We start from the raw sequence: 114,790 nt of genomic DNA on the forward strand, positions 1-114,790 counted from the left end.
GCCTCCAGATCCGAGAGCCAGTGACCGGTCTCCGCATCCATCAACTCGGCGACGAGTTCCCGCGCCCGTACGGTGTCGACGCCGGCGGGGCGTGCGATCGGCGAGGCCGGGCGGGTGCGCCAATCCGCATAGCGCCGCACCCGGGCCAGGGCGCGGGCCGCGCGCTCCGGATCGCCATAGGACGGAATGGAGCCGCGCTCGAGCATGCCGCCCGGACCGCGTGTGGCGAGCAGATTCGACATGCCCTGATCGGCGACGAAGGTGGTGAGAACCGGTGTGTCCGGATCGGATTGCGCACCGGAGCGAATGGCCTCGGCGAAGTCGGCGACCGCGTTCGGCACGGGCGGTGAGTAGACGACGATGACCGCGTCCACCGCGCGATCGGTGACCGCCGCGGAAACCGCGGTCAGGAAGTCGACCGGTCCGGCCTGCGGACCGAGCTGGATCGGCTCCCCCACCGTGAGCCCCTCACTACGACCAGCGTCCACCGCGAGCCAATTCAGCGCGGCGCTATTGCCGATCACCGCCAGCCGTGGCCCGGCGGGCAGCGGCTGATACGCCAGCAGCATGGCACAGTCGAAGAGCTCGGTAATGGAGTCGACCTGGATGATGCCCGCCTGCGCGAACAGGTTCCGCACCAGTGAGCGGTCGAGATCCGCCTCACCCTCCACGCGCACCACATTGCGGCCACTGCTCACGGCCACAATGGGTTTGGTGCGCGCCACCCGGCGGGCGATACGGGAGAACTTGCGCGGATTACCGAAGGTCTCCAAATACAGCAGCACCACATCGGTGCCGGGATCGCTGTCCCAGTACTGCAACAGGTCGTTACCGGAGACATCGGCGCGATTACCCGCGGAGACGAAGGTGGACAGGCCCAACTGACGTGCCGCCGCCTCGCCGAGAATGGCCGCGCCCAAAGGGCCGGACTGGCAGAAGAATCCGATACGACCGCGTCCCGGCAGCACCGAGGCGAGGGTGGCGTTCAGCGATACCGCCGGATCGGTATTGGCGATACCGAGCGCGCTCGGACCCACCACGCGCATACCGTGCGAGCGCACCGCGTCGACGAGTTCACGTTCGGCGGCGTGACCGTGCGGCCCGGTCTCGGAGAATCCGGCGGTGAGCACCACCAGGCCCTTGACACCCTTGGCCATGCAGTCATCGAGTACCGAGCCGATTTCGGCTGCGGGAACGGCGATTACGGCGAGGTCCACCTCATCGGGGATATCGCGCACCGTCGGATACGCGCGCACCCCGCGCACGGCGGTGCGATTGCGGTTCACCGGGAACACCGGTCCCTGGAATCCGCCGGACAGCAGATTGGCCAGCACCGCGCCGCCGACCCGGGTCGCCAGCGGTGTCGCGCCGATCACCGCCACCGAGCGCGGTGCGAGCAGATTCCCGACACTGCGCGCCTCGGAGGCGCGTTCGCGCGAATCCCGTACGGACAGCAGCGCTTCGGTGGGATCGATGGCGAATTCCAGGTGCAGCACCGAACCGTCGCGGCTGCGCTGCACCTGATATCCGGCATCGCGGAAGACCGTCACCATGGCGTTGTTCTCGGCGAGCACCTCCGCCACAAAGGTTTCGATGGCGTTCTCGGCCGCGGCGCCCGCGAGATGCTCGAGCAGAATCGACCCCAGCCCGCGCCCCTGATGCTGATCGGCGACCACGAACGCCACCTCGGCCGAGCGCGCGCCCGCCCGCTCCGCCAGATACTCATACCGTCCGACCGCGATGATGTCGTCCCCGAGTTCGATCACCAGCCCGACCCGATCGCGATAGTCCACGTGCGTGGTGCGATACAGATCCTTGGCCGTCATCCGGGGATAGGGCCCGAAGTACCGCAGATACCGAGTGCGGTCCGAGAGCCCGGTATGAAACCGCTCCAAACTTCCCGCGTCATCGGGCGTAATCGGGCGCAGCCGAACCACACCGCCATCCGATGCCAGCACATCGGCGAACCAGTGCTCGGGGGGAGGCGGCGGAATCGCCGGCGTGCCAGGCGTATCCGCGGGCAGCGGTGGCGGGCTCGCGCCCGGTTGACCGGATGCGGCCGCACCGCTCGCACCGGTGCCGAGTTGGCCCGCGCCATTGCCCGCGCGGGATGCGCCCGCGCCGGGTTGTGGTGCGGGGTCGGCGGATTCAGTCACGGGGATCCTCCGGATCCAGGCCGAGCAGTCCGAAAGTCGCTCGGCGGGTTGCCAATATGGATGTGTCCAGGGCGCGGCGGGCACGGTCGGTGCGCTCGTCACCGGTTTCCCGGCCACCGCCCGGACCGTCCCAGCGGGCGAAGGTGGTGTCCGCGCCATCGCCCATGGTGCCGGGCGCGGCGACGGTCGGCGCGTACGCGCCGACCAAGTCCTTCCACTGCTGCGGAATCTCGGTGTCCGGATCGATATCCCGGTCCAGGGCGGCAGCGAGCAGGTGCGTCCAGGCGCGTGGGACGACTCGGATCAGTCCGTACCCACCGCCACCGACCGCCAGCCAGCGCCCCTCGGCGTACCGATCGGCCAGATCACGCATGGCGATGAAGGCCGCGCGCTGACCGTCCACGCTGAGTTCCATATCCGCCAGGGGATCCTCGCGGTGCGTATCGACCCCACACTGGCTGACCACGATCTGCGGCCGGAATGCCGCCAGCGCACCGGGCGCTACCGCGTGGAAACCGCGCAGCCACAATTGATCCCGGGTGCCGGGCATGATCGGCAGATTGATGGCCGTGCCCTCGGCCCTACCCGCACCGGTCTCCTCGGGCCATCCGGTATTGGGCCACAGCGTCGCCGGATGCTGGTGAATCGACATGGTCAGCACGCGCGGATCCCCATAGAACATGCGCTGCACACCATCTCCGTGATGTACATCCACATCGAGATAGGCGATCCGGTCGAACCCGTTCTCCAGCAGCCACGAAATCGCGACCGCCGCATCGTTGTACACGCAGAACCCGGCCGCCGAATCCGGCATGGCGTGATGCATCCCGCCGCCGATACTCACCGCCCGCCGGGTGCGCCCCGACGCGATCTCCTGCGCGGCGGCCAAAGTCCCGCCGACAATCACCGAGGCCGCCTCGTGCATATGCGGAAATACGGGATTGTCCGCCGACCCGAGTCCGAACGGCGGCGCGGCCGGCACGATGCCCGCCGGTTGCCGAGCGTGCTTGACCGCCTCGATGTAGTCGTGCGTGTGCACCCGCAACAGCTCGGACTCCCCCGCCATTTCGGGTGTGAGCGTCTCGACCCCGTCCAGCAGTCCCAGACTGTCCGCCAGGGCCATGGTGAATTGCAGTCGCACCGGACGCATCGGGTGTTCGGGCGTCCATGTGTAGTCCAGGAACCTATCGCTCCAGACAACGGTTCCATCTCCACGCGCGGGGTCGGACATACCTGCCACGCTAATGCGTCCCCGCGCTCCGTAAGCTTTTGACACCGCGGACGCCGCCCGGCCGTCATTCCGGGACGGCACGCGTGTGACCCGGGATACCCGTGGGGAACACGCAGCCCGTCCTGGATGTTCTCCCGACGTTCGCAAAATATGCTGTCGCCCGGTGTAGCCGCCGCGCATGGGTAGAATTCGTGCCGACGAAGGGGTTAACAGGTGAAGGATCTGGTCGACACCACGGAGATGTACCTCCGTACCATCTACGACCTCGAGGAGGAGGGCGTTACGCCCCTGCGCGCTCGCATTGCCGAGCGCCTCGAACAGAGCGGGCCCACGGTGAGCCAGACAGTGGCCCGGATGGAGCGCGACGGTTTGCTGACCGTTGCCGGTGACCGCCACCTCGAATTGACCGACAAGGGTCGCGCCATGGCCGTATCGGTCATGCGCAAGCACCGGTTGGCCGAACGACTGCTCGTCGACATCATCGGGCTGGACTGGGAGAACGTGCACGCCGAGGCCTGCCGCTGGGAGCACGTGATGAGCGAGGAGGTGGAGCGCCGCCTGGTGGAGGTGCTGAACAACCCCACCACCTCCCCGTACGGCAATCCCATTCCGGGCCTGGACGAACTGGGCGTGGTGCCGAGCGCGGGCGGCGAGGAGAAGCTCATCCGCCTCTCGGATCTGCCGTCGGGCCAGTCGGCCGCGGTGGTGGTGCGCCGCCTGTCGGAGCACATCCAGACCGATCCCGAGGTCATCGGCCAGCTGCGTGAGGCCGGAGTCGTTCCGGACGCGCGCGTGACCGTGGAGACCAAGCCCGGTTCGGTGATCATTCTGGTGCCGGGTCACGAGGGCTACGAATTGTCCGACGAGATGGCGCATGCCGTCCAGGTGAAGTTGGTCTGAGACTTGAAACTGCTGGTTACCGGAGGCGCGGGCTACGTCGGCGGCGGGGTCGCACAGGTCCTGCTCGAAGAAGGCCACGAGGTGGTGGTCGTCGATGATCTTTCGACCGGCAATGCGGACGGTGTCCCCGCCGGAGCGAAGTTCGTCGAGGGCGATATCGCCACCGCCGGAGTAGACCTGATCGCGGCCGAATCCTTCGACGGCGTCCTGCATTTCGCGGCGCAGTCGCTGGTCGGCGAGTCGGTGGTACAGCCGGAGAAGTACTGGCACGGCAATGTGGTCAAGACCCTCACGCTGCTGGAGGCCATGCGGGACGCGGGCACCCCGCGCCTGGTCTTCTCCTCCACCGCGGCGGTGTACGGCGAACCGGAGCAGGTGCCTATCGTCGAGGACGCGCCGAAGGCTCCGACCAATCCGTATGGCGCGTCGAAACTCTCGATCGATTACGCCATTACCTCGTACGCGGCGGCGCACGGGCTCGCGGCCACCAGCCTGCGGTACTTCAATGTGGCCGGTGCCTATGCCGGGCTCGGCGAGAACCGGGTGGTGGAGACGCATCTGATCCCCCTCGTATTGCAGACGGCGCTGGGCCATCGGGATTCGATCTCGGTCTTCGGCACCGACTATCCGACGCCGGATGGCAGTGCGGTGCGCGACTACATCCACATTCGCGATCTGGCGCGGGCGCATCTGCTGGCGCTGACCCAGTCGCAGCCGGGTGTGCATCGCATCTTCAATCTGGGTAGCGGGACCGGTTTTTCGGTGCGCGAGGTCATTTCGGCCTGCCGCAAGGTGACGGGGCTGCCGATCACCTCGGTGGACGCGCCGCGCCGCGCCGGTGATCCGGCGGTGCTCATCGCCTCCAGCGATAGGGCCATGGCCGAACTCGGCTGGCGACCCGAGCACACCGATCTGGACGAGATCGTCACCGACGCCTGGGATTTCCTGCGATCGCTCGGCGATCGCGCGCACAGCGCACGCAAATAAGCTCGCTCCGCCGCGGCTCTCACGGGTGCTCCGATCGCAGATCGACGCCCAGATCCGCGGCGGCTTCGCGTCCGGCCTCGGCCAAGCGCCGCAATCGATCCGGGTGCATACCCGTCTGCAGGCCGAGGTCGAGCAGATTCGCCATGCGATGTGATTCGTCGGCGGCCAGCGCGGCCTCCAGCGCCACCCCGGCGAGCGGACCGTCTCCGCGCGCATAGGCCGCGTAGCCGAGCAGCATGGCCGCCTCGGCGCGTTCGGGATCGGGCAGGGCGCGGGTCAATTCGAGCCAGAGGGTTTCCGCCGCATCGGCATGCACGCCGAGGATGAGCCCGAAGAGAATGTCGCGCACGGTCCGATCACGCAGCGCGACAGCCACTTCCGCCAGATCGGCAATCGCCGGCAGCGTCCCCGCCTCGATACTCGCTATCTGCGTGAGCACGATTCGCAGTGCGGCTCGACTGTAGAAGTTCGGCTCACCCCGGCTCACGGCATGCGCGAGACGGTCGGCGGCGACCTCGGTCGCGGCCGCGAGCAGAGCCGGCATCTTGTCCCGCACAACGGCATTCACCGCGACCGACTCGATCAGTTCATCCCGTGAGCCCCGGATAGGGCGGCCCTCCAGCACATGTTTGAACGTCACCGGCGAGGTCGACGGATCGGGCTGAGTGCCCCGGCGCGCCGGACCGAGCAGGCTCCACCACGGCAGATCGACCGCGATCGCGCGCACCGCCCACGCCCCGGCGAGCGGAACCTCCTCGGCATCGAGGCGATGCTCGAGCGCACCGATGAGATCGCGGTGTTTGCGCGATCGCACACCGCGATGTCGTTCGACGGGCGTGGTCGCCCGATCATCGATGATCAGCGCCAGCACGGCCACCGCGGTTCCGCGCACACAGACGCCGGCCACCCGGTCCAGCAACTCCCCCGTGGCAACGCGCCCCGGATTGTCCAGATCCATTCGTGCCACCACATCGATCGCGGCCTTACCGGATTCACCCGGTTCGGCGCGCAATACGGTGATCACCAGCGATCTGGCGGGTACGAATCCGAGCATGGCGGGCACCGCGGCAATGAGCTCCCCCGGGTCTCGCAAATGCGGATCAGGTTCGGGGGGTGGGTCGGCGCAGTCGGCGGGCAGGGGTTCGGGCGGCGTGGGTTCGGCGGGCGTTGTCATGCGGTCGAGAGTGCGCGGCGGCACCGTCACGGCTCCGGCTTCCACCTGGCGTTTTTCGATGCCTGTGGAATTCGGTTCGCGCTGTGCGTTATTCGGCGTGGCGCGGCCCCGGGATCGCGAATCTGTCGGTGCCCGCTGTTACGGTCCGCCGCGATGAGCAAAACTTGAAATGGAATCGTTTCATTTCACCCGACCGGCCGCCGCCGCGCTGTTACAGTCCGCCTCGGCACGCCCCTCACGTGCCGGAAGGAGTGATACGTGCCTGCGCGAGCATTTCGAGGTAGTGCGGGTTGGACATGATGCCGAGGACATTTCCGAACGGGTCGACGACCGCGGCGGTGACGAATCCGGTGCCCGCCCCACGCTCGGTAATCGGCTCGAACTCCTTCGCGCCCATGCTCAGCAGCCGTTCGAAAGTGGCCTTCAGATCATCGACATGCCAGTTGACCACCTGACCGCCGGGCCGATCCGGATGACTCGGCGCGAATTTGCGATTGATCAGGCCGAGCTCGGCCTGGTAGTCACCGATGCGGAATTCGTAGTACCCGCCCGGGACCGTGAAATACGGTGCCGTGCCGAGGAATTCGCTGTACCAGTCCTTGGCGGATTCCAGGTCGTCGGCGTAATAGGTGACGGTGGCCATTCCACACAGCATGTCGATCTCCTTGGTCGTTCCGATGTCGATACAGCAATCATCGGCGGCAAAGTGCTCACCGAATGAGCACTTTTACGGGCAAAACTTTTCTCATGCGAGCCGATCGATTGGTAGCCACCCTGTTGTTCATGCAGACCCGCGGCCGAGTGACCGCGGCCGAGGTCGCGACCGAACTCGAGGTCTCGGTGGCGACCGCGCGCCGCGATCTGGAAGCGCTCTCCACGGCCGGTATTCCGGTGTATCCGCAGGCCGGACGTGGTGGCGGCTGGGCGCTGGTGGGTGGCGCGCGCACGGATCTGAGCGGTTTGACCGCACCGGAGGCACAGTCACTGTTCCTGCTGCTCGGCCCGATGGCGACGGCCCTGCCGGCTACTCGCTCGGCGCTGCGGAAGCTATTGCGCGCCTTGCCACCATCCTTCCGCACCGATGCCGAGGCGGCGGCCGGCGCGGTGATCGTCGATCCGGCGCGCTGGGGTGAGCGCGATGCCCAGGCCCCGGCTCCGGTCGAGGAGTTGCAGCGGGCGGTGGTGCGCCGCCGCAAGGTGCGCTTCGACTACGGCCGCGGCACCGCCCGCACGCGGCGGACCGTCAACCCGTGGGGTCTGATCGACAAGGACGCCATCTGGTACCTGATCGCCGGAACCGAACGCGGGCAACGGACCTTCCGTGTGGATCGCATGGCCGACATCGAGATCATCGGCGAAACAGCGCACCGCCCGGACGATTTCGATCTGAATACCGCCTGGTCGGAAGTTGTCGAGGAGGTGGAGCGGCATCGTGCGACGCTCTCGGCGACGGTCCTGGTGCCGGACCCTCTCCTGGCGGTACTACGGCATCAGCAGGGCAGACACTGTGAGGTCGACGGCCCGATTCCGGGCGGCCGCACCAGGGTTCGCATTACCGCCCCGAGCCCGCTCATGATCGCCCAGCAGCTGGCGGGCTGGGGTACGGCCCTCGAGGTCACCGAACCGGAGTCGGTGCGATCCGAATTGGCGCGCCTCGGTGCCGAGCTGGTAGCTCGGTATGACACCTGACGCATCCGCTGCACAGTCATGCGATAACCTAATCATGTTGCAGCACTTTCGATTTCACCGAATCGGAGGGTGCCCCGCTGTTACAGTCCGCCCGGCACCCGTCGGTGGTGCCGGAAGGAATTACGCAATGACGAGAACACTTCTGAGGGTGAGCACCGCCGCCGCCTTCACCGCCCTCGCGGCCCCCGCGCTGCTGGCCGGATCCGCCGCCGCGGATATCGCCGATATCAGCGTGATCGGCCTGATTCCGGGCAAATCGTGCACCGTGGCCGATGGTTGTTCGATCATCGCCGGACTCTCCGGTGACAACAAATTCGGCCAGGTCGAGTTCCTGATCAATGGCGCGAGCATCGGAACCGTCACGCCCGCAGCCAATTCCGGTGTGGTGACGGCCTCGATCGACTGGCATCCGACCGCGACCGGCAGCTACACCATCGGGGTGCGGCAGGGCCTGTCCATGTCGACCATCGTCTATCCGGTCGGCGCGCCGAACTCGCTGTGCTCTTTGCTGCCGAGCGGTTCGTCCAGCGGTTCGGGCGGTAGCGGCTCCGCGAGTGGTTCGTTCGGAAGCGGCTCCGCCGGAAGCGGTTCGGCGGGCAGCGGCTCCGCGGGTTCGGGTTCGGGCACCGGTTCGGCCTGCTGATTCGGTGCGCGGGAGCCGGGCAGGCAGGGGTCGGCTCCTCCCGCGCGGGTTTCAGCCCTTGCGGACCTTGGTCACCGCGGTGGTGAAGAGGGTATCGAGGGACTCGGCGTCGGCCTTGCCATCGCTGAAGGACATATAGGTGACATTGATTCGCACATCACCGATCTGGCCGAGCAGGGTTTGCATATGCCGCGTCATGCCGGCACTGCCGGATTCGGAGCTGACGGTGCGCCGCAGGGCGAGGGTGTCGTCGGCGTCCAGTGGCGGTGGCGGATCCATTTCGGTGGTGATGGTTGCGTTGGCGCCAGCGCGCGCGACCTTCACGGTTCCGCAGCGCTGCAACTGATCTCGCAGGGTGGCGAGATTCTGATCGGTGCGCACCAGTTCCACGGTGAGGGTCGCGCGGGCGTGGTCGTCGGTGCCGACCATGACCACGGGTCCGGCGGTGGGGGCCTGCGGTGCGCAGGTGGCAGGATCGATGGTGGCACCGGGCAGTACACCGTCGAGATCGCCGGCGGCCTGGCCCGCCGCATCGACCGGCAGGGTCACCGCCTCGTAGTGGGAAGGAAATTGGGATGCGCCGGGCAGCAGCCGGGTGAGTCCGCTGTCGGTGTGCACGATGGTGACCGAACTCTGCGAAGCCGTCGGGTTGCCGGATATCGTGCTGTCGCCGCAGCCCGCCAGTACTACTGCCGCTATCGCGATCCCCACGGGGCGGAAGGACATTCGGGACAACCTGAGAGTGGGCGTAGGGCAGGGCGCGCAAGCCACCTGCCGACCCGACGAATCCGGCACGGTCACCCGTCCACTATGCCGAATATCTGCTGTTCACACCGAATGCCACGCCGCCTGGCGAGCCGTCGGGAATGCGTGTCCGGGTGTACCGCGTTGCAGCCGGGGTGCGGGCGATGCACGACCTGTCGGCGCATGAGGGACAATGGGTAACGGGTCGCGCAGGTGGGCCACGCAGGAAGGAGTACGCGATGGACTACGAGTCGCGAATGTACGAGCTGGAGTTTCCGGCTCCGCAACTGTCGTCGGCCGACGGTGCCGGTCCCGTACTGGTGCACGGGCTGGAGGGTTTCACCGATGCCGGGCACGCTGTTCGCCTGGCCACCACGCATCTGCGCGAAAGCCTGGAGAGCGAACTGGTCGCCTCGTTCGATATGGACGAGTTGCTCGACTACCGCTCTCGCCGCCCGCTAATGATGTTCAAGACCGATCACTTCTCCGAATACACCGAGCCCGAGCTGAATCTGTGGGCCGTGAAGGACACCGCGGGGACACCCTTCCTGCTGCTGTCCGGCCTGGAGCCGGATCTGCGCTGGGAGAAGTTCGTCACCGCGGTGCGTTTGCTGGCCGAACAGCTGGGCGTGCGACGGACCATCGGTTTGAGCGCGATTCCCATGGCGATTCCGCATACCCGCCCGCTGGGTGTGACCGCGCATGCCAGTGACAGCGATCTCATCGGCGATCATCAGCGCTGGCCGGGTGAGTTGCAGGTGCCGGCGAGTGCGTCATCGCTGCTGGAGTACCGGATGGCGCAGCACGGGCATGAGTCGGTCGGCTTCTCGGTGCATGTGCCGCACTATCTGACCCAGACCGCGTATCCCGAAGCGGCGCAGACGCTGCTGGAGAATGTGGCCGAGAACGCCGGGCTGGAACTGCCTTTGGCGGCGTTGAGTGAAGCGGCCGCGCGGGTGCGCGAGCAGGTCAACGAGCACATCTCCGGCAACTCCGAGGTGGAGAATGTCGTGCAGGCCCTGGAGCGGCAGTACGATAGCTTCGTCACCGCGCAGGAACGCCAGTCCAGCCTGCTGGCACCGGACGCGGATCTGCCCACCGGTGATGAGCTGGGCGCGGAGTTCGAGAAGTTCCTGGCCGAACAGTCGGGGTTCAGCGAGGGCGATGAAAGCGGCGAGTCGCACCGATAGCGGAGGCGAGCTGCCCGCCGTGGGCGGAGCCGGGCAGATCGCCCAGTAACGTAGTGGCGTGCAGCTATCCGAACTCGTCCCCGATCAAGCCGTACCCGATGTGGACGCGGATTGGCTGTACGAGACCTTCACCGATTGGACGACCTCCCAGGACCTGACGCTGTATCCGGCGCAGGAGGAGGCGTTGCTCGAGCTGTTCACCGGGTCGAATGTCATTCTGGCCACGCCCACCGGGTCGGGTAAGTCGCTGGTTGCGATCGGCGCGCATTATGCGGCGCTGAATCGCGGGCAGCGCAGTTACTACACCGCGCCGATCAAGGCCCTGGTGAGCGAGAAGTTCTTCGCGCTGTGCGAGGTGTTCGGGGCGGATCGGGTCGGCATGGTGACCGGTGACGCGGCGGTGAATCCGGATGCGCCGATCATCTGCGCGACCGCGGAGATTCTGGCGAATCTGGCGTTGCGCGAGGGCGAGAAGGCCAATGTCGGCCAGGTCATCATGGATGAGTTCCACTACTACTCCGATCCCGATCGCGGATGGGCGTGGCAGGTGCCGCTCATCGAATTGCCGGGCGCGCAGTTCCTGCTCATGTCGGCGACGCTCGGTGAGGTCGACTTCTTCGCGGAGGATCTGCGGCGGCGCACCGGGAATGACACGGCGATCGTGTCCGGTGCGGAACGGCCTGTGCCGCTGAGCTTTTCGTATGTGCGCACGCCGATCCCCGAGACCCTGGAAGATCTGGTGACCACCAGTCTCGCGCCGGTGTATGTCGTGCATTTCACGCAGGCCGCGGCCATCGAACGCGCGCAGGCGCTGATGAGCGTGAACTTCGCGTCCAAGGCGGAGAAGGACGCGATTGCCGAGGCGCTCGGCGAATTCCGGTTCGCCACCGGATTCGGTAAAACGCTGTCGCGGTTCATTCGGCACGGCATCGGCGTGCATCACGCGGGCATGCTGCCCAAGTATCGGCGGCTGGTGGAGAAGCTGGCCCAGGACGGACTGCTCAAAGTCGTCTGTGGCACAGACACTCTCGGCGTCGGCATCAATGTGCCGATTCGTACCGTGCTGCTGACCGGGCTCACCAAATACGACGGCGTGCGTACGCGCAGGCTCAATGCCCGTGAATTCCACCAGATTTCGGGTCGCGCCGGTCGCGCCGGATTCGACACCATGGGCACGGTCGTGGTGCAGGCTCCCGAGCACGAGGTGGAGAACGCCCGGCTCATCGCCCGCGCCGGGGATGATCCCAAGAAGCTCAAGAAGGTTCAGAAGCGTAAGCCGCCGGAGGGTTTCGTCTCCTGGTCCGAGGAGACGTTCGACCGGCTGGTCTCGGCCTCCCCCGAACCCATGCTGTCGCGCTTCAATGTCACCAATGCCATGCTGCTGAATGTCATTGCGCGCAAGGGCAATTGCTTCTACGCCATGCGACATCTGCTGGAGGACAATCACGAACCGCGGGCGGCGCAGCGTAAGCACATTCTCAAGGCCATCAAGCTGTATCGGGCGTTGCGGGACGCGGGTGTGGTGCAGCAGCTCGACGAGCCCGACGAGTTCGGCCGTCATGCCCGGTTGATGGTGGATCTGCAACGTGATTTCGCGCTCGATCAGCCGCTGTCACCGTTCGCGCTGGCCGCGTTCGAACTGCTGGACAAGGAGTCGCTGACCTACACCCTCGATGTCATCACGCTCATCGAATCGACCCTGGAGAATCCGCGGCAGTTGCTGATGGGGCAGCAGCACAAAGCGCGCGGGGTGGCGGTCGCGGAGATGAAGGCCGACGGGATCGAGTACGAGGAGCGGATGGAGCTCCTGGAAGAGGTCACCTGGCCCAAGCCCCTCGCCGAAGAGCTGATTCTGCCGGCCTTCGAGACGTACAAGGCCGGTCACCCGTGGGTGTCCGAGTTCGAGCCCGCACCCAAGTCCGTGGTGCGCGAAATGGTCGAGCGCTCCATGACTTTCGCCGAATTGGTGTCACAGTACGAGCTGGCGCGGTCGGAGGGCGTGGTGCTGCGCTATCTCGCCGACGCGTATCGCGCGCTGCGGCGCACCGTGCCCGAGCAGGCGCGCACCGAGGAGTTGGACGACATCACCGAGTGGCTGGGCGAGCTGATTCGCCAGGTCGACTCGAGCCTCCTCGACGAGTGGGAGCAGCTCACCAATCCGGGCGCGGAGACCGATACCGAACAGTTGGCGTTCGGTGCGGAATCCGTACGTCCCATCTCCGCCAATGAGCGCTCATTCCGGGTACTTGTCCGAAACGCCCTGTTCCGGCGGGTCAACCTGGCCGCGCTGCACCACTGGAACACGCTCGACGATTTCGAGGACGAGCTGGACTGGGAGGCCGAACTCGAGCCCTACTTCGCCGAGTACGACGAAATCCGCACCGGCCCCAACGCGCGCGGCCCGAAGCTGTTCCAGGTGGAGAAGCGGGGCGAGTTCTGGCATGTGCGGCAGGTCCTGGACGACCCCGCCGGGGACCATGGCTGGAGTATCAACGCGGTCGTTGACCTGGCCGAATCCGATGCGGCGGGCGAGGTCGTATTCGACGAGGTGAGCATCTCGGCGGGCTGAGGTGGTCACACTCTCGTAAGGTCGCGGGGCCGCCTTCGGGCGGCCTTTCGGCGTTAAGGTGACCTAGTCGTTTGCTCGCCAGTTCGTTTTCCGACGCCAACCGCTGCTATTCTCGCTGGCTGTTGCCCGAGGCCGTTTCGCACGGCCCGAACAGTGGGGAGTTCCCTTAGATTGACCGTTTCAAACTCTCGCGAGTCGCCCTGCCTCGTCGTCGACCTCAACCTGGTGCGCGCCAACTACCGCGCCCTGCACGCCGCGCTACCCACCGCGCGAATTCGCTTCGCCGTCAAGGCGAGTCCCCTACCGGAGATCATCCGGCTGCTCGACACCGAAGGCGCTGAGTTCGATGTAGCCAGCGTCGGTGAGATCGAACTCTGCCTGGCGCAGGGGGTTGATCCGGCCGTCATGTGTTACGGCAATCCCATCAAGAAGGCCGGCCATATCGCCACCGCGTACGCCGCGGGCGTGCGCCGCTTCGCCTTCGACACCGAGGACGATCTACAGCGCATTGCCGAGCATGCACCGGGCTCCGAGGTCGAGTGCCGATTCCTCGCTTCGGCTCCGCAGTCGCAGACGCCGTTCGGCAACAAGTTCGGTTGCGCGCCCGATGAAGCCGCGCAGCTGCTGGTGCGCGCGCACGATCTGGGATTGCGGGCCGGCGGCCCGTACTTCCATGTGGGTTCGCAGCAGCTGGACCCGCTCGCATGGCAGATCGGTATCGAACAGGCCGGCGCTATCGCGGATGCGCTGGTGGCCAAGAACATTCCCGTATCGGTGGTGAATATCGGTGGGGGACTACCGATTTCGTACGCCGATGCGGCTCCCGGCGTGGATGAGCTGGGCGCGGTCATCACCGCGGCCGCCACCCGCCATCTCCCGGAATACACCGCTCTGATCGTGGAACCCGGTCGCGCCCTTGTGGGTAACACCGGAGTGATCCACTCCGAGGTGGTGAATGTTCGCCAGGCGCCGGACGGGCGGCGCTGGATATACCTCGATATCGGTCGCTACAACGGCATGGCCGAAACCGAGAACGAGTACATCGCCTACCGTTTCCAGACCGATCGCGATGACGATCCGGTGGCCGAGGCGGTCGTCGCTGGTCCGACCTGCGACGGCGACGATGTACTGTATCAGCGCACGCGTGTCCTACTTCCGACCACGTTGCGAGCCGGTGATTCAGTTCGAATCCTCGAGACCGGCGCCTATACGGCGAGCTATTCGTCGGTGTCCTTCAACGGTTTTCCGCCTTTGACTGTTCATGTCACTGGCGCTGAGCGAGAGTGAGTTTAGCCATGACGGCAGAATTCACCGGCTGGCATGTGCTGGCCGAGTTCGGTGGTGTCGATGCGACCCTCTGCAACGACCTGGAACGACTCGAAGCCGCACTTCGAAAATCGTTGGTCGCCGCGGGGGTGACCATCTGTGATGTCGTGCGCAAGCAGTTCGAGCCGCAAGGTGTCACCATCCTGGCACTGCTGGCCGAGTCGCACGCCTCCATCCACACCTACCCCGAGTCCGGCGATATCTTCGTCGACGTATTCACTTGCGGCAGTATCGGTTCCGGCGCCACCAAGGCGGTTGAGCTACTGCAGCAGGAGCTTTCGCCGGGGACCGTCAATATGGAGGTCATCCAGCGCGGGCACAGCGCGCGCCGTATTCATGAGCCGGTCGGCGATGGTCTGACTCGCGTGTGGAACATGTCCGAGATCGTTGTCGACACGAACACTCCGTTCCAGCACATGGTGATCGCCAAGACCGAGCAGGGCCTGTCGCTGTTCTCCGACGACGATCGTCAGTCCACCGAGTTCTCGCAGCTCACCTACCACGAGGCCATGCTGGTCCCCGGGTACGCGCTGGCGGAGAAGCTGGACAAGGTGCTGATTATCGGTTCCGGCGAGGGCGTCGCGTCGCAGATGTCGGCGGCGGCGGGCGCTTCGCTCGTCGATCACGTCGATATCGATCAGCTGGAGGTGGAGCTGTGCGCCGAGCACCTCCCCTACGGCTACTCGCAGGCGGATCTGGCCGAGGCGGTCGCGCACAACGGCCCGATCAAGATGCATTACGCCGACGGCTGGGACTTCTTGGCCAAGGCCGAGGCCGCGGGCGTGCGCTACGACATGATCTGTATCGACCTCCCGGACGAGCGGGTCGAGGACGCGCAGCACAATCGCCTGTACGAGGACGACTTCCTCAACCGCTGTAAGGCGATCCTGGCCGAGGGTGGTGTGCTCGCGGCTCAGGCCGGCTGTCAGACCATGTGGCGCAATGAAACTCTGAAGCGTTCGTGGACCCGGTTCCACAACCTGTTCGAGACCGTCGTTCCGTATGTGAGCGATGAGCACGAATGGACCTTCATCTTCGGTACTCCGAAGGCGATCGCGGATCCGGTCGCGAAGATGACCGCCACGCTGCCGACGCTGCCCTACAAGGCGGAGACCATCGACGAGCGGGCGATTATTCGCGGTGCGATCGAGCCGCACGCTCTGCGCGTGGGTGCCACGGTCTAGTTCGACTCGGCGCCAAACGTACTGTGCCCGTACGGATCTGCGGATCCGTACGGGCACAGCGCTGTCAGCGGTCGATCAGCTGATCTGAACGTTCATGCCCAGGGTGAAGGTGTGGCCCTTCGAGGTGCAGGTGAGGCCGCCACCGCGGGGCTGACCGCCGAGGCAGCTGACGCCCGCGTAGTCGAAATGCGTTCCCGCGTAGACGTTTCCGTCGGGGCGCGGGACGTCGCTGAGCCAGCGGCTGCCGGGTCGGCCGTGCTGCCCGGTCAATCCGAAGGTCGGATGGGCGGGCAGGCCGGAGCCGTCGATGACGACATCGCTGATCGGAATGAAGCCCCACAGATTCATGCCCGGGGTGAGGTCGCAGCCGACATCACCGTTCGCGTGAATCGCACAGTTGGTGCGGCCCGAATCCGAGAAGTACAGGGTGTCGCCGTCCAGGAAGTCGGCATTGTTCGCCTCGAGAACGCCCGAAGCGGAGGCCACCCCCTGCCCCGCCATGGTCAGCGCGAACGCCGCCGCCGCTACCCCGAGTACAGTAGTCGCCCGCTTGATCATCGCCATATGTCGCGAAATCCTTTCCGTAACAAAATTTGTCGCTTACTTTCCATCCCTCGACCCAATGCCCCGAACGCCGGCACCGGCGGGCTTATTCCAAGCTAACTGATCTCGCGACCGGATCCGGGCACCTTGCGGGGATCGGTTTGCGGTCAGCTCCACGCGCGGCGGGTTGCGGGCATACCGGTACGACCGTCCGGGTTCGGTACGACAGCCAGCACCTGATGCAGGCCGAGGCCGCCGTCTTCGAAGCCCAGGGCGGAGGCGGCCATATAGAGGCGCCAGATTCGGGCTCGACCCTCGCTGGTCATCGAGACCGCTTGCGGCCAAGCACTTTCCAGGTTTGCCACCCAATTCCGGAGGGTGATGGCGTAATGCTCGCGGAGGGATTCGACATCGCGGACTTCGAATCCGGCGCGCTGCATGGCGAGGATGGTTTCACCCACATCCAGGAGTTCGCCATCGGGGAACACATAGCGGCCGACAAAGGATCGGGATCCCATGACCGAACCACCCGGGGACGAGATGGCGTGGTTGAGCAGGCGGCCTTCGGGGTGCAGGAGGGTGCGCAGGGTGTCGAAATATGCTGCGGCCCTTTTTGTTCCGACATGTTCGAACATTCCGATCGAGGAGATGGCGTCGAATTCCTCGCCACGCAGATCGCGGTAGTCCTGCAGGCGGATTTCGATACGCGCGGACAGGCCCGCATCGGCAATACGTTCGCGGGCGAGTTCGGCCTGGGCGGCGCTGATGGTGACGCCGACAACCTGGGCGTCATAGGTGGCCGTAGCGTGCATTGCCATTGCGCCCCAACCACATCCGACATCCAGCAGGCGCATACCGCGACGATCGCCCAAACCCAGTTTGCGGCAGATCAGATCATGTTTGGCGCGCTGCGCGCCTTCGAGCGACACGGCTGGGTCCGCGCCGCTGTGCCCGTCGTCATCCGGTCCGACGAATCGTGCGCACGAGTAGGTCATGCTCGGCCCGAGCACCAGCCGATAGAAGTCATTGCCGACGTCGTAATGATGGCTGATGGCCGCTGCGTCACGGCCTTTGGTGTGCAGTCCGCCGCGCACCGGCCGGGCCTCCTCGGGCGGCGGCTCCGGTCGGCGCCCGACCGCCCCCAATTGCCGGGCCGCGCCGAGTGCCCGCCACGCGGAGTCCAGCCCGAGTCGGGCATCGCGAGGCGCGGTCGACTGCAACGCCCGCAGCAGGACGAAAATGTCACCCTCGAGATCCACCTCCCCCGAAACCAGTGCCCGCACCAACCCGAGTTCCCCTGGCGCCCAGATCAAATGACGCAACGCGTTCTTCGATCGCACCCGCATCACCCCGGCACACTCCCCCGCCGGGACGATGGCACTCCCATCCCAGAACTCGAACCGCACCGGCGATTCACGCCCCACCGCGGCATGCAATAGAGGCTCGAACGCTTGCGCAACAGTCGCCATGTCGCCCATCCGACCACTATGGCATCCACCATTGCGCCCTCCGGGTTGGACGCGCGATCAGGGGGTACTCATGGCCGCGATTCCGCGGCGAGTCGCGACATCATCACCCCCTGATCGCACGTCCAGCTTCGTGAGACCGACCTAGGCCGAATACGCCGGATCAGGCGATTACGGTGGAGAGCCAGTTGTCGTACGTCGGGTCCAGGCAGATGCCGAGCAGGGCAGCCAGTTCGGCGGTCACGGCGGGGGCGATTCGGACGCAGCAGGCCCTGCTGTCGAAACTCATTGGGGTACACAGGAATTCGAGTGCGCGGGCGGCCCACTCGGCCGGGATTTGATGCAGGGCACGGTCTACCAGAACACCGTCGGCGTTACGGCTGCTGGTGAGAGTCCAGACCAGTGGGGCGTCGGAGGGTTGTAAGCCGGTGTCGCAGAGGCGGCATTCGAGTTCGCCGTGGAAAATGCTGTGGCGAGAGCATATTTCGAGATAGCAGCGATTCGGGGGCACCGCCCAGTCGCCCATCCACGAGTTGTCGACCGGTGCCGGGGAGAAAGCTTCGAGCATCGCGGCGAAGGCTTGCAGGGACTCGATATTGACGGGCTCGTAGTGGAGTCGATGCCAGCCGTCGCGCCGCAGGGCACGCCGCATTGTGCGGGTGAAGAAACTGTATTCGCCTCGATCCCCGGTCCACGGAATTTCGTCCAAGTCGAAGCCGTCGGTTCCGCGCCCTTGGCGCCCGCCGAAATCGCAGAAGTACAGGACCAGGTGCTGTTCCCAAGGGGTGCGCGCGATCGGAGTCCCAGCCAGCGCCATCACATCGAAGAACACTTCGGTGCCGCCATTGCTGAAGTAGACGCTCGCACCGATTGCGCGAGCCCCGAACTTGTTTCCCACCAATCGGACTGTAGTCGGGGGCCAATGACTCCGTCAGCCGGTCGGTGGAGTGATCGGGTGGTAGCGGACGTTGAGCGTGGCGGTGGGGTTGGGGGTGCCGAGTTGGTGTAGGCGGATGGGGGTGGTGCCGGGGTTGTCGTAGAGGCGGATGCCTTCGCCGCCGCGCCAGCCGGGGTGGAAGGCGATGCCGGTCATCCAGTCCATCTCGTGGTTGGGTCCGGCGACGAATCCGTCCAGGGACATGGTGAAGTGCCACAGCACTTTTCCGCTCGCGGTCTGGGGTGTGAGGTCGGCATACGCCGCTCCAGGATCTGCTTGCATTCTGCAATCGGTCTGATTCAGCGTAGATCTACCGATTGTGGATCGCAATCACCTTTGCGGCGGCAGCCGATCTCCCCCTCATCCGAACCGCCGCCCCTTGGCCGCGAGTGCCACCCGTCCCCGAGTCGTAATGCGCCAACGCCCGCGAATACGAGTGGGCAGGATCAGTCCCCGAGCTTCCAACTGGGCGAGGGCATTACGGGTGCGCCAGCTGGTCAGTGCCGAATCCTGTTGGATCTGAATGGCGGTCAATGTGCGGTTCGGATGGAGCGCGGCCAGGACCGCGACCTCGGCGGGTGTCATGCTTCAACCTCTCTCAGGAGTAGGTGAGATGCACTGTCGGCCAGTAGATCCGATGCCGTCGGGCGCGATGCCGACCGCCGCGAAACCGAGTACCGCGCGCGATGGACAGATGCCCACCGCCGGCGATCTCGACCCGTAGAAGATCATCGGGCCGGTGCGCCTCACAGTAGAAGCCCCACCACAACCACACGATTACGGCGACACATAGCGCGAGGATCGCCAGCAAAGCCCATGCATCCCAGGACATCTCGACCACCTTCGACTAGTGCCTGTCGCGGAATTCGGATCAGTCGATCGCACGACCTGCGTCGTGCGCCTGACCTGGAATAAGCACACTCCCGAACCGGCGCAATGGACCGGTCAAATCGATGTCCCGAATCGACCGACCCAAAGTGCCTGCATCAGACCCGGTTCGGGCGCACACTTTTTCCCGTAACGGTCCAAAACGTCGTCCCGGAATGGGTCCAAATGTCTGAGCAAGAGAGCAGCACGCTGCCTCGTCGGCAGCTCGGCCGGTATCTACGTGAGGCACGCGAAGCAGCCAATCTGACCATCGAGGAAGCCGCAAACCTCATGGAGTGGGGGAAGAGCACGCTACAACGGCTCGAGAAGGGACAAACCGGGCGCATACGCGTGCGCGAGATCGATGGCTTATGCCAGCTCTACAGCATCGACGATGAGAAGGCGGCGGCGCTGAAAGGGCTTGCCCAGCAAGCTCCGGCCAGGTCATGGTGGCACGCCTACGGCGACCTGATTCCGGCTAATTTCAATCTCTATGTGGGACTGGAGGCTTCAGCGCGGACCCTGACGATCTATCAACCTCTGATCATTCCCGGCCTACTTCAGACGGCAGATTACGCACGCACCCTCGATCGCACCTACTTCCACCAGGACACCGACAACGAACTGAACCGGCGGATCGAGGTTCGGATGCGGCGGCAGGCGGTCCTGCTACGAAACAGAAAGCCCGTCAGTGGTTCCTTCGTACTACACGAGGCCGCGATTCGTACGCGTGTAGGCGATCGCCACATTATGGCGGGACAGCTGCGGCATATGGCGAACCTGAGCACCCGCGACAACATCAGCATTCGGGTACTGCCCTACCGAGCTGGGTACCCCCTGGGAATGCCGTTGCCGTCGTTCGTCATTCTCGAATTCGCCACCGATCCCAGAGGCAGACCGGTCGAGCCGACCGTGATCTTCGCCGAGAGTTTCACCGGCGGCATGTACTTTGAGCGGTCAACAGACGTCGACAAGTATCGGCAAGCTTTTCTGAAGGTTCAGCAATCCGCACTGGATGCCAACCCGAGCCGAGACGTGTTACGCGAGCTAGCAAGGGAGATCGAAAGTGATCGCTGATCAGGATCACATGCGCTGGTTCAAGTCCAGCTATAGCTCCGGCGGCCAGGAGTGTGTCGAGGTGGCGTTCCTCGACGAGGCTGTTGGAGTGCGGGACAGCAAGTCGCCGGGTGGGCCCGAGCTGGTGTTCGGGGTGCGGGAGTGGGGGGTGTTTGCGGCGGCTGTCGCTGGGGGGAGGTTCGACTCGCCGGGGGCGAACTCGGGCGCTTGACTTGGAGTGTGCTCCAGGTCGTAGGTTCGGTGGTGAGCGGGTTTCGGCCCGGAGACCGACTTCGACTTGGAGGAGTTCAGGATGATCGGGACCAGAAAGCTCGGGGAGCTTACGGTTGGCGCCGAGGGGCTCGGGTGCATGGGGATGAGCCAGGCTTATGGGGTTCGCGATAGTGATGAGGAGTCGATCGCGACTATTCATCGGGCGCTCGAGCTTGGGGTGACCATGCTGGACACGGCCAATGTTTATGGGCCGGAGACCAATGAGCGGCTCGTGGGGCGGGCTATTGCCGATCGGCGGGATCGGGTGGTGCTGGCCACCAAGTTCGGGATTGTGTGGGGTGCGGGCGGGAGTATGGGGGCTCGGGGGGATGCCGCCTATGTGAAGCAGAGTTGTGATGAGTCGCTGGCACGGTTGGGGGTGGATTACATCGATCTGTACTACCAGCATCGGGTGGATCCGAATGTGCCGGTCGAGGAGACCTGGGGTGCGCTCTCGGAGCTGGTGCAGGCCGGGAAGGTGCGGTATCTGGGTATTTCCGAGGCTTCGGCGGAGACGATTCGGCGGGCGCACGCGGTGCATCCGGTGACCGCACTGCAGAGTGAGTGGTCGCTGTGGACTCGCGATATCGAGGCCGAAATCCTGCCCACCGCAAGGGAACTCGGTATCGGGATCGTCCCGTTCTCACCGCTGGGACGCGGATTCCTCACCGGTTCGATCACTTCCACCGACCAACTGCCCGCCGACGATATGCGCCGCCGGCTCCCCCGGTTCGCCGACGGCAACCTCGACAGCAATCTCGCGATCGTGGCCGCACTGGGCGAGCTCGCAGAGGAAAAGGGTGTCGCCGCAGGGCAATTGGCCCTGGCATGGGTGCTCAGCCGTGGTGACGATGTGGTGCCGATTCCGGGCACCAAGCGGCGCACCTACCTGGAGCAGAATGTCGCCGCGGTCGATATCACGCTCAGCGCTGAGGATTTGGCGCGTATCGAGGCAGCGGCCCCGGCCAACGCCATTGCCGGAGCACGCTATCCGGAGGAACTGGCCCGCGCCGCCGGGAAATAGCAACCAGGGTGATGCGGCTCGACCACCGGCCGAGCCGCCACACCCCGGACTAACCCTTCGACGCCCCCAGCGCATTCGCCAGCTCCACCGCATCGAAGGTGGTGTGCACACCATGCCCGGGAACGAGGATTCTGGCCGGTTGAATCCCCAATCCCAGCGCACTTTCACGCATACGAACCTCGTCGTGATTGAACACCGACGGCAGCAATTGCAGACCTGGATCCGCCAGCAGCGGATGCCCGGTGACGAGAGCGTCGCCGGAGAACAGGACGCCCTCCGACGGCATCAAATACGCCGTGTGGCCGGAGGTGTGCCCCGGGGTCGGTATCGCGACGAGCCCACCCGGCAATGCCGCCAAGGCCGCCGTGTCGCCGGCCGACGCCGACGGAACCGTCATTCCGATATGCCCGACAACCGCCCGCACCGTGTGCGCGACCCACCGGCGACCCCGCTGATTTGCGAGCTGCTTGATCATCCCCATCGGCGAAATCTGTTGCAGGTACTCACGTTTGGCATGCCGGACCTCCTCGGCCCCGGTGTACACGGGCATCCCCACCCGCTCGACAAGCGTGGGAATCGCACCGATGTGATCGAGATGCGCATGAGTGATCAGCACCGCCGCGATATCGGTGAGCTGATGCCCGATCTGCTGCACCGAATCGAGCACGGCATCGCTATCACTCGGATATCCGGCATCGATCACCGTCACCCCGGACCCATCACTGACCAACGCCCAGTTGACGTTCGTCCCGGCCACGACATACACGGAGTCGGAAACCAGATCGATCTTCACGGGCAGAGAGTAGTTCACCGGACTCGGGGATATCACCCAGACCGATTTCGGGGGTGCGCCCGGAAGCGCTCCGATCGGGCCGAAACTAGCGTTCAGGCAATGACTTCGACTCTTCGGAAGCGCCTCGGCGTGGCGTTCGGTGTCGCGGCACTGCTCGTCGCCGAGGTGGGTACCGCCGCCGCCGAACCCGGTGGAATATCCACTGCGCAGCGGTTGCGGCAGGACACCGAGGCGATCCACGCGCTCGGTATCAGCGGCGTACAGGCTCGGGTGATCACACCGGACGGTCGGGAGTTGGTCGCCACCAGCGGTACCGCCGATCTGGACACCGGCGGCCCAATTCCTTCCGACGCATACTTCCGGATGGCCAGCACCTCCAAGACATTCATTGCCACCGTGGTGCTGCAACTGGTGGGCGAGGGCAGGCTGTCGCTGGATGACACCGTCGAGAGCCGGCTGCCGGAAGTGGTGCGCGGCAATGGGAATGACGGAAGTCGGATCACCATCCGCCAGCTGTTGCAGCACACCAGCGGCATTCACGACGACCTGCCCGGCTATACGACGCCGGAGGAGTACTACCAGCAGCGCTATGACGTATACACCACTGAGGAGCTGGTTGCGCGCGCCATGACGCACGCACCGGACTTCGCTCCCGGCACGAGCTGGGGGTACTCCAATACCGGATATGTCCTGCTCGGCATGATCATCCAGCACACCACCGGCCGACCCTCTCATCAGGAGATCGAAGACCGCATTCTGCGTCCACTCGGCCTCGACCGGACCCGGTGGGTCGGCACCTCACCCATCCTGCCCGACCCACATGCGCGGGCATACCAGCTCTTCGGTCCCGATTCCCGGGTCGATGTCACCGACCAGGTACCGGCGGACGAAATCCTCGCCTGGGTCACCACCACCCGTGACGAGAACCGCTTCTTCCGCGCACTGCTCGCGGGCCGCCTGCTGCCGAAAGCCCAACTGGCCGAGATGAAACAGACCATCCCCGTGAGCGCGGAAGTCCAGCAGATGTGGCCGAACGGCAGATACGGGCTCGGCCTGGTGGAACGACCGCTCAGCTGCGGCGGCACCTACTGGAGTCATGAGGGTGGGGACGGCGGCTACATCACCCTCAACGGCGTCACCGACGACGGCCACCGAAGCGCGGTGGTCTCGCTATCCGAGGCGCGCGGCGACACCCCCGAACACATCCTGGAACAGGAGAACGCGGCCGGTGCCCTGATCGACCACGCATTGTGTTGAGGGTCGCTCAGAAATAGATGCCGGGCGCGCAGTAGCCGGTGACCAGTTGACGGTCTCCGTAGCGGAGGGCGGAGGGATCCCATTGGGCGCCAATACCTTTGAGGAAAGCTTGCACCTCGTCGAGGTCGGAGCGGTCGGCGACCAGGATCAGGGCGCCGTCCTCGGCGACCCACCCACCGCCGATGCGGTCACGGGCTACAGGATCGGCCAGGAGTGCGTCATGCAGGCGGGTTCGGTCGACACCGGGGACCGTAATGACGAAGCCATCCGCACGCGGGTCGGTTTCAGGGAGGTATTCGATGCCCAGCACCGCTTCCTGGTGATACCGGACGCGAAGATCATCGGCTATCCAGCAGAGGTTGTCACGCCCGGTGCAGGCCAGCTCGAAACGGCGCGCCGGTGCATAGCTGATCTGCCGGGATTGCTCCGACCAGAACACGCCGTCGACGGGCTCGGAGTGCACGGTGAGACCGAGTTCCATTGCGGCGGTGAGGTTCACCTCCAGCTCGAACTGGGTGAGCGGGTCGTTCAGACGGGCATCGGCGGGATCGGTGATGGTGTCGGTATTCCAGGTGCCGAACAGTTCGGCGGTGGGTTGCAGCGGATTGCCAGGGGCACACGACCACGGCCCATAGGCCTCGGCGGTGCCGGAACTCGCGGTGAACAGGGCGCCGGTGAGGGTCGCGGCCGCGGCGAAGGCGGCGAGTCTGACGGTGATCATTGGGCCATTGCCCCCCTCGGGAGGGTCGAAACAGCTGATTGTCCGAAACGTCGAGTACTTGAATTCTAGTCAACCCGCCGCGGTGATCCACCGGTATGCCCAGCAATACGCGCGGCGAGCGTCCGCCTGGCGCACGTCGCCGCGAAGTAGCCACCGGCAGAACAGATCCCCCGAATCCCTGTCGGAGTGTCCGATTACAGTCGCTGCTGTCAATCGCTTCACGGATTCGGGGAATCATGCTCGACGTTGCAATTAATGCCGAGGCCGCACCGGCCGAAGAGAATCTCTGGGTGGTGCCCGACGAATGGTCAGCAGCGGCATTCCCGGTGCGCGGCATCACCCCGCCGCAACCGGTACTACCGCACGCGACGGCCATCGCCGAGCAGGCCGAAAGGCTTGCCACGCACGCCGATACGGTGCGGAACACCCTCGCCGACACCCAACTTCCCGACCTGGCGGCGGCGGGGGCGGCCGCGGTCGCCGACTTCTCGACCTGCTCACCCCTGGGCGCGGCGGTGCTGTCGGTCGCCCTCGACGGCGCGGACAGCCCGAAACCCTTCCTCGCCGATGCCTGGGTGCAGCAGCACGGCGTGGTCTTCGCCGCCGAGGCCGCGGCCCTGCAGGCCGGACTGATCAGAAACTCCGATTGGCACAGCGGCACGCGGGTGTACACCTACCGGGTCGGCCGAATTCCGGCCGATCGTCCGGGCAATTCCGCCGCACCGGAAACCCTGGTCCGGATGCGCGCGTGGCTCGCGGCCGCACCCGAGGACGAGTACCGGGCGGCGGTGGCCCGGCTGGCCGAATTGCGAGTCACACCAGGCGATTTGGCGGTCCGCATCGCCACCTCATTCCTCGCGCCCACCGAACAGGATTGGGTGCAAGCCGATCTGCGCGCCCTCACGCCCGACGATCTGGACTACCAAAGCCGCTTCCTGTTGCTGACCGCCTCGGTCGGGGACCGCGCGGACCTCGAGCGACTGGCCGAAGCGTTCTCGGCGGATCAATTCCTCTACGGCTCGGCCGCCGGACTGCTCGCCACCGCCGTCATACGGTTCGGCCCGGACTGCGTCACAGCGATCGACCGGATGCTGAACGACCGCGAACTGGAGGGTGAGCAGACGCTCGTACTCGCGCGCATATTGGCCTGCCTGCCCTCCGATGAAGCATTCTCCGCCCTGCTGGCACGAGTCGAACAACGTTATATACCAGCGGTTCTCGCGGAGGCCGCCGAGCAATACCCGCATCGCGCACTGCGCCTGCTGCGGCCGCATGCCGCGAAATCCGCGCTGGCCCGGCAGATTCTGCGCGCGATCGCGATCGCGTGCCCTGCGCTGGTCACCCAACTCCCGGAGTCCACCACATTCCTGGACCCCGATCGATCACGCACCGCCGGCGCGGCGGAATTGCCGGAGGTACTGCGCGCGGTGCCATGGCAGCGCACCCGCACCAAGACCAAGCCGGTGACCATTCCCGATCTCGCACAACCGATTCCGGACGCACTGGCCTGGTTGCCGGGCGAACAGGCCGACTGGGCGCAGACGCATGTCGAGGTCTGGCGGGAGAACGACAAGGATTGGGCGGCGAGCCTCGCCCGCGGCGCACGCCGCAGCCACGGCTCCATGATGAGCATGCTGGCACTGGCTCCGGAAGAACTCGCACTGCCCTATCTGGACACCGTGCGACTCGAACGGTATTACAGTTCGGAGCCCGCCCTGCGGCGGATTCTCGGACGCTTCGGCGAGGTTGCGATTCCATTCGTATTGCATGCGGCACTACAGAATCCGTCCGATCTCGCACATCTGCTGTCCCCCATCACCGGCAGCACGACGACCATGTCCATGATCAGCAGACTGGACGGGAAGCGGACCCGCCCGCCGGCGCTGGCCTGGCTGGACCGGAACCACACGACCGCGATACCGGTGCTCATCGCGGCGGCGCTGGCCAAGCCCGGCAAGGATCGCAGGTACGCCGAGGCGGCGCTGCGCACGCTGGCCGAGCGTGGCCATCGCGACGCCATCGATTCCGCCGCAACGACATTCGGCGATCAGGTGGCCGCCGCGATCACCGCCACGCTGAATACCGATCCACTGGACCAGCTTCCGGCCCGCATGCCCGCACTGCCGAATTGGCTTGTCCCGGAACACCTTCCCGCGCTCGCCCTGCGTGATTCCGGCGCGGTCCTGGCCGCTCCAGAGGCCCTGAATGTGTGCCTCATGCTGGCCCTGTGTGGCCCGAGTGGCGATTACGCCGGGGTCGCGCAGATCACAGCGGCCGTCGACCCGGAGTCGCTGGCCGAATTCGCCTGGGCCGTCTTCGAATCCTGGCGGATTGCCGGATATCCGCCGAAGGATGCCTGGGTGCTGCACGCGCTGGGCCTGCTCGGCAATGACGAGACCGCCCGTCGCCTCGGCCCCATGATCCGGGTGTGGCCGGGCCAGGCGGCGCATGCGCGCGCGGTCGCCGGACTCGATATTCTCACCGCGCTCGGCACCGATGTGGCGCTCATGCAGTTGCACGGCATTTCCGAGAAGGCGAAGTTCACCGGGCTCAAGACCAAGGCGAAGGAGAAGATCACCGAGGTCGCCGAGGCCCTGGACCTGACACCGGAGCAGCTCGCCGACCGGCTGGTGCCCGATTTCGGGCTCGACGCGAGTGGCACGCTCGCGCTGGATTACGGTCCGCGCGGCTTCGTCATCGGCTTCGACGAACAGCTCAAACCGACCGTGTCCGACGCGATTCGCGATGCGGACGGCCATTGGCAGGCCAGCGCGTCACGCAAGTCGCTGCCCAAGCCCGGCATCAAGGACGATCCGGAGTCGGCAACGGCCGCGTTCAAGTCCTTCGCCCTGCTGAAGAAGGATGTGAAATCCGCTGCCGCCGACCAGATTCGGCGTTTCGAGCAGGCCATGGTGACCGGCCGCCGCTGGGAGGCCGCCGAACATCGCCGCCTCTTCGTGGACCATCCGCTGCTGTGGCATCTGACCCGCCGACTGGTGTGGGCCACCTTCGATGAGCACGGCGCGCCCACCGGCTCCTTCCGAATAGCGGAGGACCGCAGTTACGCCGACGCCTCGGACGAGACCGTCACCATTTCCGATCGAGCACTGGTCGGCCTGGCACACCCCTTGCACCTGCCGGATTCGCTCGGCACATGGGGTGAGCTGTTCGCCGATTACGAGATCCTGCAACCCTTCCCGCAGTTGCAGCGCGAAACCTACGCGTTCACCGCGGAGGAGGGCGGTCTGAGCACGCTCCCCCGCCTCCAGGATGTCCCGGTACCCACCGGAAAGATACTGGGCCTGAGCCGATTCGGCTGGGAGCGCGGCGAGGTCGTGGACGGCGGTGTGTCCTGCGAATACTTCCGCAGGCTCGGCGACGACCGCTCGGCGGTGGTCGATCTCGTGCCCGGCATCATCGCCGGTGCGGCCATGGAGTGGGATGAGCAGAAGATCACCTTGCGACTCACCACCACCGGCAACGAAAACCAGTGGAACACCGGGCCCTCCCTGCTCTTCGGCGAACTCCCGCCGATCACCGCATCCGAACTACTGCGCGAGCTGACCACGCTCGCCGGCAACTGACCCGGAGAACCTCCGTGAACAATCTGCAACGCACCGATGAGAACGCCTGGATCGTGCCGGACGAGTGGTGGGAGAAGGCGGCGCCGTATCGCGGCCACGGCCCGGTGACAGCCGTGCCGCCGGAGGCGAATGCGCTTACCGCCCTTCGGAAATGGGTGAGTGAAGAACAGGTCCTGCGAGCGGTGGAGGCCACGGCCGCCGACGGGAACGAGGACCTGGCACAGGCGGCCCGTGCCGCGATCGAAGTACCGGAGACCGCGACGCCCCTCGGTCTCGCGGTGACCGGTGCACTGGCGGCATTCGTGGCCGATGAGCGGTATGTCAAGCCGAGGCTGCTGCTTCGACTCGCCGATGCGTGGATCACCGGGTACGGCGCGGAGGTGACGGCCGAGACCGCGACGCTCTTCGCCGGACTCGTCGCCCGCAAGCGAAAGGTGAACCAGGAGCATCAGCTTGTGGCGGAGTGGACTCCGAACGGAGGTGCGCCCGCCGAGGCCGCGATGGCCGTCCTGGCGCGACTGCGCGCACACCTGTGCACCGTGCCGGACGCCGAGTACGCACAGATCGTCGACCGCCTCACCGGCTGCCGGGAATCGGGTTCACTCCCGATGCGCATGGCGACCTCGTATCTGATTCCGGCACAGCCGGATTGGCTGGCGAGCGATCTGCGATCCAGCACCCTGAACGATTTCGGCTACCTCTGGTACCTGTATCCGAATGCGGTGCACGCGAATACGCCGCCCGAGCCGCTGCCGGCCCAGGTCTACGGTGCGGCGTTCTACGGTCGCGTCGAGACAATACGCGCGCTGGTGCACGCCGGACCTGCCGCGACGGGCTATCTGGTGAATGTGTTCGACAACGGCCATCTCAGTGCCGACGATCAGCGGTCCGTTGCCGCGATGCTGGCACAGCTGCCCACCGACACCGCATTCGACGCTCTCGTGCGGCGCGCCGCGTGGCCGACGGTCCGGGGCGCACTGCTGGAGGCGATGCTGCGCTTCCCCTGCCGCGCGCATCGACTGCTCAGCGCGACAACCCCGCGCACACCCTCGATCGACACATTTCTGCGCCACCTGATGCGCGTATACCCCTACATCGCAACAGATTCCGTGGCCCCGGCCGCACAGCGACCCGACACTCTCGCGATGCAGGAGCTGCCCGAACTGCTGCGCGCACCCGCGTGGGAGCGAGGCATCACCAGGACCGCACCCACGGTGGTGAAGAACCTCGGCACTGCACATCCGGCCGCGCTCGCCTGGCTACCCGGCGAGCAACAGGAATGGGCGAACAAGCCGACACACCACCGTCCCCCGAGCATCGGATGGGAGGAGGCGCTGGCGCAGCACCTGGCCGGAGAGCAGTACGTCGGGGGCTACCAGCTGCTGGACATCTTCGCGTTCGCGCCGATCGAGCTTGTCACTCCACACCTGGATACCCTGGCTCCCTACGCCTACTCGGGACGGACCGATATGCTGCGGCGCCTGCTCGGACGTTACGGCGGCGACATGGCCGACGCGACAGTCGCTGCGGTACAAGAGTATCCGTACGACACCGCCGAAGTACTGCTGCCGGTCACCGGAACCTCGGTCACTACCTTGATGACCCGGCTCTACAGCACCAACCGCGGCCGTCCGATCGCACGGTCCTGGTTCGAACGCCACTTGGCGGCCGCACTACCGGATCTCATCGCCGCCGCACTCGGCAAGCCGGGTAAGCCGCGGGTGCTGGCATGGAGTGTGCTGCGGGCGTTCGACAACAGTGGTCATCGTGAGCTGTTGCTCTCGGCCGCAAAGGATCTGGGCACGGCGGCCGCGACGGCGATCGAGGCCGAGCTGTCCACGGACCCGCTGCTGCAACTCCCACCGGTAATGCCCGCGCTGCCTGCCTGGCTCACCCCGTCCGCACTGGCGCCGATCATCCTGCGCGACAACGGTGGCGCCCTGCCGTCGCAGGCCGTCGCCACGGTCTGCCTCATGCTCGCGCTCGGCACACCGGACGGCGAGTACCCCGGCAGCACGCGGCTGACCGAGCTGGCGGACCCGGATTCGCTCGCGAAGTTCACCTGGGATCTGTTCGAAACCTGGGAGCTGGCCGGATATCCCCCGGCGCAGGGCTGGATTCTGCAAGCCCTCGGCATCTGGGGCAATGACGACACCGTGCGCGCATTGGCCCCCTACATTCGCGCCTGGCCTGCCGACAGCGCGCACGCCCGCGCGGTCGCCGCGCTGGACGTACTCACGGCCATCGGAAGTGGTTCGGCGCTGCGGCAGCTCAACAAGATCGCCGAAAAGGTGAAATTCAAGGGCCTGCGTGTGAAAGCGCTGGAGAAGATCACGCAGGTGGCGCAGGAGCAGGGCATGTCCACCGAGGAGCTGGCCGATCGCCTGGTCCCGGATTTCGGACTCGCGGCCGACGGCACCCTGCACCTCGATTACGGCCCGCGCGGCTTCCTGATCGGCGTCGACGAACAGTTGCGGCCCACGATCTCCGACGCCCAGGGCAAAACAGTGAAGAGCCTGCCCAAACCCGGCGTCAAGGATGATCCGGTACTGGCACCCGAGGCGTACAAGACCTTCGCCGGGTTCAAGAAGGATCTCAAAGCAATTGCCGCCGAACAGGTTCAGCGGCTGGAACGCGCAATGGTCCGGAGTCGCCGATGGACGGCGCAAGAGTATCGGGAACTGTTCATCGAACACCCGTTGAGCGCACAGTCGGCCCGCCGCCTGGTCTGGGCGGCCTTCGACCGGGACGGCAATGCCACCGCGTCCTTCCGGATCGCCGAGGACGGCACCCTCGCCGACGCCGAGGACGACCCGATCACCTTGACCGACGACACCATGGTCGGTATCGCACATCCCATGCACCTGATCGACAGCCTGCCCACCTGGACCGGAGTATTCGCGGATTACGAACTGCTACAACCGTTCCCACAACTGAGCCGCACCGTGTATCGACTCACCGAACAGGATCGCGACGCCACGACCCTCGCTCGATTCGAGGGTCTCGTCGTCCCGACCACCAAGATCCTGGGCATGACCCGATCCGGCTGGGAGCTGGGCGAAACCATGGATGGTGCACGAATCCACGAGATCTTCCGCGTCCTGGCGGGCGACCACTCGGCAGTGGTCGGACTCGATCCCGGAATCAGTGCGGGCGAGTTGCTGCGACAACCCGAACAGCAGATCACGGTCATGATCACCACCGGCGAGGAGTCCGCGTGGGCCCGCCACCACACCGACAACCGGTTCGGCGAACTCGACGCCGTCACCGCCTCGGAACTCCTGCGCGAAATCGCTTGGCTGGAAGAAGGAACCCGGTGAGCACCACCGAAAAGATGCAGCGCCCGCCCGCCGAACTGCGGTGGGCGCAGGATTTGGAGCGGTTGCGCGCCGACGACACGGCACCGCGTCCGCCCGGGTGGGCCCTGAGTGTGGATGCGGCCAAACGGTTCATCGTCGGCGATACCGAGCTCGGGATCGCCAATAAGTTCGTCGGTGACGCGTCGCTGGTGGATCGGGCGCTGGTGAGCCTGGCCACCACCCGCGGGCTGCTGCTCACCGGCGAACCGGGCACCGCGAAATCGCTGCTGTCGGAACTGCTTTCGGCGGCGATCTCGGGTGACTCCACCCTCACCATCCAGGGCGGTGCGGCCACCACCGAGGATCAGATCCGCTACGGCTGGAACTATGCGCTGCTGGTATCGGAGGGTCCGTCCGAGCGTTCGATCGTGCCGGCACCCATGATGCGCGGTATGCGGGACGGCAAGATCGTTCGCTTCGAGGAGATCACCCGCTGCCCCCTCGAAGTGCAGGACTCCATCCTGTCGCTGCTGTCGGACCGCGCCCTGGCGGTGCCCGAACTCGGCGAGATGGTCTATGCGACAGCGGGATTCAATGTCATCGCCACCGCCAACACCCGGGACCGCGGCGTGCACGATATGAGCGCCGCCCTCAAACGCCGCTTCAACTTCGAAACCGTCTTCCCCATCAGCGATTTCACTGCGGAGCTGGCCCTGGTCGAGGCCGAAGCGCAAGCCCTGCTGCGCAAATCCGGTGTCCCCCAGGCCCCGCCCCGCGATGTCCTCGAGGTCCTGGTCACCGCGTTTCGCGAATTGCGCACCGGCGCCACCGAATCCGGCGCTGCCCTGGACCGGATGTCCTCGGTCATGAGCACCGCCGAAGCCGTCTCGGTGGCCCACGCCGTCGGCCTGCGCGGCTGGTACCTGCGCGGCGAACCCGGCGACGGCGCCGATATCGTGCACTGCCTGGCGGGCACCGCCGCCAAAGACGATCCGGACGACCTCGCCCGCCTGCGCCGCTACCTGGAACAACAGGTCCCCCGCAAATCCGGCCGCGCCTGGAAAGCCCTGCACGACGCCCGATTCCAACTCCCCGGCTGAGCACGATGAGCATTGATCCGGTGCGAACCTCCGGTGTGGGACCGGTGTCGGTCACCTTCATCGGCGTGCGCCACCACAGTCCCGCGTGTGCGCGGTTGGTACGCGACACCATTCGGGAGCTACGGCCCGCGCATGTGCTGATCGAGGGTCCGGCCGATATGAACGACCGGCTGGATGAATTGCTGCTCGGGCATGAGTTACCGGTGGCCGTGTTCAGCAGTTACCGGGACAGCGATACCAGGCATATGTCGTGGGCGCCGCTGTGCGACTACTCCCCGGAGTGGCTGGCGCTCACCGAAGGCCGAGCGGTCGGCGCGCAGGTGCGGTTCATCGACCTGCCCGCCTGGCATCCCGCGTGCACGGGACACGAGAATCGATACGCGGATGCCGAACGGCGCTATGAGCGTGCGACGCAACGGTTGTGCCGTGAGTTCGCGGTCGACAATATCGACGCGCTGTGGGATCACCTCTTCGAACTGGGTGAGCCTGAGACTCTCGCGGAACGCCTCGCCACCTACTTCGAATTGGTGCGCGGCGATGAGGACGCCTCCCCCGGTGACCTTGCGCGCGAAGAGTATATGGCCGGTTGGATCGACGCCGCCGTCGCCGATCTGACCCGGCGCAACGATCCGTCCGACACCCATATCGTGGTGGTGACCGGCGGCTTCCACCGCCCGGCGTTGCTTCGCCGCCTTACCGGGAACCGCACCCGCGCGGGCATGGATACCGCCAATGTGGGCGGACAAGACCGCGGCGCAGCAGGTGTTATGCCGGACCAGGCTGCCGCAGGTGGCAGTAAGGGTGTTTTCGAGCCTGCGGGTCTCGGCCAGGACAACCGCGCCCCGTTTCGCGCGCACACGACAGGTGCCACCATGGCGGGAGCCGGCATGCCCCCACCTGACCTCTCGGGTGAGGTGTGGCCCACCGTTCCGGCTTTTCCCGGGGATGGGGTGGGCGGTAGTTACCTGGTGCCGTTCAGTTTTCAGCGGCTGGATGCGTTCGCGGGATATCAGTCCGGGATGCCCTCGCCCGCCTACTACCAACGGCTGTGGGAGCACGGGGCGCAGCAGGCCGCGGACAGTGTCACCCGGGCGGTGGTGCTGCGGTTGCGGGAGCGAGGGCAAGCTGTTTCCACCGCGTCGCTGATCGGGGCGCGGACGCTCACGGTCGGGCTGAGTCGGCTGCGCGGGCATGAATCTCCCTCTCGGACCGATGTTCTCGATGGTTTGGCGGGGACACTGATCACCGAAGCGCTGGATCGGCCGCTGCCATGGACCGGGCGCGGACAGCTGCGGGTGGGCACCGATCCGGTGGTCGTGGAAATGGTTGCGGCACTGTCGGGTTCGACGGTGGGGCGCTTGCACGCGGATACGCCGCATCCGCCGCTGGTACATGATGCGGAGCGCGAGCTGGCTCGCTGTGCGGTGCCGGAGATCGGGCGATTCGAGGTCGATCTCGCCGATGCGGCGGGGTTGGACGCCAGCCGGGTGCTGCATCGGCTGCGGGTGCTGGATATTCCGGGCTTCGCGCGCGATGGTGGACCGACGATCGGCCGGTCGCCGGAATTGAGCGAGAATTGGCGGATCACCACCGCCGAGATGCGGCTGCCCGCACTCATCGAGGCGGGATCGCTGGGTCCGACCTGCGCCGAGGCCGCTGCCGCGCAGCTCGGGGAGCGGTTCGCCCAAGCCGGTTCCGACACCGGCGAATTGGCCACGGTGCTCTTCGATGCCACGCTGTGCGGGCTGTCCGAGTTGACCGGGCGCATTGTCGGCACCGTACGCGGGCTCATCGAATCCGCCGGCGCGCCTGCCGGTCTCGGGCAGTTGCTGACGGTGACCCTCGGATTATGGCGGCACGACCGGCTTTTCGGGACATCGAACTCCCCCACCCTCGCCGCGCTCATCGATGCGGCGGTGCTGCGCCTGCTCTGGCTCGTCGAGGGTGTGCGCGGCGGACCCGCTCCCGCCGATGACGAGCTGTTGAAAGCGCTTGTCGCAGTGCGTGATGCCACCCTGCACGCGCAACCGGTGCTGAGCGTCCAGCGCTCCGACGTGGTGGGGGTGTTCCAACGCTGCACCGCCACCGATCGGCCACCCGCACTGCGCGGCGCCGCGGTGGGCGTGGTCGCCGTCCTCGCACCCCACGACGGCCCGGATATCGCACGCGCCGTGCGACTCTCGGGCGCCCCGGACCTACTCGGCGACTTTCTCACCGGATTGTTCGCGCTCGCTCGCGAGCAACTTTTGCAGGATGCGGGCGAAACCGGTTCGGGCACTCCGCCATTGCTCGCCGTTCTCGACGAGCTGGTGAACCGGTTCGGGCAGGAAGAGTTCCTCGCCGCCCTGCCCGCGCTGCGACTCGCCTTCGCCTGGTTCCCGCCGCGCGAACGCGCCATCATCGCCACCCACCTGCTGGAACAGCGCGGACTCGCCGGTTCCGGATCGGCGCTACTGCGGCTGCCGGTCGACGCCGAGCTGCTCGCGCGCGCCCAGGCGGTGGAATCGCGGGTCGATCAGCAGTTCACCGAATACGGCCTGATGAGCGAATCCTGCTTCGACACAACCGAACTCAGCGGAGTCGCAGATGACTGAACTCGATCCGGCCCTGGAACGCTGGCGACTCATTCTCGGTGCGCCCGCCGCCGCCGTCACCTGCGCCGCCGGGCTCGGCGCCGAGGCCGCCGGTCAGGATGCCGCCCTCGACTGGCTGTATGAACGCGACACCGAACTCGAACGCCGCGATATCCGCAGGACCGGCGGCAGCGGGCCCTCGATCGTCCATGCCGTCGACTGGCTGGACGATATCCACCGGCTGTTCCCCAAAGCCACCATCGAGCGCCTGGAACGAGATGCCGTGCAGCGCTATGGATTACACGATGTGCTCACCGATCCCGGCGTGCTGGAACGCCTGGAACCCAATGCCGAATTGCTCGGCGCGGTGCTGCGCACCAAACACCTGATGAATCCCGAGGTGCTGCGCATGGCCCGCCGCATTGTCGAGCAGGTGGTGCGCGATCTCACCGAACGCATGGCCGCCGAGATCCGGGTGTGCTTCACCGGCACCCGCTCGCGCCGCCCCAGCCGCATTGCACGCGCCGCCGACTTCGATTTCCCGAAGACGGTGCGCACCAACCTCGCCCACTATCGGCCGGACGAGCAGCGGCTCTATATCGAGACCGCACACTTCCGGGCCCGCACCCGCAAACATATCGACAATTGGCAGGTCATTCTGCTGGTGGATCAGTCGGGGTCGATGGCCGGTTCGGTCATTCATTCGGCGGTGACGGCGGCGTGCCTGTGGAATCTGCCGGGCATCAAAACCCATCTCGTCGCCTTCGACACCGCGGTTGTGGATCTCACCCGGGAGGTGGACGATCCGGTGGAACTGCTCATGAAGGTGCAGCTCGGCGGCGGCACCGATATCGCCCGCGCGCTGGCCTATGCCGCCCAGCTGGTGGAGCATCCGCGCCGCACCATAATCGCGCTGATCAGCGACTTCTACGAGGGCGGCCGGCCGGGCGCGCTGATCCGCACGGCCGCAGCGCTGGTGGCCGAGGGTACGACCGTGCTCGGTCTGGCCGCCCTCGATGAGCAGTCGGACCCGGCGTATGACCGCGAAACCGGGCAACGGCTGGCCGATGTCGGTGTTCATATGGGCGCGATGACACCCGGCGAGCTGGCCGGATTCATCGCCGAGAAGATCGGATGACCCCGATGCGCGCCGACCTACTCGCCCTCACCGACGATTCGCTCATCACGCTGGCGAATCGCGGCATTCTCAAACGCGCGGTGAAGGAGAATGCCACCGCGCCACCCGAGATCAGCGAATCCGCCGACGGGACAGTCGAAGCCGTATTCGCCGACGGCACCCGCACCACCCTCGCCGCCGGGGTCACCCTGGAAGCCTCGCCCTGTAGCTGCGGATCGACCGCGGTCTGCCGCCACCGGGTCATGGCGGTGCTGCGTTATCGTGCGACGGCCGAGAGTTCCAGCGCGACAGCGCAGTTCGACGCGGCGGATGCGCAAGAATCCGATGCGGGCAGCACCGGCGACGTGCTCGCGCCGAGCTCGGCCGCCCCCACCTGGTCCCCGGCGGAATTCTCCGATGATCAGCTGCGCGAGCTACTCGGTGCCCGCGCCTTCGCCGCCGCCAGGAAAGCGCACCGCACCGGATACCGCGCCACCGTCCATCGCGGCACCCCGCAGGACCCGGTCCCCGCCGTCGAATTATCCGCTGTCACAGTGCGATTCCTGGTCCCGGGCGATCTCGGCTATGCCCGCGCCGATGCCGCACGCGGGGTGCGACCGGATGCGATCGCCCTGGCGGTCTGGGCATTCCAGGTCGCCGACGATCTCGATCCGGCCGCCGGCGTCCTCGAAGTCACCGTCGGTGCCACGGCCGACGGTTCCGTCGCGGTAACGGCATCCGGCAGCGTCCTGGCACCGCTGGCCGAACTCTTGAATGACGGTGTGGCCCATGCCGGTCCGGCTCTGCCCGCCGTTTTCAGCGCCGCCCTGCGCACCCTCGACGCCGCCTCCGCCCGCTGGCCACACGATGCCCTGACCGACCTGCTGGACCAGCTCGCCGCCCACCGCGACCGCAGCGCCCGCCACGATCCCCTGCACACCGCGACCCTCATCACCGAACTCGTCGCGCGCCACCGAGCGAGCACTCGCGACTGGATTCCGGTGCTCGGCACCGAGGAGGCCGCGCAGACCCCGCTGCGGCACCTGCGACTCACCGGGCTGGGCGCACGCATTACCGGCGACAGCGAATCCCGCACGGTGGAAACCTATCTCGCACATCCCGAAGCGCGGATAGTCCTGACGCTCCCGTACACCACCGTCATCGCCGAGGGCGCCGAACCACCGACCCCCGCCGCCCTCGCCGCCCGCCGCACCGGCGCGGCCCGCCTGGCCGACCTCGCCACCGGAAACGTGGTCACCGAATCGGCCGCACGTTCCGCCAATCGCACAGTGCGCCTTGCCAACAGCCGCGTGGCCCGCACCTCGGTGCTGCCATCCGCGGGCGACTGGTCCAGTCTCCCACCCGAACTCCTGCTCACCGACCTCGACGCCGAATCCGCGCGCCTGACCACCCTCGCCCCCGCCCTCATCCGCCCGCGAGTCCGTGCCGAATCCCTGCGAGCGATCACGGTGGAATCGATCTCCGACATTCGTTACCTCCCCGGCGAACAACGCCTCGAAGCCACCGTGCACGCCCCGACCGGCTCCGCCACCATCACCCGAACCCACACCAGCGCCACCCCCGGAGCCATAGACGCACTGGCCCACACCCTGTCCGGCGACGCGGGCCTCCTTCGCTACATCGCGGGTTCCCTGCATCGCCACCACGGCCGCCTGATCCTGAACCCCACCGCGGTCGTGGCGGGTGCCACCGTCCACGTCCCCTGCTTCGCCACCGCCACCCACACCATCCCCGCCGGAACCGCCACCTCCCACCGCGACCCCCTGGCCGAGGCCATCACCACGGCCCTGGCCCTCACCTCCGAAGTAGCCCACCGGGGCATCCGCCACCTGCCTCCGAGCTGGTTCACCCGCGCCGCCGAATCAACCACAACCCTCACTCGTCTGGGCCTGCGAACCGCCGCCACCGCCCTCGACGACCTGCGCCGAACCCTCACCACCACATCCGTCCCCGCTGCCCTCGACCGCTGGGCAACCACCCACCTCCGCCTCCAACTGACCGCCGACCAACTCTGACTATTCGGACCACCCTTTGCCCGAAGATCAGCCCGACAGCCTGACCACCGGGTCACAATGGGTGTTATGCGTATTTCCGTAGCGGCGGACGAGAACACCGGGGTCGCCGCCGATGTGGTGTCGGAATTGCGACGGCGCGGGCACGAGGTCATCGTGCACGGGGCGCTGGAGCCGGATGAGCGCGATGACTGGGCGTGGGGCAGTGCCGCGGCGGCGTGGGATGTCACGGAGGGGCGGGCCGAACAAGCCGTGGTGTGCTGCTGGACCGGAACGGGGGCGTCGATCGCCGCCAATAAGGTGCCCGGAGTGCGGGCCGCGCTGTGCGTCGACAGCTATACCGCCGCGGGGGCGCGGCGGTGGAACGACGCGAATGTGCTGGCGTTGAGCCTACGGCTGACTTCGCGGGCACTGCTGAGCGAAATCCTGGATGGCTGGTTCAGCGGGGCCGCCAGCGACGACCCCGACGATATCGCCAATATCGAACACCTGAATCGAATCGCGGACTTCTGACCACGACCGACTGCTATCGGGGCGGGTCCGCGAGATGTGCGTGTTCGGTGCGCAATTCGCGCTTGAGAATCTTGCCGCTCGGGTTCTTGGGCAGGGCCGCAACGAAAGTCACGAACTTCGGGACCTTGAATCCGGCCAGCTGCGCTTTGCAGTGCGCTTGGACGGACTCCGCCGTGGGGGCGGTTCCGTCGCGGGCCACCACGATCGCGATAACCGCCTCGATCCAATGCGGGTGCGGGATGCCGACCACGGCGGCCTCGGAGATGTCGGGGTGCTGGTAGAGGACCTCCTCCACCTCCCGGCTGGCCACGTTCTCGCCACCGGTCTTGATCATGTCCTTCTTGCGGTCGACGACGCTGAGATAGCCGTCGGCGTCCATGATCCCGAGGTCACCGCTGTGGAACCAGCCGCCGCGGAACGCCTCCGCGGTTTTGGCCGGATCGTTCCAGTAGCCGAGCATCGCGTGCGGAGAACGGTGCACGATCTCGCCCACGACGCCGACGCCCACGGGCTCGTCGTCGTCATCGACCACGCGCGTCTCCACATTCAGCGCGGGCCGGCCGGCCGAACCGGGCTTGGTGAGCTGATCCTCCGGGGTGAGAACCGTTGCCAGCGGGGCGAGTTCGGTCTGGCCGTAGAAATTGGCGAGTCCGACACCGGGTAGTCGCTCCGCCAGTTCATGCAACACCTCGACCGGCATGATGCTGGCCCCGTAATAGCCCTTACGCAGCGACGACAGATCGTATTTGTCGAAATCGGGATGCCGCAGCAGTGACAACCACACCGTCGGCGGGCAGAAGAGTTTGGTGGCGCGCTCGGTTTCGACCGTGCGCAGCAGCGTCGCCGGATCCGGACCGGGCAGCAGAATACTGGTCGCGCCCAAATAGATATCGGGCGTGAGGAAGCAGTGCAGCTGCGCGCAGTGATACAGCGGCAGGGCGTGCACCTCGATATCGTCGGCGGTCATCCGCCCGTCCACGATCGCGCTCATATATTGGGCGATCAGGCCGCGCCCGGACATGATGGCGCCCTTGGGCCGCGATTCGGTTCCCGAGGTGTACATGAGCTGCACCGGATCGTCATCACCGACGAACACATCGGGTTCGGAGGCATCGGCGTGGTCGTCCCACGCGGTCACCTCCGCCCAGCCCGCCGGAGCCGGCAGACCATTCGAACCGATCCAGCCGAACAGTCGGATCTCGCTGTCGCCCAACTGTTTCACGGCGGCTTCGGCCTCGACCCCGAGCGCATCCTCGGCAATGAATCCGACAGCCCCCGAGTGCCCCAGAATGTAGGCGACCTCATCGGCGGTGAGCATGAAATTGATCGGCACCGAGATCGCGCCCAGCCGGGCCAGCGCGAAGTACAACAGTACGAATTCCCGGCAGTTGTGCGAGTACAGCGCGATCCGATCACCCTGTGCCACACCACGATCCGCGAGACTGTGCGCGACCCGATTCACCGCGGCGTCGAGTTCGGCGAAACTCTCGCGTCGCTCCCGCCATACCAGCGCGGTCTTGTCCGGCACCCGTGCCGCACTACGCCGCAACAGGTCACCGAGTCCCTGACGGCGCGCACCCGCGACCACGGCATTGATATCCGACGCTGCATTCATGCCAACACGTTCTACCGGACAAGTGTGGCCCGTGTCATATTGTCCCATCCAGTAGGATCAAATCTCGCCGCCACGCCGCGCACTCGTCTACATAGCCGGGCAGGTGCGCGACGGTGAAATCCGCCGCGGACCAATCCGCGGCTGCCACCGCGCCGGTCCAGGCGTAGGTCCACGCGTAGACCTCCCGATTGCCCGCGTGCACCGATACCGGGATCAGGTCGTACTCGTCGTCCTCGAACTCGTCCAGCACCCACCATTGCGTCCGCGTCAGTCCGGTGAGCAGAAATCCTTGCGCGGCACCGTGATTGGCGTGCACCAGTCCCGGATACACCTTGCCGGGCAAGGCCGCCGCCCGCCGCCCCGGCAACTCCGCGGGCCGCAATTCCGTTGTGCAACCGATCAATTCGGTCAGCACCTCCGGAAACCGCAGCGTCCCATAGACGAAAAGCGGGGCGGCGCCGGCAGGCAACCGGCGCGCCCAGGACCCGCTACTCACCGGCCGATAGACCGGGCGAAGACCGCCGGATCATGCGAATTGACGATGCTGAGCTGATGACCGTGCAGGCGTTTGAGCTCGCTGAGACGGTGCTGATTCGCACGATAGGCATCCCGCACGATCGCACCCTGCTCGTACATGCGCACCCAGAACGGCACATTCGGCTGCTCCGGATCGATGGAGCCCGCCATCATGAAGGCGTCCCCGGCATGCAGCAGCCAGCCACGACCGCTGTCGATCGCATAGCCGGTATGGCCGCGAGTGTGCCCGGCGAGTGGAACCGCGAGAATCTCCGGCGGCAGCCCGGGCAGATCGCGCACGGTGGTGAAGCCGAACCAGTCCTCGCCGCCCTCGACCTCGTTCACCATCCACTTGGGCCCGTGCGCCCACTGCGGCGCGCGATAGCGCATCCGCTCCGACATCGTGGGAGTGGCGGTGGCAGCACGGAATTCGGGGCCGTGCACGTGCACGGTCGCCTCCGGGAAGTCGGCCAGCCCGCCGGAGTGATCCATATCCAGATGGGTGAGCAGAATGTGCCGCACATCGCGAGGGTCGTAACCCAGGGCCTGGATCTGCCGGATCGCGGTCTCGGATTCGCGCAGCTTCGCCCCGAGGAGGAATCGGTTCGCGCCCAGCATCTTCCCCGGCTCCCATACGCATCCGAGCCCGAATCCGGTGTCGACCAGCACGAGTTCGGTCCGGGTCTCGACGAGTAGGCAGTGGTCGACCAGGCCGAAGGCCATGGTGCCGCAGTTCAGATGGTGAATCCGCATGGGCTCGAGCGTCCCAGACGCATCCGAACCGGTCAATTGGAACGCGGCGCGCCCGTCAGTACGGGCGGTGACTGCGAATGATGTCGGCGAGGCGTTCGTAATCCTCACCGCGCGCGGTGGAGGCGCGATAGGCCAAACCGAGCGTGCGGCCCGGCGCGGGCGCGGCGAAGTGCGCGATTTCCAAAGTGCCACGGGAGGTTTCGGCCGCGACCGCCATGTCGGGAATCAACGTGACGCCGAGATCGCCTGCCACACACTGCACCACGGTGGCAAGCGAGGCCGCACGCGTGTCGCCGACCGCACCGGGCTGCGCCTCATGGGTGCGGCACAGGTCCAGGGTCTGATCGCGCAGGCAGTGGCCCTCGTCGAGCAGGAGCAGCGGCAAGGCGTCCATATCAGCGGGTTTCAGATCCCGGCGGCCCGCGAACTTGTGCCCGCGCGGCACGACCAGCACGAATTTCTCGGTGTAGAGCGGAATCTCGACCAGCCCGGTGGCATCGGCCGGGAGCGCCAGCAGCGCGACATCCAGCACGCCCGAACGCAAGCCGTCCAGCAGTCGCGCCGTCTGATCCTCGATCACATGCGGAATGAGCGTGGGCAGCTGCCTGCGTAGCTCAGGTAGCAAGGTGGGCAGCACATATGGAGCAACCGTCGGAATGATGCCCATGCGCAGTGTGCCGCCGAGTCCGGATCCGGCCGCCGATGCGACAAAACGGTCAGCCGCTTCGAGTGTCGCCATCGCTTGTGACAGCAGCCTTTTACCTGCGGGTGTGACCAGCACGCGGCGCGTACTGCGTTCGATCAGTTGCAGACCGAGTCCGTTTTCCAGTGATGCCAAAGCCTGCGATAACGTGGGTTGGCTCACGTTCAGCCGAGCCGCCGCGGTACCGAAATGGCGATATTCAGCAATCGCCACGAACGCACGCAGCTGCGAAAGGGTCGGCTGATAAGTTTGATCAGTCACGCCTATCAGTGTAGAGCGAACGATCGGCTTTACCTTTCGCCCCCCTCGGGGCAAGATCGTTCGCAGCAGTCACGACACAATCGATTCGACTACATGAGGAGCAAGCATGGCTCTGCTGACCATTGGCGACCAGTTCCCCGCCTACAACCTGACAGCGGTCATCGGCGGTGATCTCTCGAAGGTGAACGCTCAGCAGCCCGACGACTACTTCACCCAGATCTCGAGCGACGACCACGCCGGCAAATGGCGCATCGTGTTCTTCTGGCCGAAGGACTTCACCTTCGTCTGCCCGACCGAGATCGCCGCCTTCGGCAAGCTGAACGAAGAGTTCGCCGATCGTGACGCCCAGGTGCTCGGCGCGTCCGTCGACAACGAGTTCGTGCACTTCCAGTGGCGCGCCCAGCACGAGGAGCTCAAGACCCTCCCGTTCCCCATGCTGAGCGACCTGAAGCGTGAATTGGCCGCTGCCACCGGCGTTCTCAACGCCGACGGCGTCGCGGACCGCGCCACCTTCATCGTGGACCCGAACAATGAGATCCAGTTCGTCTCCGTCACCGCCGGTTCCGTGGGCCGCAATGTCGACGAGGTGCTGCGCGTGCTCGACGCACTGCAGTCCGACGAGCTCTGCGCCTGCAACTGGAAGAAGGGCGACCCGACCATCAAGGCCGGCGAGCTCATGACCGCTTCGGTCTGATCTTCTTCAAAACGGCTCTGACATAAAGGATTTCGCACAGTGACCATCGAGAACCTCAAGAACTCCCTGCCCGAGTACGCCAAGGACCTGAAGCTGAACCTGTCCTCGATCGCACGCACCACCGTGCTGACCGAACAGCAGCTGTGGGGCACCCTGCTCGCCTCGGCGGCCGCCACCCGTTCGGCCACCACGCTGCGCGAGGTCGCCGAGGAAGCCGCCGACATCCTGTCGGAGCAGGCGTACAACGCCGCACTGGGCGCCGCCTCGATCATGGGCATGAACAATGTCTTCTACCGGGGCAAGGCGTTCCTGGACGGCAAGTACGACGATCTGCGCGCGGGCCTGCGCATGCAGATCATCGGTACGCCGGGTGTGGAGAAGGCCGATTTCGAGCTGTGGTCGTTCGCGGTCTCCTCGATCAACGGTTGTGCTCACTGCCTGGAGGCGCACGAGCACACCCTGCGGGAAGAGGGCGTCTCGCGTGAGGTGATCTTCGAGTCGCTGCGCGCCGCCGCGATCGTGGCCGGTGTCGGCCAGGCCGTGGCGTCGACCGAGGCGCTGGCTGCCGCCGCCGTCTGATCGGGTCGAATCCGACATAGGAAGGGCCGTGCACCACCGGGTGCGCGGCCCTTCCTTATTCGTGACGCACCGCAGATGTGATGTTTGCCGTAAATTAGCCGTAATTGGTCACCGATCGGCAACATTGCCCGGTTCATCCCGTTTGGGACCCTAGACTCCCCCGCATGCCCACGCGTTCCCGGACCGATGCCCGGCGCCGTTGGCGCAAACTCTTCGCCGGCTCGGTGGTACTCATCGCGGTCGCCGCGATCGGATTCACGCTCTGGAGCAATCGACAGGACGAGCCGAACAAGCAGACTCCGGTCGCCGATCCCGGCGGCACCCCGCTACCCGACGCGCAACGAGCGCGCGGGGATCTGGACCGGCTCACCATCGCCTGGAATCGCAATTGGGAATCCTACGACCGCAATGCCTTCGGACCCGGCTGGTCCGGACGCGGCGGGGAACCCGTACTCGCCGACGGCTGCACCGCGCGCGAGGACGTGCTCAAGCGAGACTTGACGGAAGTACGCCTGGCGGAGGGCAATTCGTGCATGGTGCGTTTCGGTGTGCTGATCGATCCGTACGCCGGGGAGCGACTGCCGTACGACCGCTTCAAGGCCTCGGATATCGAGATCGATCATGTGGTCGCGCTCGGCGACGCGTGGCGCTCGGGAGCCTCGCAGTGGAGTGCGGAGCAGCGCGAACAGTTCGCCAATGATGTCGGCAATCTACTGGCGGTACAGCAGCGGGCCAATCAGGACAAGGGCTCCAAAACCCCGGATCAGTGGCGGCCACGCAATGCGTACTGGTGCGATTACGCGCGCCGCTGGATAGCGATCAAATCCCACTGGGGACTGACCGTGCAGGCCACCGAGAAGAGCGCCCTGGCCGACATGCTCACGACCTGTTCACCCCCCACCGCTCGTTAACCGGCGGTAAGCTCGGCTCTCATGGGCATTCCGGAAAGCGATGGCGCACAGATCGAAGTGGTTCGCGTGTTCACCGACGCGGCAGGCCGATTCGGAAATCCGCTGGGCATTGCCCGCGCCGCCGATGTCGAGGGGGCCGATCACCAGGCCCTGGCCGCCCGGGCCGGATACAGCGAAACGGTTGTGGTCCAGGACCCGTCGAACGAGCGCACCAGCATGCGGATCTACACCCCCGCCGTCGAACTGCCTTTCGCGGGGCATCCGACCGTCGGCACCGGCTGGTGGCTGTTCATGCAGGGACGTCCGGTCTCGGTGATCGATGTGCCCGCCGGACCGGTGGACGTATCCGTCACCGACGACATGACCTGGGTGCGAGCACGCTCGGAATGGGCGCCCGAGTTCGAGTTCCACCAGTTCGACGACCTCGAGGAGGTGGCCACGCTGGACCCGGCCGATTTCCCGGAGGGCCGGCACTACGTGTGGAACTGGATCGACGAGGCTCGCGGACAGGTGCGGACGCGAATGTTCGCGCCCGCCATGGGAATTCCCGAGGATGCCGCCACCGGCGCGGCCGCCATCGCGCTCACGGCCAAGCTGGAGCGCGGGCTGTACATCACCCAGGGCGAAGGGTCGCAGCTGTTCACCGAATGGGATTCGGACGGCTGGGTGCGACTGGGCGGGCGCGTGGTCGAGGACCACGCGGTCGTTATCTGACCAGCGGAAATCGGCGGTTCACTGATCCGCGAAGATCAGCGACCCCTCTACTGTCTGCCCCGGGACGGTCACGAAAAGCGTTCCGGGCTCGGGGGATTCGGTGCGTTTGCCGGACGGCGGCGTCTTGACTCCGAATCGGTAGCAGCCGGTGACAGCGAGATAGCGGGCCGCGCCATTCGCATCCGTGGTGGCATCCAGGCCCAGCGATTGGGTCGACTCGCCACCGGGGACGTTCTGCCGGACCGGATCACACGGTTCGATAAGGCTCAGGTACACAAGCACATTCGGGACCGCCAGGCCCGAGACGGTGCGCGCGTGGAGCACGACGGTCGAGGGAACCTGATCCGGCTTGGTGAATTCACCCGCGATCGACGGGCTCGCGGGAGTCGTCGAATTCGGAACCGCGAGATCGGTTTTCACACCGGACCCACAGCCGGAGACCACAATTCCCACTGCCGTGAGAATCATTACGCACGACAGGATTGCACGTGAGGCCATCGCCGCTGTCCTTCAGGAAGACGTTCCGATGCCTGAACAACGATGTGCCGCGCCGAACCGTTCACGAACTCGGCGAATGAGGAACAGCTCTGAACCCCGGTGCGGGCGAAGTGATTCGCCCGCACCGGGCAGGGGATCAGCCCAGAGCCGCGGCGAAGCCCGCCGCCATATCGGCGACCTGCCCCTCGGTGATCACGAACGACGGCGAGATCTGCAGCGCGCCCTGACCGGCGGCGCGGCCCGAGATACCATGCGCGCGAAGGGTTTTCACGAACGGCATGGCCTCGGCGGGATCGGCGAGCTGCACGGCGGCCACCGCGCCCAGACCACTGCGCACCTCGGCGACGCGCGGATGCTCGGCGAGCGGCGCGAAGTGCTTGTGCAGCAACGATTCCAGATTCTTGCTGGCATCGAGGAGATTCTCGCGCTCCATGATGTCCAGGTTCGCCATGGCGGCGGCCGCGGCGGCGGCATGACCACCGTAGGTGTAGCCGTGCCGGAACCAGGTGCCACCGGCGAAGAACGGCTCGGCGATATGCGGGGCGATGAAGACCGCGCCCATCGGGATATAGCCGGAGGTGAGGCCCTTGGCGGTGGTCATGAGATCGGGCTGCAGATCGAATCGTGAAGAGGCGAACCAGGATCCGCCGATACGGCCGAAACCGGTCACAACCTCATCGGCCACGAAGAGAATGTCGTTCTCACGGCAGATCTGGCGCACCTCGGTGAGGTAGCCCTCCGGCGGCAGGTAGACCCCGCCCGCGCCGATGATCGGCTCGGCGAAGAAAGCGGCAATACGATCCGCGCCAACCTCTTCGATGAGCGCCAGCAGCGACTTGGCATCATCCCAGCTGATGGTGCGGGCATCGGGCATGAACTCGCCGTAACCCTCATGGTTGACCGGAATGCCCGCGAGCGAGGTGCCCGCCACATGCATGCCGTGGTACGCCTTCTGACGGCCGACCACAATGGTCTTGCCCGGCTTGCCCTGCACATTCCAGTAGCGCCGCGCCAGCTTCACCGCGGTATCGACGCCGTCGGAACCGCCGGAGGTGAAGAAGATCTTGCTGCCCGGCACCGGCGCGATACCGGCCAGTCGCTCGGCCAGATCGCGCAGCACCGGAGACGCCAGGTCACCAAAGTTGGAGTAGTGCGCGATATCGGTCAACTGCGCCGCGACCGCATCCGCGATCTCGCGACGACCATGACCGACATTGGTGAACCACAGACCGGCCGTGGCATCGAGGTACCGGGTGCCACCCTCATCCCAGATATAAGCGCCCTCACCGCGCGCCACCACGAACGCACCACCGCTCTCGACGGCACCCATATCGGCGAAGCCATGCCACAGCGAACCCATCCCGCACCTCCGTCACACCAACACCGGCGGCCCCCTCTCGGGCGCGCCGAACACCCCACCATCACACCATCACGACCGTGAGCAGCCCGAACGACCCCCGCCCGGCCCGGCCGAGGGGCCCCGTGCCACTCAGCCCGCGGCCGCGAGGACGAGCATGTAGGCCGTGCCGATATCCATTACGAGATGCGGCACCACCGCCGTGGGACCGGTCCCCACCGGATGCGGGAACACGTGCCGCAGCGCCCGCCGCGACCACGGCACCGCCATCACCACCGCATCGACGGTGAACAATGCGGCCAGGGTGAGCATGAGGCCCGGGGCGGGGCCACCACCCATCCGCATCCCATGCTCACCGTGCCCACTCATCGCGTACAGCATGGCCCCGGCGGCGACTACGTGATAGCCGAACGCGGCCACACTCACGCTGCGCCACCGCACAATTCGCGCCATGAGCAAAGCCGCGTACACCACCACCATGGCCGTCAGCACACCCCGCAGGGCGCGCGGATCGGCGGCAGCCGGAAACACCAGCATGGCCAACATGACCATGCACATCAGCAGATGCGCCGCATCCGACTCCTGATCCAGCCCGCGAATCCCATTCCCCACCAACATATTTCCCCGACCGGATGCGAAACCTCGCCGACCCGACACGATATTGCCCCAGCCGGGCGCGACAATTCCCGCTACCGGCACAGCACCTCCCCGGCCCGACGCGGCGCTTCCCCGCACCGTCGCGTTGCCGGTCTCCTCCGCGCCGCACTCCACAACTCCACCGGCGGGCTGCACCGCGGCCAAGCGCCCCAGCACAATCACCACCGCGAACCCGAACGCCGCCGCCACCACCCACCGCAGCGCCCCATACTCCTGCACGAATCCCGTCACACCCCACCACCTTCCAGCGCGGAGTCCCGATCTCCCACCATGGTGACACTCGCCTACGACATCGAGCACCGCCCTTGCCCTGCCGGAACGAGGGCGTGCCGCCGCCATTCGGGCCATGACTGGCGGCCCCGCGCACCGATTCGCCTCCCGCGCGCTTGCTTGCAGGCGATTTCGTGCGCGACACAACAATTCGTGAGCGGCGGGCCGAATACCCCTGGTGACGGATGCGGACTACACCGCACATGCGGTCGGTAATGAGCAGGATCGGACCTTCAGCGGGAATCCTCGGCGCGCTCCAGTAGACGGATGACAGTGCCGCCAGCCCCGCAGTTCCTTCCTAGCACCGAATCCCCACATATCCCCCACGGCCGCTGCGGAATTCGTCGCTAGTGTGAGCAGCATGCGGCAGGTTTGGGGGATGTGGGGCGGGGTCCTCACGGCGTGGGCACTCGCGATACCGGTACTGGTGGCGGGGGTTCGGCTGGTGGCATGGCTGCGGCGGGGGCGGCCACACGCGCTGCGGAATACGTTGGCGGAGGCCGGAATTCTCTGTGGCACACTGCCGTGGATCTGGATGATTCTGACGCCGACCGGTGGAGTGCGCGAAGTCAGCCTGATCCCACTGCGGGATCTGTACGAGATCCTGACCGATGACCCCACGCAGGCCGTGGTGCAGATCGGCGCGAACCTGATCGTGTTCCTGCCGTTGGGTTTCCTACTCCCCCTACGACTCCCCCGACTCGCAAGCGTCCCACGCATGTTCACCGTCGGCGCAATTCTGTCCGCCCTACTGGAATTCGCCCAATATGCCCTCGACCTAGGCCGAGTCTCCTCAACAGACGACGTTCTCATGAACGCCGCCGGTGCTGCCCTAGGTGCGTGGCTCGTGGGTCCCGCGCACCGATTCGCCTCCCGCGCAGGCATTTTCCGGCGATTTCGGGCGGGGGGCGATGATCCGTGCGCGACGGGGAGGGTGTCAGCGCATTCGGAAGACGGGGCCGCGCGGGCGGAACGGGAGCGACGCGCCCGCGGGGATCAGGAAGGCGTGTTCGTGGCGGATGCGGACCACATCGCACATACCGTCGGTGATGATCAGGATCGGGCCGTCGGGCGGGAAGTCCTCGGCGCGTTCGAGTAGCCGGACGCCGGGTTGCAGGACGGTGCCGCCGCGGCCTCGGACGCGGACTCGGGAGGCGATGTCGTCGACGGGGAGGTAGCCCGCGTCGTGGGCGGCGGCATCGCAGTAGACGACTCGGGCGCGCGGGACATCGCGGGCGCGGGCGTATGCGGCGATCGCGCCGAGCCCCTTGCCCATGAGTTCGCGCGACATGGAGCCGGAGGTGTCCAGGACTACGCCGAAGGTCGGGAGGCGGACGGACTCGCCGGGGCGCGTCCAGGCCGGGCGCGGGATATCGTGAGTCGAGGATTGGCGGCGGGAGGCGCGGGTGTAGCTGCGACGCTTCTCGGCGGCGGGGACGTGTTCGTCGAACCATTGCGCGAGCTGCGCATCCCAGGGCAGGGGCGGCTGGTCCAGGGCTCGGATCTCCTGCTCGAGGCCGGCCGGGAGCAGGCCGCGCCCACTGGACTGGTGGTACGCCAGGCCGGTAGCGAGCGCTCCGTGGTAGTACTGGTCCAGGTCGACATACCGGCCACGAGTGCCATCGTGCGGTACCGGTTCTCCGAAGATGTCACCCTGCCCGCGCCCACGCAGGGTGGCCAACCGGCGCATGCGCCGTAGATCGCCGGCGATCCGGTCGTAGATCTGTTCCGCCGAAAACCCTTTCAGCTCAGGGTCGTAGAGCAATCCTTCGGGCAGCTCCCCCACACCCATCTCCACCAGCCAGCCATTGACGACGTAATCGCAGGCCACATTGAACAGGTAGTGATCCCGCCACCCCGCCCGCTCACCGTGACGCAGTGCGGCGTGCAGCATTTCGTGCGCGAGGACGAACTTCCACTCCTCATCGGTGAGGGCAGCGAACGGATTGACATAGATCTCGGCCGCCTCCGCGTTCACCGCCGCGATCGAAATATCCCATCCGCGAGCCACTTCCGCCTCGGCGACGATCTTCATTCCGGCGGCGAGCGCGCCGAGCAACGGGTAGGAGGAGACGAACCAGTTCAGCGCGCGATCCCACGACCGCGGCACCTCCTGCTTACCGTGCGTCACACCCCGCCCGGCGGCTTCCAGGGCCTCGCGCGCGGCCTCGCTGATCCCGATCGCGAATTTCCCAGCGTGGTCATAGTTCTCGGCGGTTGCCGCGCCGCCGACGAAGAAGTCGGGGAAGTCGGGCTGCCGGTACTGTTCGGGAACCCCGGTGGGCCACCACCGTTCGGTCAGCGCGAGCTCATCCGAGCCGCCCGGTGTCGGCGGCAAATCGACCGGGGCGCGCCCGACCTTCAAGGTCAGCAGGTACTGGTCCACGACGGCGCAGCACGCGGCGCGGTACACCGGGTGTGGATACCGCGGATCGCTGAGCCACGAAGTATTCTCCTCGAACACCCGCGCGGGCTTCCCGCGCGGATCAGCGTGCCCGAAACCCAAGTGCAGCAACAGATGCGCGAAGGCCCAGGCCCACTCCTCGGGTTCGGCGCGTCGCTTGGGATTGAAATGGATTGCGCCGTAACCGGAGACGACCGCCGACACCTGCACGGGCAATTCCTCCTGCGCCTCGTGCAAGCCGTGTCGCGCCCACCGGAACAGCGGGTTTCCGCATGCCAGCGCCCACCCGGCCAGCATCTTCTGATGCCAGGGGTCGGATGCCTTGCGGCGCTTACGCGTTGACTGTCCCGCCATCGGCTACCGCCGCGCCGCCAGCCGCGGCAGATCCCGCGTGACCTCGACCAGGAACCAGGTGGGCAGCACCGGCACACCATTGTCGTCGGCGGCGATCACCAGTTGCGCGCACTCCACCGAGATCTCCGCGAGCTCGGTGAGCATGCTCTTCGCCCGCAGCACAAAGCGTTTCAGCCCCGCCGAGGCATGCTCGCGGGAATCGGGCAGCTCCTTGATCAAGTGCGCACGGAACGCCTCGGACAGGAAGTACAGCAGATCGCGATCGGACGGCTCGCGCGGCCAGCCCGCATCACCCTTGATAACCACCTCCAGATCGAACGCATGCCGCACCGTCTTCACGAACGCCCGGAATCCGGAAGCGTGTGCGGCGGTGAGTGTTCCGGAGGACAGCACCGACAGCGCCGTGTCCTCGATCCCATTTCCATAGGAGTGCAACGCATCCGAGAGCATGTGCCAGCCGCGCGGCGTCGAGAACGGCTGCTCGGTCTTGGGCGGCGGGGACCAGAGATGATCCGGCCGCTGCATCACGTATTCCACCACCCACGGGTGAATATCATTGTGCGCGGCCCACTTCAGCCAATCATCGACATCGGCGCGCAGATGCACATGCACCATGCGGTTCACCAGCGCCGAGGCCATCGGCCGTGCCAGCGCGTTATCGGTGGCCCGATTCCCCGCCCCGATCACCACCGAACCCTCGGGCAGCTCATAGCTCCCGATCCGCCGATCCAGGATCAGCGAATAGAACGACTTCTGCACCTCGGCGGGCGCGGCATTCAACTCGTCGAGAAACAAACAGTACGGCTGCTCGCGTGCGATCATCTCCGGCGGTGCGAACCGACTTCGATCCCCTACGATCTGCGGTACCCCGATGAGATCCTCCGGCGCGAGCTGCGTACCGAGCAGCGTGACGCATTCCAGGCCGAGCGAATCGGCGAAGGCCCGCACCAGCGAGCTCTTACCGATTCCGGGCGCACCCCACAGGAACACCGGCCGCACCACCGCGACGTGCAGCAGCAACTCCGGCAACTGGTCCGGGGTCACCGTGACTGTCGCTTCCATCGATCCCTTCCTCGGATTCAAGGAACTCCGAGGTTAGAACCGCCCGCATGGCGCTGGCCAGCGAATTTCCCAGCGACCGCCGAGCAAATTTTGTCGACCATTCGATATCGCTAGCCTGGTGGGCATGCGCATTGTGGTGGACGATCTGTCCGGATCCGAGGTGATCGAACTACTCGAGGCCCATGTGGCCGAGATGCTGGAGAACTCCCCCGAGGAAAGCATGCACGCGCTGGACGTGGCGGCGCTGCGCAAGCCGGACATCACCGCCTGGTCGGTGTGGGATGGGACCGAGCTCGTGGGCTGCGGGGCGGTCAAGGAACATGACCCCAACCATGGCGAGATCAAATCCATGCGCTTGACCACCGCTTACCGCGGCAAAGGCGTTGCCGGAGAGCTGTTGCGGCACATCATGACCGAGGCCGGGGCTCGGGGGTACACACGGCTCAGCCTCGAGACCGGGTCCGGGGAGTTCTATTTCCCGGCGGTCCGGTTGTACGAGCGGCACGGGTTCGAGCACTGCGGGCCGTTCGCGGATTACACGAACGACCCGCACAGCGTGTTCATGACTCGCGAGCTCTGAATCAACTGGTGTGCGTGCGGCTTTCGCGCCAGAAGCGGGCGATGAAGCCGTTCAACGCGGCCACCGCGACCGCCAGCACGGCGAAGAACACCACCATCAGGGCCAGCCGGCCGGACAATCCCAGATAGCCCTGCGTGCGCGGATCGATGAACGGGTACGGGTACCAATCCACGATCGGGCCGCGGATCAGCGTGTAGACGCCGTACACGACGGGATAGATCAGCCAGGAACCGATCACCTTGGGCGCCAGCTTGATACCGGCGGGAATGATCAGCCAATCCACCAGGATGGCCAGCGGCATGACCTTGTGCAGGGCGGCATTGGTCCACTCGTCGTCCATCTGCACGTCCACATCGGCGAGCAGGACCGCGTAGATGATGAGCGTTATCGTCAGGTAGAGCGTGCCCGCGCCGCGGAACAGCTGCCAGCCCCGCGACCCGGGATCGAGCAGACCGCCGACCAACAGCACCAGCACGCCCAGAATGTTCGACTGGATGGTGAAGTAGCTGAAGAAGTTGGCATACGAGTAGCCATCGACGCCGAGATTGCGCAGCGGTATGTCCAACAGCGCCACCAGGCCGAACACTCCGAAGGCAATACGCAGTACACGAACCCACATCGGAGTCCCGGCGGTAGCGACCATGGCCTGATATTCGCATGCGAAAGCGGCGAGACGGAGACGATACGCCGATACAGCACACATCAGGCAATCGCTTTCGAGCGGTTTGTGACACCGTGCCGAGCGGCTCGGGCAATGACTTCGCTACGCTTGACGGTGCAATGACCAGGACTGCCGCCACGTTCATTAAGCAGGCTCAGCGTGAGCTTCGATCCCGCCTGGCCGACCTCTCGATCCGCGACGAACACCGGTTGCGTCGGCGTCTCGACAAGGTCCGCGGCGGTGACCTCACCGAACTCGAAGCCGATATCGACGCCGCACAGCGCCGCGTCGACGCCCGCCGCTCCGCCGTACCCGAGATCAGATATCCGGAACAACTGCCGGTCTCCGCGCGCCGCGACGATATCGCCAAGGCCATCGCGGACAACCAGGTCGTGATCGTGGCCGGTGAGACCGGCTCCGGCAAGACCACCCAGATTCCCAAGATCTGCCTGGAATTGGGGCGCGGGGTGCGCGGCACCATCGGGCACACCCAGCCGCGCCGGTTGGCCGCGCGCACCGTGGCCGAGCGCATTGCCGAGGAGCTCGGCGGCGAATTGGGCGATGTGGTCGGCTATACCGTCCGCTTTACCGATCAGGCATCGGACCGGACGCTGGTCAAACTCATGACCGACGGCATTCTGCTGGCGGAGATCCAGCGGGACCGGCTACTTCGCCGCTACGACACCATCATTATCGACGAGGCGCATGAGCGCAGCCTCAATATCGACTTCCTGATGGGGTATCTGAAGCAGCTGCTACCCAAGCGGCCGGATCTCAAGCTGATCATCACCTCCGCCACCATCGATCCGGAGCTGTTCGCCCGGCACTTCAGCGACGAGAACGGCTCGCCCGCACCGATTGTCGAGGTGTCGGGGCGGTCGTATCCGGTGGAGATCCGATATCAGCCACTCTCCCTGGAAATCCCGCTCACCTCGGATGATCCCGATGACGAGGACACCCGGATAGTCGATCGTGACCCCACCGATGCCATCGGGGACGCGGTACGGGAACTGCTCGCCGAGGGCGACGGGGACATTCTGGTCTTCCTCTCCGGCGAACGCGAAATCCGCGATACCGCAGACACTTTGCGCGATATGAGGCTGCCGCGCACCGAGATTCTGCCGCTGTACGCGCGGTTGTCGGCGGCCGAACAACACAAGGTTTTCAGTAACCATGCCGGTCGACGAGTCGTGCTGGCCACCAATGTCGCCGAGACCTCGCTGACCGTGCCCGGTATTCGATACGTGGTCGATCCGGGTACCGCGCGAATCTCCCGCTACTCCATGCGCACCAAGGTGCAGCGGCTGCCCATCGAACCAATTTCGCAGGCTTCGGCGCGACAGCGGTCCGGTCGCTGCGGTCGTGTGGCGGACGGTATCGCCATCCGGCTGTACTCCGAGGACGACTTCGAAGCGCGGCCGCAGTTCACCGAACCGGAGATTCTGCGCACCAATCTGGCCGCCGTCATTCTGCAGATGACCGCGCTCGGACTCGGCGATATCGAGAGCTTCCCGTTCGTGGAGGCTCCCGACAATCGGGCGATCCGCGATGGCATCGCACTGCTCGAGGAGCTCGGCGCGCTGGCTCGGCGCACCGAGGAGGCCGATCGCGCCGAAATCCCGGACGCCGGACTGGTTCTCACCGCCATCGGCCGGGAAATGGCGCAGCTGCCGGTGGATCCGCGCATGGCGCGCATGCTGGTCGAGGCCAACAACAGCGGCTGCCTCGCCGAAGTGCTGATCATCGTCGCCGCCCTGTCGATTCAGGACGTGCGCGAACGCCCGGTCGAATTCCAGCAGGCCGCCGATACCAAACACGCCCGCTTCAATGTCGAAGGCTCGGACTTCCTGGCCCACCTCAAACTCTGGGACTACCTCGGCGAACAGCGTAAAAACCTGTCCTCCAACCAGTTCCGCCGCATGTGCCGGGACGAATTCCTGCACTACCTCCGCATTCGCGAATGGCAGGACCTACACGGCCAACTCCGCACCATCACGCGCAGCCTCGGCTGGTCGGCCGAGTCCGCCCAATCCGCAAGCGACGCACCGCCGTCGGCGACCGACCTCGAGGGATCCGGCGAGGGCCGGCGCGGCCGGAACCGACGCGGCACCGCACGAGCAAACGGCCCCGAGTCATCGCGTGCGGACAGCGACGCGGATGGCACCGGCAGCGGTGGCACGAGCAATAGCAGCGAGCGGGGGCGCGCCGGGAATCGACGCGCTGGGCAAACTGCCGACGGCACAACAGCATCCGGGCAGGCGGGAGCGGCCGGGTCCACCGCTTCTTCAGGCGCAGCGGCCTCGACCAAGTCCACCGGCTCTGGCCGGAGCTCAATGGGCGGGGAAGCCACCGCGTCCGGTAGAGCCGGGCAGGGACAGCGCGGGCAGGCGAGCGGCCGCGATGCGGGCGGCTCGGGTCTCTCGGTTCGGCTCGCCGCGCAAGCCGCTGCCGCCGATGAGGCCATGCCGTGGGATGTGATATCGATTCATCAGGCGTTGCTGGCGGGGATGCTTTCTCATATCGGAGTGCGGGAGGCGGAGAGCCGGGAGTTCCTCGGGGCCCGCAATGCGAAGTTCATGATCTTCCCGGGGTCTTCGCTGGCGAAGAAGGCACCGCGGTGGGTGATGGCGGCCGAATTGGTCGAGACCTCCCGATTGTGGGGGCGGACGGCGGCTCGGATCGAACCGGAGTGGGCTGAGCGGCTGGCCGGGGATTTGGTGAAACGCACCTATTCCGAGCCACATTGGTCGTCCAAGCGGGGCGCCGCGCTGGCATATGAGCGCGTCACGCTGTACGGGATTCCGCTGGTTACACAGCGGCGGGTGGACTTCGGGCGGATCGATCCCGAACTCTCGCGCGAGCTGTTCATTCGGCACGCGCTGGTGCAGGGCGAGTGGCAGACGCACCATGTGTTCTTCGAGCGGAATCGCGAATTGCTCGACGACGTCGCCGATCTGGAGCATCGAGTGCGGCGGCGCGACATTCTGGTCGACGATCAGGTGCTCTTCGACTTCTACGACGGGCGGATCCCGGCCGATGTGGTGTCGGTGCGGCACTTCGACAGCTGGTGGCGCAAGACGCAGAAACAGGAGCCGGCGCTCCTGGACTTCAGCGCCTCGACCGTGGTCAATGACGATGCGGCGCTGCTGGATCCGACCGCATACCCGGACAGTTGGCGACAGGGTGAGCTGATCCTCCCGCTCACCTACCAATTCGAGCCGGGCAAGGCCGATGACGGTGTGACCGTGCACATTCCGGTGCCGCAGCTCGCGCATGTGCGCAATGTCGGCTTCGACTGGCTGGTGCCCGGCATGCGCGAAGAGCTCACCACGGCGCTCATCAAGACACTGCCCAAACAGCTGCGGCGCATGGTGGTGCCCGCACCCGATTTCGCGAATGCGGCACTGGCGGCAATGACTCCGCGCGCGGAACCGCTGCGCACCGGACTGGCCAGGGAACTGTCCCGACTGGGATCGGTCACCATCGCACCCGCCGATCTCGATCCGGCGGCACTGCCGAGTCACCTGCGCATGACCTTCGCGGCCACCGACGGCGCGGGCACGGTCGTCGACCGCGGTAAGAGCCTGGCCGAGCTGAAAACCCGGCTGGCCCCGCAGGTCTCGAAGTCCGTGGCGCGCGCCACCGCCGCGGCCGAGCGTGCCCCGGCGGCCGTATGGACCTCGGAATCGCTCGGCACCCTCGAACCGACGGTGCGCCGCCAGGTCGGCGGGCAGACCATTACCGGCTATCCCGCACTGGTTCCCGAGGGTGCGGGCGTCGCAGTGCGCGTGCTCAGCTCTCCGGGTGAGCAGGCGGCCGCCATGCGCACCGGCACCCGCACGCTACTGCTGAATGCCCTGCCCACCTCACCGCGTTCGGTGACGGCGTCGCTGCCGCCCACCGATCGCCTTGCGCTGAGCCAGAATCCGTACGGTTCGCTCGACGGACTCATCGAGGACTGCCGCGCCTGCGCCGCCGACGAGCTGATCGCGAAAGCCGGTGGCCCGGTGCGCAGCCCGGACCAGTTCAAGGCATTGATCGAGAAGGTCCGCCCGAACTTCACCACCGCCGTCGCGCAGATAGTGCGCGTGGTGGTGCCGGTCCTGGCGGAGGCGCATCGCGTACGCGCGGCCCTGGCCGACACCAGGGATCGTGAAGCGGCACAGGATGTCACGCATCAACTCGACGACCTGGTCTTCCGCGGCTTCGTCTCCGAATGGGGCAGTGCGCGGCTACGCGAACTCCCCCGCTACCTGGAGGCCGCCCGCCTGCGCCTGGAAGCGCTCCCGGCCTCGGCCAACCGCGACCGCCAGGGCATGACCGAACTCGATCGCGTGCACGCGGCCTACGACCGCCTGCTCGAACTGCTCCCCGAGGGCCGCCGCAATGGCCGCGACGTCCTCGAAATCTGGTGGATGATCGAAGAACTCCGCGTAAGCCTCTTCGCCCAGCAACTCGGCACCCCGTACGCCGTCTCCACCAAACGCATCGAAAAGGCAATAGACACAGCCCGAAAGCCCCCCGCCAAGCGCTGACGAGCACCCCCGGCGCAGGCACCCGCCACACGCTCCTCGCCAACCAAGCACCCGCCCTATCGTCATCCCGGCGCGTTTTTGGCCGGGATCCACTATGCGGCGGTAGATCCCGGCCAAAAGCACGCCGGGATGACGGGGGAAATGTTTCGACACGGGGCGGCTCGCAATCGACACGGGGCCGCTCGCAGGTCAACACAGGGTCGCTCGCAATCCACGCGGGGTCGTCGCTCGCCAATCCACGCGGGGTCGCTGGCAATCGGCGTGGGGCGGAACGCGGTTGAGCGCGGGCAAAGGTTTGACGCGGGCGACTACTTGGGAGCGGTTGCGCCTACGGCGTTTTCGGCTCGGTGCTTGCGGAGGGAGGCGATCTCCTGCTCGAAATCCTCAGCGGAGCTGAAGGATCGGTAGACCGAGGCGAAGCGTAGGTAGGCGACCTCGTCCAGGTCGCGGAGCGGGCCGAGGATGGCCAGGCCGACTTCGTGGCTGGGTACCTCGGGGGAACCCTTGGCGCGCACCGCATCCTCGACCTGCTGGGCGAGCAGGTTGAGGGCGTCGTCGTCGACTTCGCGCCCCTGGCAGGCGCGGCGCACACCGCGGATCACCTTTTCGCGGCTGAACGGTTCGCTCACACCACTGCGCTTGACCACGGACAGGATCGCGGTTTCGACCGTGGAGAACCGGCGCCCACACTCCGGGCAGGCACGACGCCTTCTGATGGCGCTGCCTTCTTCGGCCTCACGTGAGTCGACCACCCTCGAATCGGGGTGGCGACAGTACGGGCAATGCATCCGGGATCCTTCGTCGGGGCCTGGGCTCCTCAGCAACCTCGAGGATACCCGGACGGACGCGGCCATTGTGCGTCCGCCCGGCGGAGCGGCCCGAATCAGGCGGTCAACTGCCATTGCGCGATGCGATCATCGAGCAGATCCGGCCGCCGGCGCAGCAGTCGACCGGCCGCCAATTCATCCGAGAATGGTTCTGCCAGAACAGGTCTCGCGACCACCTGATTCGCGGACAGCTCCAAGTAGCGGGGCAGCAGGTCATCGGTGATGTAATTCCACGGCGTGTCGCAATCGGCCCAATTGAAATCCGGCAGCGGCATGCGCAAATGCCATGGGTGCCCGCGGTAATGGTGGTGGGCGCGAACACATCCGAGGCGAGCACACTGAGTACGGCGGCCTTACCCGGCGACGGTGCTGACATAGGTCATGACCCGGCCCATGGCCCCGCGCCCTGACGAGCGCGACTGTTGTTCCTGTCACATTCGGGGCACCGCAATAACGGGTTCAGTTTTCAATCTGCATTAACGGCCGCTCACCCAGGCCGTCCATCCCTATTCGAAAATCCGGCCGCGACCTGCCGAATGTCGGGCTAATAGGTGGTGACCGCACCCGCAACCCCGCGGCGACCGCACCGCCATCCCCTGTGGTGCGGGCCGCCGATGACGCGACGGCGCATCGGACTAATGCGCGGGCGCGGGGACCATATCGACGACCGAGGTGGTCTGCAAACCGAATTCGCCGGAGCGCAATTGCGCGAGGGCGGCCAGCCCGGCGACGGCCAGGGCGGTCATGAGCGCGGCGAGCGCGAGCGCGGCGAAGCCGATCTGCGCGCGCTGCGCGCGACTGAGCGGATGTGCGCCGAGCGGACGCCCGACGGTGCGGCGAGCCACGACATGCGGGCGGCCGACGCGCGCACGATCTCGGGCGACGGGCTGCGCGAGGGCGCGGCACGGACGGCGATCGATCGCGGGCGGCCACGCCGCCTCGATGACACCGTCCGGCGCCTGCTCGGCCCGCAGCCCCCAGGGGAGGCTGTCGAAGCCGAAATCGCTTCCGATGGTGTCGAATTCGCTGATCACAGTGCGCATCGAAGAAACCTCCTGGCTGATGGACCGGGTGACTCTGGACGATTGACTCGCTCATGTGTTCGAAGAACTGATGTTCGAATTTCTACCACGAACGACCGACAAGGTCACGCATTTGCGCGACATGCGTCGAACAGATGTTTGATCAGCCGGGACTCTCGGTCTACAGTCGAGGCACGAGATCTCCGGAGCTGCGGCGCGAGTCGCCCCGGAGACGAATTCCGGTGAGACACAGCAGTGAACGGAGGACTGCGGCGGTGAGCGAACACGGCGCTGTGGAGGGTGACAACGGTCCGGCCGACCAGATCGGAGAGGGTGCCGAAACATCCGGCGCGGGGACAGATCTCACCGTGCGCCAGCGCAAAGTACTGGAGGTCATTCGATCCTCGGTGAGCGACCGCGGCTATCCCCCCAGCATTCGGGAGATCGGTGATGCCGTCGGCCTCACCTCCACCTCCTCGGTGGCGCATCAGCTACGCGCCCTGGAACGCAAGGGCTATCTACGCCGCGATCCGAATCGGCCCCGCGCGGTCGATGTGCGCGGACTGGACGAAACGGTCATGCGCGCCGGTGCCGGTGTGGCGCAGCTACGTTCGGTCGCCGCGGAGGTGGATGCCACCAGCGAGCACCCGATCCCGACCTACGTCCCGGTGCTGGGCCGGATCGCCGCCGGTGGCCCGATCCTGGCCGAGCAGGCGGTGGAGGATGTCTTCCCGCTGCCGCGCGAACTGGTCGGCGAGGGTTCGCTGTTCTTGCTGAAGGTCGTCGGTCAGTCCATGATCGAGGCCGCCATCTGCGACGGCGACTGGGTGGTCGTGCGCCAGCAGAATGTGGCCGAGAACGGCGATATCGTCGCCGCCATGATCGACGGCGAGGCCACTGTCAAGACATTCAAGCGCACCGGTTCCCAGGTGTTGCTGATGCCGCACAACCCGCTGTTCGAGCCGATTCCGGGCAATGACGCCCAGATTCTCGGCAAAGTCGTCACGGTCATCCGCAAGGTCTGACCGTGCCGGATTGCCGTGGCCCGGCGTCCGCCCGCAGACCGGGCGCCGGGTCACGACATTCTCGGGTGCGGCGCGTCCGGGCTCAGCTCGCGACGCCGTTCCACACCGCTCGCGCCCCGGAGTCCCCGACTCGATAGGTCTGCACCGTGGCCGCCGCGCCGGCCGCCACCGCGAGGATCGCCACCAGTGCGAGCACCGACCGCCCGAGCACCTTACCCTGCCCCTCGCGTACGTGCACAAGCACCAGGAGTGCGGCCGTAATCAGCAGGGGGACAACGAAATACAGCATCTGCCCGCCCAGATGTGTGTGCTGATCAATGGCAGGTGTCGCACCTACCCACTGTTGCAGCCACTCCCCCGCCTCGATGGTCAGCGGCGTCAAGCCGGTCACCAGCACCGCGAGTGCGGCCGTCGGCCAGATGAATCTCCGCCGTGCCGCGGGCCAGAGCGCGCACACGATCACCAGCACCGCCGTCAACGGCACCAGGACGACAATGCCGTGTACGAGCAGGACATGAACGGGCAATCCGCGAAATTTCCACACTGTTCGGCACCCTTGATTCGGCGGTCCGCTGACACCAGAACAACGTAGTGGGACCGCCGGCGGTTCGGACGAATCAGAGCTGGTCGGGCGCGGCGGTGTCCTCGCCGGTTGGGGCGGGCTCGCGGGTGATGCGCTGGGTCGGGGCCTCGACGCGGGAGATCAGGACGGTGGTCTCGTTATCGGACGGCGGCTCCGGAAGGGCCGAGAGCAGTACGGTCTGTTCGTTCTCGGTCGGCGGCGGGACCGCGGCGGGCGGCGGGATCGGGCGCAGGAAGCCGAGCATTTCGTACTGCGCGCCGATGGTCATGGCGGCCGAGGTCTTGTCCGCGGAGATGAAGCCCTGGTTCGGGCCGATCACCCGGCGCAGCGACTCCAGCCAGCGATGGTCGAGAACCCGACAATCCGCCCACGGGAAGTACTCCAGCCCGGTGCGCAGGAAGAAACGGTCACCAATTCGGCCGTGCCGCAGCAACTCCAGCAACCATGCGTCTATGCGATTGGGCTGGGCATTGCGATAGATACGGGTATAGGGCTCGACGGCCGCGCCGGCGAACTCTCCGAACGAGTTCAGCAACTCTGCCGGAAACTCATCGACTCTGACAAAACCGACGACATCAAGCCCCTGCAACTGCTCGGGAAGTTGCGCGGCAATCCTGCGCTCGTCATGCAGTTTGAACTTCCTGTTGATGTTCTCGGTGCGCATTTGTCTCCGATTTCCCGCCAATACTGCCGGGAACCCTAGCATGAACCCAACCGTTTCAGACCAAGTTGGTCACTTGGCCATTTCATGCTTTACTCGCACTCCCGCTATGACTCCGCAACCCGCCTGCGTACTCCGGGCGCCGGCACGGTGGTCGATGGCGATCATGGCTGATAGCGCCCGGCGATGATCTCGCCCTGAGTGCGCAGGCCCGGATTTCCAGTATCCCAATAGTTGCCGTGCGCCCACGGATCGATCGGAAGCTCGCGCAGCAACGGCAGATTCAACGTCGCCCCGGCCGAGTCGAAAACCGTTGCGCCGAAATCGGAATCGGTCGGATCCGTGCCGTGGATAAAATGCCCGAATTCTGGGATGGGATCGGCTGGATCGGCGATGGCGAAGACGTGCTCCCGATTGTGCGCGGGATCGATACCGTCCAAACATAATTCGCCGGCGCGATCGACTTCGACGCCGGGAGAGCCAACGAAGATCAGATTGTCGGCGGCGATGGAATTGCCGTGACTCGCGGCCACACCGATGAGAGTGCTGCCATAGCTGTGTCCGATAACAGTGTTATTGGATGGCATAGCGTCGTGTGTCGCGCGCAGCCCGGACTCGAAATTGTCCAGCGCGGGAGCACCGTCGTCGGCATAGTGGTCGCGCAGGGCACTGCCGAGCGCGGGCGGGCTGTCGTAGCCGTACCAGGCGATGACCGAAGTACGCACTGCGCGATCGGCTTTGGTCGCGGCGTCCAGGAGTGCACGGGCACGACCTACCCCAGCGCCGATACCCGCGAGCGACGAGCCGGTCCCCGGGACAAAGGTGGCGACATTGGTGGCCGCGTCGGGATTATTCAGCGCTACCGCGCCGCGCCCGCGGTCATCCACGCTGAGCAGAAACCCGGTGGGAGAACCTGATTCGCCCGTCGCGGCGGCGGTGGTGACAGCCGCGTAGCCGGCGAGTCGTGTCCGGGCCAGCGCCCGGTCGGCGTCCCACAGGCTCAGTGCTCGCCAGTCGTGCGCGGTGTCCGGGAAGTTCTGCTCGCGCGCCCAGTCCGGGTGTTGCGAATTCAACGCGCTCAGGTCGGATGTCGCGGCGGCGCGCAGTCGCTCCAGGTCGGCGCGATTGTAGAAATCCCGCGCCACCACCGGCAGCCCATCGCGATTGCCGATCGTGGGATCGTAGGCGAAGAGGGCGTCCTGATCGGCCGGCGAGAGCGATTCCCATAGCGCGGTCAGGGCTTTCGGGTCCTCAGGTAGGAAGGCGTTCCCATCGAGGATCGCGGTCACCAGTGCACTCCTGCGCCCACCCTGCGGTTCTGTGCGCAAGGCGATCAATGCCGCGACAGCCGCGGCCAACCGCGCGCCGACCCGCTCATCGGTCTCACCCGCACAGTCCAATAGCGGCAGCAGCCGCGCCTGCAACGCCGAGGCCTGCACCTCGAAGCATGCCTGCAACGCGAGATCCAGTACGGCATTACCGGAATCGGCCTTCGGTGCCGCGATGGTCCCGTCCTCGCCGATCACACAACCATTCGCAGTCGCATCACCTTCGATCTCGCGAACAATCGCGCACACCCGTGCCAGCGCGGCCGCATCGGCCAGCGCGTCGGCAATATCTGCCAAAGCCGCGCCGATATGGTTCGCGGTCAACTGCGCACCGAGCGCACGCAACTCTCCCGCGGTGGCCGCCACCCCTTGCCATCCGAGCACCACCCCTTCCACCTGCCGCCCGAACTCGCGCATAGCCGCGGCGAAACACCGATCGGCCGCCACCACAGCATCACTCGCGACACCGGCAGTCTCCGGATGCCAGCCGCGCACCTGCGACATGGTCGCCCTGGCCAACTCCTCCCCCTCCCCCCGCAGCAACGCCACAATGCTCTTCGCGCGGATGAGCGCACTTCGCATAGCGACCATCGGCGCCTCACCGGCTACCCATGCATGTAGGAATCGAGCTGAGCTCCGAGCGCGGCATCCACCTCCTCATAGCTCTTGACCCCGCGCTCGACGACCCCCGATAGCGCCGTCAGGCGATCCGCAAGCTCGCGAAGGGCTGCCACCACCGGCTCACCGGCTTCGTCGGCGGCCGCCCCGATGACCGAATTCGGCATGGCCAGGCCAACTCTCGCGATCAGGTCGGCCGGATCGATTCCGGCGATCGTCTCCGCCTCAACTCGAACGGCCGCCGCCATCGCACGCAAGGCGTCCAGATCGGCGCGCAGTATTTCCCCCATGAACTCCCCTCTCGTCGAGCTCAACGATAGGACGCGGATAGCGGTGACGGACGGCGCGAATCGGATTTGTGGATAACCGATTCACTATCCACAGGCGAAGTCCGCGGAGGATTCGGGTCAGGTCGGTGCCGCAGTCGCGGTGTGGATCCCGGCCGAAAACTTGCCGGGATGACGAGGGCTCCGGATGGTCCGCGCAGGAAGGACGGTCTCGCGACAGGTCGGCTCGGGAGGTGTCCCCGTGCACGGGGGAGGGGCGGGAGGTCAGACGGATTCGCGGGTGCGGCGGGCGGCTTCTCGGGCCAGGAAGCGGTCGCGTTGATCTTCGAAGCGGAGGACGTCTTCGGCCAGTTTGTCGAGGTGGGTGGCGAGGTCTTCGCGGGTTCGGTCGCCTCGGGCGGTGAAGTCGGTGCGGTCGAAGATGTTCCATTTGCGTAGGACGGGGAGGATTACCTCGTCCAGGTGTTGACGGAGGTCGTAGATGCCGTGTTTGGCGAGTAGGACACTGTTGCGGCGGAAGTCGGGCATGCCGGCGCCGGGCATGCGGAAGTTCACTATTACATCGTGAATGGCTTGCATGGCTTCGTCGGGGACCAGGTCCAGGGCCGCGGCACAGATATTGCGGTAGAAGACCATGTGCAGGTTTTCGTCGGTGGCTACGCGCGCGAGCATGCGGTCGGCAATGGGGTCCTGGCAGACCTTGCCGGTATTGCGGTGCGAGACACGGGTGGCCAGTTCCTGAAACGTCACATAGGCGACGCCGGGCAGGACACTGTGGTCGCCGGTGCCGGTGGGGTTGTCCACGCCCTGGGACACGCAGGTCATGCGCGCGTTCTCCAGGGCGACCGGGTCGACGCCGCGGGTGACGACCAGGTAGTCGCGAATGGCGATGCCGTGCCGGTTCTCCTCCGCGGTCCAGCGATCCACCCAGGTGCCCCAGGCGCGATCGCGGGAGAAGGAATCGGAGATGAGCCGGTGATAGGAGGGCAGATTGTCCTCGGTGAGCAGATTGGTGACCATGGCGGCGCGCGCGACCGGGCTCAGCTTGGATTGTCCAGGCTCCCAATCGATTCCGCCCATGGCGGCGAAGTTTCTGCCCTCGTCCCACGGTACGTAATCGTGTGGATGCCAAATCTTGGCCAGGGATAGATGCCGGTTCAGATTGTCTTCCGCAACCGGCTCGAGTTCGCGCAATAATTCCAGCGATGTCATGGATTTGCCCACGGTGATGGTCCTGTCTTTCCCGTTGACGGCCGAATCCTATGTCGCGAGCCTACCCGGATCGCCCGCCCCGCACCGGCGCGCCGAACAAGACACGGGCTATCGGGGGCGATCCGCATCAAGTACCGTTGTGCGGCAGCGCCCACTGTTGTGCCGGGATGCGGGTCGCCCCTCCCGAAACACGTTGATGTCGGTCATCCGGTCCGCGATTCACAGACGACCGCCCCGCGACACCGCAATACGCGACACCACAAGGAGTGCCGATGGCCCCGGCCGTTCCCGCAACCGCGAGAAAGGCGCTCCCGACTGTTATCTGCACCGTGGTGGTCGTCGCCGCCGCGCTCTGGCAACACGAGACGGTGGCCGCGGGTATGCGCGCACTGCTCGCCGCCGATCCGCGCTGGCTGGCCGTGGCGCTGCTGGCCACGCTGGGACTCTGGCCCACCTCGGTGTGGATGCTGCGCGGATCGATTCCCGCGCAACCCTCCTCGACCCGGCTCTTCGCACTGCAGCTCGCGGTACCCGCCATCGGCCTGATTCCGGCCGCCTCACTGCTGATCCGGCTGCGTTTCCTGCGCCGGGAAGGTTTGAGCCACAGCGCCGCCGTGGCCTCCATGACGCTGTTCGGCTTCGCCGCGCTGGTGGTGCGGATACCGCTGGTGATCGTAGCGATCCTGGCCACGCCGAGCCTGATAAACCGCACCAATGGTCAACCCCCCTGGCATGATCTGGGCCCGCGATTCTCCGCGTGGTGGCATGAGACCACCGGAAATGGCTGGCACGCAGCGGGAATCGTGGCCGTCGTACTGCTCGTCGCGGGCACGCTCATCGCGGCGGCGACCATCGTGCTGCGTCGCTGGCTCACCAAGCGCGGCGGCTGGCGCGGACTGCTGCATCGTGCCCGCACCGGCCGCACCGATGCCGAATTCGCGTGGAAATCGGTGGCGGCCACCGCGCTCCGGCCCGGCCGCGCCGCCCTGCTCTGGGTCTGCGCGCTGGCACAACCGCTGCTCATGGTGGTGGCGCTGTGGGCGGTACTGCACGCGATGGGAGCCGGTCTGAGCCTGGCCGACACCTTCGTGGTCCAGTTGGTGACGGTCGCGCTCGCCCCGCTCATGCCCTCGCCCAGCGGTGTGGCCTCCAAAGAGATCACCTTGGCCGCCGGTCTGACCGCCCTCGCGGGACTGACCGGCGGGGTCGCGGTCGGCGCGGCGCTCGGCTTCCGGCTGCTGACCTTCTGGTTCCAAATCCCGCTGGGCCTGGGCTCTTTCGCCTACCTCAATCACCGCCGCGCCATCTGACGGCCTGGCGGCGATCGGCCCGGGCTCCCCGAGGCCCGGTACTACCTGATCAGACCGGCTTGCACTCGATCGACGAGAACCGGGCGACACCACGCCAGGAGGTCTGCGCCTGCCCCTTCGCGGCGCGCACACCGGCGCGCGCGCTGACGGTTACCTCGGGCAGGTCCTCACCCGCGTAGGTCTGTCCGGTGCAGGTGAAATTCACCGCCACACCCGGCCCGGACGGCGCCGCCTGCGCGGGCGCGGTCCCGACCACGGCGAATACCGGCGCGACCGCCAGCACCGCGACCGGCACACCCATCCACAACCTCGAGCTCACAAGCATCTCCTCACGCACAGATCGGGGAAAGCGGTAAACAGCAGCCGAATTCTCGCATGCCGAACCGGACCGCGCTCCTCGGTCGGATGATCTCGGGGCGCCGGCACTCATGATCTTCGGGCATGGTGGCGGCCTGGAGCTGCGGCGTCGCACGCGCGGCGGACGGACGCATGCCGCAGTGCCCGGGTCTGCAAAGCTATTGGGAACCACAGGAATACGATGATCCGCCAGCGCCACCTATTCCATTGAGGAGATGACCCTTGGAACAACGACCGCCGACACCGGCCGAACCGCCGACCCGCCGGAATCTGGTGATCGTGGTCGCCATGGCGCTCACCATAATCGCGGCCCTGGTGACAGCCGCCGCGCTCGTCGGGGGCTGACCGGCCGCGCCTGCCGCCTCCTCGGGCGGCGGGAGGCCGTTCGGTAGCGCCGATCCGGCAATCAGATTGTCTGAGACGATTGGTCACACGGCGTCTTGTGACGAACTTTCGGAGGTCTCCGCTGCCAGGCCGACCAGTTCGCCGAAACGGGCCAGCACCCTGTCGTGGTACATGGCGAACAGATCCTCGAACAGCGCCAGCTGCGCCTGCGCGGGCCGCCCCCGGACTCCCACACCGCCAGCAGCGCACGCCAGACCAGCACATGGAGATCCGCGGAGACCGCGAAATACGCCTGCACCGCCTCGGGCACCTCGGGCACCTCGGGCACCTCGGGCACCTCGAACAGCATCTCGCCCACCGAGTTGAGCACCGCGCGCCGCACTGTGCCCGAGTTCGGTGAGAAGACTTCTGACCAGCCCGATTTCGATACTCAGCAGTCGGGCATGATCGGGTTCGGCTGCGCGCGCGAGGGATTCGAGCTCATCGATCGCCGCGTGCAGGGTGCGTGGATCGCCACCGGCCGCGGTGTAATCCAGTAGCGCCTCGAGCACGACAACCCGTTCGGCGGCAACGATATTGCGGAACATCTTCGCCGCCGGCTCCGGTGCGGGCATGGCGAGCCGGAACAGTCTGCGGTAGACGTCCAGGCCACCGGCCCGGCGCACATCCCGCACGGTGAAGCCGCGGCCGCGGTGCGCGTCGACGAATCCGTAGGACTCCAGTCGGCCCAGCACCAGCTGCGCGGTGGCCCGGTTCATCCCAAATTCCTCGGCGACCTGGCGAACCGACGGCATCAGATCACCCGGTGCGTACTCCCCCGTGGCGACCCGGCGAGCGAGTTCGTCGGCGACATCGGCGACGACGGTCTGGGCGCCCATCTGTCACCTTTCCACAACTATCGAATACGTCCCAGACAGTTTAAGCTCCCATATGCCAAACTGCACGTGCGCGCACCCGCATCGTCGCGTGCCGCGCACACAATGAGGTGAGCACATGACCGAGCGGCGAACCAGCAGTCGTACCAGGGGAACCGGCGGCACACCGCCGGTTCGGACCGCGGTTCGCAATGCCAAAATCGCGTCATTGCCCATCGCTTTCGCCGGACGGCGGGCGGCCGGGGTCGCGCAACGCGCACGCGGGAAATCCGCGGCCGAGGTCAACCTGGATATCCAATTGCGTACGGCCCAGCACATTTTCGAGGTACTGGGCGAATTGAAGGGCTGCGCGGCCAAACTCGGGCAGCTGCTCGCACTGTACGAGTTGGCGCTACCGCCGGAGCTGGCCGAACCGTATCGGATCGCACTGGGCCAGCTGCAGGACTCCGCGCCCACCATGATGCCCGCCAGTGTGCACGCCGCCATGGCGGCGGAGATGGGTGCGAGCTGGCGCCGGCACTTCAAGGAATTCGACGATCGGCGCGCCGCGGGTGCCTCGATCGGGCAGGTGCATCACGCGGTGTGGCGGGACGGCCGCCAGGTCGCGGTGAAGGTCATGTATCCGGGTGCGCATCAGGCGGTGCTCGGCGATCTCGAACAGTTGCGGCGGCTGTCCATTCTGGCCACGGTCTTCGTCCCCGGAGCCGATGTGCCCGCCGTGACCGAGGCCGTCTGCACCAGCGTGGCAGACGAACTCGATTACGCGGCCGAGGCCGAACATCAGCGGGTCTTCGCCGAAGCATTCGCCGATGATCCGGATTTCGTTGTGCCCCAGGTGATTACCCAGCGCGGGGACGTGATCGTCAGCGAATGGCTGCACGGGACGCCGGTCACCCGGATCATCGAATCCGGTACGCGCGAAGAACGCAGCCGGGTCGGAATGCTCATTCTGCGATTCCTGCTCTCGTCCTGGGTGCGCACCGGACTGCTCTACTGCGACCCGCATCCGGGCAATTTCCGGGTGCTACCGGACGGGCGGCTCGGCGTGGTCGACTTCGGCGCGTGCGTGGCCTGGCCACAGGACGGATTCACCGGACTGGTCATCGAGGTCGTCGAGGCCGCGCTCAATGGCACCGTCGCCGATCTGGACGCGGCGCTGCGGCGGCACGGCTTCGTCGAGCCCGGCCGCAGCTACGATGCCGAGGCCATTGCCGAGGGCATCGTCGTGGTCAGTGAACCATTGGCGCAGAACAGCTTTCACTTCACCAACGACTGGCTGCGGCGGCGCGTGCGCTATGTGATGGATCCGCGATTGAGCAATGCGCACCGGCAGATGACCATTCCCGCGTATGTCACACCGTTCGCCCGCGCGCTGCTGACCGCCATGGGCGTGCTCTGCGCGCTGGATACCGACGGACCGGTGCGCGGCGAATTCGCCCGCTGGTTCCCACCGCTGGCCGCCTCCTTCGAACGCTATGACAATCACCGTTCGCAGCCCACCGATCTGGGACTCGTCCGGCAGCTCCGCGCCGATAAACCGAGGCGCAGGTTCTCCGTGGTCATCTGAAATCCGCGCCATAGAGCCGTTCGGGGATGGACATAGAACGGTTCTATGCATCCATTGAATTGTGGGCTGTACCGGGGAGTTTGCCGACGGCAGATGCTGGATGCATGACCACATTGACCTTCCGCCCCAGCGCAGACGCCGAGTCACCTGTTGTGGAGTCGCGGACGGCGGCGCCGTCGCACAATGCGGTCGACCCGGCGGGTGCGCCCGGCAATGCCCTGCGCGGGCTCGCCCCCAACTGGTTCGCGGTGGTGATGGGCACCGGCATCATCGCCAATGCCGCCGCCACCCTGCCGCTGCAATTCCCCGGTTTGCGTATGGCCGCCACCGTGGTGTGGGCGCTGGCCGCACTGCTGCTGATCGGAGTATCGGCCGCCTGGGTCGCGCACTGGCGCCGCCACCCCGACGTGGCCCGCTCACACGGTGCGAACCCCGTCATGATGCAGTTCTACGGCGCTCCCCCCATGGCGCTGCTGACCGTCGGCGCGGGCACCCTGTTACTGGGTAGCGATGTGATCGGCATGTCCGCCGCGGTCACCATCGACTGGGTGCTCTGGAGTGCCGGCACCGTCCTGGGTCTGATCTCCGCGTGTGTCATACCCTTCCGCATGATCACCCGCCACACCTTCGACGGCGATGCCGCGTTCGGCGGCTGGCTCATGCCCATCGTTCCCCCCATGGTCTCGGCCGCCACCGGCGCACTCCTGATCCCCCACACTCCCGCCGGCCAGCCCCGCCTGACCCTGCTGTTCGCCTGCCTGGCCATGTTCGGCCTGAGCCTGATCGCCGCCCTGATCACCATCACCATGATCTGGTCCCGCCTGCTGCACCACGGCCTGCCCGCCGCGAGCATGGTCGCCACCGTCTGGATCGTGCTGGGCCCCCTCGGCCAATCCATTACCGCCGCAGGCCAACTCGCCAATGTCGCCCGCACCGCACTCCCCGAACGTGAAACCGCCGCATTGGACATCTTCGCCCTGCTCTTCGGCGTACCCACCTGGGGCTTCGCCATGCTCTGGCTGGGCATTGCCATCGCCGTCACCGTTCACACCCGAAAGTCCATGCGCTTCAACATGACCTGGTGGGGCTTCACCTTCCCCCTCGGCACCTGCGTAACCGGCAGCACCGTCCTCTACTCCCACACCGGAGCCGTCCTCTTCGCGGTGGTGGCGGTGGCCCTGTTCGCCTTGCTGGTCACCGCCTGGTCGGTGGTGGCCGCCCGCACCCTGCACGGCGCCATGCACGGCAATCTCCTGCGCCCCACCGCATAGCCGCGTTCCAGACCGAGTCGCCTGTCCGGGCTAGAGTTCGGGCAGGGACATTCGCACCCAGTCGTAGGGGGCGATCACGGCGACGAGTTGAGCGCCGGAACCATCGCGGTAGAGAGTTCCATAGAGTTTGCGGATGAGGGTGTGCTGGCCGCGCAGGTGCGCGGCGGTGCGGACCGCACGGAGGCTGCTACGTGCGTCCGATGCCGCTCGCAGTAGCTGATTCGCTTCGGGCACAGGGATTTTCGTACAGCCGAGCAGCCAGTTCGATTCGGACAACAGCACGGCTTCGGGACGACCGCGCTGGAGTATCACGAATTCCTCTGCGCCCGAACAGACTTTCGCGATCGCGTCACGCCAGGTCACCCGCAATGCCGCTGTATCAATGCTCTTCACGCTGGTCCAGTTAGTCCTGCATCTTGCAAGTGGTGTGTTCGAGGTCATACGGCTGCTCAGCGTAAGGATCCACGGCGCGAGTCTCCTTGTCTCGCCGTAACAAACCTCGGACCGCTCTTTGTTACCCCGCGACTAGTCGGGGCAGATCGGCTCGCGGCCCGCGAGCCGAATATCCGCTCGGGTCATGGCATATCGCCGCTCGTCCGACCGGTGTCGAGCCAGGCCAGGGCCGCTGCGGTGAAGGCGGTGACGCCATGGCCGATCGTGGGTTCGGCCAGTGGGGCGAAGTTCGGGGAGTGGTTCATCGGAATGTCTTGGTCGACGGTGCCGTTCTGTTGTGCCGCAGCGACTTTCGCGGGATCCTCGCCACCGAAGAACCAGAAGGACAGCGGTGCGCCGGCAGCTTCGGCGAGAATGCCCACATCCTCGCTGGCGGAAAAGGCCGGCATTTCGAGAACCTGTTCGGAACCGAGCGCATTCCGGAGCGCGGTACGCGTTTTATCCAGTGCGACTGGATCATTGACGGTGACGGGCAGTCGCATCAGAGACTCGATTGTCGGCGGACGGTCCGCGCCCGACGCGTCGGCCTCCGCGTGCACGATGCGCCGCACCGCCGCGAGCACCCGGTCGTGCAGTTCGAGCGAGTAGGTGCGGACGCTGACGCCGAGCTCGGCCTGCTCGGCGATGATGTTCTCCTTGGTGCCCGCGTGCAGGGTGCCGATGGTGATGACGGCCTGCTCGGCGGCGCCGAGCTCACGAGACACGATGGTCTGCAAGCGCAGCACGACGGCGGCGGCCATCACGATCGGATCGATGGTCGCCTCGGGTCGTGAGCTGTGCCCGCCACGGCCGTGCAGGGTGATCCGCAAGCTGTCGTTGGCGGACAGGATCGCGCCCGGGCGGGTTGCCACGGTGCCCACCGGAATCGGCAGCACATGTTGTGCCAGAACGACTTCGGGCTTACCGAAACGCTCGAACAGGCCGTCCTCGACCATCGCTCGCGCACCGCGGCCGACCTCCTCGCCGGGCTGGAAGACAGCCAGCACGGTGCCGGACCACCGCTCGCGCGCGGACGCCAGCGCATCGAGCGTGCCGAGCAGACAGACCACATGCATGTCATGTCCGCAGGCATGCATGACCGGTTCGCCGCTGTCCGGATCGGCCGCCATCGAGGCGTACGGCAGTCCGGTCCGTTCGAGGACTGGCAGTGCGTCCATATCCGCGCGCAACAACACCAGCGGGCCGGCCCCATTCACCAGCCGCGCCACCACCCCCGTCCCACCGATCCCCTCGGTCACCTCGTACCCGAGCGCCTTCGCGCGGCGGGCGGCAATCGCCGCGGTGCGGTGCTCGGCGAAGGACAACTCGGGGTGTGCGTGTAGGTCGCGGTACAGCTCCGCAAGATCGGTAATGCGGCGGGCGACACTATCGTTGATCCACGACACAGCGCTCATCCCCCCGATGGTAGAGACGGACGGCGCCGCCGTTGTGCCGATCCGCCAATAGCCATACTCGTTGGTCACAACCCGATGATCGACCGAGATCTAGACGACCTTGGCGTCGATCAGCAGATTCCAGATCTCACCTTGGTCGACGACCTCGACACCGAGCTTCTCCGCCTTGGTCAGCTTGCTGTCACCGACCCCGGCACCGGTGATGAGCATGTCGGTACTCGCCGAGACCGAGGACGCCGCGGTCGCGCCCGCCTGTTCACAGAGGCGTTGGAAGGTCGGCCGCGCGACCTTCTCGCCCGAGCGCGGGTCGCTGATCGCGCCGGTGATCACTACCGTCTTGCCCGCCAGCGGCGCACCGGCCGCGATGACCGGGGGTAGGTCTTCCGCGCGCACATCGAGGGAGACGCCCGCCGCGCGCAACCGTTCCAATTCCGGACGCAGGCGGGTGAGGTTCGCGACCAGGGAGGCGGCGACCTTGGGGCCGATATCGTCCACTGCCACCAGGCGTTCCTCGCCCGCGTCGGCAACCTCTTCGAGAGAGCCGAATCCGGCTCGGGCCAGGCGAGCGGCGGTACCGTCGGAGGCCATCGGGATCGCCAGGCCGATGAGCGCACGGCGTAGGCCGACCTCACGGCTGGCATCGATCGAGTCGATCATGCGCACCGCCGAAACCTCACCGATGCGATCGAATTCGAGCAGGCGCTCCTTGGTCAGGGTGTAGAAGTCCGAGGGCTGCTCCAGAATGCCCGCCTCGGCGAGGCGTTCGATCCAGACCCCGCCGATGGCGTCGATATCCGCCGCCGCCCGCGACGCCCAATGGATGAGCCTGCGCACCGTCTGCGCGGGGCAGGAAACGTTGGTGCAGAACAACTCTCGGCTGTTGCCCTGCTCGGTCACCGGCTGCCCACAGGAGGGGCATACGGTCGGCGGCACGATCTCCTGTTCGGCGCCCGTGCGTTTGGCGGCATCGAGAACGCCTGCGACAAACGGGATCACATCGCCCGCGCGGCGCACCAGCACCGTGTCGCCGACCTTGATATCGCGGGCGCGAATCACCTCCTGGTTGGCGAGCGTCGCCTTGGTGACCGTCGTGCCGCCCACGAACACCGGCTCCAACCACGCGACCGGAACGATCTTGCCGGTCTTGCCGACATCCCAGATCACCTCGCGCAACAGCGTGGTCTTCTCCTCGGCGGCGAACTTGAACGCCAGCGCACCACGCGGCGAATTGGAGCGAGTTCCGGCCGCCGCGTAGGCATCTCGATCGGCCAGCCGCAGCACCGCGCCGTCGAGGTCATAGTCCAGATCGTTGCGACCCTGCTCGATCGCGGTGATCGCCGCCTGCGCCTGCGCGGCGTCGGTGCAGTGCCGCATATGCGCACCGGCGATCCCCAACGCGCGCAACCCTTCTTCCAGGTCGACGGCGGCGTCATCGTCGGCGGTATCCAAGTCGAAGCCGAAGAACTGCAAGCGGCGCTCGGCGACCGTGGCCGGATCCTTCGCCCGCAGCGTGCCCGCCGCGGCATTGCGCGGATTGATCAACGGCTTGTCCGGATGCGCGGTGTTGTAGGCGTCGAAGGTCGAACGCAGCATGACCGCCTCGCCACGCACCTCCACCCGCCCGGGGGTGTCGATGCGTTCGGGAATGCCGTCGACCAGGGCGCGAACCAGCATGGTCACATCGTCACCGGTGGTGCCGTCACCGCGGGTCACCGCGCGCGCCAGTGGCCCGTCCTCGAAGACCAGGGCCAGAGACAAACCGTCCAGCTTGGGCATCACCACCACCGGCTGGCCGGGGAAGCGATTGAAGAACGCCTCGACCTGCTCCGGTTTGGTCGCCTTCTCCAGCGACAACATCGGGCGCGAGTGCCGGATCGGGGCGTGCAGCACCGCGGGTGCGCCGACCTCATCCAGTGGATTCGGGTCGGGCGTCAGGTCGGGGTGCGCCTCGATCAGACCGCGTAGTTCATCCTCGATCGCGTCGTACTCGGCATCCGCGACCAGCGGTGCGCCCTGATAGTAGGCATCGCGCAGCGCCACGATACGGTCCGCGAGCTCTTGAATACGTTCCCCAGTTTCCACAGCACCCGACGCTACCGACACCCACCGACACCCGCGTTGTCCGGATCCGTCGCGGTGGGTCGGGGCCACCGGGCGGCCGCGATCCACCGCATGATGGTGGGATGGATGAGCGGGTGAGCGTATGCGCGGATTGCTGATACTGATCGTGGTGCTGATGATCGCGTTGGTTGTCGGCGACCGGATCGCAGTTGGGATGGCGCAGAACGAGATCGGGCGCAAGATCGCCACCGACTACCACCTGCCACAGCAACCGAGTGTGGATATCGGCGGCGTGCCGTTCCTGACCCAGGCCGTGGATGGCAACTATCGCGACATTCATATCCGGGTCGGTGACTGGACCGAGCAGAACCTCTCGGTCCACGATCTCGATGTGAAGCTGACCGATGTGTCCGCATCGCTGACCGATCTACTGAACAACCGCACCTCTAACCTGGTGGCCGGCTCGGCGACGGCGACGGCCGTGGTTCCCTATGACGCCGTGCGGGGATTCGCGCCCGAGGGTGTGGAGTCCATCTCCAACGGTCCGGATGGGCTGCGCGTCAGCGGAACGTTCACGGCGCAGGGCATTCCGGTGCCCGCGACGGTCGTGGTCACCGTCGCTCCGACCGCGGACGGTATCGAGGTCACACCGGTCTCGGTGCAAGCCGCGGCGGGCGGACCGGCGATTCCGCTGGCAATGCTGCGCGAAACGCTCACCTTCACGGTGCCGCTGCAGAAGCTTCCGCTCGGTGCGCAATTGACCGCCATCCAGCCCGGCCCGGACGGCCTGCACGTCACCGCCGTGGCCCGCGACGTCCACTTCTCCGACCTCCCGTAAGCACGGCCGCCCTGCTGCCATTCGGCTGCGGTGTAACCCGCGACGCTATCTACTGGGAGACGTGGAATTGCGTCGTTGGCTGAGCCGGGGAGCGGCAATTCATGGTGCGGCGAATGGGGGCTGGGCGGGAGCAGGCGCAGGCGGGCGAAGCGCCCGGGCGCGAGGGAGCTGCGGCCGAAGGGGCCGGGGGCGGGAGGGGGTTGTGGCTGGTGGAGGGTGAGCGGTACTCCGGGTGGGAAGCGCTCTATCGGGACAATGTCGGGTGGGTGTACTCGTTGATGTTCGGGAAGGTGGGAAACCGGGCCGATGCCGAGGATTTGACGGCCGAGGTATTCAGTGTGGCGCTCAAGCCATTACGGATATCGGCGAGCATTCCGGAGGTGCGCGCGTATCTGCGGGCCACGGCGCGAACGGTGCTGGCGGGATATTGGCGCGCTCGGATGGGGCGCGAGATCACCGGCATCGACCTCGAATTCGCCGATGGTCCACCGGAACAGAACTCGGATGGCCGGGCACAGGCGAAGGCGCGGGCGGTATTGGATCGCCTGCCCGAGAAGTATCGGCGGATCCTGGAACTTCGTTTTCTGCAAGGGTTGTCGGTGCGGGACGCGGCGGACGATCTCGGTGTCACCGTCGCGAATGCGAAAGTGCTGCAGCACCGGGCTTTACACATGGCGGCACGACTCGACGAGGGAGGTGCGCGGTGAGCGGGCGGGAAGTGCGGCGATACGTGGAGGAGCTGCTGAGTGGACGGCGGCCGCACGGATTCCGACCGGATGAGGACGAGGCGCAGGAGATGAGCACGGCCATCGAACTGCGCGCCGCGCGACTGGGCAGCGATGCGCCCAGCGAAGAGTTCCTGATCGGTTTGCAGCGGCGACTAGGTGCGGAAATAGCGGGGGTACAAGAGGATTCGCACGACACGGGCGGCACCCGCCGACGCGATGTGCTCATCGGGACCTCCGCTGCCGCGGCGGCAGCCACCGTCGCGGTGGTGGTCGATTCCGCGCTGACCGGGCACGATGACGCGAATTCCCCTGCGGCACAATCCACCTTGGAACCCAATGCCGGGTTGTGGCGGCCGGTGGCGGCCAGCGCGGATCTACCCGAGGGTGGCACCGTCGCCTTCGATATCGGCGCGCTCAGTGGATTCATCAGGCGCGCAAACGGTATCGCGGTGGGTGTCTCGGGCGTCTGCACCCATCAGGGCTGCAAACTCTGGCTGGACGCGCCCGCCGATCGACTGCGCTGCCCCTGCCACTCCACCTCGTTCGCCACCGACGGCAAGGTACTGACCCATCAACTACCCATCTCCCCGGCTCCTCTTCCCACCCTGCGGGTGCGCGAAAACAACGGGGCCATAGAGGTTTTCGGACCGATGGTGTAACCCGCGCCCCTATCTGTAGATGACGGTTCCCGCGACAGCGGGTGCACACATCTACGATGGAGGACCGCAATCATGAGAACAATCCGCGTCGCCGGGCGGGCGGCACTGGCCGCGACCGCCGTCGCGACGACACTGCTTTCGGTGAGCGCGTGCGGTGGCGGCGCCACCCCCGCCGCCACCGCGCCCACACCCGTATTCGCCTCCGGCACCGATACTCCCGGCATGGTGCCGGGTGGCGGCGGCCCTGTCATGCCGGGTATGCAGGGCACATCCGCTCCGGCAACGACACCGGTCGACGCACCGGCCGGTCCGAATGCCGTCACCATCGGCAATTTCGCCTTCGCACCCGCCAGTCTCACCGTTCCGGTCGGAACCACGGTGACCTGGACCAATCGCGATGAGGAGCCGCACAATGTCGCCGCGGGCGACGGCGGCTTCCACTCGCCGAATCTGGGTGCGGGAGCGACATATACGTTCACCTTCACCAAGGCGGGCACATTCACCTACATCTGCGCGATCCATCCGTTCATGCACGGCACCGTGGTGGTGACGGCATGAGCGAGCAGGATCCGCAGGTCATGAGCCGCCGCCAATTGATGCGGCACAGCGCCTGGTTCGGCGCGGCAGTCGGTTTGGCGGTCGTGGGCGGTGAGGTGGTCTCGCATATCGCGGGCACCGCGAGCGCCGCGACCGAACGCCCGACCCTGCGTTTCGCGCAGGTCAGCGACAGTCACATCGGCTTCACCGGCGCGGCGAACACCAATGTCGCCGATACCTTCAATGAGGCCATCGGACAGGTCAATTCGCTCGGCTACACCCCGGACTTCGTCATTCACACCGGCGATCTCACGCATCTGGCCACGCCCGAACAGTTCGATCAGGTGCATCAGATGCTCGGCGGACTGCACACCCCGCACGTGTTCACCGTTCCGGGAGAACACGATTCGAGCGATGACGCCGGGCAGCGGTATCGCAGCGTCTTCGGCCGGGGGACCCGCGGCGACGGCTGGTACAGCTTCGATATCGCCGGCGTACATGTGATCGGCCTGGTCAATACGCTGAATCTGCAAGCCCTGGGCCATCTCGGCGTCGATCAACTGGAGTTCGTGCGCCGGGATGTGGCCGGATTGTCCAGTGACACACCGATCATCGTGTTCAGCCATATCCCGCTGTTCGCCATGTACCCCCAATGGGGCTGGGGCACAGACGATGCCACCCAGGCATTGAGTTATCTGCGCCGGTTCAGCTCGGTCACCTGCCTCAATGGTCATGTGCACCAGCTGTTCACCAAGACCGAGGGCAATATCACCTTCTACAGCGGCACCACCACCGCGTATCCACTACCCAAGCCCGGCGACGGTCCCGCACCGAAGCCGGTCACCCTGCCCGCAGGCAAGCTGCACGATGCCCTCGGCATTCGCGAGGTCACCTACGAACGGGGGAAGCAACAGCTGGCGATCAAGGACCAAACGCTGAAGTGACATAACAAGTCGGTGACGGTGTGCGCTCGCGGGTCTCGTCACGGTGCCGGAGAACAAATGCAAACGCAAGATGGTCTACTAGGCTGGGCAGTAACAAGATGGAGGGAGAGCCTGTGCCACTCCACCGTTTTCGATCTTCGGCGGGTGCCTGCCTGATCGCGGCGCTGATGGTATTGACAGCCGCTTGCTCCTCATCCTCCCTGCCCTATGGCACACCCGTTCCGGATACGCCCATCGCACCGGCCATCACGCTCAGTCCGGCGCAGGGTGCGGGCAATGTGGATCCGGCCGCTCCCGTCGAGGTGAGCACCGGCAGCGGGGTGCTCACCGCAGTCTCACTGACCAATGACCAGGGCCGGGCCATCGACGGCACCTTCACACCCGACAAGACGGCGTGGAAACCGAATGTGCAGCTCGGTTACGGCCGCACCTACACGCTGAAGGCCGAGGGCATGGCCCTCACCGGCCTCACCGGACCGGTGACCTCGACCTTCACCACTATCCAACCGACCAATCAGACCAAGGTGTACCTGAACACCACCGGCGGGGAGGCCCTGGTCGAGGGCGGTACCTACGGGGTCGGCACGGTGGTCGTCGCGCACTTCGACGAGGACATCACCGATCGCGCCGCCGCCCAGAAGCGCCTGATCGTCAAGAGCGATCCGCCCGTCGACGGCATCTGGTACTGGATGGACAATCGCAATGCGCATTGGCGGCCGCGCGATTACTACCGGGCCGGCACCAAGATCAGCGTGGCCGCGAACATCTACGGCGCACAGGTCGGGCCCGGGCTGTTCGGACAGGAGGACAGCAGGGTCGATTTCGTCATCGGCCCCGCGCACGTCTCCATCGCCGATGACAACACCCATATGGTCGATGTGTTCGAGAACGGCAATCTGATCCGCTCCATGCCCACCTCCATGGGCCGCGGTGGCAGCGAAACCATTGCGGGACGGACGATTACGTTCTGGACGCAGCCGGGCGTGTACACGGTGATGGACAAGGCCAATCCGGTGATCATGGACTCCTCCACGTACGGGCTCCCGATCAATTCGCGGCTCGGCTACAAGGAGGCCATCGGCTGGGCGACGCGTATCAGCAGCGACGGCATCTACCTACACGCGCTGGACGCCACCATCTGGGCGCAGGGCAGCCAGGACGTATCACACGGCTGCCTCAACCTCAGCTCCGAGAACGCACGCTGGTTCTTCGACTACGCGCTACCCGGCGATGTGGTGGAGGTGCGCAATACCGGCGGTGCGCCACTGGAGGTCTGGCAGAACGGCGACTGGGGCCTGCCCTGGGACCAGTGGGTCGCGGGCAGCGCCACATAGCGGCCGGCTTCGACACCTGGCGAGCCGGGGGCCCGAAGACCAACTGAAGTTTCGGTGAGTAGGACACGCGGACCATTCCGGGGTTCCGCGCACTGGCGTGCTCCACAATGGGGCCGTCGCCCATCGAAAGGTCGTGCCGATGAAGACTACTCGCATTGTGCTGGCATCCCGTCCCACGGGTATGCCGCAGCCGGAGAACTTCCGGACCGAGACCGTGGAGTTGGAGCCACCCAGGACCGGGCAGGCGTCGCTACAGACGCTGTATCTGTCGCTGGATCCGTATATGCGCGGGCGCATGAGTGACGCGCCATCGTACGCGCCGCCCGTCGAGATCGACGAAACCATGTGCGGGGCAACGGTTTCCCGGGTGATCGAATCCACCGATCCGGCACTGCGACCCGGCGATGTGGTGCTCGGCTACGGCGGGTGGCAGACGCATTCGGTCGAGTACACGCAGTATCTGCGCAAGCTCGATCCCGCTGCCGCGCCGCTCACCACGGCCCTGGGTGTACTCGGTATGCCGGGTTTCACCGCGTATTCGGGTCTGCTCACCATCGGCGCGCCCAAACCGGGTGAGACCGTGGTGGTCGCCGCCGCCACCGGCCCGGTAGGCGCGACCGTCGGCCAGATCGCGAAGATCAGGGGCGCTCGCGCGGTCGGTATCGCCGGCGGCCCGCAGAAGGTGGCGCTGCTGCGGGAGAAGTTCGGCTTCGACGCCGCCATCGACCACCGCGCACCGGATTTCGCCGAGCAATTGGCCGCCGCCACCCCGGAAGGGATCGATGTCTATTTCGAGAATGTCGGCGGCGCGGTGCTGGATGCCGTACTGCCCCGGCTCAACAAGTTCGCCCGCATCCCGGTCTGCGGCCTGGTCGCCTCGTACAACGACACCGAATTGCCGCCCGGCCCCGATCGTATGGGTCTGCTCATGGGCATGATCCTGCGCAAGAGCCTGACCCTGCGCGGTTTCATCCAGACCGAATTCCTCGACCAGTTCGGCGAGTTCTATCCGGATGTCGCGGGCTGGATCGCCGAGGGGCGGCTCACCTATCTCGAGGATGTGGTGGATGGGCTGGACAATGCGGTCTCCGCGTTCCAGGGTCTGCTCACCGGCGGCAATGTCGGGAAGCTGAGCATCAAAGTCGCGGATTGAGCTGCACGGGAACAGCTTTCACTTCATGGCAGTGACGTACGGCCGCAAGCCGAGGGCGATGTCCACGCACGCGCCGAGCAGCACATCGCGCTCGGTGGCGTCCGGCGCGCGCCGCAGCAGCAGCCGGGTGCCGAGGATGGGCGTGGCCAGCGGCTGCCCGGCGCGATCCCACCAGATATAGGTCTCGTACAGGTCATTCGCGATCTGCCCCAGTGTCCAACCGCCCGCGGTGCGCACCACATCGAGGCGGCCGAACTCCTCGCCCATGCGGTCGAGAATCCGCATGCGGAACAGTTCGGGCGTCTTCGGGTCATCGGCGGGGACGAAGTGCAGCAGGGTCCCCGCGGTGGCGCCGACAGCCGTGGAGGTGTCGGCGCGAGTGATGGTGCCGATGGCGGTGCCGTCGGCCCGGGTCAACTCGGTCGGTGCGGCGTTCTTGGACCGCACCCACACCACCGAGCCGTCGGCGTAGGTGATCCGGTGCCGACCGGTCCCGCCATTCTTGAAGCCGAAGAGCATGGCCATCTTGCTGCCGAATCCGTCACCCGCCCCTTGCACTCCCACGGCAAGCGGGTCCCCCGGCCCGGCCTGGAAGGTGATCTGCAGAGCATTCGAAGCTTTGTGGACGACCCGACCTTCGATCATCATCGAGCCGGCCCGCGGGGCTGACATCCGTCGATGGTAAGCCCGCACTCGGTCGCGCAGATCAGGATTCAGGCGGCGCGCCCACACGACACGACGGCCGGCCGACGCCTGGCACTTCATAACAATCCGCGAATCCCGCAGCGAGCGCCTCAATTGTGCGCTATCCCTTGGGAACACGCGCAATGACGATATGCGGGCGCCGCCGCTACGGTCGGATGGTCCTACCACTGCGATCGCTTGCCCAGCGCGGCGCTCCAACCCGTCCGGAACTGTGCCCGCGCACAGCACAATTCACTCCTTCATGCCCGATCACGCTTGATTGCCGCAGAAATCGCACCGAATCGGTCAGTCGACTATGTCCGTATTGTGCACAGCAACAATTCTGGACGGTACGATCATTTGCCATGAACACCTCGAACACCCTGCCCGGAGGGTTCGTGGCACGCGCCAGCACCGCACTGCTGGAGCGCATCGACGATGTGGTCGACCGGGTAGCAGCGGAAATCGAACGGGCCGAACCGGCTTACGGCAATCTGCACGCGGTGACGCCGGAGGACCTGCGCCGCGCCAACCGCGCCAATCTCGAGGCCATGCTGGGTCACCTGGCCGGACGCCGCGAATTGGGTATCGCCGCCCCGCGCAGCACCGGCCATCGCCGCGCCGAGACCGGAGTACCGCTCCCCGCGGTACTGCGCGCCTACCGCATCGGCTCCGGTGTGGTCTGGGATGAACTGCTCGCCATGGCCGGGGACGATCCCGAGGCCAGTCGCGAACTACTCGGCATCGCCTCGCGGGTGTGGAAGCTGATCGACGACTATTCGCAGGCGCTCACCGACGGATATCAGGAGACGGTCGCCGAACAATTGCGCCGCGATGCCCGCGCATACGATGCGGCCCTGGACGTTTTGCTCACCGGACAGGTCGACGGTGCCCGACTATGGGAGTGTGCGCGCACGCTCGGGATACCCGCACAGGGGTCATACGTGGTCGTCGCCTCCACCACCGGCGCCGCCGCAGCCGAGGCACTGCCCGGCGTGGACAAGGGCCTGTCCATGCTGGGCGTGGCCTCGGCGTGGCGGGTACGGACCGACAGTCACATCGGAATCATCGCTCTCACAAGCCGTTTCACCGAACCCAGGCTGCGGGCGCTACTGGCCGAACGCAGCGTCGGACGGGTCGGCATCAGCTCGGCGTTCAGCACGCTCACCGAATCCGCCGCCGCCCTACGACAAGCCGAATTGGCCTGCGCGGCAACACAACCCGGTTCACACCAGGTGCTGTGCTACGACGATGCGCTGATTCCGGTGCTGCTCGCCGGTTCTCCCGAGGTCGCGAACGCCTTGTCCCGCACCGTACTCGGCCCGATTCTGGCGCTGCCCGATCACGATCGCGCAGTTCTGCTGGAGACCATGCGCACCTGGTTCGAACAGGACGGGGAGGTCTCGGCGGTGGCCGCGGCACTGTTCTGCCACCGCAATACCGTGCGCTTTCGCATCAATCGGGTAGCCGAACTGACCGGCCGCCGCCTCACCGAACCCCGCGCGGCCACCGAGATCCATCTGGCTTTGGAGGCGCGGCGCATTACGGACGACACCGCACAGGGCCACTGAGACAGCCGAATTCCCCGCAGATGGCCCGAGTCATGCACTCGGGCCATCGTTTTCGGTTTTCATGACGCAATCCGGGACCGGATGGTGTTCACGCTCTGTTTAAACGGCCTCCGAACTGCATGGAAGAAATTTCCAACCAAACGGTTGCACTCGCTTGGAGAACGTGATCTACTCACATCTGCAACCAAACGGTTGGAGTTTCGAACGGAGTCTGAAATGACTGTCACCGCCACCCCCGTCACCGCTCCTTCGGTGCACGTCCGCGCCGCGATCACCTGGCTCGCCATCTTCCCGATGGTCGCCCTGGGCATGACGGTGATGGCCCCCTTCAGCGCGACCTGGCCGCCCGTCCTGCGAGCCCTGGCCTTGACCGCCGTCGTGGTGCCCAGCGCGGTTTACGTGGTGGTGCCCCGCCTACTGGCGGCACACCACCGGATCACCCACTCGCACAGGTGAATACGACCGCTCGACCGGTGGCCCACGGCCCAGGTCACCGGTCGAGTGTCAGTACCGCCTTACCCCGCAGAGACCGATCCGCCAACGCCTCGAATGCCTCCGGAGTCCTGGTCCAATCGTCGGTGCGCCCGATATGTGGACGCAGCCGGCCATCGGCCACCAGATCGGCGAGAATGCCCAGATCCTCGCCCAGCATCTCCTCCGGCACCGGACTGATGAAGCCGACAATATGCGCGTTCCAGCCCTGGGCGTAGCCGAAGAAATCTCCCAGCCGCAGCTCCGCCACCCCACCCACATTGCCGTACCAGGCCAGATGACCACCGGCCGCGACACGCCGAATCGCTTGGGAGAGAAGCGGTCCGCCGATTCCGTCGAGGATCAGATGGAACGGTCCGAGGGTGTCGTCCTCGAGTGAGGTGACCACCCGGTGCGCGCCGAGCGCGTACGCCTCTTCGACCCGGCCCGGTCCGCTCACCTGAGCCGTGACTCGCGCCCCCGCCGCGATCGCGTATGCCTTGACCGCCACCACGATCCCATCGGCCGCCGGAACCGGTTCGGGTAGATCCTGGGCCAACCGCAGTCCGGCGCGTCCGGCGGGATCGGTAACAAAGCCACGCATGTGAAATCCGTTCGACCATAGTGCTGTGCGCCCTTTGCCGGGCACCCCCGGCGGCAAACCGAGCGGTCCGATTCTACGGTCCGGGAAAACACCCGGCGCGTCAGCGGCCATCCACCGGGGGCGACCACCGCCTACGGTTACGTCGCGACTCTCCTTGCGCTACAGGCGCATCCGTAGCGACGCTCAGGTGAGCGCGAAAGTGAGCAGCGCGGCCTGGCCGCCGCCCTCCCGCCACCAGGAATAGCCGAACCAGACGCCCGGGCTGATCTCACGGATCTCGTCGTAGACCTGTGGGGTCGGCGAGGGTGCGTAATTGAGCGCCCAGGTGGGGCGGCCATCCAGAATGGCGGGCGCGCTGTACACATCGGCGCGCCACCCCTCGATGCCCGCGCTGGTAATGCGGTTCTGCACGTAGCCACCGTTCGGACCGGTATAGAAGGTCTTGCCGATCCAGATCAGCGGCGCCCAGGACTGCATATCCGGCGGCCAGACCACCCAGCCGCTCTTCACTCCCATCGGTACCACGCCCTGGCCGGCATCGCGGAAGATATCGTCCTGTTGCGCGGCCGAACATCGAAAACGCAGCGAGTCGATTGTTGCCGCACGATCGCCATTGAAGATGACGCAGCCGCCGCCGTAATCGATATCAGCGGAGGCTACCGGCGCTGTGAGCGGATTGAGTACGAACGCGGCACCCAAACCTGCGATAACGAGAGCCCGTGAGAACATCACTGCCTCCAGCGGTCGACCCCGGCCTAACAGTGATGCTAGTTCGCTGTTCGATTGCCGAATTCAAGTGCAACCCAAACGAGACCATACGGTCTGTGACCTGCGAAGATTCCGCCACACATTGACAGCCAACTGCCAGCTGAATCACGAAACCCCCGCAGCTTCGCGGCGATTAATTGACCATGGCTCGGAAAACTTCTCGATCACCGCGGACGCGGTGGATGTGGCTCATCGCAGGTTGTCTCCTCGCCGCGGTGATCGCGGCATCGAGCACAGCTCCGAGCGCGCTGGCCAACGCGCACGAATCGAACACCCTCGCGCGACGCCCCGTCGGCACCGGCACCCAGCCGGTGGAGACACCCGAGGCGGTGACCCCGCCGACCACACCGCAGCCGACGCCCGCCACCATCGCGCAGCAGATGCAGTCGGCCATCGAGGCGGCCTCACCCGGCAGCACCGTCGGCATCGATGTGGTCGATCTCGGCAGCGGCGCGGTACTGGCCGAGCTGAATACCGATCAGCAGTTCTACACCGCCTCGGTGGTGAAACTGCTCATCGCCCTCGACAAGCTGGAAAGCCAAGACTGGCAACCGGATTCGGATACCACCTCGCAATTGCAGCAGATGCTCTCGACCAGCGACGACGATATCGCCGATACGCTCTGGGACGCCGACGGCGGCAACGAAATCGTCACCCGCATGACGAATCTCCTCGGGCTCACCGGCACCGAGCCACCCGAGGATCCGGCGCAATGGGGCGAAACCCGCACCACGCCAAAGGATGTGGTGACACTGTTCGAATACCTCGACACCACCGTCCTGCTCCCCGCCCGCACCCTCATTCTCGGCGCGCTGCACGACACCACCCAGATCTCCGCCGACGGCACCGATCAATACTTCGGCATTCCCAACGCCCTCACCGGCGACACCTGGGCCGTCAAACAGGGCTGGATGTCCCTGGACACCTCCACCACCATGGACACCACCGGACTGGTCGCCGCCGCCCCCGGCGAACCACTGCGCTACGCCGTAGTGGTCCTGACCTCACAACCCGCGGACACCGCCTGGACCGCGGCGGGCGCGGCCCTGACAGCGGGAGTGACCCTCCTGCGCACCGTAATCGCCTGACCGCCAGGCGATTCGGTAGCGGCCGCCCGCACCCGGCGCATAGGTCGGCAGACGCCGATCACTCCAGAGGGAGGACCTTCGCGGTTCCCTTGATAACCATCTGGTTCTCATCGACAAGTCCGGCGCGCACCTGCACTACCTGACCCGAGGCCAGCGGCCCGCCTCCGGTGGCCGTGCTCAAGGCGATCGTGGCTTGATGCCGGCTGCCGTCACAGGTTGGTGTGACCGGAGTGCCCTGCGCCGAGGGGTGATCGGCATTGGGGTCACCGACCAGCGCCTGGATCGCAACGACGCCGGCATCCGCATCGCAGGCGTAGTCAATGGCTACAGCGCTGGTGGAGGCGCCCGAAACCTCGATCGTATCGGCGGCGAAGGCAGCGGGAGCGGTGGAGATGAGCGCCGCTCCCAGGGCGGCGAGGGCGATTGCGGTGCTGGCGGAACGCTGACGAATCCGAGTAGTCACCATGGATCCATGGTCCGGTACCGAGCCCGGCCCCGGTGGGAGCTCCGGTCCGCCCGGCGCGTCCGACGCCCGGCCCGGGGTGTGGTGGAACAGGGCCGGCGACTGCCACACAGCAGATGCTCGGTCAGTCGGCCGTGTCCAGCCGCACCTCGACGGTCACGCGGCCCTTGGCGTCACGACGGGCGACGGCGTGGCCGCTGCGGTCGATACCGTTGAGGTGCAAGGAGATCGGGCCGCCGGCATCGAGGAAGTTGCGCCACCACTTCTTGCCGTCCGGCATGGCGACACCGATCTTGATCGTGTCACCGGAACGCACGTAGGACACCGGGGTACTGAACGAGCGGCCGGACCGGCGGCCGGTATAGGTGATCACCACGAGTCCGCGAGCCATGAACGGGCCGATGACGGGCATCTCGGTCAATGCCATGACCGCGCCATTCATCCGCCGATTGAACATTCCCAAAACCGATGCCATCACCCCACCTTACCCACCGGCAATCCCCTCCGGCCGGTGACGAGAGCGTCACCGGCCGGAGGTTCGAGAAGCGTTGGGGTCAGGCCAGTTTCAGGGAACGGCCGATGATCTCCTTCATGATCTCGGTGGTGCCGCCGTAGATGGTCTGCACGCGAGCGTCCATGTACGCCTTGGCAATCGGGTACTCACGCATGTAGCCGTAGCCGCCGTGCAACTGCAGGCACTTGGTGATGAGGTCGAGCTGCTCCTCGGTGCTCCAATACTTGGCCATGGCGGCCTCTTCGACCGTGAGCTTCTCGGCGTTCAGCAGCTCGATGCAACGGTCCACGAAGACGCGCACGGCGGTGGTCTTGGTGGCCAGTTCGGCGAGCACGAAACGCGTATTCTGCTGCGCGCCAATCGGTTTGCCGAACGCCTTGCGGTCGCGCACATACTGGATGGTGTTCTTCAGCGAACCCTCCATCGCGGCGGCGGCCATCACGGCGATGGACAGGCGCTCCTGCGGCAGGTTCTGCATGAGGTGGACGAAACCCTGACCCTCGGTACCGAGCAGGTTCTTCCCGGGGACGCGCACATCCTGGAAGGAGAGCTCGGCGGTGTCCTGCGCCTTCAAACCGATCTTGTCCAGATTGCGGCCGCGCTCGAAACCGGGCATACCGCGCTCGACCACCAGGAGCGAGAAGCCCATGGCGCCCTTCTCCGGATCGGTCTGCGCGACCACGATGACGATATCGGCAATGATGCCATTGGTGATGAAAGTCTTGGAGCCGTTGAGGATCCAGTCGTCGCCGTCCTTCACCGCGCGGGTCTTGATGCCCTGCAGATCAGAGCCGGTGCCGGGCTCGGTCATGGCAATGGCGGTAATGATCTCGCCGGAACAGAAGCCGGGCAGCCAGCGCTGCTTCTGCTCCTGATTCGCCAAGTCCAGCAGGTAGGGTGCGATCACGTCATTGTGCAGGCCGAAACCCAGGCCCGAATACCCTGCGTAGCTGACCTCTTCGGTCACCACGGCGTTGTAGCGGAAGTCCTTCACGCCACCGCCGCCGAACTCCTCCGGCACGGCCATACCGAGGAAGCCCTGCTTGCCGGCCTCGAGCCACACCGTGCGATCGACAATGCCGTCATGCTCCCACTGCTCGTGGTGCGCGGCTACGTGCTGATCGAGAAACTTTCGGAACGACTCCCGGAACAGGTCATGTTCTGGTTCGAAAATAGTGCGTTCCACGCCAACCTCCTGAGTGACCACATCGGCACATCGCCTCTGCACCATACGGTACTCGAAAGTCGAATCAGGGTTAACTTCGAACCCTGGAAAAGTGGTCCGAACTGCGACTGTCTCCATTGACAGTCCAGATCGAAGCAGCTGAACCCCGGTAAACCTGGAAGGTCAGAGACCGAGGCCGGAGAGGGTGCGGCCCAGCAGACTGCGGCCACGATCGCGGTCCCGCTCGGCGAGCAGGAAAGCCAGCTCCTCCTCCAGGGCCTTGCGGGTCACCGACTGCAATTCCAGGGCGGCGGCCTCGGAATCGGCGGCATCACGCCACGCGCCGGTATCGATCGGCGTACCGACCGAGAAGTAGAAACGCTCCGGCTTGGGAACCAGGGTCGGACCGAGACCGCGAATCAGCGGCGGCGTCAAGGTCGCGCGCAAACCCAGGCCCGTGACGATTTTGCGCACCGGGCTCATGACCGGGTGATTACCGTCGAAGACAATGTCATAGATGTCATCGCCGCCCACCATGGCGATCGGAACGATCGGCGCTCCGGTGGCAATTGCCATGCGCGCGAAGCCGGTTCGGCCCTCCCACAGCAGTTGATACTTCTGCCCCTTGCCACGCATCGCCTCCCGGCCACCGCCCGGGAATACCGCGACCGCCTCGCCCTGCTCCAGCAGCGTGATGCAGTTGTGCCGATTACCGCGCACAATTCCCAAGCGCTGCAAGGCATCCCGCAGCACCGGCACATCGATGAGCACATTCTCGGCCAGGCCCCGCACCAGCCGGTCATGTTTTGCCAGAATCTCCGCGGCCAGCAGCGGGGCATCGGTGCCACCCGCCAGCGTGTGATTACCCACCAGCAGCACCGGGCCGTCCAGCGGGAAATTCTCCAGACCGTAGAAACGCGGACTGAACCAGGCGCGCGACGGAGCCACCAATAGTTCGATGGCGCGACGATCCATGTCGGTCAGCGCGACGTGCAACGGGGCACCGTCGGTGAGCCCCCGAGTCTCGGTCAATTGAGTGTCATTTGGAGACACGACATCCCTCCCTGCAGAGATTTCCGATAGCGGCATGCTAACGAAATTCCCGGGGAGGGACCGAGTCACCCCGGTGAGAGGGGGAGCGCTGACGCTGGGTCTTGGGGGCTGCGCCCCCAAGACCCCGTACTCGGGTGAGCTACGCCATGAATGGGGCTCGGCTTCGCCTACCGCCACCAATGGTTCCGCACCACGGCTGGCAGGCTTGCCCCGCGGCCCGAGGACTACCTCACCGCCAGCAGGACCGCCCGACCGCCAGCAGGACCGCCCCACCACCAGCAGGACCGCCCGACCGCCAGCAGGACTGCCCCACCACCAGCGGGGCTGCCCAACCACCAGCGGGATTGCCCCAGCGGGATTGCCCCAGCGGGACTGCCCCAGCGGGACTGCCCAACCACCGGCGGTTCGCCCGCCGGCGGGTTTGCTTGATCAGTCGGCCGCGGTCTCTGTCTCGGCGTTCACATCTATGCCGGCGTGGGCGTACTGGCTGAGTAGGCCCGCGAGGGAGACCGGGACCTTGGCGCGGACCAGGGTTCCATCTGCTTCGTGGTCGGAGGTGAGGATGCGGCCGTCGGCGTGAATGCGGGCGAGCAGGTCGCCTCGGGTGTAGGGCAGTAGGACGCTCACCTCCACCAGGCCACCGAGGACCTGGTCCAGGCGTTCGCGCAGGACGTCCAGGCCCTGGCCGGTGGCGGCCGAGACGAAGACGGCGTCGGGGAGCCAGCCGCGGAGCTGGGTCAGCTGCATGGGGTCCAGAGCATCGATCTTGTTGACTACCAACAACTCCGGCGGGGCGGGGGTTTTGGTTTCGCGCAGAACGTCGGTGACGACCTCGCGGACGGCCTTGATCTGCTGGTCCGGGAAGGCGTCGGAGCCGTCGACCACATGCAGCAGCAGGTCCGCGCCGGTCACCTCTTCCAGGGTGGAGCGGAATGCCTCGACCAGCTGGGTCGGGAGGTGGCGCACGAAACCGACGGTGTCGGTGAAGACGACCTCGCGGCCATCCTCCAGCGCGGCCTTGCGGGTAGTCGGGTCCAAGGTCGCGAAGAGTGCGTCCTGGACCAGGAGGCCGGCTCCGGTGAGCGCGTTCATCAGGCTCGACTTGCCCGCGTTCGTGTAGCCGACAATCGCCACCTGCGGGATACCGCTGGAGACGCGCCGGTGCCGCTTGGTATCACGGGCGGTCTTCATCTCACGAATCTCGCGGCGCAGCTTGGCCATGCGTTCGCGAATGCGCTGGCGATCGGTCTCGATCTTGGTTTCACCGGGACCACGCGTACCCACACCACCATTGGCGCCCGCACGACCACCGGCCTGCCGGGACATGGACTCACCCCAGCCGCGCAGTCGCGGCATCATGTACTGCATCTGCGCGAGCGCGACCTGCGCCTTGCCCTCACGGGAGGTCGCGTGCTGGGCGAAGATGTCCAGAATCAGGGCGGTGCGGTCGATGACCTTCACCTTGACGATCTTCTCCAGCGCGGTCAGCTGCGCGGGACTCAACTCACCGTCGAGGATGACCGTGTCGGCGCCGGTCTCGAGGACCATGGCACGCAGCTCCTCGGTTTTACCGGAGCCGATGTAGGTGGCCTTGTCCGGCTTGTCCCGGCGCTGGATCAGCGAATCCATGACCTCCGAACCGGCGGTCTCGGCGAGCGCGGCCAGCTCGGCCATGCGGGCCTCGACCTGGGCGGTCGTGCCCTCGGTCCAGACGCCGACCAGCACGACGCGCTCCAGGCGCAGCTGCCGGTACTCGACCTCGGTGATGTCCTCGAGCTCGGTGGACAGGCCGGCGGTGCGGCGCAGTGCGGCGCGCTCCTCCAGCTGCAACTCACCGACGGTCGGCGACGCGGACCAACCGGTCTCGGCGTCGTCGGTGTTCTCCTCAGCGGGAGTGAACTCGTACGTCTCTTGTTTACTCATACGCCTCCATAGTCCCACGGACCAACGGAACAGCGCATTCGGTTATTTCGCCGGGCTATTTTCAGGCGTCCTGCCACCACTTGGCGGCGATCTTGCCGATGGCCACCAATTCCGACGGGCCGCGCAGAGTGGCCGTGCCGTGGTCGATGCCGACGGTGACGGTTCCGCCGGGGATGTGGACCTGGATGTGGCCGGTGTCGGTGGCGAGGTCGAAGCCGTCGGCGGCCAGGGCTGCGGCGGCGGCCGCGACGGTTCCTGTTCCGCAGGAACGGGTTTCGCCTACGCCGCGTTCGTAGACGCGCATATCGACGCCGCGGTTGCCGTCGGAGGCGACGCCGAGGGCGGTGAGGATTTCTACGTTCACGCCGTTCGGGAACAGGGTGTGGTCGAAGGACGGGGCGTGGGTGAGGTCCAGGTCGAACAGTTCCTCGTGGGTGAGGGCGGGAACCACGCAGGCCAGGTGCGGGTTGCCGACGTCGATGCCCAGGCCGGTGAATTCGCGGCCGTCCAGGGTCGCGGTCGACTCGCCCAGGGTGCGGACCTTGCCCATCGCGACGGTGACTTCACCGTGTACCGGATCGGCGTGGTGCACGATCACCGGGCGGGCTCCGGCGCGGCTGCCGACGACGAATTCGTTCGTGGCTTCCAGGCCCATGGCGACCAGATAGTGGGCGAAGACGCGCACGCCGTTGCCGCACATCTCCGCGATGGAGCCGTCGGCATTGCGGTAGTCCATGAACCAGTCTTCCAGGCTCACGCCCTCGGGAAGTGATGGGAGAGTTGCGTTTTCGATGAGCGCACCGGCTCGGGCAACACGCAGCACACCATCGGCGCCGATTCCGCGCTGCCGGTCGCACAGCGCCGTCACGCGTGATTCGGTCAGATCCAGCCAGGCATCGGGATCCGGCAGCACGACGAAATCGTTCTGCGTGCCATGGCCTTTACTGAAGTCGATATCAGCCACGTTCTCATTCACCATTTCGTCCTCACCCAACACCCGAGTTGTCAGCGCAACGCCCGGCGCTGCCGGGAAATCTCGTACAGGGCCACCGCCGCGGCCGACGGGGACCCGAGGGAACCGTCGGTCGGAACGCAGACCAGCTCATCGCACACCTGCTGCCAGGCGGGGGCGAGCATCTCACTTTCATCACCTATGACCAGCACGGTGGCAGCGCCGAACTCGAACTCGTCGAGAGCGATCCCGCCATGATCGTCACTGCCGACGATACGGGTCCCGATCCCCCGCGCCCGCTGCCGGTCCCGAAACGCGATCACCTGCGCGGGACCGGAGGCACGCAGCACCGGGACCGCGAAGAGCGCGCCATCGGAGGCACGCACGCTCTGCGGGTCGTAATGGTCCGCACCGGAACCGGTCACAATGACCCCACTCGCGCCGAAAGCCGCGGCCGAGCGGATCAAAGCACCCAGTCGCGCGGGTGAGCTCGGCCGGTCGATGACCACCACGGTCGGCGGCTGCTCCGGAGTGCCCGGCGCGAAATCATCGATCTCCATCCGGCGCGACACCGCCACCGCCACCAACTCCGGCGTCGGTTCGGACGGTTCGGCGAGCTCGGCCATCACCTCCGGCACCAGGCCGACGCTCGGCACCCCACTGGATTCGAGTACGTGCCGCGCCCACTCCGACGGCTCCGGCGCGCCCAGCCGATAGACGAGAGTCTCCAGCGGCCAACGGCATTCGAGAGCCCGGGCGATCGGCCGCATACCGTGCACCAGAAATCTATTGTCGCGAAGACGTCTGGCCCGATTGTTCAGATATGCCTGCCACTCCTGAACCGATGCATTGCGAGTATTCGCCCGGCGCGTCACCCAAGCAACGTAGCGCGAATACCCGCCATAAAGGACTTCGCTGTGGCGCGTCGCCATCGCATGTGAGCCGCGCGCCCATTCGATCATTACCGGATCGGCCGGTGTGAGAACTGGTTGCGCATACCGGTCACGCCCACTCGACGGCTGCCGAATCACACTATGGCGGAACTGGTTTCATGCACTCGCGGACGCGTCCGGCAGCCAGGAGTTTCCCGGTCGATTCCACAGCCGGTCCTTGATCATGCGGCGCGCTGCCCGCTGATTCCTGCCGATGAGACGGTGCAGGTACAGGTGCCCTTCGAGGTGGTCGGTCTCGTGCTGCAGACAGCGTGCGAAGTAGCCGGTCCCTTCGGCCATGACCGCCGCGCCGGTGCTGTCCACGCCGGTCACCCGCGCCCAGTCCGCGCGGCCGGTGGGGAACCACTCCCCCGGTACCGAGAGACAGCCTTCGAGATCGTCCTCCGGATCGGGCATGGTCTCGGGGACCTCCGATGTCTCCAACACTGGGTTGATGATGTGGCCGCGGCGGCGGACCCCGGCCTCATTGCGCAGGTCGTAGACGAATATCGCGCGCGGATCGCCGATCTGGTTGGCCGCCAAGCCCGCGCCCGTTGCGGCGGTATTGGTGTCGAAGAGATCGCCGATGAAGTCGGCGAGTTCACTGTCGAAAACGGTGACGGGCGTGGCCTTTTCGGCCAGTCGCGGATCACCGGCAATCAGGATCGGTCGAGCGGACATACTTCTGAGGGTACTCAAATCAGAGTAGTCCTGGCAGACTAGGTCTGTGAATGAGACTCGGCTGTTCGTGCTTGCCGCATTGGCCAAAAGTGGTGCGATGCACGGACATCAACTGCGGCGGGACGCGCGGCTGGATCGCGCCGATCTGTGGTCGCGGGTGAAACCCGGATCGCTGTATAGCGCCCTGCACCGCATGGAGGACGAGGGGCTCATTCGGCCACTGCGCACCGAACAGGAAGGCTCGCTGCCCGCGCGCACCGTCTACGAGATCACCGATGAGGGGCGGCGCGAACTCATGGCGCTGCGGGACGAGGCGTTCACCGAAGTCGATATTCGACCCGACCCGGTCGATCTGGCCCTGGCGGTCTGCGGCGATCTCGACCGGGAACTACTACGCGGGTATATCGAAGACCGGCTGGCCGCGCTGCGCGCCCGCGGCTCCCGGATAGAGCATCAGGCCGACCGCCGCTGGCCGGACCAGAGCAGTGCCGATGACCTGATCCTCGACCATGCCCGGATGCGAATTCAGACCGAAATCGACTGGCATGAAAAGGTTCTCACCGACCTGGTGAAGCTGGAGGTTGACGGTCTCAGTGCTTGACCAGGGTCAGTGCGGTCTCGGTCAGGTGCGGGTCGGCACCATCCACCCAGTGCACTCGCTGATCGCGGCGGAACCAGGAACGTTGACGGCGGACATAGCGGCGGGTGCCGATGAAGGTGCGTTCCTGCGCTTCGGACAGGTCGTATTCGCCGTCCAGGTAATCCAGGACCTGCGCGTATCCGATTGCGCGGCGGGCGGTTTGGCCATCACGAAGACCCTGGGCGATGAGGGTGTGCACCTCGTCGACGAGGCCGGAATCGAACATCTTCGCGGTGCGGAGTTGGATGCGGGCGTCCAGGGCAGTGGTCTCGCGATCGACACCGATAATGACTGTGCCCCAGCGGGGTTCGCCGATCTGCGGGGCGGAAGCGGCGAAGGGTTTTCCGGTCAGCTCGACCACCTCGAGGGCGCGGACCATGCGGCGGCCGTCGGTCGGGAGAATGGTGGCGGCGGCGACCGGATCGGCGGCCTTCAACGCCTCGTGCACGATGACGACGCCACGCTCTTCGAGCAGGGTCTCCCATTTGCCGCGGATCTGCGGATCGGTGGCAGGGAAATCCCAATCGTCAAGCAGCGCTTGGACATACATCATGGAGCCGCCAACGATGACCGGGGTGTGACCGCGTGCCATGATCGCCTCGACATCGGCGCGGGCGGCGCTTTGATACGAGGCGACGGTGGCGGTTTCGGTGACGTCCAGGACATCGAGCTGATGATGTGGGATACCGCGACGCTCTTCCAGGTTGAGCTTGGCGGTGCCGACATCCATGCCGCGGTAGAGCTGCATGGCGTCGATATTCACGATCTCACCGTGTAGTCGTTCGGCCAGATCCAGTGCCAGATCGGACTTTCCGGTGGCGGTGGGGCCTACGACGGCAATCGGAGTGATCATGCCGCGGCGCCCGGATACCAGACGCTCACATGGTAGGCGACACCGAATGGGGCTGCGGCATAGAGGGTTTCGACTCGAGGGTCGGTGCGCTCCGCAGTGAAGAGTCCGGCCAGGACCTGGAAGGCGGGGCGGCCCGCGACATCCAGTTCGGCACATAGCTTTTGGTCCAGGTCCGCGATAGCGGTCCGGTCGCCCGACGACAGCGCGCGATCGATCTCGGCTTGGACGGCCTCCGCCCGCTCGTCGAGGTAGCGCGGAGCCTTGAGGGAAAGGGTTGCCGCACCGTCGCCGACAACCAATACGCCATACCGGTCGGTTGCCGAATCCAGCTCGGCACGCAACCGCGCGCCGTACGCCAGGCACTCCTGCGCGGATGCGTCCGCGGCGACCAGACGCGCCACCGCCACCACATCCGGGGCGACCTGCTCGCGCAACCAGCCGCCGATCAGCACCGGCAAGGGCAATCCCCGATCGGGATTCTCCAGATTCGCGGACTCGGACAAACCGATTCGCACATCCACGCCGTATCCCTGGAATGTGCCCGCCGTCTCCGCATCGAAGACACCGTCCGACTCCGCCACGCCGACCACAATCCAGCGTTTCGCCTGGCCGGCCAGCTCTCCGACGGCTTTCAAGACCGCGCCGCGCAACACCGTCACGGCACTGTCGGCCGCCGCGCCTGCCGCACCCCCCAGCTCGGGCACCAGGGCGGGCGGTGAGGGAACCAGCGACGCAACACAGAACACGCCGTCAACCGTAGCGCTACCGTGCCTCACCAGCCCCACCCCACCTGAGTCGCCGCGCCACGGAGGTGGCCTCAAAGACAGCATTTCGCATCCCAGCCTGGTTGAATGGGATGAGCTAGACCGATGAGCTAGGGCGTAACCAGGCAGCCGTGACGCGCGGCAGGGACGAGGAGCTATGAGCGACAACAGCGGAAACGAGAAGGCGACCCAGTCGGAACCGACCTCGACGCCCCAGCCCGGCGCCGCCCAGCGTCCGTCACCGGCCACCGCCGCCGGACCCCGCCCGGGGCCCGCACCGCGCAAACCGGGAGCCCCCAAACCACACGCCGTCAAGCCCACTCCCGGCCCGGCGGCCCAGCACCCGCATCAGATGGTGGTCCCGAGCGCGAGCGACCCCAGCCAGTGGGGACGAGTCGACGAAGACGGCACGGCCTGGGTCAAGACCACCGAGGGCGAACGCGTCATCGGCTCCTGGCAAGCCGGTGACGCCGCCGAGGGCCTGGCCCACTTCGGCCGCCGCTTCGACGATCTGGCCACCGAGGTGGCCTTGCTCGAAGCCCGGCTCGCCGCCGGCACCGACGCCCGCAAGACGAAAACCGCCGCCACCGCGCTTGCCGAAACATTGCCCGAAGCCGCCGTAATCGGCGATATCGACGAACTCACCCAGCGGCTGAAAGCCATTATCGAGCACTCCGACGAGGCGGCAGCACACGCCAAGGAAGAGAAGGAACGCTCCCGGCACGAGCAAACCGAGCGCAAAGAAGCCCTCGCCGCCGAGGCCGAACACATCGCCACCGAGTCCACCCAGTGGAAGGTCGCGGGCGACCGCCTCCGGGAAATCCTCGACGAATGGAAGACCATCCGCGGAGTGGACCGCAAGGTCGACGATGCACTGTGGCGGCGCTTCTCCAAGGCCCGCGAGGCATTCAACCGCCGTCGCGGCGCACACTTCGCCGAACTGGATCGCGAACGCGCATCAGCGAAAACCCACAAGGAAGAGCTCTGCGTCCGCGCCGAGGAACTCGCCGGATCCACCGACTGGGCAGGCACCGCCGCCCTCTTCCGCGACCTGCTCGCCGACTGGAAAGCAGCCGGACGCGCCCCCCGCGAAGCCGACGAACAACTCTGGAAACGCTTCAAATCCGCCCAAGACGTCTTCTTCGCAGCCCGCAACTCCGCGGCCTCCGAACGCGACGCCGAATTCGAAGAGAACGCCACCGCCAAGGAAGAACTCCTCCTCCACTACGAAAACCTCAACCCCGAAACCAATCTCGACGCCGCCCGAGCAGCCCTGCGCGACCTCCAAGAAAAATGGGACGCCATCGGCAAGGTCCCCCGCGAACGCATCCACGACCTGGAAGCCCGCCTCCGCGCAGTCGAAAAGCGAGTCCGCGACGCGGTAGACGCCCAATGGCGCCGCAGCGACCCCGAAGCCATGGCCCGCGCGGCACAATTCCGCGAGAGAGTCGCCCAGTTCGAGGAACAAGCCGCAAAGGCTCAGGCCGCGGGGAAGACCCGGGACGCGGAGAAGGCATTGGAGCAGGCGAAGCAGTGGCGTGAATGGGCAGAGGCCGCCGAAGGCGCGGTCAGCCAACGCTGACCCGCCCGAGGCGAGCAAGAGCTTCAAAGAACAAGACCAAAAGAAACAAGACGAGAAAAAACAGGACAAAAACCCCACCCCGACCTGGACGTGCGCTCACCGGGAACTCACCGTGGCCACCCACGGCGTGTCGCCTCGGTCAGTTCCCGGTGATCAATCGTCCAACCCCGCGAGGGTCTGTTTTGGTGTCTTTGTCTTTAGTCTTTGGCTCGAGAAGGCAACCACGGCCAGTCCTCCCGTCGAAAACGGGACGATCCGGGCGTAGTCCGGTAGCTCAGGTCGGGTACGGCAGGCGACGCGCCCAGCGATACCTGCTTTGCCACGGAAATCGCAGGCACAAAATGCAACCGTCGCCGCATTGGGCGGCCCCGAACCGCGATCCGATCCCAGGGCATACCCGTGATGCCCCAACCGATATGCCGAGTGTGCACTCACGGCGGTGTTTTGTCCTTTTCCCCGCCACAGCTGCACACTCGCCCGCCATAACCGCACACTCGGCAGGCACCCTGCCGGTCGGTAGGTGAATCCTGGTGCGCCGCGCCGGATTCGCCCGATTGCCATGCCGGTTTTGTCGCCATCGCGGCCACTCCTGACCGCCCCACTGCCAGATTCCTCCCATTCCCATCCGCATGCATGTAATGACGCCGGCAAACGCCGAGTAGACCCCTGCGTAGTTACATGCACGTAGTGAATGCCCTGCCGGTCGGTAGGTGGAGAGCGGGCGCGGTGTCAGCGGGATGGGTAGCCGAGGTTCAAAGGGTTGGCTCGGGGGCGGGCGAGGTCGGGTGGGTTCGAGGTGGGTGCGTTCGGGGTGGGTGGATTGTGTTGGGGGGCAAGGGGAACGGGGCGGCGGGCGGCGGGGTGTGGTTAGGGTGGGGTATGGGACCTACTCGGGAAGAGGTTGTCGCGCATTTGCTGGCGACGGGGATGGCGGGGCAGGTGGCTACGCCTCGGGAGAACAATTTGGATCACTATCAGCGGTTGGCTTATCGGGATCCGGATTACATGTTCGGGTTGAATCCCGGGCGGGGGTGGGATCAGGATGCGATTTTGGAGTTGATGGCGCAGAAAGTCGGGGTGGATCCGCGGGCGAGTTTTCGGCACGGGGTGGACACCATTGATCCGGAACTGACTGTGGCGGCGCTGGATCGGTATGCGGCGCGGTTCGACAAGGCATTGCGGGAGAAGCAGCGGGTGCTGTTCGCGACCGGGCATCCGCGGACTTTGGCTCGGCTTTATCAGCGGCTTGCGGCGGCGTTGACCGAGGCCGGAGGGACGGTGGTCGAGGTCGGGGCGGGTTCGGGATACGACGGGTATACCCGGCACGGGTGGCAGCGGCTCGAGGTCGACTCCTTTCTGGGGGTCGCGACGCTCGGGGATGCGGGCGGATCGGTGCATACGCACTCCGATCGGCCGATCCGGCTGGTGCTGGCGGCATTGGAGCAGGCGGGTGCGGCGCTGCCGGATCTCGTTGTCGCGGACCATGGTTGGTGTGGTGGCGCGGCCTTCGCCGGGATCGATGCCATCGGTTTCGCCGACTGCAATGATCCGGCGTTGTTTGTCGGCGAGGAGGAGGGCACGGTCGCGGTGTCGGTCCCACTCGACGATGGCGTCGATGCCCCGGAATACGACCTGCTCGGCGCCTACATTCTGGCCGCGTCCGAAAACAGGATGGACTTCGGTCTATGACGTGACGCACTGACGCTGGGGACCTTCGGCCCTACTGCGAAATCTGAACGGCAAGCAGCGTATTGACTGCATTCACGAACGGCCGATTCAGCCAAGCGGAAAGGCGGACAACGACATTGCCACGGGATCTGACGCAGCGGGAGATTCTCACCGAACTCGAGCCGATCGCAGGACAGGCTCTCGATCGGCACCTGTCGGTATTCAAGGATTGGCATCCGCACGATTACATCCCCTGGGATGAGGGCCGTAACTTCGCAATGCTCGGCGGCGACGACTGGGATCCATCGCAATCCAAATTGTCCGAGGTCGCCAAGGCCGCGTTGATCACCAATCTGCTCACCGAGGACAACCTGCCCTCCTATCACCGGGAGATCGCCGAGAACTTCTCCCAGGACGGCGCGTGGGGATCCTGGGTCGGGCGCTGGACCGCGGAGGAGAACCGGCACAGTATCGCCATTCGCGATTACCTGGTCGTGACTCGCGGCGTCGATCCGGTCGCGCTGGAGAACGACCGAATGATCCACATGACCAACGGATTCGCGCCGCTACCCGAACAGGCACCCGGCGCCGACCACTCCGGATTCCTGTTCTCGGTCGCCTATGTGAGCTTCCAGGAGCTCGCCACCCGGATCAGCCATCGCAATACCGCGAAGATCTGCGACGATCCGATCGCGGAGCGCATGCTGCAACGCATCGCCCTCGACGAGAACCTGCACATGATCTTCTATCGCGCGATGTGCGGTGCGGCACTGGAATTGGTGCCGGATCAGGCGATCGACGCCATCGATCTGATTGTCGAGAATTTCCGGATGCCCGGCACCGGTATGCCCAATTTCCGGCGGCACGGCGTATTGATGGCCAAGCACGGCGTCTACGATCTACGCCAGCATCTCGAGGAGGTACTCATGCCGGTGATCCGGCAGTGGAATATCTTCGGGCGCAATGATTTCGGCCCGCGTGGCGAGCAGGCGCGGGAACGGCTGGCGGCCTTCCTCACGGATTTGGAGCAGGTGAAGATCCCCCGATTCGAGGAGCAGCGGGACCGCGCCCTCGCGCGGGAGCGAGCCCGGGTATAGCTCCGAGAACGAAAGCGGCCCGGCGGCAACCACATCGGGTTGCCGCCGGGCTCGCGGGAAGCTACTTGTCGCCGAAGAGACGGCGGCGGTCGCGTTCCTCGGCTTCGGCGGCGGCGATCCGGCGCTGTTCCTCGGCGGCCAGCTGCACCGAGGTGCGGCTCCAGACCACGCGAATCCAGTGGAAGGTCAGCACCATGATCGCGACGGTGGCCAGGATCAGGCCCGCGCCCGGTCCCGCGCCGTGATAGTTGCCCAGGCCCGGGGTGTTCCGATGCCAGATGGAGAAGACGCCGAAGACGCTGCCGATGGCCGATCCGGCGACCGCGATCCAGGCCAGCACCCAGCGCCGGGTGACCAGCGCGAGCAGTGAGAAGCCGATACCGAAGACCACGACGAACCATTCGAAGACCCGCGACGGCAATCCGATGTGCTCGGCCTTGGCGGCCGCGTCATACATGATCACGTCGAATCCGCGTGCCGTGCCCGCATGCGGCAGCACCAGCGAGAACAGCAGCAGGAAGACCGCACCGGCGACCACCATGGCGCGCGCGCCGGGATCGATCTCGCCCGCGATCTTGCGCTCGACGGCCTCCAGATCGGCCCGGAACTGCTCGAAGTCCTGACTTTCCTCGGCCGACTTCATGGTCTCCTCATTCGCCTCGGGCACGTCATCGCGCGCCGAATCTGATTGTGCGGCTGAATCTTCCGCCTGCTCCCGAGCTCCGGCCGGTGCGGGCGTGGCGCCCTGCCCATTCGCGGCGGAATCGCCGTTCGCGTCTGGGTCTGACACTGAGCCGCTGGAAGGTTCACGCGCCGAGCCCATCCCAGCGACATCATCGGACTGACGCGCGGCCGAGTCACCCGCCGCGCCGGGATCCGGAGCGGGGCCGCGAGAATCGCGGGAGTCGTCGGGGCCATTGGACTGCTGCTCGGTCATTTGTGGTGATCCTGAGTCATGCGGGAGTGGTGTCGCCCCATCATGCCCCGGCCCGAAATCCGGCTACTACGCGGTGTCGGATCACGCGCCGCATTCGGAACCGCAGCCCGCTGCGGCGGTTTCGACGACGAGAGGCTTGCCGATGCTGGGGAGACCGAGGCCGACGCCGATGGGAGCGGTTTTGGGCGTGATGCCGCGTTCGTGGGCGTCGCCGGCGGCGGTGCGGCGATGGGATTGCACAGGTGCGTCGGCAATGAGGTGATGCGGCGCGGCCTCGGTGACCGCGACGGTGACAATGTCACCCGGCCGGATTTCCGAGCCCGCGGGCAGGTCCGCCGGCGGCCGGAAGTGCACCAGGCGACCGTCACGTGCGCGACCGCTCATCCGGGCGGTGACGGCGTTCTTCTTGCCCGCCCCCTCCGCGACCAGCAGTTCGACGGTGGTGCCGATGAGTTCCTGATTGGCTTCCAGCGAGACCTGCTCCTGCAGTGCGATGAGTCGCATATAGCGCTCCTGCACCACTTCCTTGGGCAGCTGATCGGGCATCTCCGCGGCGGGCGTGCCGGGGCGGATGGAGTACTGGAAGGTGTAGGCGCTGGTGAAACGCGCCTTTCGCACCACATCCAGGGTGGCCTGGAAATCCTCCTCGGTCTCACCCGGGAAGCCGACAATGATGTCGGTGGTGATGGCCGCGTGTGGCATTACGGCGCGCACCTTCTCGATGATGCCGAGGAATTTGGTGCTGCGGTACGAGCGCTTCATGGCTTTGAGCACCCGGTCCGAGCCGGATTGCAGCGGCATATGTAACTGCGGGCAAACATTGGGTGTTTCAGCCATCGCCTCGATGACGTCATCGGTGAATTCTGCGGGATGCGGGGACGTGAACCGCACCCGCTCGAGACCCTCGATCGCACCGCAGGCGCGCAGCAGTTTCGCGAACGCCCCGCGATCACGCTCCTCGGAGGGATCGGCGAAGGAGACACCGTAGGCATTGACGTTCTGCCCGAGCAGCGTCACCTCCATAACGCCCTGATCGACCAGTGCCTGCACCTCGGCGAGCACATCGCCGGGCCGTCGATCGACCTCTTTACCGCGCAGCGCCGGCACGATGCAGAACGTGCAGGTGTTGTTGCAGCCCACCGAGATCGACACCCATCCGGCATACGCGGATTCGCGCTTGGCGGGCAGCGTGGAGGGGAACGCCTCCAACGATTCGATGATCTCGACCTGGGCTTCTTCATTGTGCCGGGCACGCTCGAGCAGCACCGGCAGTGAGCCGATGTTGTGCGTGCCGAACACCACGTCCACGTACGGCGCCTTCTTGACGACGGTGTCGCGGTCCTTCTGCGCGAGACAGCCACCCACCGCGATCTGCATGCCAGGGCGTTCGGCCTTGATCGGCGCGAGATGACTGAGCGTGCCGTAGAGCTTGTTGTCGGCGTTCTCGCGGACCGCGCAGGTATTGAAAACGACCAGGTCGGCGGTGTCGCCGGTGTCGGCTTTCACGTACCCGGCGTCTTCGAGCAGGCCCGAAAGTCGTTCGGAGTCGTGCACATTCATCTGGCAGCCGTAGGTGCGCACCTCGTAGGTGCGTGCGTCCTGCTCGGCGACCGCGTCATGTGCTGAAACCTGCCCCAACGAATTCACCCAACCAGGGTAATCGTTGGCCTCCGCGGCCCGTAAACCCGTCCGGCTGCGGTGACCTGCGTCTCCGCGATCACTGCGGCGTCAATCCCCGGTTACGGGAGGGTGTCGAGTCGCGGCACAGTACCTGCGCTCAGACCAAAGACGAGCATTTCGGGCACAGTGCCTCTAAGGTCACAGGTCATGACCGACGCGCCTGAATCCATCAGCAAGTCCGCGCCGATGATTTCGATGCGGAGTGTGGACAAGCACTTCGGCTCGCTGCACGTGCTGCGTGACATCAATCTCGAAGTGCCCTCCGGGCAGGTCGTGATCGTGGTGGGACCATCCGGCTCCGGCAAGTCGACCCTGTGCCGCACCATCAATCGACTCGAGACCATCGACTCCGGGGAAATCGCCATCGACGGGGCGAACCTGCCCGATGAGGGCAAGGCCCTGGCCAAACTGCGCGCCGACGTGGGGATGGTGTTCCAGTCCTTCAATCTGTTCGCGCACAAGACCATTGTCGAGAACGTCATGCTCGCGCCGGTGAAGGTGCGCGGCACCGACAAGACCCAGGCCCGCAAGCACGCCATGGAATTGCTGGAGCGGGTCGGCATCGCCAATCAGGCGGACAAGTATCCGGCGCAATTGTCCGGTGGACAGCAGCAGCGAGTGGCAATCGCCCGCGCGCTGGCCATGAATCCCAAGGTGATGCTCTTCGACGAGCCCACCTCCGCACTCGACCCGGAGATGGTCTCCGAGGTGCTCGAGGTGATGGTGCAGCTGGCCAAGGACGGTATGACCATGGTCGTGGTCACGCACGAGATGGGCTTCGCGCGGCGCGCGGGCAATCGCGTGCTGTTCATGGCCGACGGGCAGATTGTCGAGGACACCGATCCGGACGCCTTCTTCACCGCACCCAAATCCGATCGCGCGAAGGACTTCCTCGGCAAAATCCTCAGCCATTGATCCATCGCTACAGAGCCTGATCTCCCTACACCAGAAGGACTCCCGATGCGTTTCAACCAGGTACTCAAGGTCGCGGCCGGGGCACTCGCCCTGGCCGTCGTCGCCACCGGATGTGGTGGGGGCAGCGACAAGTCGGCCGGCGACAATGCCGCCAACGGCAAGCTCACCGTCGGTATCAAGTACGACCAGCCGGGTCTGGGCCTGCACAACAAGGACGGCTCGTTCAGCGGCTTCGACGTGGATGTGGCCAAGTACATCGGCGCGAAGCTGGGTGTGAAGCCGGAGAACATCACGTTCAAGGAGTCGCCGTCGGCGCAGCGCGAGACGCTGCTGCAGAACGGGCAGGTCGATTTCATCGCCGCGACCTACTCGATCACCGATAAGCGCAAGGAGAAGGTCGATTTCGCGGGTCCGTACTACGTGACCGGGCAGTCGCTGCTGGTGCGTTCGGACAATACCGATATCACCGGCGCCGATTCGCTCAACGGCAATAAGAAGCTGTGCTCGGTGAAGGGTTCGACCCCGGCGCAGAACATCAAGGACAAGTACGCCAAGGATGTTCAGCTGCAGGAGTACGACACGTACTCGCTGTGCGTGGAGGCGCTCAAGTCCGGGTCCGTGGACGCGCTGACCACCGATGACATCATTCTGCGTGGTTACGCGGCGCAGTCGCCGGGTGCGCTGAAGGTGGTCGGTAAGCCGTTCACCACCGAGAAGTACGGAATCGGTGTCAAGAAGGGCGATACCGAGATCCGCAACAAGATCAATGACGCCATCGAGGCCATGATCGCGGACGGTTCCTGGAAGGCGGCGCTCGAAAAGAACTTCGCCGGAACCGGTTTCGAGATCCCGGCGCCGCCGCAGGTCGACCGGTACTGAGTTGAACCGATGTGCCGGGCGGTGAATCCGCCCGGCACACTTCGTATTTCGCGGAGAAATACTGTGAACGGAGGGACGCGCGCGCCGTGTTCAACTTGATTTCGGACTACCACACCCAGTTACTGGATTCATTCTGGGTGACCATCAAACTGACGCTGTACTCGGCTGTGCTGGCGCTGGTTCTGGGCACGATCGTGGCCGGAATGCGGGTCGCGCCGGTGCCGGTCGCGCGGTGGCTCGGCACGGCGTACGTCAATATCTTTCGCAATACGCCACTTACGCTGATCGTTATCTTCTGCTCGATCGGGTTGTACTCGACGCTCGGCATGAAACTGGCTCCGGCGGGCACAAATGACATCGCGGAGAACAACTTTCGGTTCGGGGTGCTCGGATTGGGTGTCTACACAGCGGCTTTCGTCTGCGAATCACTGCGCTCGGGCATCAATACGGTGCCGCTGGGGCAGTCCGAGGCGGGGCGTTCACTCGGCCTGACCTTCCTGCAGAATCTGCGACTCGTGGTGCTGCCGCAGGCATTTCGCGCCATTATCGGCCCGCTCGGCAGTGTGTTCATCGCATTGACCAAGAACTCCACCGTCGCTTCGGTGATCGGTGTCGGCGAGGCCGCGCTGCTGATGGACACCATGAACGAGAACGAGGCCGCACCACTGGCCATCGGCGCGATCTTCGCGCTCGGCTTCGTGCTGCTGACCCTGCCCACCGGCCTGCTCTTCGGCTGGCTGGCCAAACGATATGAGGTTGCGCGATGAGCTCGGCATCGGTTCTGTACGACGCTCCGGGGCCCCGCGCGCGGCTGCGGTATCGGATCTACTCGGGCGGGGTCGTCGTGGTGGCGGCGGTCGTGCTGTGGTTCATCTACAGCGCGCTCAGCGATAAGGGGCAGTTCGCGGCCGATAAGTGGAAGCCGTTCCTGGAAGCGGACATCTGGTCCACCTATCTGCTGCCGGGTCTGCGCGGGACCATCGAGGCAGCGGTGCTGTCGATTGTGTTCGCGCTGGTGATCGGCATGGTGTTCGGCATTCTGCGGCTCTCCGAGCATCGCAGTGTGCGGATTTTCGCCGGGACGGTCGTGGAGCTCGCGCGCGCCATTCCGGTGCTGATCCTGATGATCTTCCTGTTCGCGGTCTTCTCGCAGAACAATGTGTTCCCGTCCGATCAGCTGGCCTTGGCGGCGGTGGTGACGGCGCTGACCATCTACAACGGGTCGGTGATCGCGGAGATCGTGCGCTCGGGTATCCGCTCGCTGCCGCGCGGGCAATCCGAGGCCGCGGTGGCGCTCGGCCTGCGCAAGAACCAGGTCATGCGACTGGTGCTGCTGCCGCAGGCGATTACCGCCATGCTGCCCGCGCTGGTCTCGCAAATGGTTGTGGCGCTGAAGGATTCGGCCCTCGGCTACCAGATCACCTATGTGGAGGTGGTGCGCGCCGGTAAACAGCTCGGCGCGGCCGAACAGAACACCATCCCCGCCCTGCTGGTGATCGCCGCCATCATGATCACCCTCAACTACACGCTGAGCGTGATCGCCACCCGCCTGGAACGCTGGCTCCGCACCCGCAAACGCGGCACCCGCGCAGTGGTCCCCGCCAATGCCATCACCGCGGCCCCCGGCATGGACCTGACCAAATAGCGATGGCTTGCCCAGGATGAATGCGGGGTTGGCGATCCCGACTTCGGGCCAATGTCCCCGAGCCTCGGACAACAACCATCCCCACCTCGCATACTGCTGTACATGAGCGAAGCGGACAGCGCCCGAAGACAATTCCGCCTGGGCCTGCTCCTGCTCGCCTGCATCACCCCCCTGGCCGCCCTCTGCACCGCCCTCGCCGCCGCCCTCGGCGCCCTCATGCTCTCCGAGGCCCGCAAACGCCTACACCCACCCGCACCCCAACCAACTCCCCGAACTCCCCTCCCCCGCTTTGCGTCTCCCCGCCCCTCCCAACGCGCCGACACCCGCCGCCCCCGCCGCGGCCCCCGCCCGCACAGCAGAATCGTGCACTGAACCCCTCTCGATCTCCGCCGCCACTTGGCCCGCTCGTTCATCGAGATAGCGGCAAAAGTGCCGCCCGCCCCGAGAACTACCCCACATACCGACCGGCAGGGTGCTGCAACATGGATGTACTCACACAGCGGGCTACTCGACGTTTACCTGCGTGAGTACATCCGTGTTGCGTCTCTCCCGGGGAATCGACCGAATGGGATGGTAGAGGGGGATGCACTCGGGGGACCAAACCGTCAACCCCGGTCGAGATCGGCGGCGGCAAGCTCAGCCTTGACCAGTGCGTAGGCAGCGGATTGGTTGTAACCACGGCGAGCGAGCATCCCCACCAAGCGGGTGATCACCTTCTGCCGGTCCAGGTTCGGCGGGAAGGTGCGGAGTTTGCGGCGAACCAACTCGGTGGCCGCATCGGGCTCGGCGTCTTCCGACTCCTCGAGCGACGAATCGGATGGTTCGGCGGTGGCGGCGCCGGCAGCACGCATCGAGGGTTTGCCGATCGTGGTGAAACCGGCGGCCTCGACTTCGGGGGTGACTATCGCGAAGGCGATCGATGAGGTGTAGCCGCGGCGGGCGAGCATGCCGACCAGGCGGGTGATTGCCTTCTGGCGGTCCAGGGTTGGGGGGAAGGTGCGGAGTTTGCGGCGGACCAACTCGGTGGCCGCGTCGGCGTCGAGTTCGGTCGTTTCGGATGCGCCGGTGCCGCGCGCGGCCGATCCGAATCCTCCGGTACCGCGTTCGGATGCGGATTCCATTGCGCCGGAATCCGCTTCGGCGGGGGTCTGGGAGGTGGCCGGCTGGCCGGGTCCGCGCGACCTGACGGGTTCGGGGAAGTCGGTGGATCGCAGGGCCGTGGTTACGACGCCGAATGCGGTCCCGGGGTCGTAGCCTTTGCGGGCCAGGAGGGAGACCAGGCGGCGGGTTGCCTTGTCGCGGTCCATGGTTGGGGGCAGGGAGCCGAGTTTTTGGCGGACCAGGTCCTCGGCGCGAGAGGACTCGGCCTCGGGGGTGAGGGATGCCAGGGCTTCATCGGCGTGCTGCTGGGAGATGCCTTTGCGGCGGAGCTCCTCGGCGAGGACTTTCTTGCCCTTACCGGAATATGTGTGGCGGGAGTAGACCCACTGCTGAGCAAATGCGGCGTCATTGATGAGACCGACTTCGGTGAGGCGATTCAGGACCCGGTCCGCTACTTCGGTGCTGTAACCCTTGGCGGCCAAACGATCCGCGAGTTCGGCGCGACTGCGATCACGGTCGGTGAGCAGACGCAGGCAGATCTCCTTGGCCTGGGCATCGGTACCGCCACCGGGCAGCGGCTCGACCGGGCCGTAACCCGAACGGCTGCCGCGCCCACCACGCCGGGAACCACGCTCGCGAGACTCATCGAAATCGCCTTCCCCCACACCGCTTGCCGAGACGCCATCCTCATCGCGACGGCGCGAGCGGCGGCCACGACGCACACCGGTCGATTCGTCATCGCCGGCAACCGCAGTTGTTCGCTCGCGATCGGCGGAACCTTCTGCTGCCGCACCGGTTGTCGGTTTTTCGCCGTCACCTTGACGAAGAGAGCGCCGGGGGTGAGGCGAACGGCTGTCGGGCGGAGTACGCCGCGAGTCCGCGGAATCGTCCTGCGCGGCAAGGGTTGCCGCGTCTTCTCGGTCAGTGGGGGGCGCTTCCTCTCGCTGCTCGGTCGGCCGGCGGCGGGTTGGCTGGCGGCGTTCTACCCAGAGTTGGGCGTCGGAATCGGCGGCGGATTCGGACCAGCGAGTTGAGGTCGAATCGGTGCTGGACTCCGACCATTTGGTGGAGTCGGAGTCTGCGGCCGTATTTGTCCAGCGGGTGGGGGCTGCGGCAGAGCCGGAGTCGTCCCAGGTGCTGGGGGCATCCCAAGCGCTGGAGCCCGAAGTGCCTGAGCCTCGGGAACCGGAGCCGCCTTGGGAACCGGAACGCTTCGAAGGCGAACGGGTGCCGCGGGATTCGAGGGCGTCGAGTTGGCGGCGGAGGCGTTCTACCGCGTCGAGGCGGGAGTCCTCGGGCCCCGGCCGGGTGGGCCGGGACTCGGGGGTGGACCTGTCGGTCATGCGGATCAGAAGTCGGCGGGGGCCTCGGTGGCGGTGACGTCCGCCCCGATGCCGAGCTTCTCCTTGATCTTCTTCTCGATCTCGTCCCGCACGTCATTGTTCTCGAGCAGGAACTTGCGGGCGTTCTCCTTGCCCTGGCCGAGCTGGTCGCCCTCGTAGGTGTACCAGGAGCCGGACTTGCGGATGAAGCCGTGCTCGACACCCATATCGATGATCGAGCCCTCCTTGGAGATGCCGATACCGTAGAGAATGTCGAACTCGGCCTGCTTGAACGGCGGGCTGACCTTGTTCTTGACGACCTTCACGCGGGTGCGGTTACCGACCGCGTCGGTGCCGTCCTTGAGGGTCTCGATGCGGCGCACATCCAGGCGGACCGAGGCGTAGAACTTCAGCGCCTTACCACCGGTGGTGGTCTCCGGCGAGCCGAACATGACGCCGATCTTCTCGCGCAGCTGGTTGATGAAGATGGCGGTGGTGCCCGAATTGTTCAGGGCGCCCGTCATCTTGCGCAGCGCCTGGCTCATCAGGCGGGCCTGCAGGCCGACGTGGCTGTCACCCATTTCGCCTTCGATTTCCGCGCGCGGCACCAGGGCGGCAACGGAGTCGATGACGATGATGTCGATGGCGCCGGAACGCACCAGCATGTCGGCGATTTCCAGGGCCTGCTCACCGGTGTCTGGCTGGGAGACCAGCAGCGCGTCGGTGTCGACACCGAGCTTGCGGGCGTACTCCGGGTCGAGCGCGTGCTCGGCATCGATGAAGGCGGCGACACCGCCGAGGGCCTGGGCATTGGCGACGGCGTGCAGGGCGACGGTGGTCTTACCGGAAGATTCCGGACCGTAGATCTCGACGACGCGCCCGCGCGGCAGACCGCCGATACCGAGGGCGACGTCCAGTGCGATGGAACCTGTCGGAATCACCGAGATGGGCTGGCGCACCTCCTCGCCGAGGCGCATGACCGCGCCCTTGCCGAAGCCCTTCTCGATCTGAGCCAACGCCAGCTCGAGCGCCTTGTCGCGGTCAAAAGGCTGTGGTGCCATCCTCTGGTTCCCCTTTTCGACGGGTTGTCACGTGCTGTGGTTGGCGCTCACGTTAGAGGGAGCCACCGACAAGTTCCGACGCCGAGCTTAAACGAACAGGTGTTCGAGGCAAACACCACACCCGCCGACACGCGGGACGGAAATTTTCCGGACCACGAATCGACCCCGCGCGGTAATACAGGTCAGCGGACCAGCGTGATGCGACCGGCATCCATCAGCACCTGCGCCTGCTTGAACAGCCGCAGCGCCGGCGTCACCTCCACATCGGTGATCCCGTCGAGCGCGCCGAGCCGCTCGGTGACGAACCGGTACAGGTGCGCGGTGTCGCGGCAGACCAGCGCGGCCGTCATGGTGGTCGGCCCGGTGGTGGCCGCGACATAGGTGACCTCCGGACAGGTCGCCAGCGCCGCGCCCACCGCCGCGAGATCGGCCGGCCGCACCCGCAGCCAGATCGCCGCGCGCACAGTGACTCCCATGCGTTCGAGCGCGAAATCGAGATCGAAGTACAGCACCCCGGATTCGAGCAGCTCGGCCATGCGCCGCGCCACCCGTGGCGCACTCCAGCCCGTGGCCGCCGCGAGTTGCGCGTAGGGCGCGCGGCCGTCCCGCGCCAGGATGGCGAGCATGGCCTCGTCCGCGGGCGTCAGCGCGACGGGTGCGTCCAGGACCGCCGCGTCCTGCACCGGGCGGCCGGGACCCAGCGCCCGTAGCTGCTCGGCGGTGAGCATCGCGCTGTAGCGCGGCCAGTCCTCGTCCAGCGGGAAATTGTGCATGACCTCGTGCGCGATCAATCCGGTCACCTGCGGGGTGCCAGGAATCAGCTTGAGCAGCAAGGCATCTCGCCGCTCCGCGGTGCGCGCGCGGCTCACGCACATCACCTCCGAACCGGTGGAGAGCAGTGAGACCCAGCTGAGTTCGGGCAGTCGCGCCAGCGCCTCCGCCAGCCGGAATGCCCCACTGGGCGTGGAGCGAATGCGCAGAATCCATCGCGCGTGCCCGAGCGGGACCACATTGATCTGCCCGGAGATGTGCAGCACGCCACGCTGCCGCATCGCACGATAGCGCCGCGCCACCGTCTGCTCCGAAACATCAAGGATGGCACCGAGTTTCGCGAACGGTATACGCGCATCTACGACCAGCCCGTGCACGATTCGCTTGTCGAGGTCATCGAGAATGGCGGATTCTCCGGGCAATTCGGTGGCCATAGAGGGAATCTAACGAAAACCCCGCCGCGAGTGTGCCGAAAGCGACGCGGGTCGCACGCTGAACGTCGAAATCGTTCACCCTTTCTGGAGGCTCCCCGTGCGGAAATGGCTCCCCTTGTTCGCCGCGTGCCTAGGCACGCTGATGCTGCTCATCGATGTCACCATCGTCAATGTCGCGCTGCCCGCGATAGCCGACGACCTGGATGCGGGCCTGTCCGGCCTGCAATGGATCGTCGACGGCTACGCCCTGGCGCTGGCGGCGCTACTGCTGGTGATCGGCTCGCTCGCCGACCGACTCGGCGCGAAACCCGTCTATCTGGCCGGTCTGACCGTCTTCGCAATCTCCTCGCTGATCTGCGGAATGGCCGGGGACACCGGCATTCTCGTGTTCGCACGGGTCCTGCAGGGTATCGGCGGCGCGGCCATGTTCGCGACCACGCTGTCGCTGCTGAACGCCACCTACACCGGCCGTGATCGCGGTATCGCGTTCGGCGCCTGGGGAGCGGTGAGCGGTGCGGCCGCCGCGCTCGGCGTGGTGCTGGGTGGTGTGCTCACCGATCTGCTGTCCTGGCGATGGATCTTCTTCGTGAACCTGCCGATCGCGGCGGTCACCGTCGCGCTCTCGGTGGTCGCTTTCCCTGTCTCGCAACGGCATTCGGGTCATCGCGCGGATCTGCCCGGTATGGCCGCCTTCACGATCGCGGCGACCGGGGTGACTTTCGGCATCATCCGTGGCGGCGAACACGGTTGGACAGATGCCGCCGCCGTGGCCGCCCTGGTCGCCGGTGCGGTGGCGGCCGTGCTGTTCACAGTCATCGAATCCCGCAGTGCCGCACCGATGTTCCCACTGCCGCTGCTACGCAACCGTACCTTCGGCGGGACTCTGATCGGCGCGTCCGGGCAAACCTTCGCGGCCTTCGCCGCCTCACCACTGATCTCCCTGTGGTTGCAGCAGCAGCTGCATATGAGCCCATTGCGCACCGGCCTGGCCATGCTGCCGATGGCGGCCGCGGCATTCGTGGTTGCCGGTGTGACGGGCCGCTTCCTGCACGATGCCTCGCCCGCTTGGACGATCGGCCTCGGGCTGGTGGTAATCGGCATCGGCGCGGGCCTGCTGACCTTGGTCGGCACCGGATCCTCCTGGACCGCTTTGATTCCCGGCCTGGTGGTGATCGGCGCGGGCGCGGGCGTCAACGCTCCCGCCCTGGTGTCGACAGCCATGGCCGCGGTGCCGCCGCAACAGGGCGGAACAGCCGCGGGCGCGGTGAACACGGCCCGCCAGTTGGGCTTGGCATTGGGAGTCGCCGTGCTGGGCACCGTCTTCCGCAGCACCGCCGGTGAGGGTCATCCAATTCCGCCGGCGCACTTCGTGGATGGACTCGATACCGCATTCATGGTCGCCTGCGTCGTCGGCCTGGTCTTCGGCGCGCTGTCGTTCGCTCTGTTCCGCCGGGCGCGGGCGCGAGTCGCGCCGATATCCGCGGAACACGCGCTGGTCGATTGAGCTGACGCATCCGCTCCAGCCGCACCCTCGCCACCCGCACAGGCGCTAGCCGGAACGGCTGCCGGTGAGGCGGTGGTGCTGGCACCACCGGGATGAGGGGTGCGGGCAGGCTGCCGTGCGGGCGCAAGATCACCGAGTATTGATGGGGCCGAGGCAATTCCGCCGCGGCATTCACCCGCCCCACTGGCCATCGCGGCACTGCCCGCCGCGATGGCCGAGCGGGACAGGCGCTTTCGATGAGCTGGTCGAAAGCGCCGGCAGACCACCGCCCCGAAAACCCGGTTCCTCGCGGCTCATTCGAGCGGCAGTAACCATTCGTCGTCTTCGGAGCTGCGCGTACCGAAGATGCGGCGATCGGATTCCGCGATGCGGGTGTCGTTGATGCTGGCTTCGCGGCGGGACATCAGGCCCTCGGGGCTGAATTCCCAGAGTTCGTTGCCGTAGCTGCGCCACCATTGGCCGGACTCGTCGTGCCATTCGTATTGGAAGCGCACCGCGATGCGGTTGTCGTGGAAGCTCCAGAGTTGTTTGCGCAGGGCGTAACCGTTCTCGGTGGACCATTTGCGCTTCAGGAAATCCACGATCTCGGCACGGCCGGTCATGAACTCGTCGCGGTTGCGCCATACCGAATCCTCGGTGTACGCCTGGGCGACCTTCTCGGGATCGCGGGTGTTCCAGGCGTTTTCGGCGGCGCGGACCTTGAGTTCGGCGGACTCCTGATCGAAGGGTGGCAGTGGGGGTCGCATGACGAGTCCTTTCACGGGTTGACGGGTGAGAGTTCGGGATCGCTCCAGCGCAGCGGGGTCGCGCCGGAGATCTCCACCACCCGGGTGAGGGTGAAGTCGATGGCGCATTGCGCCCCGGTGGTGAATACCGTTTCATCCCAGGTGATTGCGGCGGTTCCGGTGAGTTGCAGGGTGGTGCCGGTGCGCCAGTCGGGGATGAGCAGTCCGCAGCGCGGGTCGGCGGCGATATTGCCCAGGGTCATGAACATGGAGTTGCCGCGATAGTCCGGCCAGCGCAGGCGGGTCGGTGAAAGTACCTGCAGGAAGCCTGGATTGCCGCCGCGATGGGAGGCGTCGGCATTGCCGTTCGGGTCGGCGGAGGCAATGAAGAAGGCATCCGCCGCCGAGATCGCCTGCTGCTGAGCGGGATCGAGCGCATTCGACGAGCGCGCCGCCGCGGCACCGGTCTCCGACCAGTCTTCGATATCGCGGCGCGAGATGTACTTCGGGCAGTTGGAGTACACCTGATCGGTTTCGATCCGCACGCCCGTCGCGGTCGGCTCGGCACGGCCATTGACCCGCATGCGGCGGCGCAGCTGCGGCTGCAGCGCGATGAGGCCGACATGCCGTGCACCACGCAGTGATTCGGCGAGCGGGTCACCGGAGGCCGGCAGCGCGTCCACGACTATCGAACGATCGCCGATCGCCCGCGCGAATCCGGCCGGGCCCACCAGCGGACTCGCCCAGAGCGCGCCCGCGGCATCGGCGGCGGCCAGCACGACCATCGGCTGCGCGGCCAGGAACTCCGCTGCGGCCGAGGGAATTTCGGCACGAATCATGCGGCCGACCCGCTGCGCGATATCGGCCTGACCCAGCCGTTC

At 66.2% G+C, this 114,790-nt stretch carries 106 protein-coding genes and 2 pseudogenes (2 of these 108 cut by a window edge); 51 read left to right on the plus strand and 57 right to left on the minus strand.

Annotation, left to right across the window (positions count from 1 at the left end):
* A protein-coding gene (locus GFY24_RS19870) for a GNAT family N-acetyltransferase (RefSeq protein ID WP_153806715.1) crosses the window boundary here: on the minus strand, positions 1 to 2,024 show its 5' portion. It extends 655 nt beyond the left edge of the window; 2,024 of the gene's 2,679 nt are visible here — the first part of the coding sequence; the start codon lies at positions 2,022 to 2,024; the stop codon falls past the left edge of the window.
* A gap of 124 nt (positions 2,025 to 2,148) precedes the next feature.
* Entirely contained in the window at positions 2,149 to 3,387 is a 1,239-nt protein-coding gene (locus GFY24_RS19875; RefSeq protein WP_153806567.1) for an acetoin utilization protein AcuC, read from the minus strand.
* Positions 3,388 to 3,600: 213 nt separating this feature from the next.
* Here GFY24_RS19875 and GFY24_RS19880 point away from each other — a divergent pair, with 213 nt between their 5' ends.
* A complete protein-coding gene (locus GFY24_RS19880) occupies positions 3,601 to 4,287 on the plus strand; it encodes an iron dependent repressor, metal binding and dimerization domain protein (RefSeq protein ID WP_309231073.1) in 687 nt (228 codons plus the stop codon).
* A gap of 3 nt (positions 4,288 to 4,290) precedes the next feature.
* Positions 4,291 to 5,274, plus strand: coding sequence for a UDP-glucose 4-epimerase GalE (gene galE, locus GFY24_RS19885; RefSeq protein ID WP_153806568.1), 984 nt, complete (start codon positions 4,291 to 4,293; stop codon positions 5,272 to 5,274).
* Positions 5,275 to 5,293: 19 nt separating this feature from the next.
* On the opposite strand, the gene GFY24_RS19890 is transcribed toward galE, so the two are convergent.
* Positions 5,294 to 6,493, minus strand: a complete 1,200-nt coding sequence (locus GFY24_RS19890; protein ID WP_153806569.1) for a DUF4192 domain-containing protein — start codon at positions 6,491 to 6,493, stop codon at positions 5,294 to 5,296.
* 190 nt (positions 6,494 to 6,683) lie between these two features.
* Positions 6,684 to 7,103: a VOC family protein gene (locus GFY24_RS19895; protein ID WP_153806570.1), complete on the minus strand. Its 420-nt coding sequence runs from the start codon at positions 7,101 to 7,103 to the stop codon at positions 6,684 to 6,686.
* Between the two features lie 92 nt (positions 7,104 to 7,195).
* Between GFY24_RS19895 and GFY24_RS19900 the strand changes: the two genes are divergently transcribed.
* The gene (locus tag GFY24_RS19900) at positions 7,196 to 8,137 is read left to right on the plus strand and encodes a YafY family protein (RefSeq protein ID WP_153806571.1); all 942 of its coding nucleotides are present in this window, start codon (positions 7,196 to 7,198) and stop codon (positions 8,135 to 8,137) included.
* Positions 8,138 to 8,264: 127 nt separating this feature from the next.
* Positions 8,265 to 8,780 (plus strand): hypothetical protein, encoded by a 516-nt coding sequence (locus tag GFY24_RS19905; protein ID WP_153806572.1) that lies wholly within the window; start codon positions 8,265 to 8,267, stop codon positions 8,778 to 8,780.
* Between the two features lie 51 nt (positions 8,781 to 8,831).
* On the opposite strand, the gene GFY24_RS19910 is transcribed toward GFY24_RS19905, so the two are convergent.
* On the minus strand, positions 8,832 to 9,506 hold the full coding sequence (locus tag GFY24_RS19910; protein ID WP_153806573.1) for a DUF5642 family protein: 675 nt from the start codon (positions 9,504 to 9,506) through the stop codon (positions 8,832 to 8,834).
* 257 nt (positions 9,507 to 9,763) lie between these two features.
* Here GFY24_RS19910 and GFY24_RS19915 point away from each other — a divergent pair, with 257 nt between their 5' ends.
* The 4 genes from GFY24_RS19915 to speD all read left to right on the plus strand — a co-directional run bounded on the left by GFY24_RS19915 (position 9,764) and on the right by speD (position 15,793).
* A complete protein-coding gene (locus tag GFY24_RS19915) occupies positions 9,764 to 10,714 on the plus strand; it encodes a PAC2 family protein (RefSeq protein ID WP_153806574.1) in 951 nt (316 codons plus the stop codon).
* 58 nt (positions 10,715 to 10,772) lie between these two features.
* On the plus strand, positions 10,773 to 13,283 hold the full coding sequence (locus GFY24_RS19920; RefSeq protein WP_309231074.1) for a DUF3516 domain-containing protein: 2,511 nt from the start codon (positions 10,773 to 10,775) through the stop codon (positions 13,281 to 13,283).
* 171 nt (positions 13,284 to 13,454) lie between these two features.
* A complete protein-coding gene (locus GFY24_RS19925) occupies positions 13,455 to 14,570 on the plus strand; it encodes a type III PLP-dependent enzyme (protein ID WP_153806575.1) in 1,116 nt (371 codons plus the stop codon).
* Positions 14,571 to 14,578: 8 nt separating this feature from the next.
* Entirely contained in the window at positions 14,579 to 15,793 is a 1,215-nt protein-coding gene (gene speD, locus GFY24_RS19930; RefSeq protein ID WP_153806576.1) for an adenosylmethionine decarboxylase, read from the plus strand.
* Positions 15,794 to 15,868: 75 nt separating this feature from the next.
* On the opposite strand, the gene GFY24_RS19935 is transcribed toward speD, so the two are convergent.
* From GFY24_RS19935 to GFY24_RS19960, 6 genes are all read right to left on the minus strand, one after another.
* Complete coding sequence (locus GFY24_RS19935; RefSeq protein ID WP_153806577.1) at positions 15,869 to 16,357, minus strand: hypothetical protein; 489 nt, start codon at positions 16,355 to 16,357, stop codon at positions 15,869 to 15,871.
* Between the two features lie 146 nt (positions 16,358 to 16,503).
* On the minus strand, positions 16,504 to 17,814 hold the full coding sequence (locus GFY24_RS19940) for a class I SAM-dependent methyltransferase (RefSeq protein ID WP_375336066.1): 1,311 nt from the start codon (positions 17,812 to 17,814) through the stop codon (positions 16,504 to 16,506).
* A gap of 151 nt (positions 17,815 to 17,965) precedes the next feature.
* Positions 17,966 to 18,700 carry a hypothetical protein gene (locus GFY24_RS19945; protein ID WP_153806579.1) on the minus strand — a complete coding sequence of 245 codons (735 nt, stop codon included), beginning with the start codon at positions 18,698 to 18,700 and terminating at the stop codon, positions 17,966 to 17,968.
* Positions 18,701 to 18,733: 33 nt separating this feature from the next.
* Positions 18,734 to 19,021, minus strand: a complete 288-nt coding sequence (locus tag GFY24_RS19950; RefSeq protein ID WP_153806580.1) for a hypothetical protein — start codon at positions 19,019 to 19,021, stop codon at positions 18,734 to 18,736.
* A 78-nt stretch (positions 19,022 to 19,099) separates the two neighbouring features.
* Complete coding sequence (locus GFY24_RS19955) at positions 19,100 to 19,324, minus strand: hypothetical protein (RefSeq protein ID WP_153806581.1); 225 nt, start codon at positions 19,322 to 19,324, stop codon at positions 19,100 to 19,102.
* 13 nt (positions 19,325 to 19,337) lie between these two features.
* A complete protein-coding gene (locus tag GFY24_RS19960; protein WP_153806582.1) occupies positions 19,338 to 19,571 on the minus strand; it encodes a hypothetical protein in 234 nt (77 codons plus the stop codon).
* A 221-nt stretch (positions 19,572 to 19,792) separates the two neighbouring features.
* Here GFY24_RS19960 and GFY24_RS19965 point away from each other — a divergent pair, with 221 nt between their 5' ends.
* From GFY24_RS19965 to GFY24_RS19975, 3 genes are all read left to right on the plus strand, one after another.
* Entirely contained in the window at positions 19,793 to 20,683 is an 891-nt protein-coding gene (locus tag GFY24_RS19965) for a helix-turn-helix transcriptional regulator (protein WP_153806583.1), read from the plus strand.
* A complete protein-coding gene (locus tag GFY24_RS19970; protein ID WP_375336067.1) occupies positions 20,673 to 20,894 on the plus strand; it encodes a DUF397 domain-containing protein in 222 nt (73 codons plus the stop codon). Before GFY24_RS19965 ends, GFY24_RS19970 begins: the two co-directional genes overlap by 11 nt.
* An 81-nt stretch (positions 20,895 to 20,975) precedes the next feature.
* Positions 20,976 to 21,959 carry an aldo/keto reductase gene (locus tag GFY24_RS19975; RefSeq protein ID WP_153806584.1) on the plus strand — a complete coding sequence of 328 codons (984 nt, stop codon included), beginning with the start codon at positions 20,976 to 20,978 and terminating at the stop codon, positions 21,957 to 21,959.
* Between the two features lie 49 nt (positions 21,960 to 22,008).
* Here the strand turns inward: GFY24_RS19975 and GFY24_RS19980 are convergent, their stop codons facing one another.
* Positions 22,009 to 22,752 (minus strand): MBL fold metallo-hydrolase, encoded by a 744-nt coding sequence (locus GFY24_RS19980; RefSeq protein WP_309231075.1) that lies wholly within the window; start codon positions 22,750 to 22,752, stop codon positions 22,009 to 22,011.
* A 99-nt stretch (positions 22,753 to 22,851) separates the two neighbouring features.
* Here GFY24_RS19980 and GFY24_RS19985 point away from each other — a divergent pair, with 99 nt between their 5' ends.
* Entirely contained in the window at positions 22,852 to 24,009 is a 1,158-nt protein-coding gene (locus tag GFY24_RS19985) for a serine hydrolase (protein ID WP_153806585.1), read from the plus strand.
* 7 nt (positions 24,010 to 24,016) lie between these two features.
* Here the strand turns inward: GFY24_RS19985 and GFY24_RS19990 are convergent, their stop codons facing one another.
* The gene (locus GFY24_RS19990; RefSeq protein WP_153806586.1) at positions 24,017 to 24,730 is read right to left on the minus strand and encodes a hypothetical protein; all 714 of its coding nucleotides are present in this window, start codon (positions 24,728 to 24,730) and stop codon (positions 24,017 to 24,019) included.
* 2,507 nt (positions 24,731 to 27,237) lie between these two features.
* On the opposite strand from GFY24_RS19990, the gene GFY24_RS43775 reads away from it, so the two are divergent.
* From GFY24_RS43775 to GFY24_RS20025, 7 genes are all read left to right on the plus strand, one after another.
* Entirely contained in the window at positions 27,238 to 28,314 is a 1,077-nt protein-coding gene (locus GFY24_RS43775; RefSeq protein ID WP_375336070.1) for a DUF4132 domain-containing protein, read from the plus strand.
* 14 nt (positions 28,315 to 28,328) lie between these two features.
* The gene (locus GFY24_RS20000; protein ID WP_153806588.1) at positions 28,329 to 31,634 is read left to right on the plus strand and encodes a DUF4132 domain-containing protein; all 3,306 of its coding nucleotides are present in this window, start codon (positions 28,329 to 28,331) and stop codon (positions 31,632 to 31,634) included.
* 14 nt (positions 31,635 to 31,648) lie between these two features.
* Positions 31,649 to 32,713: an AAA family ATPase gene (locus GFY24_RS20005; RefSeq protein ID WP_153806720.1), complete on the plus strand. Its 1,065-nt coding sequence runs from the start codon at positions 31,649 to 31,651 to the stop codon at positions 32,711 to 32,713.
* A gap of 5 nt (positions 32,714 to 32,718) precedes the next feature.
* Entirely contained in the window at positions 32,719 to 35,307 is a 2,589-nt protein-coding gene (locus tag GFY24_RS41140) for a DUF5682 family protein (protein ID WP_194852941.1), read from the plus strand.
* Positions 35,300 to 36,424, plus strand: coding sequence for a VWA domain-containing protein (locus GFY24_RS20015; RefSeq protein WP_153806589.1), 1,125 nt, complete (start codon positions 35,300 to 35,302; stop codon positions 36,422 to 36,424). The genes GFY24_RS41140 and GFY24_RS20015 overlap by 8 nt, the downstream gene beginning before the upstream one ends.
* Positions 36,421 to 38,439: a hypothetical protein gene (locus GFY24_RS42990; protein WP_153806590.1), complete on the plus strand. Its 2,019-nt coding sequence runs from the start codon at positions 36,421 to 36,423 to the stop codon at positions 38,437 to 38,439. Before GFY24_RS20015 ends, GFY24_RS42990 begins: the two co-directional genes overlap by 4 nt.
* 66 nt (positions 38,440 to 38,505) lie before the next feature.
* Positions 38,506 to 38,949, plus strand: a complete 444-nt coding sequence (locus tag GFY24_RS20025) for an RpiB/LacA/LacB family sugar-phosphate isomerase (RefSeq protein WP_153806591.1) — start codon at positions 38,506 to 38,508, stop codon at positions 38,947 to 38,949.
* A gap of 13 nt (positions 38,950 to 38,962) precedes the next feature.
* Here the strand turns inward: GFY24_RS20025 and GFY24_RS20030 are convergent, their stop codons facing one another.
* Genes GFY24_RS20030 through GFY24_RS20045 form a run of 4 tightly spaced genes read right to left on the minus strand, consistent with a single transcriptional unit; the run spans position 38,963 to position 42,797 of the window.
* Positions 38,963 to 40,564, minus strand: a complete 1,602-nt coding sequence (locus GFY24_RS20030; RefSeq protein ID WP_153806592.1) for an acyl-CoA synthetase — start codon at positions 40,562 to 40,564, stop codon at positions 38,963 to 38,965.
* A 34-nt stretch (positions 40,565 to 40,598) separates the two neighbouring features.
* Positions 40,599 to 41,060, minus strand: coding sequence for a gamma-glutamylcyclotransferase family protein (locus GFY24_RS20035; protein WP_153806593.1), 462 nt, complete (start codon positions 41,058 to 41,060; stop codon positions 40,599 to 40,601).
* Entirely contained in the window at positions 41,057 to 41,833 is a 777-nt protein-coding gene (locus tag GFY24_RS20040; protein WP_153806594.1) for an MBL fold metallo-hydrolase, read from the minus strand. The genes GFY24_RS20035 and GFY24_RS20040 overlap by 4 nt, the downstream gene beginning before the upstream one ends.
* Positions 41,834 to 41,888: 55 nt before the next feature.
* The gene (locus GFY24_RS20045; protein WP_309231076.1) at positions 41,889 to 42,797 is read right to left on the minus strand and encodes a hydrogen peroxide-inducible genes activator; all 909 of its coding nucleotides are present in this window, start codon (positions 42,795 to 42,797) and stop codon (positions 41,889 to 41,891) included.
* 106 nt (positions 42,798 to 42,903) lie between these two features.
* Between GFY24_RS20045 and GFY24_RS20050 the strand changes: the two genes are divergently transcribed.
* The 4 genes from GFY24_RS20050 to GFY24_RS20065 all read left to right on the plus strand — a co-directional run bounded on the left by GFY24_RS20050 (position 42,904) and on the right by GFY24_RS20065 (position 45,695).
* On the plus strand, positions 42,904 to 43,491 hold the full coding sequence (locus tag GFY24_RS20050) for a peroxiredoxin (RefSeq protein ID WP_153806595.1): 588 nt from the start codon (positions 42,904 to 42,906) through the stop codon (positions 43,489 to 43,491).
* 39 nt (positions 43,492 to 43,530) lie between these two features.
* Positions 43,531 to 44,070: a carboxymuconolactone decarboxylase family protein gene (locus GFY24_RS20055; RefSeq protein ID WP_309231077.1), complete on the plus strand. Its 540-nt coding sequence runs from the start codon at positions 43,531 to 43,533 to the stop codon at positions 44,068 to 44,070.
* Positions 44,071 to 44,234: 164 nt separating this feature from the next.
* Positions 44,235 to 44,981 carry an HNH endonuclease family protein gene (locus GFY24_RS20060; protein WP_153806596.1) on the plus strand — a complete coding sequence of 249 codons (747 nt, stop codon included), beginning with the start codon at positions 44,235 to 44,237 and terminating at the stop codon, positions 44,979 to 44,981.
* Between the two features lie 21 nt (positions 44,982 to 45,002).
* Positions 45,003 to 45,695, plus strand: a complete 693-nt coding sequence (locus tag GFY24_RS20065; RefSeq protein ID WP_153806597.1) for a PhzF family phenazine biosynthesis protein — start codon at positions 45,003 to 45,005, stop codon at positions 45,693 to 45,695.
* 18 nt (positions 45,696 to 45,713) lie between these two features.
* Here the strand turns inward: GFY24_RS20065 and GFY24_RS20070 are convergent, their stop codons facing one another.
* From GFY24_RS20070 to GFY24_RS43365, 3 genes are all read right to left on the minus strand, one after another.
* Positions 45,714 to 46,193, minus strand: coding sequence for a hypothetical protein (locus GFY24_RS20070; protein WP_153806598.1), 480 nt, complete (start codon positions 46,191 to 46,193; stop codon positions 45,714 to 45,716).
* 136 nt (positions 46,194 to 46,329) lie between these two features.
* On the minus strand, positions 46,330 to 47,553 hold the full coding sequence (locus tag GFY24_RS20075) for an aspartate aminotransferase family protein (RefSeq protein WP_153806599.1): 1,224 nt from the start codon (positions 47,551 to 47,553) through the stop codon (positions 46,330 to 46,332).
* A 129-nt stretch (positions 47,554 to 47,682) separates the two neighbouring features.
* Entirely contained in the window at positions 47,683 to 48,438 is a 756-nt protein-coding gene (locus tag GFY24_RS43365; RefSeq protein WP_194852942.1) for a DUF5134 domain-containing protein, read from the minus strand.
* A 400-nt stretch (positions 48,439 to 48,838) separates the two neighbouring features.
* On the opposite strand from GFY24_RS43365, the gene GFY24_RS43370 reads away from it, so the two are divergent.
* Positions 48,839 to 49,576 (plus strand): VanZ family protein, encoded by a 738-nt coding sequence (locus GFY24_RS43370; protein WP_309231078.1) that lies wholly within the window; start codon positions 48,839 to 48,841, stop codon positions 49,574 to 49,576.
* 288 nt (positions 49,577 to 49,864) lie between these two features.
* Here GFY24_RS43370 and GFY24_RS20090 read toward each other — a convergent pair.
* Both GFY24_RS20090 and GFY24_RS20095 read right to left on the minus strand, forming a co-directional pair.
* A pseudogene (locus tag GFY24_RS20090) lies at positions 49,865 to 51,235 on the minus strand (hypothetical protein); the annotation flags it as partial.
* Positions 51,236 to 51,238: 3 nt separating this feature from the next.
* Positions 51,239 to 52,297, minus strand: coding sequence for an ATP-binding protein (locus tag GFY24_RS20095; protein WP_153806602.1), 1,059 nt, complete (start codon positions 52,295 to 52,297; stop codon positions 51,239 to 51,241).
* Between the two features lie 124 nt (positions 52,298 to 52,421).
* On the opposite strand from GFY24_RS20095, the gene GFY24_RS20100 reads away from it, so the two are divergent.
* Positions 52,422 to 52,877, plus strand: a complete 456-nt coding sequence (locus GFY24_RS20100; RefSeq protein WP_153806603.1) for a GNAT family N-acetyltransferase — start codon at positions 52,422 to 52,424, stop codon at positions 52,875 to 52,877.
* 1 nt (position 52,878) lies between these two features.
* Here GFY24_RS20100 and GFY24_RS20105 read toward each other — a convergent pair whose 3' ends face one another.
* A complete protein-coding gene (locus tag GFY24_RS20105) occupies positions 52,879 to 53,520 on the minus strand; it encodes a Pr6Pr family membrane protein (RefSeq protein ID WP_153806604.1) in 642 nt (213 codons plus the stop codon).
* Between the two features lie 137 nt (positions 53,521 to 53,657).
* Here GFY24_RS20105 and hrpA point away from each other — a divergent pair, with 137 nt between their 5' ends.
* Positions 53,658 to 58,073, plus strand: a complete 4,416-nt coding sequence (gene hrpA, locus GFY24_RS20110) for an ATP-dependent RNA helicase HrpA (protein WP_153806605.1) — start codon at positions 53,658 to 53,660, stop codon at positions 58,071 to 58,073.
* Positions 58,074 to 58,381: 308 nt separating this feature from the next.
* Here hrpA and nrdR read toward each other — a convergent pair whose 3' ends face one another.
* The 3 genes from nrdR to GFY24_RS20125 form a co-directional block, all read right to left on the minus strand.
* On the minus strand, positions 58,382 to 58,861 hold the full coding sequence (gene nrdR, locus GFY24_RS20115) for a transcriptional regulator NrdR (protein WP_153806606.1): 480 nt from the start codon (positions 58,859 to 58,861) through the stop codon (positions 58,382 to 58,384).
* A gap of 95 nt (positions 58,862 to 58,956) precedes the next feature.
* The gene (locus GFY24_RS20120; RefSeq protein WP_153806607.1) at positions 58,957 to 59,175 is read right to left on the minus strand and encodes a hypothetical protein; all 219 of its coding nucleotides are present in this window, start codon (positions 59,173 to 59,175) and stop codon (positions 58,957 to 58,959) included.
* Positions 59,176 to 59,535: 360 nt separating this feature from the next.
* Positions 59,536 to 59,943, minus strand: coding sequence for a hypothetical protein (locus tag GFY24_RS20125; protein ID WP_153806608.1), 408 nt, complete (start codon positions 59,941 to 59,943; stop codon positions 59,536 to 59,538).
* 302 nt (positions 59,944 to 60,245) lie between these two features.
* Between GFY24_RS20125 and lexA the strand changes: the two genes are divergently transcribed.
* On the plus strand, positions 60,246 to 60,947 hold the full coding sequence (gene lexA, locus GFY24_RS20130) for a transcriptional repressor LexA (RefSeq protein ID WP_309231098.1): 702 nt from the start codon (positions 60,246 to 60,248) through the stop codon (positions 60,945 to 60,947).
* 82 nt (positions 60,948 to 61,029) lie between these two features.
* Here lexA and GFY24_RS20135 read toward each other — a convergent pair whose 3' ends face one another.
* From GFY24_RS20135 to GFY24_RS20155, 5 genes are all read right to left on the minus strand, one after another.
* Positions 61,030 to 61,473, minus strand: a complete 444-nt coding sequence (locus GFY24_RS20135; RefSeq protein WP_153806609.1) for a DUF2231 domain-containing protein — start codon at positions 61,471 to 61,473, stop codon at positions 61,030 to 61,032.
* Positions 61,474 to 61,564: 91 nt separating this feature from the next.
* A complete protein-coding gene (locus GFY24_RS20140) occupies positions 61,565 to 62,194 on the minus strand; it encodes a hypothetical protein (protein WP_153806610.1) in 630 nt (209 codons plus the stop codon).
* Between the two features lie 161 nt (positions 62,195 to 62,355).
* Positions 62,356 to 64,110 (minus strand): alpha/beta hydrolase, encoded by a 1,755-nt coding sequence (locus tag GFY24_RS20145; protein ID WP_153806611.1) that lies wholly within the window; start codon positions 64,108 to 64,110, stop codon positions 62,356 to 62,358.
* A gap of 14 nt (positions 64,111 to 64,124) precedes the next feature.
* Entirely contained in the window at positions 64,125 to 64,427 is a 303-nt protein-coding gene (locus tag GFY24_RS20150) for a hypothetical protein (RefSeq protein ID WP_153806612.1), read from the minus strand.
* 261 nt (positions 64,428 to 64,688) lie between these two features.
* Entirely contained in the window at positions 64,689 to 65,636 is a 948-nt protein-coding gene (locus GFY24_RS20155) for an acyl-ACP desaturase (protein WP_153806724.1), read from the minus strand.
* Positions 65,637 to 65,908: 272 nt separating this feature from the next.
* Between GFY24_RS20155 and GFY24_RS20160 the strand changes: the two genes are divergently transcribed.
* A complete protein-coding gene (locus GFY24_RS20160) occupies positions 65,909 to 66,946 on the plus strand; it encodes a lysylphosphatidylglycerol synthase domain-containing protein (protein ID WP_153806613.1) in 1,038 nt (345 codons plus the stop codon).
* 49 nt (positions 66,947 to 66,995) lie between these two features.
* Here the strand turns inward: GFY24_RS20160 and GFY24_RS20165 are convergent, their stop codons facing one another.
* Positions 66,996 to 67,265: a hypothetical protein gene (locus GFY24_RS20165; RefSeq protein ID WP_153806614.1), complete on the minus strand. Its 270-nt coding sequence runs from the start codon at positions 67,263 to 67,265 to the stop codon at positions 66,996 to 66,998.
* 260 nt (positions 67,266 to 67,525) lie between these two features.
* Between GFY24_RS20165 and GFY24_RS42995 the strand changes: the two genes are divergently transcribed.
* Complete coding sequence (locus tag GFY24_RS42995) at positions 67,526 to 67,648, plus strand: hypothetical protein (RefSeq protein WP_255458704.1); 123 nt, start codon at positions 67,526 to 67,528, stop codon at positions 67,646 to 67,648.
* An 83-nt stretch (positions 67,649 to 67,731) separates the two neighbouring features.
* On the opposite strand, the gene GFY24_RS20170 is transcribed toward GFY24_RS42995, so the two are convergent.
* Positions 67,732 to 68,526, minus strand: coding sequence for a GntR family transcriptional regulator (locus tag GFY24_RS20170; protein WP_228566471.1), 795 nt, complete (start codon positions 68,524 to 68,526; stop codon positions 67,732 to 67,734).
* A gap of 115 nt (positions 68,527 to 68,641) precedes the next feature.
* On the opposite strand from GFY24_RS20170, the gene GFY24_RS20175 reads away from it, so the two are divergent.
* Both GFY24_RS20175 and GFY24_RS20180 read left to right on the plus strand, forming a co-directional pair.
* The gene (locus GFY24_RS20175; protein ID WP_153806615.1) at positions 68,642 to 70,090 is read left to right on the plus strand and encodes an AarF/ABC1/UbiB kinase family protein; all 1,449 of its coding nucleotides are present in this window, start codon (positions 68,642 to 68,644) and stop codon (positions 70,088 to 70,090) included.
* Positions 70,091 to 70,194: 104 nt separating this feature from the next.
* A complete protein-coding gene (locus GFY24_RS20180; protein ID WP_153806616.1) occupies positions 70,195 to 71,361 on the plus strand; it encodes a TDT family transporter in 1,167 nt (388 codons plus the stop codon).
* Between the two features lie 30 nt (positions 71,362 to 71,391).
* Here the strand turns inward: GFY24_RS20180 and GFY24_RS20185 are convergent, their stop codons facing one another.
* From GFY24_RS20185 to ligA, 3 genes are all read right to left on the minus strand, one after another.
* On the minus strand, positions 71,392 to 71,754 hold the full coding sequence (locus tag GFY24_RS20185; protein ID WP_153806617.1) for a type II toxin-antitoxin system Phd/YefM family antitoxin: 363 nt from the start codon (positions 71,752 to 71,754) through the stop codon (positions 71,392 to 71,394).
* A gap of 182 nt (positions 71,755 to 71,936) precedes the next feature.
* Positions 71,937 to 73,208 (minus strand): amidohydrolase, encoded by a 1,272-nt coding sequence (locus GFY24_RS20190; protein ID WP_153806618.1) that lies wholly within the window; start codon positions 73,206 to 73,208, stop codon positions 71,937 to 71,939.
* Between the two features lie 90 nt (positions 73,209 to 73,298).
* Entirely contained in the window at positions 73,299 to 75,290 is a 1,992-nt protein-coding gene (gene ligA / locus GFY24_RS20195; RefSeq protein WP_309231080.1) for an NAD-dependent DNA ligase LigA, read from the minus strand.
* Positions 75,291 to 75,411: 121 nt separating this feature from the next.
* Here ligA and GFY24_RS20200 point away from each other — a divergent pair, with 121 nt between their 5' ends.
* The 7 genes from GFY24_RS20200 (at position 75,412) to GFY24_RS20230 (ending at position 81,462) form a co-directional block, all read left to right on the plus strand.
* Complete coding sequence (locus tag GFY24_RS20200; protein WP_153806619.1) at positions 75,412 to 76,107, plus strand: DUF2993 domain-containing protein; 696 nt, start codon at positions 75,412 to 75,414, stop codon at positions 76,105 to 76,107.
* Positions 76,108 to 76,220: 113 nt separating this feature from the next.
* Complete coding sequence (locus GFY24_RS20205) at positions 76,221 to 76,814, plus strand: RNA polymerase sigma factor (protein ID WP_153806620.1); 594 nt, start codon at positions 76,221 to 76,223, stop codon at positions 76,812 to 76,814.
* Positions 76,811 to 77,494: a Rieske (2Fe-2S) protein gene (locus GFY24_RS20210; RefSeq protein WP_309231081.1), complete on the plus strand. Its 684-nt coding sequence runs from the start codon at positions 76,811 to 76,813 to the stop codon at positions 77,492 to 77,494. The genes GFY24_RS20205 and GFY24_RS20210 overlap by 4 nt, the downstream gene beginning before the upstream one ends.
* Positions 77,495 to 77,566: 72 nt before the next feature.
* Positions 77,567 to 78,052, plus strand: coding sequence for a cupredoxin family copper-binding protein (locus GFY24_RS20215; RefSeq protein WP_153806621.1), 486 nt, complete (start codon positions 77,567 to 77,569; stop codon positions 78,050 to 78,052).
* A complete protein-coding gene (locus GFY24_RS20220; protein WP_153806622.1) occupies positions 78,049 to 78,975 on the plus strand; it encodes a metallophosphoesterase in 927 nt (308 codons plus the stop codon). Before GFY24_RS20215 ends, GFY24_RS20220 begins: the two co-directional genes overlap by 4 nt.
* 167 nt (positions 78,976 to 79,142) lie before the next feature.
* Positions 79,143 to 80,309 carry an Ig-like domain-containing protein gene (locus GFY24_RS20225; RefSeq protein ID WP_153806623.1) on the plus strand — a complete coding sequence of 389 codons (1,167 nt, stop codon included), beginning with the start codon at positions 79,143 to 79,145 and terminating at the stop codon, positions 80,307 to 80,309.
* Positions 80,310 to 80,448: 139 nt separating this feature from the next.
* Positions 80,449 to 81,462: an NADP-dependent oxidoreductase gene (locus GFY24_RS20230; RefSeq protein WP_153806624.1), complete on the plus strand. Its 1,014-nt coding sequence runs from the start codon at positions 80,449 to 80,451 to the stop codon at positions 81,460 to 81,462.
* 18 nt (positions 81,463 to 81,480) lie between these two features.
* Here the strand turns inward: GFY24_RS20230 and GFY24_RS20235 are convergent, their stop codons facing one another.
* Positions 81,481 to 82,134, minus strand: a complete 654-nt coding sequence (locus GFY24_RS20235) for a hypothetical protein (protein ID WP_153806625.1) — start codon at positions 82,132 to 82,134, stop codon at positions 81,481 to 81,483.
* 377 nt (positions 82,135 to 82,511) lie between these two features.
* On the opposite strand from GFY24_RS20235, the gene GFY24_RS20240 reads away from it, so the two are divergent.
* Together GFY24_RS20240 and GFY24_RS20245 are read left to right on the plus strand one after the other, a co-directional pair.
* Positions 82,512 to 83,717: a CdaR family transcriptional regulator gene (locus GFY24_RS20240; protein WP_194852944.1), complete on the plus strand. Its 1,206-nt coding sequence runs from the start codon at positions 82,512 to 82,514 to the stop codon at positions 83,715 to 83,717.
* A gap of 216 nt (positions 83,718 to 83,933) precedes the next feature.
* A complete protein-coding gene (locus tag GFY24_RS20245; protein WP_194852945.1) occupies positions 83,934 to 84,173 on the plus strand; it encodes a hypothetical protein in 240 nt (79 codons plus the stop codon).
* 34 nt (positions 84,174 to 84,207) lie between these two features.
* Here GFY24_RS20245 and GFY24_RS20250 read toward each other — a convergent pair whose 3' ends face one another.
* The gene (locus GFY24_RS20250; RefSeq protein ID WP_194852946.1) at positions 84,208 to 84,792 is read right to left on the minus strand and encodes a zinc-binding dehydrogenase; all 585 of its coding nucleotides are present in this window, start codon (positions 84,790 to 84,792) and stop codon (positions 84,208 to 84,210) included.
* Between the two features lie 183 nt (positions 84,793 to 84,975).
* Entirely contained in the window at positions 84,976 to 85,521 is a 546-nt protein-coding gene (locus GFY24_RS20255; RefSeq protein WP_153806628.1) for a hypothetical protein, read from the minus strand.
* A gap of 221 nt (positions 85,522 to 85,742) precedes the next feature.
* Here GFY24_RS20255 and GFY24_RS20260 point away from each other — a divergent pair, with 221 nt between their 5' ends.
* Positions 85,743 to 86,648 carry a hypothetical protein gene (locus GFY24_RS20260; RefSeq protein WP_153806629.1) on the plus strand — a complete coding sequence of 302 codons (906 nt, stop codon included), beginning with the start codon at positions 85,743 to 85,745 and terminating at the stop codon, positions 86,646 to 86,648.
* 58 nt (positions 86,649 to 86,706) lie between these two features.
* Here the strand turns inward: GFY24_RS20260 and GFY24_RS20265 are convergent, their stop codons facing one another.
* The 8 genes from GFY24_RS20265 to GFY24_RS20300 all read right to left on the minus strand — a co-directional run bounded on the left by GFY24_RS20265 (position 86,707) and on the right by GFY24_RS20300 (position 94,331).
* A complete protein-coding gene (locus GFY24_RS20265; protein ID WP_153806630.1) occupies positions 86,707 to 87,114 on the minus strand; it encodes a hypothetical protein in 408 nt (135 codons plus the stop codon).
* 121 nt (positions 87,115 to 87,235) lie between these two features.
* Positions 87,236 to 87,586 carry a nitroreductase/quinone reductase family protein gene (locus GFY24_RS20270; protein ID WP_153806631.1) on the minus strand — a complete coding sequence of 117 codons (351 nt, stop codon included), beginning with the start codon at positions 87,584 to 87,586 and terminating at the stop codon, positions 87,236 to 87,238.
* A 79-nt stretch (positions 87,587 to 87,665) separates the two neighbouring features.
* On the minus strand, positions 87,666 to 88,811 hold the full coding sequence (locus tag GFY24_RS20275) for an acyl-CoA dehydrogenase family protein (RefSeq protein WP_309231082.1): 1,146 nt from the start codon (positions 88,809 to 88,811) through the stop codon (positions 87,666 to 87,668).
* A 162-nt stretch (positions 88,812 to 88,973) separates the two neighbouring features.
* A complete protein-coding gene (locus GFY24_RS20280) occupies positions 88,974 to 89,822 on the minus strand; it encodes a lysophospholipid acyltransferase family protein (RefSeq protein ID WP_228566472.1) in 849 nt (282 codons plus the stop codon).
* Between the two features lie 450 nt (positions 89,823 to 90,272).
* Positions 90,273 to 91,766, minus strand: coding sequence for a GTPase HflX (gene hflX, locus GFY24_RS20285; protein ID WP_153806634.1), 1,494 nt, complete (start codon positions 91,764 to 91,766; stop codon positions 90,273 to 90,275).
* Between the two features lie 61 nt (positions 91,767 to 91,827).
* Positions 91,828 to 92,745, minus strand: a complete 918-nt coding sequence (gene dapF, locus GFY24_RS20290; RefSeq protein ID WP_153806635.1) for a diaminopimelate epimerase — start codon at positions 92,743 to 92,745, stop codon at positions 91,828 to 91,830.
* A gap of 26 nt (positions 92,746 to 92,771) precedes the next feature.
* Positions 92,772 to 93,593, minus strand: coding sequence for a TrmH family RNA methyltransferase (locus GFY24_RS20295; protein ID WP_309231083.1), 822 nt, complete (start codon positions 93,591 to 93,593; stop codon positions 92,772 to 92,774).
* A gap of 174 nt (positions 93,594 to 93,767) precedes the next feature.
* Positions 93,768 to 94,331, minus strand: coding sequence for a peptide deformylase (locus tag GFY24_RS20300; RefSeq protein WP_153806636.1), 564 nt, complete (start codon positions 94,329 to 94,331; stop codon positions 93,768 to 93,770).
* Between the two features lie 46 nt (positions 94,332 to 94,377).
* On the opposite strand from GFY24_RS20300, the gene GFY24_RS20305 reads away from it, so the two are divergent.
* Positions 94,378 to 94,932, plus strand: coding sequence for a PadR family transcriptional regulator (locus tag GFY24_RS20305; RefSeq protein ID WP_309231084.1), 555 nt, complete (start codon positions 94,378 to 94,380; stop codon positions 94,930 to 94,932).
* Here GFY24_RS20305 and miaA read toward each other — a convergent pair.
* Together miaA and GFY24_RS20315 are read right to left on the minus strand one after the other, a co-directional pair.
* Entirely contained in the window at positions 94,922 to 95,824 is a 903-nt protein-coding gene (gene miaA, locus GFY24_RS20310; protein ID WP_153806637.1) for a tRNA (adenosine(37)-N6)-dimethylallyltransferase MiaA, read from the minus strand. The two genes, GFY24_RS20305 and miaA, sit on opposite strands and share 11 nt — an antisense overlap.
* Positions 95,821 to 96,570, minus strand: a complete 750-nt coding sequence (locus GFY24_RS20315; RefSeq protein ID WP_309231085.1) for a hypothetical protein — start codon at positions 96,568 to 96,570, stop codon at positions 95,821 to 95,823. The genes miaA and GFY24_RS20315 overlap by 4 nt, the downstream gene beginning before the upstream one ends.
* Positions 96,571 to 96,745: 175 nt before the next feature.
* Here GFY24_RS20315 and GFY24_RS20320 point away from each other — a divergent pair, with 175 nt between their 5' ends.
* The 3 genes from GFY24_RS20320 (at position 96,746) to GFY24_RS20330 (ending at position 100,935) form a co-directional block, all read left to right on the plus strand.
* Complete coding sequence (locus GFY24_RS20320) at positions 96,746 to 98,170, plus strand: DUF349 domain-containing protein (RefSeq protein WP_153806638.1); 1,425 nt, start codon at positions 96,746 to 96,748, stop codon at positions 98,168 to 98,170.
* 879 nt (positions 98,171 to 99,049) lie between these two features.
* Positions 99,050 to 99,859 carry a phosphatase gene (locus tag GFY24_RS20325; RefSeq protein ID WP_153806639.1) on the plus strand — a complete coding sequence of 270 codons (810 nt, stop codon included), beginning with the start codon at positions 99,050 to 99,052 and terminating at the stop codon, positions 99,857 to 99,859.
* Between the two features lie 116 nt (positions 99,860 to 99,975).
* A complete protein-coding gene (locus tag GFY24_RS20330) occupies positions 99,976 to 100,935 on the plus strand; it encodes an acyl-ACP desaturase (RefSeq protein WP_153806640.1) in 960 nt (319 codons plus the stop codon).
* 61 nt (positions 100,936 to 100,996) lie between these two features.
* Here the strand turns inward: GFY24_RS20330 and GFY24_RS20335 are convergent, their stop codons facing one another.
* Both GFY24_RS20335 and miaB read right to left on the minus strand, forming a co-directional pair.
* Positions 100,997 to 101,578: a hypothetical protein gene (locus GFY24_RS20335; protein WP_153806730.1), complete on the minus strand. Its 582-nt coding sequence runs from the start codon at positions 101,576 to 101,578 to the stop codon at positions 100,997 to 100,999.
* Positions 101,579 to 101,953: 375 nt separating this feature from the next.
* Positions 101,954 to 103,510, minus strand: a complete 1,557-nt coding sequence (gene miaB, locus GFY24_RS20340; RefSeq protein WP_153806731.1) for a tRNA (N6-isopentenyl adenosine(37)-C2)-methylthiotransferase MiaB — start codon at positions 103,508 to 103,510, stop codon at positions 101,954 to 101,956.
* A 228-nt stretch (positions 103,511 to 103,738) separates the two neighbouring features.
* Here miaB and GFY24_RS20345 point away from each other — a divergent pair, with 228 nt between their 5' ends.
* From GFY24_RS20345 to GFY24_RS20365, 5 genes are all read left to right on the plus strand, one after another.
* Positions 103,739 to 104,467 carry an amino acid ABC transporter ATP-binding protein gene (locus GFY24_RS20345; RefSeq protein ID WP_194852952.1) on the plus strand — a complete coding sequence of 243 codons (729 nt, stop codon included), beginning with the start codon at positions 103,739 to 103,741 and terminating at the stop codon, positions 104,465 to 104,467.
* Between the two features lie 45 nt (positions 104,468 to 104,512).
* Positions 104,513 to 105,346 (plus strand): glutamate ABC transporter substrate-binding protein, encoded by an 834-nt coding sequence (locus GFY24_RS20350; RefSeq protein ID WP_153806642.1) that lies wholly within the window; start codon positions 104,513 to 104,515, stop codon positions 105,344 to 105,346.
* 86 nt (positions 105,347 to 105,432) lie between these two features.
* A complete protein-coding gene (locus tag GFY24_RS20355) occupies positions 105,433 to 106,113 on the plus strand; it encodes an amino acid ABC transporter permease (protein WP_309231087.1) in 681 nt (226 codons plus the stop codon).
* The gene (locus tag GFY24_RS20360) at positions 106,110 to 106,991 is read left to right on the plus strand and encodes an amino acid ABC transporter permease (protein ID WP_153806643.1); all 882 of its coding nucleotides are present in this window, start codon (positions 106,110 to 106,112) and stop codon (positions 106,989 to 106,991) included. The genes GFY24_RS20355 and GFY24_RS20360 overlap by 4 nt, the downstream gene beginning before the upstream one ends.
* A gap of 102 nt (positions 106,992 to 107,093) precedes the next feature.
* The gene (locus GFY24_RS20365) at positions 107,094 to 107,363 is read left to right on the plus strand and encodes a hypothetical protein (RefSeq protein ID WP_153806644.1); all 270 of its coding nucleotides are present in this window, start codon (positions 107,094 to 107,096) and stop codon (positions 107,361 to 107,363) included.
* A 233-nt stretch (positions 107,364 to 107,596) separates the two neighbouring features.
* On the opposite strand, the gene GFY24_RS43780 is transcribed toward GFY24_RS20365, so the two are convergent.
* The 4 genes and pseudogenes from GFY24_RS43780 to GFY24_RS20385 all read right to left on the minus strand — a co-directional run bounded on the left by GFY24_RS43780 (position 107,597) and on the right by GFY24_RS20385 (position 111,680).
* A complete protein-coding gene (locus GFY24_RS43780; protein WP_375336071.1) occupies positions 107,597 to 108,112 on the minus strand; it encodes a hypothetical protein in 516 nt (171 codons plus the stop codon).
* Positions 108,113 to 108,202: 90 nt separating this feature from the next.
* Positions 108,203 to 108,667, minus strand: a pseudogene (gene recX, locus GFY24_RS42130) (recombination regulator RecX); the annotation flags it as partial.
* Positions 108,668 to 109,440: 773 nt separating this feature from the next.
* Positions 109,441 to 110,475, minus strand: coding sequence for a recombinase RecA (recA, locus tag GFY24_RS20380; RefSeq protein WP_153806645.1), 1,035 nt, complete (start codon positions 110,473 to 110,475; stop codon positions 109,441 to 109,443).
* Positions 110,476 to 110,657: 182 nt separating this feature from the next.
* Positions 110,658 to 111,680 (minus strand): Lrp/AsnC family transcriptional regulator, encoded by a 1,023-nt coding sequence (locus tag GFY24_RS20385; RefSeq protein ID WP_153806646.1) that lies wholly within the window; start codon positions 111,678 to 111,680, stop codon positions 110,658 to 110,660.
* Positions 111,681 to 111,777: 97 nt separating this feature from the next.
* Between GFY24_RS20385 and GFY24_RS20390 the strand changes: the two genes are divergently transcribed.
* A complete protein-coding gene (locus tag GFY24_RS20390) occupies positions 111,778 to 113,184 on the plus strand; it encodes an MFS transporter (protein WP_309231088.1) in 1,407 nt (468 codons plus the stop codon).
* 293 nt (positions 113,185 to 113,477) lie between these two features.
* On the opposite strand, the gene GFY24_RS20395 is transcribed toward GFY24_RS20390, so the two are convergent.
* Both GFY24_RS20395 and GFY24_RS20400 read right to left on the minus strand, forming a co-directional pair.
* Positions 113,478 to 113,930: a nuclear transport factor 2 family protein gene (locus GFY24_RS20395; RefSeq protein WP_153806647.1), complete on the minus strand. Its 453-nt coding sequence runs from the start codon at positions 113,928 to 113,930 to the stop codon at positions 113,478 to 113,480.
* An 11-nt stretch (positions 113,931 to 113,941) separates the two neighbouring features.
* A protein-coding gene (locus tag GFY24_RS20400; RefSeq protein WP_309231100.1) for a pyridoxamine 5'-phosphate oxidase family protein crosses the window boundary here: on the minus strand, positions 113,942 to 114,790 show its 3' portion. 33 nt of this gene lie beyond the right edge of the window; 849 of the gene's 882 nt are visible here — the last part of the coding sequence; the start codon falls outside the window, past its right edge; its stop codon occupies positions 113,942 to 113,944.

Origin of the sequence: Nocardia sp. SYP-A9097 (assembly GCF_009649815.1) — a bacterium.
Taxonomy (GTDB): Bacteria; Actinomycetota; Actinomycetes; order Mycobacteriales; family Mycobacteriaceae; genus Nocardia.

Excerpts from the sequence above, each read along its gene's own strand:
- GFY24_RS19875 (WP_153806567.1), bottom strand. The coding sequence starts at position 3,387 with ATGTCCGACCCCGCGCGTGGAGATGGAACCGTTGTCTGGAGCGATAGG.
- GFY24_RS19895 (WP_153806570.1), bottom strand. The coding sequence starts at position 7,103 with ATGCTGTGTGGAATGGCCACCGTCACCTATTACGCCGACGACCTGGAA.
- GFY24_RS19900 (WP_153806571.1), top strand. The coding sequence starts at position 7,196 with ATGCGAGCCGATCGATTGGTAGCCACCCTGTTGTTCATGCAGACCCGC.
- GFY24_RS19905 (WP_153806572.1), top strand. The coding sequence starts at position 8,265 with ATGACGAGAACACTTCTGAGGGTGAGCACCGCCGCCGCCTTCACCGCC.
- GFY24_RS19910 (WP_153806573.1), bottom strand. The coding sequence starts at position 9,506 with ATGTCCTTCCGCCCCGTGGGGATCGCGATAGCGGCAGTAGTACTGGCG.
- GFY24_RS19915 (WP_153806574.1), top strand. The coding sequence starts at position 9,764 with ATGGACTACGAGTCGCGAATGTACGAGCTGGAGTTTCCGGCTCCGCAA.
- speD (WP_153806576.1), top strand. The coding sequence starts at position 14,579 with ATGACGGCAGAATTCACCGGCTGGCATGTGCTGGCCGAGTTCGGTGGT.
- GFY24_RS19935 (WP_153806577.1), bottom strand. The coding sequence starts at position 16,357 with ATGGCGATGATCAAGCGGGCGACTACTGTACTCGGGGTAGCGGCGGCG.
- GFY24_RS19940 (WP_375336066.1), bottom strand. The coding sequence starts at position 17,814 with ATGGGCGACATGGCGACTGTTGCGCAAGCGTTCGAGCCTCTATTGCAT.
- GFY24_RS19950 (WP_153806580.1), bottom strand. The coding sequence starts at position 19,021 with ATGCAAGCAGATCCTGGAGCGGCGTATGCCGACCTCACACCCCAGACC.
- GFY24_RS19955 (WP_153806581.1), bottom strand. The coding sequence starts at position 19,324 with ATGACACCCGCCGAGGTCGCGGTCCTGGCCGCGCTCCATCCGAACCGC.
- GFY24_RS19960 (WP_153806582.1), bottom strand. The coding sequence starts at position 19,571 with ATGTCCTGGGATGCATGGGCTTTGCTGGCGATCCTCGCGCTATGTGTC.
- GFY24_RS19965 (WP_153806583.1), top strand. The coding sequence starts at position 19,793 with ATGTCTGAGCAAGAGAGCAGCACGCTGCCTCGTCGGCAGCTCGGCCGG.
- GFY24_RS19975 (WP_153806584.1), top strand. The coding sequence starts at position 20,976 with ATGATCGGGACCAGAAAGCTCGGGGAGCTTACGGTTGGCGCCGAGGGG.
- GFY24_RS19985 (WP_153806585.1), top strand. The coding sequence starts at position 22,852 with ATGACTTCGACTCTTCGGAAGCGCCTCGGCGTGGCGTTCGGTGTCGCG.
- GFY24_RS19990 (WP_153806586.1), bottom strand. The coding sequence starts at position 24,730 with ATGATCACCGTCAGACTCGCCGCCTTCGCCGCGGCCGCGACCCTCACC.
- GFY24_RS43775 (WP_375336070.1), top strand. The coding sequence starts at position 27,238 with ATGCAGTTGCACGGCATTTCCGAGAAGGCGAAGTTCACCGGGCTCAAG.
- GFY24_RS20005 (WP_153806720.1), top strand. The coding sequence starts at position 31,649 with ATGCAGCGCCCGCCCGCCGAACTGCGGTGGGCGCAGGATTTGGAGCGG.
- GFY24_RS41140 (WP_194852941.1), top strand. The coding sequence starts at position 32,719 with ATGAGCATTGATCCGGTGCGAACCTCCGGTGTGGGACCGGTGTCGGTC.
- GFY24_RS20015 (WP_153806589.1), top strand. The coding sequence starts at position 35,300 with ATGACTGAACTCGATCCGGCCCTGGAACGCTGGCGACTCATTCTCGGT.
- GFY24_RS42990 (WP_153806590.1), top strand. The coding sequence starts at position 36,421 with ATGACCCCGATGCGCGCCGACCTACTCGCCCTCACCGACGATTCGCTC.
- GFY24_RS20025 (WP_153806591.1), top strand. The coding sequence starts at position 38,506 with ATGCGTATTTCCGTAGCGGCGGACGAGAACACCGGGGTCGCCGCCGAT.
- GFY24_RS20030 (WP_153806592.1), bottom strand. The coding sequence starts at position 40,564 with ATGAATGCAGCGTCGGATATCAATGCCGTGGTCGCGGGTGCGCGCCGT.
- GFY24_RS20040 (WP_153806594.1), bottom strand. The coding sequence starts at position 41,833 with ATGCGGATTCACCATCTGAACTGCGGCACCATGGCCTTCGGCCTGGTC.
- GFY24_RS20050 (WP_153806595.1), top strand. The coding sequence starts at position 42,904 with ATGGCTCTGCTGACCATTGGCGACCAGTTCCCCGCCTACAACCTGACA.
- GFY24_RS20060 (WP_153806596.1), top strand. The coding sequence starts at position 44,235 with ATGCCCACGCGTTCCCGGACCGATGCCCGGCGCCGTTGGCGCAAACTC.
- GFY24_RS20065 (WP_153806597.1), top strand. The coding sequence starts at position 45,003 with ATGGGCATTCCGGAAAGCGATGGCGCACAGATCGAAGTGGTTCGCGTG.
- GFY24_RS20070 (WP_153806598.1), bottom strand. The coding sequence starts at position 46,193 with ATGGCCTCACGTGCAATCCTGTCGTGCGTAATGATTCTCACGGCAGTG.
- GFY24_RS20075 (WP_153806599.1), bottom strand. The coding sequence starts at position 47,553 with ATGGGTTCGCTGTGGCATGGCTTCGCCGATATGGGTGCCGTCGAGAGC.
- GFY24_RS43370 (WP_309231078.1), top strand. The coding sequence starts at position 48,839 with ATGCGGCAGGTTTGGGGGATGTGGGGCGGGGTCCTCACGGCGTGGGCA.
- GFY24_RS20095 (WP_153806602.1), bottom strand. The coding sequence starts at position 52,297 with ATGGAAGCGACAGTCACGGTGACCCCGGACCAGTTGCCGGAGTTGCTG.
- GFY24_RS20100 (WP_153806603.1), top strand. The coding sequence starts at position 52,422 with ATGCGCATTGTGGTGGACGATCTGTCCGGATCCGAGGTGATCGAACTA.
- GFY24_RS20105 (WP_153806604.1), bottom strand. The coding sequence starts at position 53,520 with ATGGTCGCTACCGCCGGGACTCCGATGTGGGTTCGTGTACTGCGTATT.
- hrpA (WP_153806605.1), top strand. The coding sequence starts at position 53,658 with ATGACCAGGACTGCCGCCACGTTCATTAAGCAGGCTCAGCGTGAGCTT.
- nrdR (WP_153806606.1), bottom strand. The coding sequence starts at position 58,861 with ATGCATTGCCCGTACTGTCGCCACCCCGATTCGAGGGTGGTCGACTCA.
- GFY24_RS20120 (WP_153806607.1), bottom strand. The coding sequence starts at position 59,175 with ATGCCGCTGCCGGATTTCAATTGGGCCGATTGCGACACGCCGTGGAAT.
- GFY24_RS20125 (WP_153806608.1), bottom strand. The coding sequence starts at position 59,943 with ATGCGCACTGTGATCAGCGAATTCGACACCATCGGAAGCGATTTCGGC.
- GFY24_RS20140 (WP_153806610.1), bottom strand. The coding sequence starts at position 62,194 with ATGCGCACCGAGAACATCAACAGGAAGTTCAAACTGCATGACGAGCGC.
- GFY24_RS20145 (WP_153806611.1), bottom strand. The coding sequence starts at position 64,110 with ATGGTCGCTATGCGAAGTGCGCTCATCCGCGCGAAGAGCATTGTGGCG.
- GFY24_RS20150 (WP_153806612.1), bottom strand. The coding sequence starts at position 64,427 with ATGGGGGAAATACTGCGCGCCGATCTGGACGCCTTGCGTGCGATGGCG.
- GFY24_RS20155 (WP_153806724.1), bottom strand. The coding sequence starts at position 65,636 with ATGACATCGCTGGAATTATTGCGCGAACTCGAGCCGGTTGCGGAAGAC.
- GFY24_RS20160 (WP_153806613.1), top strand. The coding sequence starts at position 65,909 with ATGGCCCCGGCCGTTCCCGCAACCGCGAGAAAGGCGCTCCCGACTGTT.
- GFY24_RS20170 (WP_228566471.1), bottom strand. The coding sequence starts at position 68,526 with ATGGGCGCCCAGACCGTCGTCGCCGATGTCGCCGACGAACTCGCTCGC.
- GFY24_RS20175 (WP_153806615.1), top strand. The coding sequence starts at position 68,642 with ATGACCGAGCGGCGAACCAGCAGTCGTACCAGGGGAACCGGCGGCACA.
- GFY24_RS20180 (WP_153806616.1), top strand. The coding sequence starts at position 70,195 with ATGACCACATTGACCTTCCGCCCCAGCGCAGACGCCGAGTCACCTGTT.
- GFY24_RS20190 (WP_153806618.1), bottom strand. The coding sequence starts at position 73,208 with ATGAGCGCTGTGTCGTGGATCAACGATAGTGTCGCCCGCCGCATTACC.
- GFY24_RS20200 (WP_153806619.1), top strand. The coding sequence starts at position 75,412 with ATGCGCGGATTGCTGATACTGATCGTGGTGCTGATGATCGCGTTGGTT.
- GFY24_RS20205 (WP_153806620.1), top strand. The coding sequence starts at position 76,221 with ATGGGGGCTGGGCGGGAGCAGGCGCAGGCGGGCGAAGCGCCCGGGCGC.
- GFY24_RS20215 (WP_153806621.1), top strand. The coding sequence starts at position 77,567 with ATGAGAACAATCCGCGTCGCCGGGCGGGCGGCACTGGCCGCGACCGCC.
- GFY24_RS20220 (WP_153806622.1), top strand. The coding sequence starts at position 78,049 with ATGAGCGAGCAGGATCCGCAGGTCATGAGCCGCCGCCAATTGATGCGG.
- GFY24_RS20225 (WP_153806623.1), top strand. The coding sequence starts at position 79,143 with ATGGTATTGACAGCCGCTTGCTCCTCATCCTCCCTGCCCTATGGCACA.
- GFY24_RS20230 (WP_153806624.1), top strand. The coding sequence starts at position 80,449 with ATGAAGACTACTCGCATTGTGCTGGCATCCCGTCCCACGGGTATGCCG.
- GFY24_RS20235 (WP_153806625.1), bottom strand. The coding sequence starts at position 82,134 with ATGTCAGCCCCGCGGGCCGGCTCGATGATGATCGAAGGTCGGGTCGTC.
- GFY24_RS20240 (WP_194852944.1), top strand. The coding sequence starts at position 82,512 with ATGAACACCTCGAACACCCTGCCCGGAGGGTTCGTGGCACGCGCCAGC.
- GFY24_RS20245 (WP_194852945.1), top strand. The coding sequence starts at position 83,934 with ATGACTGTCACCGCCACCCCCGTCACCGCTCCTTCGGTGCACGTCCGC.
- GFY24_RS20250 (WP_194852946.1), bottom strand. The coding sequence starts at position 84,792 with ATGCGTGGCTTTGTTACCGATCCCGCCGGACGCGCCGGACTGCGGTTG.
- GFY24_RS20255 (WP_153806628.1), bottom strand. The coding sequence starts at position 85,521 with ATGTTCTCACGGGCTCTCGTTATCGCAGGTTTGGGTGCCGCGTTCGTA.
- GFY24_RS20260 (WP_153806629.1), top strand. The coding sequence starts at position 85,743 with ATGTGGCTCATCGCAGGTTGTCTCCTCGCCGCGGTGATCGCGGCATCG.
- GFY24_RS20265 (WP_153806630.1), bottom strand. The coding sequence starts at position 87,114 with ATGGTGACTACTCGGATTCGTCAGCGTTCCGCCAGCACCGCAATCGCC.
- GFY24_RS20270 (WP_153806631.1), bottom strand. The coding sequence starts at position 87,586 with ATGGCATCGGTTTTGGGAATGTTCAATCGGCGGATGAATGGCGCGGTC.
- hflX (WP_153806634.1), bottom strand. The coding sequence starts at position 91,766 with ATGAGTAAACAAGAGACGTACGAGTTCACTCCCGCTGAGGAGAACACC.
- dapF (WP_153806635.1), bottom strand. The coding sequence starts at position 92,745 with ATGGTGAATGAGAACGTGGCTGATATCGACTTCAGTAAAGGCCATGGC.
- GFY24_RS20300 (WP_153806636.1), bottom strand. The coding sequence starts at position 94,331 with ATGTCCGCTCGACCGATCCTGATTGCCGGTGATCCGCGACTGGCCGAA.
- miaA (WP_153806637.1), bottom strand. The coding sequence starts at position 95,824 with ATGATCACTCCGATTGCCGTCGTAGGCCCCACCGCCACCGGAAAGTCC.
- GFY24_RS20320 (WP_153806638.1), top strand. The coding sequence starts at position 96,746 with ATGAGCGACAACAGCGGAAACGAGAAGGCGACCCAGTCGGAACCGACC.
- GFY24_RS20325 (WP_153806639.1), top strand. The coding sequence starts at position 99,050 with ATGGGACCTACTCGGGAAGAGGTTGTCGCGCATTTGCTGGCGACGGGG.
- GFY24_RS20335 (WP_153806730.1), bottom strand. The coding sequence starts at position 101,578 with ATGAAGTCGGCCGAGGAAAGTCAGGACTTCGAGCAGTTCCGGGCCGAT.
- GFY24_RS20345 (WP_194852952.1), top strand. The coding sequence starts at position 103,739 with ATGATTTCGATGCGGAGTGTGGACAAGCACTTCGGCTCGCTGCACGTG.
- GFY24_RS20350 (WP_153806642.1), top strand. The coding sequence starts at position 104,513 with ATGCGTTTCAACCAGGTACTCAAGGTCGCGGCCGGGGCACTCGCCCTG.
- GFY24_RS20360 (WP_153806643.1), top strand. The coding sequence starts at position 106,110 with ATGAGCTCGGCATCGGTTCTGTACGACGCTCCGGGGCCCCGCGCGCGG.
- GFY24_RS20365 (WP_153806644.1), top strand. The coding sequence starts at position 107,094 with ATGAGCGAAGCGGACAGCGCCCGAAGACAATTCCGCCTGGGCCTGCTC.
- GFY24_RS43780 (WP_375336071.1), bottom strand. The coding sequence starts at position 108,112 with ATGGAATCCGCATCCGAACGCGGTACCGGAGGATTCGGATCGGCCGCG.
- recA (WP_153806645.1), bottom strand. The coding sequence starts at position 110,475 with ATGGCACCACAGCCTTTTGACCGCGACAAGGCGCTCGAGCTGGCGTTG.
- GFY24_RS20385 (WP_153806646.1), bottom strand. The coding sequence starts at position 111,680 with ATGGCCACCGAATTGCCCGGAGAATCCGCCATTCTCGATGACCTCGAC.
- GFY24_RS20395 (WP_153806647.1), bottom strand. The coding sequence starts at position 113,930 with ATGCGACCCCCACTGCCACCCTTCGATCAGGAGTCCGCCGAACTCAAG.